The organism is Klebsiella michiganensis (assembly GCF_002925905.1).
Taxonomy (GTDB): Bacteria; Pseudomonadota; Gammaproteobacteria; order Enterobacterales; family Enterobacteriaceae; genus Klebsiella; species Klebsiella michiganensis.
Genome location: NZ_PRDB01000010.1, coordinates 57672 through 173014, shown reverse-complemented (window position 1 = coordinate 173014; position 115343 = coordinate 57672). Strand labels below are relative to the sequence as shown.

Annotated in this window: 109 protein-coding genes, 1 other RNA gene, 1 pseudogene and 1 other annotated feature (2 of these 112 cut by a window edge); of the genes and pseudogenes, 50 read left to right on the top strand and 61 right to left on the bottom strand. The window is 55.5% G+C overall.

What is annotated here, in order from left to right:
• The 5 genes in view from CDA56_RS20495 to CDA56_RS20475 are tightly spaced (at most 34 nt apart) and all read right to left on the bottom strand, a layout consistent with a single transcriptional unit that may run on beyond the window.
• Positions 1-269, bottom strand: the 5' end (the start) of a protein-coding gene (locus CDA56_RS20495; RefSeq protein ID WP_025107135.1) for a phospholipase D-like domain-containing protein. It extends 982 nt beyond the left edge of the window; only the first 269 of its 1251 coding nucleotides appear in the window; the start codon lies at positions 267-269; the stop codon falls past the left edge of the window.
• Positions 262-909: a MotA/TolQ/ExbB proton channel family protein gene (locus tag CDA56_RS20490; RefSeq protein ID WP_004137930.1), complete on the bottom strand. Its 648-nt coding sequence runs from the start codon at positions 907-909 to the stop codon at positions 262-264. Before CDA56_RS20490 ends, CDA56_RS20495 begins: the two co-directional genes overlap by 8 nt.
• A 19-nt stretch (positions 910-928) precedes the next feature.
• Positions 929-3169, bottom strand: a complete 2241-nt coding sequence (locus tag CDA56_RS20485) for a TonB-dependent receptor family protein (RefSeq protein ID WP_004848383.1) — start codon at positions 3167-3169, stop codon at positions 929-931.
• 34 nt (positions 3170-3203) lie between these two features.
• Complete coding sequence (locus tag CDA56_RS20480) at positions 3204-3935, bottom strand: TonB family protein (protein ID WP_102803076.1); 732 nt, start codon at positions 3933-3935, stop codon at positions 3204-3206.
• Between the two features lies 1 nt (position 3936).
• Positions 3937-4344, bottom strand: coding sequence for an ExbD/TolR family protein (locus tag CDA56_RS20475; RefSeq protein ID WP_004848379.1), 408 nt, complete (start codon positions 4342-4344; stop codon positions 3937-3939).
• A gap of 322 nt (positions 4345-4666) precedes the next feature.
• Between CDA56_RS20475 and CDA56_RS20470 the strand changes: the two genes are divergently transcribed.
• Complete coding sequence (locus CDA56_RS20470; RefSeq protein WP_014228217.1) at positions 4667-5461, top strand: TraB/GumN family protein; 795 nt, start codon at positions 4667-4669, stop codon at positions 5459-5461.
• 201 nt (positions 5462-5662) lie between these two features.
• Entirely contained in the window at positions 5663-6142 is a 480-nt protein-coding gene (ybaK, locus tag CDA56_RS20465; protein WP_025107139.1) for a Cys-tRNA(Pro)/Cys-tRNA(Cys) deacylase YbaK, read from the top strand.
• 128 nt (positions 6143-6270) lie between these two features.
• On the opposite strand, the gene ushA is transcribed toward ybaK, so the two are convergent.
• Positions 6271-7923 (bottom strand): bifunctional UDP-sugar hydrolase/5'-nucleotidase UshA, encoded by a 1653-nt coding sequence (gene ushA / locus CDA56_RS20460; RefSeq protein ID WP_032748309.1) that lies wholly within the window; start codon positions 7921-7923, stop codon positions 6271-6273.
• A 163-nt stretch (positions 7924-8086) separates the two neighbouring features.
• On the opposite strand from ushA, the gene CDA56_RS20455 reads away from it, so the two are divergent.
• Both CDA56_RS20455 and ybaL read left to right on the top strand, forming a co-directional pair.
• On the top strand, positions 8087-9307 hold the full coding sequence (locus tag CDA56_RS20455) for an MFS transporter (RefSeq protein WP_004848370.1): 1221 nt from the start codon (positions 8087-8089) through the stop codon (positions 9305-9307).
• Between the two features lie 357 nt (positions 9308-9664).
• Entirely contained in the window at positions 9665-11341 is a 1677-nt protein-coding gene (gene ybaL, locus CDA56_RS20450) for a YbaL family putative K(+) efflux transporter (protein ID WP_004848368.1), read from the top strand.
• A 43-nt stretch (positions 11342-11384) separates the two neighbouring features.
• Here ybaL and CDA56_RS20445 read toward each other — a convergent pair whose 3' ends face one another.
• The 9 genes from CDA56_RS20445 to CDA56_RS20405 form a co-directional block, all read right to left on the bottom strand.
• A complete protein-coding gene (locus CDA56_RS20445) occupies positions 11385-12689 on the bottom strand; it encodes an inosine/guanosine kinase (protein ID WP_004137947.1) in 1305 nt (434 codons plus the stop codon).
• A gap of 63 nt (positions 12690-12752) precedes the next feature.
• Entirely contained in the window at positions 12753-13715 is a 963-nt protein-coding gene (hemH, locus tag CDA56_RS20440) for a ferrochelatase (protein WP_014228213.1), read from the bottom strand.
• Between the two features lie 127 nt (positions 13716-13842).
• Positions 13843-14487: an adenylate kinase gene (adk, locus tag CDA56_RS20435; protein ID WP_004848363.1), complete on the bottom strand. Its 645-nt coding sequence runs from the start codon at positions 14485-14487 to the stop codon at positions 13843-13845.
• A gap of 188 nt (positions 14488-14675) precedes the next feature.
• Positions 14676-16550 (bottom strand): molecular chaperone HtpG, encoded by a 1875-nt coding sequence (gene htpG, locus CDA56_RS20430; protein WP_102803074.1) that lies wholly within the window; start codon positions 16548-16550, stop codon positions 14676-14678.
• Positions 16551-16661: 111 nt separating this feature from the next.
• Positions 16662-17267, bottom strand: coding sequence for a recombination mediator RecR (gene recR, locus CDA56_RS20425; protein ID WP_004129946.1), 606 nt, complete (start codon positions 17265-17267; stop codon positions 16662-16664).
• Complete coding sequence (locus CDA56_RS20420) at positions 17267-17599, bottom strand: YbaB/EbfC family nucleoid-associated protein (RefSeq protein ID WP_004099673.1); 333 nt, start codon at positions 17597-17599, stop codon at positions 17267-17269. The genes recR and CDA56_RS20420 overlap by 1 nt, the downstream gene beginning before the upstream one ends.
• Positions 17600-17656: 57 nt before the next feature.
• Positions 17657-19564 (bottom strand): DNA polymerase III subunit gamma/tau, encoded by a 1908-nt coding sequence (dnaX, locus tag CDA56_RS20415; RefSeq protein WP_046876976.1) that lies wholly within the window; start codon positions 19562-19564, stop codon positions 17657-17659.
• Positions 18260-18324, bottom strand: a sequence feature (DnaX frameshifting element). It overlaps the preceding gene by 65 nt.
• Positions 19565-19655: 91 nt before the next feature.
• A complete protein-coding gene (gene apt, locus CDA56_RS20410) occupies positions 19656-20207 on the bottom strand; it encodes an adenine phosphoribosyltransferase (RefSeq protein ID WP_004099669.1) in 552 nt (183 codons plus the stop codon).
• Between the two features lie 150 nt (positions 20208-20357).
• Positions 20358-20735 (bottom strand): DUF454 family protein, encoded by a 378-nt coding sequence (locus CDA56_RS20405; protein WP_004848353.1) that lies wholly within the window; start codon positions 20733-20735, stop codon positions 20358-20360.
• 69 nt (positions 20736-20804) lie between these two features.
• Here CDA56_RS20405 and priC point away from each other — a divergent pair, with 69 nt between their 5' ends.
• The 3 genes from priC to CDA56_RS20390 all read left to right on the top strand — a co-directional run bounded on the left by priC (position 20805) and on the right by CDA56_RS20390 (position 22522).
• Positions 20805-21332 (top strand): primosomal replication protein N'', encoded by a 528-nt coding sequence (gene priC / locus CDA56_RS20400; protein ID WP_025107143.1) that lies wholly within the window; start codon positions 20805-20807, stop codon positions 21330-21332.
• 14 nt (positions 21333-21346) lie between these two features.
• Entirely contained in the window at positions 21347-21520 is a 174-nt protein-coding gene (gene rsmS / locus CDA56_RS20395; protein ID WP_014228211.1) for a pleiotropic regulatory protein RsmS, read from the top strand.
• A 66-nt stretch (positions 21521-21586) separates the two neighbouring features.
• Complete coding sequence (locus CDA56_RS20390) at positions 21587-22522, top strand: Rpn family recombination-promoting nuclease/putative transposase (RefSeq protein WP_032748296.1); 936 nt, start codon at positions 21587-21589, stop codon at positions 22520-22522.
• A gap of 35 nt (positions 22523-22557) precedes the next feature.
• On the opposite strand, the gene mscK is transcribed toward CDA56_RS20390, so the two are convergent.
• Together mscK and acrR are read right to left on the bottom strand one after the other, a co-directional pair.
• On the bottom strand, positions 22558-25899 hold the full coding sequence (gene mscK, locus CDA56_RS20385; RefSeq protein ID WP_014228209.1) for a mechanosensitive channel MscK: 3342 nt from the start codon (positions 25897-25899) through the stop codon (positions 22558-22560).
• Between the two features lie 130 nt (positions 25900-26029).
• Positions 26030-26680, bottom strand: a complete 651-nt coding sequence (gene acrR / locus CDA56_RS20380; protein ID WP_014228208.1) for a multidrug efflux transporter transcriptional repressor AcrR — start codon at positions 26678-26680, stop codon at positions 26030-26032.
• A gap of 142 nt (positions 26681-26822) precedes the next feature.
• On the opposite strand from acrR, the gene acrA reads away from it, so the two are divergent.
• The 5 genes from acrA (at position 26823) to maa (ending at position 33015) form a co-directional block, all read left to right on the top strand.
• Complete coding sequence (gene acrA, locus CDA56_RS20375; RefSeq protein ID WP_103815107.1) at positions 26823-28016, top strand: multidrug efflux RND transporter periplasmic adaptor subunit AcrA; 1194 nt, start codon at positions 26823-26825, stop codon at positions 28014-28016.
• A 22-nt stretch (positions 28017-28038) separates the two neighbouring features.
• Positions 28039-31185 (top strand): multidrug efflux RND transporter permease subunit AcrB, encoded by a 3147-nt coding sequence (gene acrB, locus CDA56_RS20370; protein ID WP_014228207.1) that lies wholly within the window; start codon positions 28039-28041, stop codon positions 31183-31185.
• 481 nt (positions 31186-31666) lie between these two features.
• Positions 31667-32041, top strand: a complete 375-nt coding sequence (gene tomB / locus CDA56_RS20365; RefSeq protein WP_025107145.1) for an Hha toxicity modulator TomB — start codon at positions 31667-31669, stop codon at positions 32039-32041.
• Positions 32042-32067: 26 nt separating this feature from the next.
• Entirely contained in the window at positions 32068-32286 is a 219-nt protein-coding gene (locus CDA56_RS20360) for an HHA domain-containing protein (protein WP_004099646.1), read from the top strand.
• Between the two features lie 162 nt (positions 32287-32448).
• Complete coding sequence (maa, locus tag CDA56_RS20355) at positions 32449-33015, top strand: maltose O-acetyltransferase (protein ID WP_032748289.1); 567 nt, start codon at positions 32449-32451, stop codon at positions 33013-33015.
• Here maa and CDA56_RS31300 read toward each other — a convergent pair.
• A complete protein-coding gene (locus tag CDA56_RS31300) occupies positions 32987-33121 on the bottom strand; it encodes a hypothetical protein (protein ID WP_223226764.1) in 135 nt (44 codons plus the stop codon). The genes maa and CDA56_RS31300 overlap by 29 nt on opposite strands.
• A 20-nt stretch (positions 33122-33141) precedes the next feature.
• Here CDA56_RS31300 and CDA56_RS20350 point away from each other — a divergent pair, with 20 nt between their 5' ends.
• Positions 33142-33612 (top strand): YlaC family protein, encoded by a 471-nt coding sequence (locus tag CDA56_RS20350; protein ID WP_014228205.1) that lies wholly within the window; start codon positions 33142-33144, stop codon positions 33610-33612.
• On the opposite strand, the gene pdxR is transcribed toward CDA56_RS20350, so the two are convergent.
• Entirely contained in the window at positions 33587-35041 is a 1455-nt protein-coding gene (gene pdxR / locus CDA56_RS20345) for a MocR-like pyridoxine biosynthesis transcription factor PdxR (protein WP_103815109.1), read from the bottom strand. The two genes, CDA56_RS20350 and pdxR, sit on opposite strands and share 26 nt — an antisense overlap.
• Positions 35042-35142: 101 nt before the next feature.
• Here pdxR and CDA56_RS20340 point away from each other — a divergent pair, with 101 nt between their 5' ends.
• On the top strand, positions 35143-35841 hold the full coding sequence (locus CDA56_RS20340; protein WP_048261453.1) for a GNAT family N-acetyltransferase: 699 nt from the start codon (positions 35143-35145) through the stop codon (positions 35839-35841).
• On the opposite strand, the gene ykgO is transcribed toward CDA56_RS20340, so the two are convergent.
• The 3 genes from ykgO to CDA56_RS20325 form a co-directional block, all read right to left on the bottom strand.
• Positions 35838-35978: a type B 50S ribosomal protein L36 gene (gene ykgO / locus CDA56_RS20335; RefSeq protein ID WP_003859006.1), complete on the bottom strand. Its 141-nt coding sequence runs from the start codon at positions 35976-35978 to the stop codon at positions 35838-35840. The two genes, CDA56_RS20340 and ykgO, sit on opposite strands and share 4 nt — an antisense overlap.
• A complete protein-coding gene (locus CDA56_RS20330; protein ID WP_004848323.1) occupies positions 35978-36241 on the bottom strand; it encodes a type B 50S ribosomal protein L31 in 264 nt (87 codons plus the stop codon). The genes ykgO and CDA56_RS20330 overlap by 1 nt, the downstream gene beginning before the upstream one ends.
• A 119-nt stretch (positions 36242-36360) precedes the next feature.
• Complete coding sequence (locus CDA56_RS20325; RefSeq protein ID WP_048261451.1) at positions 36361-37434, bottom strand: LacI family DNA-binding transcriptional regulator; 1074 nt, start codon at positions 37432-37434, stop codon at positions 36361-36363.
• A gap of 269 nt (positions 37435-37703) precedes the next feature.
• Between CDA56_RS20325 and CDA56_RS20320 the strand changes: the two genes are divergently transcribed.
• Positions 37704-38975 (top strand): maltoporin, encoded by a 1272-nt coding sequence (locus tag CDA56_RS20320; RefSeq protein ID WP_014228201.1) that lies wholly within the window; start codon positions 37704-37706, stop codon positions 38973-38975.
• Between the two features lie 123 nt (positions 38976-39098).
• Here CDA56_RS20320 and CDA56_RS20315 read toward each other — a convergent pair whose 3' ends face one another.
• From CDA56_RS20315 to CDA56_RS20290, 6 genes are all read right to left on the bottom strand, one after another.
• Entirely contained in the window at positions 39099-39413 is a 315-nt protein-coding gene (locus CDA56_RS20315) for a PTS sugar transporter subunit IIB (RefSeq protein ID WP_025107149.1), read from the bottom strand.
• A gap of 65 nt (positions 39414-39478) precedes the next feature.
• A complete protein-coding gene (locus CDA56_RS20310) occupies positions 39479-41536 on the bottom strand; it encodes a beta-galactosidase (protein WP_102803072.1) in 2058 nt (685 codons plus the stop codon).
• Between the two features lie 31 nt (positions 41537-41567).
• Positions 41568-42770, bottom strand: coding sequence for a glycoside hydrolase family 53 protein (locus tag CDA56_RS20305; protein WP_032694156.1), 1203 nt, complete (start codon positions 42768-42770; stop codon positions 41568-41570).
• A gap of 4 nt (positions 42771-42774) precedes the next feature.
• Complete coding sequence (locus CDA56_RS20300; RefSeq protein WP_004848313.1) at positions 42775-43626, bottom strand: sugar ABC transporter permease; 852 nt, start codon at positions 43624-43626, stop codon at positions 42775-42777.
• 10 nt (positions 43627-43636) lie between these two features.
• The gene (locus CDA56_RS20295; protein ID WP_004848312.1) at positions 43637-44944 is read right to left on the bottom strand and encodes a carbohydrate ABC transporter permease; all 1308 of its coding nucleotides are present in this window, start codon (positions 44942-44944) and stop codon (positions 43637-43639) included.
• Between the two features lie 56 nt (positions 44945-45000).
• On the bottom strand, positions 45001-46233 hold the full coding sequence (locus CDA56_RS20290) for a maltodextrin ABC transporter substrate-binding protein (protein ID WP_049070858.1): 1233 nt from the start codon (positions 46231-46233) through the stop codon (positions 45001-45003).
• Between the two features lie 353 nt (positions 46234-46586).
• Here CDA56_RS20290 and CDA56_RS20285 point away from each other — a divergent pair, with 353 nt between their 5' ends.
• Complete coding sequence (locus CDA56_RS20285; RefSeq protein ID WP_004848307.1) at positions 46587-47696, top strand: ABC transporter ATP-binding protein; 1110 nt, start codon at positions 46587-46589, stop codon at positions 47694-47696.
• 243 nt (positions 47697-47939) lie between these two features.
• Entirely contained in the window at positions 47940-49526 is a 1587-nt protein-coding gene (locus tag CDA56_RS20280) for an EAL domain-containing protein (RefSeq protein ID WP_102803070.1), read from the top strand.
• Between the two features lie 2 nt (positions 49527-49528).
• On the opposite strand, the gene CDA56_RS20275 is transcribed toward CDA56_RS20280, so the two are convergent.
• Positions 49529-49801 carry a metal-sensing transcriptional repressor gene (locus tag CDA56_RS20275; RefSeq protein ID WP_004129869.1) on the bottom strand — a complete coding sequence of 91 codons (273 nt, stop codon included), beginning with the start codon at positions 49799-49801 and terminating at the stop codon, positions 49529-49531.
• Positions 49802-49967: 166 nt separating this feature from the next.
• Here CDA56_RS20275 and CDA56_RS20270 point away from each other — a divergent pair, with 166 nt between their 5' ends.
• Positions 49968-50864: a nickel/cobalt efflux protein RcnA gene (locus CDA56_RS20270; RefSeq protein WP_103815111.1), complete on the top strand. Its 897-nt coding sequence runs from the start codon at positions 49968-49970 to the stop codon at positions 50862-50864.
• A 46-nt stretch (positions 50865-50910) separates the two neighbouring features.
• On the opposite strand, the gene CDA56_RS20265 is transcribed toward CDA56_RS20270, so the two are convergent.
• Both CDA56_RS20265 and yczE read right to left on the bottom strand, forming a co-directional pair.
• Positions 50911-51264: a DUF1428 domain-containing protein gene (locus CDA56_RS20265; RefSeq protein ID WP_004848301.1), complete on the bottom strand. Its 354-nt coding sequence runs from the start codon at positions 51262-51264 to the stop codon at positions 50911-50913.
• A gap of 92 nt (positions 51265-51356) precedes the next feature.
• The gene (yczE, locus tag CDA56_RS20260; RefSeq protein WP_014228193.1) at positions 51357-51971 is read right to left on the bottom strand and encodes a membrane protein YczE; all 615 of its coding nucleotides are present in this window, start codon (positions 51969-51971) and stop codon (positions 51357-51359) included.
• 87 nt (positions 51972-52058) lie between these two features.
• On the opposite strand from yczE, the gene yczR reads away from it, so the two are divergent.
• Positions 52059-53486, top strand: coding sequence for a MocR-like transcription factor YczR (gene yczR / locus CDA56_RS20255; protein WP_032748270.1), 1428 nt, complete (start codon positions 52059-52061; stop codon positions 53484-53486).
• Between the two features lie 133 nt (positions 53487-53619).
• On the opposite strand, the gene CDA56_RS20250 is transcribed toward yczR, so the two are convergent.
• From CDA56_RS20250 to ffs, 3 genes are all read right to left on the bottom strand, one after another.
• Positions 53620-53835 (bottom strand): hypothetical protein, encoded by a 216-nt coding sequence (locus tag CDA56_RS20250; RefSeq protein ID WP_004129860.1) that lies wholly within the window; start codon positions 53833-53835, stop codon positions 53620-53622.
• Positions 53832-54089: a hypothetical protein gene (locus tag CDA56_RS20245; RefSeq protein WP_004848294.1), complete on the bottom strand. Its 258-nt coding sequence runs from the start codon at positions 54087-54089 to the stop codon at positions 53832-53834. Before CDA56_RS20245 ends, CDA56_RS20250 begins: the two co-directional genes overlap by 4 nt.
• Before the next feature lie 315 nt (positions 54090-54404).
• An RNA gene (ffs, locus tag CDA56_RS20240) (signal recognition particle sRNA small type) lies at positions 54405-54501 on the bottom strand.
• A 254-nt stretch (positions 54502-54755) separates the two neighbouring features.
• Here ffs and CDA56_RS20235 point away from each other — a divergent pair.
• Together CDA56_RS20235 and CDA56_RS20230 are read left to right on the top strand one after the other, a co-directional pair.
• Positions 54756-55163, top strand: coding sequence for a hypothetical protein (locus tag CDA56_RS20235; protein ID WP_025107156.1), 408 nt, complete (start codon positions 54756-54758; stop codon positions 55161-55163).
• Between the two features lie 65 nt (positions 55164-55228).
• On the top strand, positions 55229-55540 hold the full coding sequence (locus CDA56_RS20230) for an MGMT family protein (RefSeq protein WP_057173774.1): 312 nt from the start codon (positions 55229-55231) through the stop codon (positions 55538-55540).
• 39 nt (positions 55541-55579) lie between these two features.
• On the opposite strand, the gene CDA56_RS20225 is transcribed toward CDA56_RS20230, so the two are convergent.
• Entirely contained in the window at positions 55580-56089 is a 510-nt protein-coding gene (locus CDA56_RS20225; protein ID WP_004848288.1) for a YbaY family lipoprotein, read from the bottom strand.
• Positions 56090-56309: 220 nt separating this feature from the next.
• On the opposite strand from CDA56_RS20225, the gene tesB reads away from it, so the two are divergent.
• On the top strand, positions 56310-57173 hold the full coding sequence (gene tesB / locus CDA56_RS20220) for an acyl-CoA thioesterase II (protein WP_004848287.1): 864 nt from the start codon (positions 56310-56312) through the stop codon (positions 57171-57173).
• A 56-nt stretch (positions 57174-57229) separates the two neighbouring features.
• Here tesB and amtB read toward each other — a convergent pair whose 3' ends face one another.
• Genes amtB through CDA56_RS20190 form a run of 6 tightly spaced genes read right to left on the bottom strand, consistent with a single transcriptional unit; the run spans position 57230 to position 63177 of the window.
• A complete protein-coding gene (gene amtB, locus CDA56_RS20215) occupies positions 57230-58516 on the bottom strand; it encodes an ammonium transporter AmtB (RefSeq protein WP_004848284.1) in 1287 nt (428 codons plus the stop codon).
• A gap of 33 nt (positions 58517-58549) precedes the next feature.
• The gene (gene glnK / locus CDA56_RS20210; protein ID WP_004099573.1) at positions 58550-58888 is read right to left on the bottom strand and encodes a P-II family nitrogen regulator; all 339 of its coding nucleotides are present in this window, start codon (positions 58886-58888) and stop codon (positions 58550-58552) included.
• A 13-nt stretch (positions 58889-58901) separates the two neighbouring features.
• Entirely contained in the window at positions 58902-59132 is a 231-nt protein-coding gene (locus CDA56_RS20205) for a hypothetical protein (protein ID WP_004848281.1), read from the bottom strand.
• The gene (locus tag CDA56_RS20200; protein ID WP_025107159.1) at positions 59132-60910 is read right to left on the bottom strand and encodes a SmdB family multidrug efflux ABC transporter permease/ATP-binding protein; all 1779 of its coding nucleotides are present in this window, start codon (positions 60908-60910) and stop codon (positions 59132-59134) included. The genes CDA56_RS20205 and CDA56_RS20200 overlap by 1 nt, the downstream gene beginning before the upstream one ends.
• The gene (locus CDA56_RS20195; protein ID WP_102803068.1) at positions 60903-62675 is read right to left on the bottom strand and encodes a SmdA family multidrug ABC transporter permease/ATP-binding protein; all 1773 of its coding nucleotides are present in this window, start codon (positions 62673-62675) and stop codon (positions 60903-60905) included. Before CDA56_RS20195 ends, CDA56_RS20200 begins: the two co-directional genes overlap by 8 nt.
• Before the next feature lie 43 nt (positions 62676-62718).
• Complete coding sequence (locus CDA56_RS20190) at positions 62719-63177, bottom strand: Lrp/AsnC family transcriptional regulator (RefSeq protein ID WP_004135994.1); 459 nt, start codon at positions 63175-63177, stop codon at positions 62719-62721.
• A gap of 115 nt (positions 63178-63292) precedes the next feature.
• On the opposite strand from CDA56_RS20190, the gene CDA56_RS20185 reads away from it, so the two are divergent.
• Positions 63293-64345 carry a PLP-dependent cysteine synthase family protein gene (locus tag CDA56_RS20185; protein WP_048261427.1) on the top strand — a complete coding sequence of 351 codons (1053 nt, stop codon included), beginning with the start codon at positions 63293-63295 and terminating at the stop codon, positions 64343-64345.
• Positions 64346-64391: 46 nt separating this feature from the next.
• Here the strand turns inward: CDA56_RS20185 and cof are convergent, their stop codons facing one another.
• Positions 64392-65210: an HMP-PP phosphatase gene (gene cof / locus CDA56_RS20180; protein ID WP_014228185.1), complete on the bottom strand. Its 819-nt coding sequence runs from the start codon at positions 65208-65210 to the stop codon at positions 64392-64394.
• Between the two features lie 126 nt (positions 65211-65336).
• On the opposite strand from cof, the gene CDA56_RS20175 reads away from it, so the two are divergent.
• Positions 65337-67037, top strand: coding sequence for an SgrR family transcriptional regulator (locus CDA56_RS20175; RefSeq protein ID WP_025107163.1), 1701 nt, complete (start codon positions 65337-65339; stop codon positions 67035-67037).
• A 66-nt stretch (positions 67038-67103) separates the two neighbouring features.
• The gene (gene queC / locus CDA56_RS20170; protein ID WP_014228183.1) at positions 67104-67799 is read left to right on the top strand and encodes a 7-cyano-7-deazaguanine synthase QueC; all 696 of its coding nucleotides are present in this window, start codon (positions 67104-67106) and stop codon (positions 67797-67799) included.
• 288 nt (positions 67800-68087) lie between these two features.
• On the opposite strand, the gene CDA56_RS20165 is transcribed toward queC, so the two are convergent.
• The 10 genes from CDA56_RS20165 to bolA form a co-directional block, all read right to left on the bottom strand.
• Positions 68088-69068, bottom strand: coding sequence for an IS110 family RNA-guided transposase (locus CDA56_RS20165; RefSeq protein WP_032747738.1), 981 nt, complete (start codon positions 69066-69068; stop codon positions 68088-68090).
• A gap of 248 nt (positions 69069-69316) precedes the next feature.
• Complete coding sequence (locus CDA56_RS20160) at positions 69317-69718, bottom strand: YbgC/FadM family acyl-CoA thioesterase (protein WP_004848264.1); 402 nt, start codon at positions 69716-69718, stop codon at positions 69317-69319.
• A 110-nt stretch (positions 69719-69828) separates the two neighbouring features.
• Positions 69829-70194: a helix-hairpin-helix domain-containing protein gene (locus CDA56_RS20155; RefSeq protein WP_025107165.1), complete on the bottom strand. Its 366-nt coding sequence runs from the start codon at positions 70192-70194 to the stop codon at positions 69829-69831.
• A 148-nt stretch (positions 70195-70342) separates the two neighbouring features.
• Entirely contained in the window at positions 70343-72217 is a 1875-nt protein-coding gene (gene ppiD, locus CDA56_RS20145; protein WP_049081032.1) for a peptidylprolyl isomerase, read from the bottom strand.
• 213 nt (positions 72218-72430) lie between these two features.
• Positions 72431-72703 carry a nucleoid-associated protein HU-beta gene (gene hupB / locus CDA56_RS20140; protein ID WP_002444653.1) on the bottom strand — a complete coding sequence of 91 codons (273 nt, stop codon included), beginning with the start codon at positions 72701-72703 and terminating at the stop codon, positions 72431-72433.
• A 208-nt stretch (positions 72704-72911) separates the two neighbouring features.
• Complete coding sequence (lon, locus tag CDA56_RS20135; protein ID WP_004099539.1) at positions 72912-75266, bottom strand: endopeptidase La; 2355 nt, start codon at positions 75264-75266, stop codon at positions 72912-72914.
• 183 nt (positions 75267-75449) lie between these two features.
• Positions 75450-76724, bottom strand: coding sequence for an ATP-dependent protease ATP-binding subunit ClpX (gene clpX / locus CDA56_RS20130; RefSeq protein ID WP_004099538.1), 1275 nt, complete (start codon positions 76722-76724; stop codon positions 75450-75452).
• A 132-nt stretch (positions 76725-76856) separates the two neighbouring features.
• Positions 76857-77480 (bottom strand): ATP-dependent Clp endopeptidase proteolytic subunit ClpP, encoded by a 624-nt coding sequence (clpP, locus tag CDA56_RS20125; protein WP_003021624.1) that lies wholly within the window; start codon positions 77478-77480, stop codon positions 76857-76859.
• A gap of 315 nt (positions 77481-77795) precedes the next feature.
• The gene (gene tig, locus CDA56_RS20120) at positions 77796-79094 is read right to left on the bottom strand and encodes a trigger factor (protein ID WP_004848255.1); all 1299 of its coding nucleotides are present in this window, start codon (positions 79092-79094) and stop codon (positions 77796-77798) included.
• Positions 79095-79441: 347 nt separating this feature from the next.
• Positions 79442-79759, bottom strand: a complete 318-nt coding sequence (gene bolA / locus CDA56_RS20110) for a transcriptional regulator BolA (protein ID WP_004133447.1) — start codon at positions 79757-79759, stop codon at positions 79442-79444.
• A 305-nt stretch (positions 79760-80064) separates the two neighbouring features.
• Between bolA and CDA56_RS20105 the strand changes: the two genes are divergently transcribed.
• From CDA56_RS20105 to CDA56_RS20065, 8 genes are all read left to right on the top strand, one after another.
• Complete coding sequence (locus CDA56_RS20105; RefSeq protein ID WP_004848253.1) at positions 80065-80643, top strand: lipoprotein; 579 nt, start codon at positions 80065-80067, stop codon at positions 80641-80643.
• A gap of 45 nt (positions 80644-80688) precedes the next feature.
• Entirely contained in the window at positions 80689-82164 is a 1476-nt protein-coding gene (gene ampG, locus CDA56_RS20100) for a muropeptide MFS transporter AmpG (RefSeq protein WP_049081034.1), read from the top strand.
• Positions 82165-82644: 480 nt separating this feature from the next.
• Positions 82645-83592, top strand: coding sequence for a cytochrome o ubiquinol oxidase subunit II (gene cyoA, locus CDA56_RS20095; protein WP_004848249.1), 948 nt, complete (start codon positions 82645-82647; stop codon positions 83590-83592).
• 19 nt (positions 83593-83611) lie between these two features.
• Positions 83612-85603 carry a cytochrome o ubiquinol oxidase subunit I gene (gene cyoB, locus CDA56_RS20090; RefSeq protein WP_004848247.1) on the top strand — a complete coding sequence of 664 codons (1992 nt, stop codon included), beginning with the start codon at positions 83612-83614 and terminating at the stop codon, positions 85601-85603.
• Positions 85593-86204, top strand: a complete 612-nt coding sequence (locus CDA56_RS20085; RefSeq protein WP_004099525.1) for a cytochrome o ubiquinol oxidase subunit III — start codon at positions 85593-85595, stop codon at positions 86202-86204. Before cyoB ends, CDA56_RS20085 begins: the two co-directional genes overlap by 11 nt.
• On the top strand, positions 86204-86533 hold the full coding sequence (locus CDA56_RS20080; RefSeq protein WP_004099523.1) for a cytochrome o ubiquinol oxidase subunit IV: 330 nt from the start codon (positions 86204-86206) through the stop codon (positions 86531-86533). Before CDA56_RS20085 ends, CDA56_RS20080 begins: the two co-directional genes overlap by 1 nt.
• 11 nt (positions 86534-86544) lie before the next feature.
• On the top strand, positions 86545-87432 hold the full coding sequence (cyoE, locus tag CDA56_RS20075; protein WP_004129778.1) for a heme o synthase: 888 nt from the start codon (positions 86545-86547) through the stop codon (positions 87430-87432).
• A 1117-nt stretch (positions 87433-88549) separates the two neighbouring features.
• On the top strand, positions 88550-88852 hold the full coding sequence (locus tag CDA56_RS20065) for a hypothetical protein (protein WP_025107169.1): 303 nt from the start codon (positions 88550-88552) through the stop codon (positions 88850-88852).
• 102 nt (positions 88853-88954) lie between these two features.
• Here the strand turns inward: CDA56_RS20065 and CDA56_RS20060 are convergent, their stop codons facing one another.
• The gene (locus CDA56_RS20060; RefSeq protein WP_032748248.1) at positions 88955-89713 is read right to left on the bottom strand and encodes an IclR family transcriptional regulator domain-containing protein; all 759 of its coding nucleotides are present in this window, start codon (positions 89711-89713) and stop codon (positions 88955-88957) included.
• 153 nt (positions 89714-89866) lie between these two features.
• Here CDA56_RS20060 and CDA56_RS20055 point away from each other — a divergent pair, with 153 nt between their 5' ends.
• The 9 genes and pseudogenes from CDA56_RS20055 to CDA56_RS20005 all read left to right on the top strand — a co-directional run bounded on the left by CDA56_RS20055 (position 89867) and on the right by CDA56_RS20005 (position 101266).
• Positions 89867-90688 carry a shikimate dehydrogenase family protein gene (locus tag CDA56_RS20055; RefSeq protein ID WP_032748247.1) on the top strand — a complete coding sequence of 274 codons (822 nt, stop codon included), beginning with the start codon at positions 89867-89869 and terminating at the stop codon, positions 90686-90688.
• Entirely contained in the window at positions 90685-92361 is a 1677-nt protein-coding gene (locus CDA56_RS20050; protein ID WP_025107172.1) for an FAD-dependent oxidoreductase, read from the top strand. Before CDA56_RS20055 ends, CDA56_RS20050 begins: the two co-directional genes overlap by 4 nt.
• Before the next feature lie 13 nt (positions 92362-92374).
• Positions 92375-92695: an NIPSNAP family protein gene (locus CDA56_RS20045; protein ID WP_004133454.1), complete on the top strand. Its 321-nt coding sequence runs from the start codon at positions 92375-92377 to the stop codon at positions 92693-92695.
• 10 nt (positions 92696-92705) lie between these two features.
• The gene (locus CDA56_RS20040) at positions 92706-94409 is read left to right on the top strand and encodes an FAD-dependent oxidoreductase (RefSeq protein ID WP_103814802.1); all 1704 of its coding nucleotides are present in this window, start codon (positions 92706-92708) and stop codon (positions 94407-94409) included.
• A 65-nt stretch (positions 94410-94474) separates the two neighbouring features.
• Positions 94475-95293, top strand: coding sequence for a sugar phosphate isomerase/epimerase family protein (locus CDA56_RS20035; RefSeq protein WP_103814799.1), 819 nt, complete (start codon positions 94475-94477; stop codon positions 95291-95293).
• A gap of 10 nt (positions 95294-95303) precedes the next feature.
• Positions 95304-96667 (top strand): annotated as a pseudogene (locus tag CDA56_RS20030) (MFS transporter).
• Between the two features lie 407 nt (positions 96668-97074).
• A complete protein-coding gene (locus CDA56_RS20015) occupies positions 97075-98475 on the top strand; it encodes an MFS transporter (RefSeq protein WP_004129763.1) in 1401 nt (466 codons plus the stop codon).
• Between the two features lie 92 nt (positions 98476-98567).
• On the top strand, positions 98568-99746 hold the full coding sequence (locus CDA56_RS20010) for a Gfo/Idh/MocA family protein (protein WP_047724313.1): 1179 nt from the start codon (positions 98568-98570) through the stop codon (positions 99744-99746).
• A gap of 155 nt (positions 99747-99901) precedes the next feature.
• Positions 99902-101266 (top strand): MFS transporter, encoded by a 1365-nt coding sequence (locus CDA56_RS20005; protein ID WP_064357976.1) that lies wholly within the window; start codon positions 99902-99904, stop codon positions 101264-101266.
• Between the two features lie 103 nt (positions 101267-101369).
• Here CDA56_RS20005 and CDA56_RS20000 read toward each other — a convergent pair whose 3' ends face one another.
• A complete protein-coding gene (locus CDA56_RS20000; RefSeq protein ID WP_104011394.1) occupies positions 101370-101861 on the bottom strand; it encodes a YajQ family cyclic di-GMP-binding protein in 492 nt (163 codons plus the stop codon).
• Between the two features lie 142 nt (positions 101862-102003).
• On the opposite strand from CDA56_RS20000, the gene panE reads away from it, so the two are divergent.
• Both panE and yajL read left to right on the top strand, forming a co-directional pair.
• Entirely contained in the window at positions 102004-102915 is a 912-nt protein-coding gene (panE, locus tag CDA56_RS19995) for a 2-dehydropantoate 2-reductase (protein ID WP_004848223.1), read from the top strand.
• Entirely contained in the window at positions 102878-103468 is a 591-nt protein-coding gene (gene yajL, locus CDA56_RS19990) for a protein deglycase YajL (protein ID WP_004848222.1), read from the top strand. The genes panE and yajL overlap by 38 nt, the downstream gene beginning before the upstream one ends.
• A gap of 57 nt (positions 103469-103525) precedes the next feature.
• Here the strand turns inward: yajL and thiI are convergent, their stop codons facing one another.
• The gene (gene thiI, locus CDA56_RS19985) at positions 103526-104974 is read right to left on the bottom strand and encodes a tRNA uracil 4-sulfurtransferase ThiI (protein WP_014228166.1); all 1449 of its coding nucleotides are present in this window, start codon (positions 104972-104974) and stop codon (positions 103526-103528) included.
• 198 nt (positions 104975-105172) lie between these two features.
• On the opposite strand from thiI, the gene xseB reads away from it, so the two are divergent.
• Genes xseB through CDA56_RS19965 form a run of 4 tightly spaced genes read left to right on the top strand, consistent with a single transcriptional unit; the run spans position 105173 to position 109231 of the window.
• Complete coding sequence (gene xseB, locus CDA56_RS19980) at positions 105173-105415, top strand: exodeoxyribonuclease VII small subunit (RefSeq protein WP_004099468.1); 243 nt, start codon at positions 105173-105175, stop codon at positions 105413-105415.
• Positions 105416-106315 (top strand): (2E,6E)-farnesyl diphosphate synthase, encoded by a 900-nt coding sequence (gene ispA, locus CDA56_RS19975; protein WP_004848218.1) that lies wholly within the window; start codon positions 105416-105418, stop codon positions 106313-106315.
• Between the two features lie 18 nt (positions 106316-106333).
• A complete protein-coding gene (gene dxs / locus CDA56_RS19970; protein WP_025107179.1) occupies positions 106334-108196 on the top strand; it encodes a 1-deoxy-D-xylulose-5-phosphate synthase in 1863 nt (620 codons plus the stop codon).
• A gap of 60 nt (positions 108197-108256) precedes the next feature.
• On the top strand, positions 108257-109231 hold the full coding sequence (locus CDA56_RS19965; protein WP_014228165.1) for an aldo/keto reductase: 975 nt from the start codon (positions 108257-108259) through the stop codon (positions 109229-109231).
• A 151-nt stretch (positions 109232-109382) separates the two neighbouring features.
• On the opposite strand, the gene pgpA is transcribed toward CDA56_RS19965, so the two are convergent.
• The 6 genes from pgpA to nrdR form a co-directional block, all read right to left on the bottom strand.
• A complete protein-coding gene (gene pgpA / locus CDA56_RS19960; protein ID WP_004133926.1) occupies positions 109383-109889 on the bottom strand; it encodes a phosphatidylglycerophosphatase A in 507 nt (168 codons plus the stop codon).
• Positions 109879-110853 (bottom strand): thiamine-phosphate kinase, encoded by a 975-nt coding sequence (thiL, locus tag CDA56_RS19955; RefSeq protein WP_014228164.1) that lies wholly within the window; start codon positions 110851-110853, stop codon positions 109879-109881. The genes pgpA and thiL overlap by 11 nt, the downstream gene beginning before the upstream one ends.
• A gap of 75 nt (positions 110854-110928) precedes the next feature.
• Positions 110929-111348 (bottom strand): transcription antitermination factor NusB, encoded by a 420-nt coding sequence (nusB, locus tag CDA56_RS19950; RefSeq protein WP_004099457.1) that lies wholly within the window; start codon positions 111346-111348, stop codon positions 110929-110931.
• A 19-nt stretch (positions 111349-111367) separates the two neighbouring features.
• Positions 111368-111838: a 6,7-dimethyl-8-ribityllumazine synthase gene (ribH, locus tag CDA56_RS19945; protein WP_004129690.1), complete on the bottom strand. Its 471-nt coding sequence runs from the start codon at positions 111836-111838 to the stop codon at positions 111368-111370.
• 93 nt (positions 111839-111931) lie between these two features.
• Positions 111932-113035 carry a bifunctional diaminohydroxyphosphoribosylaminopyrimidine deaminase/5-amino-6-(5-phosphoribosylamino)uracil reductase RibD gene (gene ribD / locus CDA56_RS19940; RefSeq protein WP_103814797.1) on the bottom strand — a complete coding sequence of 368 codons (1104 nt, stop codon included), beginning with the start codon at positions 113033-113035 and terminating at the stop codon, positions 111932-111934.
• A 4-nt stretch (positions 113036-113039) separates the two neighbouring features.
• Positions 113040-113489: a transcriptional regulator NrdR gene (gene nrdR / locus CDA56_RS19935; RefSeq protein ID WP_014228162.1), complete on the bottom strand. Its 450-nt coding sequence runs from the start codon at positions 113487-113489 to the stop codon at positions 113040-113042.
• A gap of 147 nt (positions 113490-113636) precedes the next feature.
• On the opposite strand from nrdR, the gene CDA56_RS19930 reads away from it, so the two are divergent.
• Both CDA56_RS19930 and CDA56_RS19925 read left to right on the top strand, forming a co-directional pair.
• A complete protein-coding gene (locus CDA56_RS19930; RefSeq protein WP_103814795.1) occupies positions 113637-114176 on the top strand; it encodes a SadB/YajI family lipoprotein in 540 nt (179 codons plus the stop codon).
• A 296-nt stretch (positions 114177-114472) separates the two neighbouring features.
• Positions 114473-115343, top strand: partial view of a nucleoside-specific channel-forming protein Tsx gene (locus CDA56_RS19925; RefSeq protein ID WP_004848202.1) — the 5' portion only. 14 nt of this gene lie beyond the right edge of the window; only the first 871 of its 885 coding nucleotides appear in the window; its start codon is at positions 114473-114475; the stop codon falls past the right edge of the window.

Sequence of the window (115343 nt, the reverse complement as noted above, 5' to 3'; positions counted from 1 at the left end):
CCATCCAGCAGAGAGCCTTTTTCATTCGCCACGTAAAACTGCGCCAGATCGATATGGCTGCGCGCCGCATCGAACATCTGCTGCCAGACTTCGGCGGCATGACGTAAATCGTTATCCTGTAAGGTGGTTTCCTGCGGCGCGTTATACACCAGCTCGTAGCCGGGTATAGAGAACGCCGCCCATACCGGCTGGCTTAACAGCATCCAGCTCCCCGCCAGTGCGCTCATCAGGCGGCCTGCCGGCCACCCGCATTGACCATGTTCAGGCATAGCGCTGCGCCTCGTGGCCTTCCCAGCGTTTGCCGCCCTGCTCCGGACGGCTGACCGGGCTGCCGGCGCGGATCAGCAGCACCTTCAGCAGTTCGTTGATTCGCTCCATGCGGCTTTGCAAATAGTTATTGCCCACCAGGCACAGCAGCGCAATAGCAATGCCCAGGCCGGTGGCATACAGGGCGGTCCCCATACCCGCAGAAACCATGCTGGCATCGGAGACGCCTGAGGCGGAAAGGGCCTTAAAGGTATCCATAATACCGAGGATCGTCCCCAGCAGGCCCAGCAGCGGCGCGGCGGTGACAACGGTTTCAAGCATCCACAGCCCACGCGACATCTGCGGTTTGCTGAGCAGATACTGAGCGTCGATCAGATCGCTCATCGCCTCACGGTCTTCCGCCGTCTGCTTTTTCTCCAGCACCGGCAGAATGAGGGTCAGCGGGAGGCTACTGCGGCCGGTCAGCGATTCCGGCAGATCCGACGCGCGGCGAACGTCCGGCGTCAGCGCCTTTTCAAAGCGCAAAGCCTGACGCTGGGCCCACGAAAAATAGAGGCCGCGTTCAACCAGTATCACCACGGCGATCGCCAGCGCGGCGTACATAACGTAGAAAATAATATCGTGAATCAGATTGGCATCCATCAGAGTGCCCTCCGGTTAATTAAAAGGTTGCTTCCAGCGAGACGCTAAAGGTGCGCTCTTCGCCAACGTTGTAGTACGGGGTACTGGCCTTCACGCCGTCGTAAGCCGCCGCGTTAAAAGTCGTCGAGCGGACGGAGGTCAGGTACTGTTTATCGAACAGGTTATCGATGCCAAAGCGCAGGGTGGCGCTTTTGACAATCTTTTTATCCACCGGCAGATGCACGCCCGCGGCGACATCAAAGACCGTGCGCCCGCCGATTTTTTCGTCGTTGGTCAAATCGCCGTAGAACGAACTGACGTATTTGCCGCCGAAGCTGCCGTAGTAGAGACCATCATCATAGCCCAGCGACGCGTTAAGCATGTTTTTCGGTACGTTTGGCACCGTTTTGCCCGCCGTTGGCAGCGGATGTCCGCCGTTGCTCACAATGTCGTCTTTTTGTTCGGAATGGGTGTAGGTATAAGAGGTGTAGTAGTTGAAGTTGTACGGCAGCTTACCGCTCCACTCCAGCTCCAGACCTTTACTCTCCACGCTGCCGATGTTCATCATTTCGTAGTCACCATCCGCATTGGTGGTCGAAATCTGCCGGTCGGTATAGCGCATATAGAAGAGCGTCGCGCTCAGCAGCATATCTTCGCGCTGAAAACGCCAGCCCAGCTCGTGGTTCCAGCTCAGCTCAGGTTTGGTGCTGATCGAATCGCCGACGTTGTAGAGTACGTAGTTGGGTGGCGTACGCATGTTGCGCGTCAGGTTATAGAACAGCTGATTTTCGCTATCCGGCTTATAGCTGATGCTAAAGTTCGGCAGGAATTCATGGTAGGTCGCCTGGCGTTTTTCCGCAGCGCTATACAGGCTGCCTTTATTATCGCCTTTACGTTCAACATACTGATAAGCCAGCCCGCCCACCAGCGTCCAGTCCGGCGTCACGAACCAGCTGTCCTGAAGCCATACTTTGTGCGCAGGAGTCACCGTGTACTGGTTACGCCCCTGTACCGTATTGCCGTTCGCATCTTTAACCTGATCGGAACCGCCCGGTTTGCCGGAAACGTTCGCCGGGTTGCCATCGTCCTGAATGCTAATAAACGGCTGGGTCTGCGACTGACGCGCGCGCTCGTACCAGTAGCCAATATCCAGGCTGTGTTCGTCGTTAATATCCCACTTCAATTTCGTGGTAACGCCCGGCCGCCAGGTCTGGGTCCACGAAGGCCGGTAATAGGTATTAGAAGTCAGGTTGCTGAGATCGTACTGTCCGGCGGTATCAGACGTATTGGACAGCACCGAGGCCGTTTGTCCGGTAAAGCTGCCGCCGTTACCCCAGTAGTAATAGGGCTGAACGGTCAACGCGAGGTTATCGCGCAGCTGTAAGCGCTGGGCAAAAGAGAGGGTGAAGGTTTCAAACGGATTACGGTTCAGCTTGTAATATTTGCTCAGTTGACCTTTGCTGTTGTAGACCGGGGTGGTCGAGTAGTCCTGACGCGGGTCTTCTTCGAACTGCGCTTTACTCAGGGTGTTATAGTTGCTGTTATCCTGACGGTTATACTTCATGATCAGGTTGCTGCTGTTGCCGTTGCCATCCTCGTACAGCGAGTTCATTTCGAACTTATCGGAATAATTACGCCCCTCCCCGCGCCATTTTTTGGCTTCAGTATGCGAGTACGAGAGCCAGTTGCTAAAACCGTTGTACTCCCCGGTCTCCAGACGAGCGAAAGTTTTGCTGAGGTTATGGCTGCCGAGCGTTTGTTTGACGAAGCCGCCAAACTCCTTTGAGGGACGCTTTGTCACAAGGCCAATATTACCGCCGCTGGAACCAATATGCGGGCCGTCAGCCTCGGAAGAGCCCTGGGTGACAAAGATCTGCTCAAGGTTTTCCGCGTCGCCCAGCAGGTTGGGGTAGACCGCATAGTTGCCCGAGTCGTTAATCGGGATGCCGTCCATCGACAGGCCGATCTGATCCGAGTTCATCCCGCGCATGGTGTAGTCGATACCGCTCAGGCCGCTGGCGTCATTGCTGTTGACGTTCATTCCCGGCGTATATTTCAGCATGTCGATAGCATTGCTGGCGCCGGGGGCTTTTTCCATCGCCTCTTTGGTCAGGGTGGAACGCGCTTTGCCGCTGTCTTCCTGCACCATCAGACCGCCGCCGAGCGATTGCCCCTTAACGTTAATCTCCCCCACGTCGCTGCTTTCCGCCGCCAGTGAGGCCCCCGATAACAGGGCCGACACCACGGCTAACGCAATCCCAGAATAATTAAAGTTTTTCATTTCTTTTCCTGTAAAAACAAATGATTAATTAGGCTTATGGCGCCTGGTAATTAAACGTCGCGGTAAATTTTTTGCTGCTTTGTCCGGCAAAAGCCTCTTCAGGAAAGGGCTTCAGCTGGCTGATGCTTTGCAGGGAACTAAGCGCAGCGCGATTGAGCAGCATGTTCGGCGCCCTGCTGGCAATACCGGAAGCCAGCACTCTGCCGCTGCGGTCAACCTCCAGCCAGACCTCCACGTTGCCCTGCGGACGTTCCAGCGAAGCCTGACGGCCGCTCGGGTAGCGCTTGCGCTGCTCCAGCTCCCGGCGCAGCGCCTGCAGATAGCCGTTTTCCACCGCCTGCGCGTTCGCCTTCGGCGCCGGGGGAGAAGGCGGCGGGGCCGGTTTACTCACCGGACTACGAACGGCGGCGGGCTGCGGAGCCGCGATCGCCTGCGGTTTCGGCGCTTTTTCCTTCACAACCGGTTTGGGCCTGGGTTTGGCTTTCGGTTTAACAACCGGTTTGGCCTGGATAATGGGTTCTGGCGCAGAAACGACGGGTTCAGCGACCGCCTCCGGTTCCGGCTCAGGTTGAATTTGCGGCTGCGGTTCTGGGACAGGCTCCGGCTGCGGCGGTTCGGGTTCAGCCAGCGACAGTTCCATGACCGTATCGTCGTAATGCGGTTTGACCTGCAGCACTGCCTGCTGGCTGACAAACAGTAAACATCCGGCGATGACAAGGGCGGGTAGCCAGCTAACAACGTGACGTGAGCGATAAAGCAGATACATATCACTGCTTCCGTGTGGCAATGGAAATGGAGAAGAAACCACCCTGACGCAGGGTATCCATCACGGCGATCAGGCGTTCCACCGCAACCTCTTTATCGCTGTTCACGATAATGGTGGTGGTTTGGTTTTCCTGCTGCTGTTGCTTCAGGGTATTGACCAGCGCATTCAGGGGCAGCGGCTGGCCATCAAGCTGCAGCTGGTCGCCGGCGCCGAGGGTGATAATGGCTTTTTTTTGCGGTTTAAGCTGTTGGGCGCTGCCGGCCGACGGCAGCTGCGTTTTCAAGCCCAGAGCCGGGATCACATTCAGGCTAATCAGGACAAAGAAAACCAGTAGAAACATCATCACATCGATCATCGGGATCAGCTCGATATGGGCTTTATTCTTTTTAGGCTCACTCCAGTTACGCATGTCACTCCCCCCAAAAATTGAAGGGGCCAATATAGAAGCGTTTTGTTTATTTTTTGTTACAGATTTTTTATTTTATTATCACAACAGAGGAATATTTGAGAAAAAAACACCATAGTCATTCACGTTATAAATGGTCATTCCATTGTTTTTTAATTGATAATTAATTTCAAAACGCCATTACAGAAATGACGAAAAAGAGAACATCAAATTTTTTTGTTATTTTCGTGACATTGCAAAACGCCTCTTCCGTCGCGCACGTTGAGTCCCCTTGCGCCCCAGCCCCCCGCGCGCTAGCATGGCTTCCTCACACTACGGAGCACGTATGGGCCTGTTAAACCGAATAAAAATGCTGTGGCAAGCCGCCGTCGGCTCGTCTTATTCCTGGCCCGCGCTGGATATCACGCTTCCCGGCGAGCGCTATCTGCACCTGGTCGGCAGTATTCATATGGGCACCCGCGACATGTCGCCGCCGCCCGCCAGGTTATTAAAAAAGATCCGCCAGGCCGATGCGCTGATTGTGGAAGCGGATATTAGCGGCAGCGAAACGCCGTTCAGCAACCTCCCCTCCTGTCCGCCGCTGGCGGAACGCCTGAGCGCCTCCCTGCTTGCTGAACTGCAAGAGCGGGCAGGAGAAATGGGGCTGTCCATCGCGCTGTTCGACAGCCAGCCGCTGTGGCAGGTGGCGATGGTATTGCAGGCGACTCAGGCGCAAAAACTGGGGCTAAGGGCGGATTACGGCATTGATTATCAACTGCTGATGGCGGCGCGCGAGAGCAATATCCGCGTGATGGAGCTGGAGGGAGCCGACAGCCAGATAGCGCTGCTGCGGGATCTGCCCGACGGCGGCCTGGCGCTGCTGGAGGATACCCTCACCCACTGGCGCACGAATGCGCGTCTGCTGCAGGTGATGATCGGCTGGTGGCTGGAGCAGCCGCCGTCAACGGGCGCAACCTCGCTGCCGACAACGTTTAGCCAGTCGCTGTATGATGTGCTGATGCATCAGCGCAATCTCGCCTGGCGCGAAACGCTGCTGGCGCTGCCGCCGGGGCGCTACGTGGTTGCCGTAGGGGCGCTTCATTTGTACGGGGAAGGAAATCTGCCGGACATGCTGACGTAAAAAAATGGCCAATATTGCTATTGGCCCGTCAAAGAGGAATTTCATCATTATTATTATTCCGGGGTTCGCGCCCCGGATCGTCTGATTGTCGCTCAAAGTGACCATCACTGCCAATACTATTGCGCAAGATGATACTATTTTTTAGACAGCCGTCGGGCGTATGCTTATGTCACATTAAATCGGTTGGTAAGAAGGATAACGATGACTCCCGCCGTAAAATTACTCGAAAAAAACAAAATTAGTTTTCACATTCACAGCTACGATCACGATCCGAACGAAACCAATTTTGGCGATGAGGTGGTGCGTAAGCTGGGGCTCAACGCGGACCAGGTCTATAAAACGCTGCTGGTCGCCGTCAACGGCGACATGAAGCATCTGGCCGTCGCGGTGACGCCGGTAGCGGGTCAGCTGGATTTGAAAAAGGTGGCGAGGGCTTTAGGCGCTAAGAAAGTCGATATGGCAGACCCGATGGTCGCACAGCGGGTCACCGGCTATCTGGTGGGCGGGATCAGCCCGCTTGGACAGAAAAAACGCCTGCCGACGGTGATTGACGCGCCGGCCCAGTCGTTTGCCACCATCTATATTTCCGGCGGCAAACGCGGGCTGGATATTGAGCTGGCGGCCAGCGATCTGGCGAAGATCCTTGAGGCAAAATTCGCCGATATCGCGCGTCGCGATTAATTGACGGTTTTTCGTCAGGGAACACTCCCGGAGGCGGCGCTGACGCGCCTTGTCCGGGCTACAAAATCCAAAACCGCTCAGACCTGTCGCCCCGGTAAGCGCAGCGCCACCGGGGCGCTGCTCTGACGTTACTGCCAGCTTACCTCGCCTTTCGGTTCATAAGCTGCCGCGTCCAGCGGTGAGTTTTTCTGGATATACTCTTTCAGCACCTCCGCGTCGATAAAGCCGGTATTCACATAGCCGGGCTTGGTATCAATATGCGGGTAGCCATCGCCGCCGGTGGCGTTAAAGCTCAGGGTCGCCATACGGTAGGTCTTCGCCGGATCGACCGGTTCGCCTTTGATAGTCAAATTATTAAGCTTACCGTCTTTGGCCACAAAACCGACGTTGGCAAACTGCGGATAGGCGCCAGAATCGGGCTTCATCTGCGCCACGGCGGTCAGATACTCCGTCACTTCCTTACCGCTCATATCGACATACACCAGCACGTTGCCGAAAGGCTGTACCTTCATCACGTCTTTATAGGTGATATCGCCCGCTTCAATCGAATCACGCACGCCGCCGCCGCTCATCACCGCGAAATCGGCATTGCTGCGCGCCATCTGCGCCGCCAGCAGCAGACGTCCCATATTGGTTTGCACAAAACGCACTTTGCTGCGATCGCCCTCCAGGTGCGCGTTTACGCTACCGATTTTGACCTGCAGCTGCGCTTTGCCCTTATTCTGGAACGGCGTCAGCAGGGAGAGCATCTGCGGATTTTCGGCGATTTGCGGCGTATAGAGCACGCGCTCGCTCTCGCCGTTGTCGTAAGTGACCTTTTTCTTCAGGTTGACCGGGATCAGCTGATAGTGCACCAGCTTCATTTCGCCATTGCGGAATTCGAAGTCGGCGCGGCCCACATATTTGCCCCACTCATGGGCCTGGACGATCCAGATACCGTTCTGCTTATCCGGCGCGCACGGGCTGCCCGGAACGTAATCCACCTGTTTTTTATTCTCAGAGGCCATGCATACCGGGTCCTGCGAGTGGCCGCCGACGATCATCGCCAGCGAACCTGCCGGCAGGCTGCGCGCCATCTCGACGTCGCCCGGCGCATTCGAGCCGTGGGCGCCGTTGTCATAATGGCCCATGTGGGTGGTGGCCAGAATGACGTCCGGTTTTTCATTCTGCTGCAGCTCCTGGATAACGAGTTTGGCCTCTTCCGCCGGTTTGCGGAACTCGATATCCGTAAAGAACTCAGGGTTACCAATTTTGGCCGTATCGTCGGTCGTCAGGCCGATAACCGCAATATTCAGCCCGCCGCGTTTGAACAGCGCCCACGGCTTAAACAGACGCTCGCCGGTGCTTTTCTGGTAAATATTGGCGGAGAGGAACGGGAACTTCGCCCATTTTTCCTGCTGACGCAGTACGCTAAGGGGATTATCAAACTCGTGATTGCCTACCGCCATCGCATCATAGCCAATCAGGTTCATCCCGCGAAAATCGGGTTCCGCGTCCTGTAAGTCGGATTCCGGCACGCCGGTGTTGATATCGCCGCCGGATAACAGCAGCACGCTGCCGCCCTCTGCCGCCACCTCTTTGCGAATGCCGTCCACCAGCGTTTTTTGTGCCGACAGCCCGTATTCGCCATAGTCGCTGCGCCAGAAGTGGCCATGATGATCGTTAGTATGCAGAATGGTAATTTTATAGGTTTTATCCTGCTCATAAGCCTGCGCAGACAGGCTCCCCAGCGATAACGCCGTGAATAGCGCCAGCGCAACGCCTTGCTTCATAAAGTGCATATTTCTCTCCCTGACGAAATGACAAGTGCCGAAAGTATAGCGAGTTAGCCGATTAGACAAATATGTTTTCAGAATTGCGACTTCCTTCAAACCTTAGGGGCAGGTATGTTAGGCAGATAATAATTCCACCTGCATCCTCTATAAAAAATACTTAAGCGAACCTATGGCAATGAATCAGACCGCACAACCCTTATCCGGCCCTGCTGCTGCGCCGCAAAAAGCACGCACCTCGTTTCGCATTCTCGGCGCTATCAGCCTCTCACATTTGCTAAACGATATGATCCAATCGCTTATTCTGGCTATCTACCCGCTGCTGCAGGCCGAGTTTTCGCTGACCTTTGTGCAGATAGGGATGATTACCCTAACCTTCCAGCTGGCCTCATCGCTGCTGCAGCCGGTCGTCGGCTATCTGACCGACAAACACCCGATGCCGTGGTCGCTACCGATAGGCATGTGCTTTACCTTAAGCGGTCTGGTACTGCTGGCGATTTCCGGGAGCTTCGGGATGGTTCTGCTGGCTGCCGCGCTGGTCGGTACCGGCTCTTCGGTCTTTCACCCTGAGTCTTCACGCGTGGCGCGAATGGCCTCCGGCGGTCGCCATGGCCTGGCGCAGTCGATATTCCAGGTCGGCGGCAACTTTGGCAGTTCGTTAGGCCCGCTGCTTGCGGCCCTGATTATCGCGCCCTACGGCAAAGGTAACGTTGGCTGGTTTGTCCTGGCGGCGCTGCTGGCGATCGTCGTGCTGGCGCAGATCAGCCGCTGGTATGCCGCTCAGCACCGTATGAACAAAGGTAAACCCAAAGCGGTCATTGTCAATCCATTGCCGAAAAACAAAGTCATTCTGGCGGTTAGCATTCTTTTGCTGCTGATTTTCTCAAAATACTTCTATATGGCGAGCATCAGCAGCTATTACACCTTTTATCTGATGCAAAAGTTTGGATTATCGGTGCAAAACGCGCAGTTTCATCTGTTTGCTTTCCTTTTTGCCGTCGCGGCGGGAACGGTGATTGGCGGGCCTGTAGGCGATAAGATTGGGCGCAAATATGTTATTTGGGGCTCTATCCTTGGCGTAGCGCCGTTTACTCTTGTTTTACCCTACGCATCGCTGGAATGGACCGGCATTTTAACGGTGATAATTGGTTTTATCCTCGCGTCGGCTTTTTCCGCCATTCTGGTCTACGCTCAGGAGCTGTTGCCGGGGCGGATCGGCATGGTTTCTGGTTTGTTCTTCGGATTTGCTTTTGGCATGGGTGGCCTTGGCGCCGCGGTGCTGGGGCTATTAGCTGACCATACCAGTATCGAGCTGGTCTATAAAATCTGCGCTTTCTTGCCACTGATTGGCATCTTGACGATATTTCTGCCTAACAACCACCAAAAGTCCTGATTCTTCGGCAGCCAAAGTGTAACTTTGGCTGCCTCAATCCCTTACTCCACCAGCATTACCCCGCATAAGCTGCTGCCATTTTGCGGTCCGTGCTTTTTTGCATGCCAATTCCATCTTTCTGCAAAATTCAACGATTATTCATAAACAAAACCACTGAAATTGTCATAAACTATTATTCGGTTTTTTGGTTTTATACCCTAAATAATTCAAGTTGCAGGAAGGCGGCGACGCAGGGAATCCCCTGGAGCTTACTGAAGTAAGTGACTGGGGTGAGCGAGGAAAGCCAACGCCCATGCAAATTGAAGTATGACGGGTATATGCCGAAAATGGATCAGCTCACCACTGCAAGGAGACGGAATGCACCACGCAACACCGCTAATCACCACCATTGTCGGCGGCCTTGTGCTCGCCTTTATTCTCGGCATGATTGCCAATAAGCTACGTATTTCTCCTCTGGTGGGATATTTATTAGCGGGCGTGCTGGCCGGACCTTTTACCCCTGGTTTCGTTGCTGATACCAAGCTGGCGCCGGAGCTGGCAGAGCTTGGCGTGATCCTGCTGATGTTCGGCGTGGGTCTGCATTTCTCCTTAAAAGATTTGATGGCGGTCAAGGCCATCGCTATTCCGGGGGCTATCGCCCAGATCGCCGTGGCGACGCTGTTGGGTATGGCGCTCTCTGCCATGCTGGGCTGGTCGTTAATGACCGGGATCGTTTTTGGTCTGTGTCTTTCTACCGCCAGTACCGTGGTGCTGCTGCGCGCGCTGGAAGAACGACAGCTTATTGATAGCCAGCGGGGGCAAATCGCTATCGGCTGGCTGATTGTGGAAGATCTGGTGATGGTGCTGACGCTGGTGCTGCTGCCGGCGGTCGCCAGCATGACCGAGAAAGGTGACGTTGGCCTGGCTACCCTGGCCCTCGATATGGGCATTACCATCGGTAAAGTCGTTGCCTTTATCGCCATAATGATGCTGGTAGGCCGCCGCCTGGTGCCGTGGATTATGTCACGCAGCGCGGCAACCGGCTCGCGCGAGCTGTTTACGCTGTCGGTGCTGGCGTTAGCGCTCGGCATCGCCTTCGGCGCCGTTGAGCTGTTTGACGTCTCCTTCGCCCTCGGCGCCTTTTTCGCCGGTATGGTGCTCAATGAATCCGAGCTCAGCCATCGCGCGGCCCACGATACGCTGCCACTGCGCGACGCCTTCGCCGTACTGTTCTTTGTTTCCGTGGGAATGCTGTTTGACCCGATGATCCTGCTCGATCAGCCGCTGGCGGTGCTGGCGACGCTGGTCATCATTATTTTCGGTAAATCGGCTGCCGCTTTCTTCCTGGTACGAATGTTCGGCCACTCGCCGCGCACCGCGCTGACCATTGCCGCCAGCCTGGCGCAAATCGGTGAATTTGCCTTTATTCTCGCCGGGCTGGGAATGGCGCTGGATCTGCTGCCGCAGGCCGGGCAAAACCTGGTGCTTGCCGGCGCCATTATCTCCATCATGCTCAACCCGGTCCTGTTTACCCTGCTGGAAAAATATCTCGATAAAACGGAGACGCTGGACGAACAGACGCTGGAAGAAGTACTTGAAGATGAGAAACAGATCCCCGTCGATATCTGTAACCACGCGCTGCTGGTCGGTTTCGGTCGCGTCGGGAGCCTGCTCGGTGAAAAACTGATGGCGCAGGGCGTGCCGCTGGTGGTTATCGAAACCTCGCGTACCCGCGTTGACGAACTGCGCGCACGCGGTATTCGCGCGGTATTAGGCAACGCCGCCAATGAAGAGATTATGAATCTGGCGCATCTTGACTGCGCCCGCTGGCTGCTGCTGACCATCCCTAACGGCTATGAAGCCGGGGAAATCGTGGCTTCCGCGCGCGAGAAGTGCCCGAATATCGAGATCATCGCGCGCGCCCACTACGACGATGAAGTGGAGTATATCGTTGAACGCGGCGCCAACCAGGTGGTGATGGGCGAGCGGGAAATCGCCCGCGCCATGCTGCAGCTGCTCGAAACGCCGCCAGCAGGCGAGCTTATTACCGGTTAATGCTTCCGGCCCCGACTTCTCGGGGCCGGCTTTACTTACCGGCTTAGCGATCCCAGTAAGCCTCTTCCAGGCTATCTTCACGCTCCGGCAGGCCGCGGGTCAGACGCGGCGAGTGCTGGTTCAGCACCTGATAGCTCACGCGGTTAGCGTATTTACACACCTGCGCCAGCGAGGAATAGGTCAGCCACTTGCATTTGTGCTTGCTGGAGTTCGGCACGTTGTTGCGATGATAGTTATTGGCGGTGATATCGTGCAGCAGCGCCGCCAGCGCGCCGTCGCCCGCGCCGTTGGTATTCATGATCTTCTCCGGCCCGCCCATATAGGGTGCGATATGCGAATAAATACGCAGCGGATTTTCGCAATCCTGATGGCGCATCGCGCGGCTGAATTCATACTGGTTAAACTCGGCAATCGCGCCCGGCAGCAGCGGATGCTGCGTTTTGCGCTTAGCCTCATCCTCGGTAAAACTGGCCATATACAGCCCGGCAGGCCCGGCGGTGCACAGTACCAGGTCAACCCACTCCAGCGCCTTGTCGGAAGCCAGCAGCGGATCGGATAGTCCGGTCAGCGCTTCCGCCTCCTCTTCGTTCATCGCCAGAATAGAGACGTGCTCCTTGAGGAACGCCTGCCACCACGCCGGATTATCGGCGATAACGTATTTGGTCCCCAGAGTCAGGACCACCGGTACATCGTGCTTTTTCGCATATGCGATGGCCTGCATCGTCGCGTCCGGCATCGGCTCGCCCGGCTTGCAGCGCACGAGATAGGAGGTCAGCACCAGCGCGGAGGCGCCGGCGATGACGCTCTCCGGAATGCTTTCCGGACGGAGCTTGTTCATATGCCCGGGGCTGATCGCAAAGGTGCGCTCGCCGGAGTCGCTAATCAGCGTAAAGCAGCGCCCAATCGCCCCATCCACCCCCTGCAGGTAGTTCAGATCGGTACGGCTGGAGGTGTTGCACAGGTAGCGGTAGGCGTAGCCGCCGATTTCAATATTGCTGCACATGACGCCAAGCAGAACCGAACGGTCATCCGCCAGCACCGAGTAGTTGTGCATGGTGTTACCGATGGTGCCGCCGGCAAACTGGTGGGTAATCAGGTCATTGCGAACCAGTTCCTGATACAGCGCTTCGGCGACATCGTCTTCAATCACCAGCGAATGCCCGGCGCTCAGGCCGTAGCGTACGATAAACGCCTCATCCACTTTCGCTTCGATATCGACCAGGGTTTGATCGATGCCGACCACCCAGGCGACGTTAGACTCATTGTCCGGCTGAATTTGCTGCAGCAGCGGATCGCGAGCGTTGACGGGAAAATAGTGTTTGGATTTGCGTTTACCGGGAAATTTCATAGTGGCGATTTATTGACAGTGAACAAGCGGGGAATAGTAGCATACTCCCCGCCGCACGCGCGATCAGCGATATTTCGCCGTCAGGTTGACCATCATTTCAATATGCGCGGTGTCCGCATTAAGCGCCGGAATGTACTCATATTGCTGGCCGCCGGCTTCGAGGAAGATTTCCCGGTTCTGCACCGCGATCTCCTCCAGCGTCTCCAGGCAATCGGCGGAAAAGCCGGGGCAGATAACCTGAATATGCTTCACCCCTTTCTCACCGAGCATTTTCAGCGTTTCGTCGGTGTAGGGCGTCAGCCAGGGCTCACGACCAAAGCGCGACTGGAACGTCATCATCACCCGCTCAGGCGGCAGCCCCAGGGCTGAAACCAGCTCACGGGTGGTATCGCGACAGCGCTGAGGATAGGTATCCCCTTGCTGGGCGTACCGCTGCGGGATGCCATGATAGGAGAGCAGCAGTAAATCTGGCTCACCGTGCACCGCAAAGGATGCCCGCACGCTGGCGGCCAGCGCGTGAATATAGTCCACGTCATCGGCGTAGTCGCGAATAAAAGAGATGCCGGGGATGGCGCGCTTTTTGGCAAGGATACGCCCTAGTTCATCCCAGACCGCCGCCACGGTGGAGCAGGAGTACTGCGGATAGAGCGGTAGCACCACGATGTGATCCACGCCCTGCTCCAGCAGTTCATCAACCGCGCTCTCCAGCGACGGCGAACCGTAGCTCATCCCCAGCGCCACCGGCGTATCCGGAAGCCGCGCGGCCAGCGCCTGCCGCTGCTGCTGGCTATAGACCATCAGCGGCGAGCCGTCTTCCATCCAAATGGACTGATAGAGCTTGGCGACCCTGGGGGCGCGCAGGGGCAGTATCACGCCGCGCAGCAGCGGCCACCACAGTAGACGGGAGGTATCCACCACGCGCCGATCGCTAAGAAACTGTCGTAGATAGCGCTTTACCGCGTCGGGCGTGGGCGCATCGGGAGTGCCTAAATTGGCTAATAAGATACCTGTTTTCGTCTGATGCATTACCGCCTCTTAACCATTTGAATCGCTGACAATTGTAGCTGAAATGGCGCTAAACGGAACCAATCATAGAAAAAGGTAAAATGAGAGGAGTTCTCACCCCGCCGCGGCGGGGTGAGAACTAACGGAATTAACCGAGGATTTTTTCCAGTTCAACGCGAACGTCGGCCACCGCTTTGGTGCCATCGACTTTCGCGTACTGGGTATTGCCCGCTTCGGCTTCTTTCTGATAGTAGCCGATCAGCGGAGCCGTCATCTGATGATACTCAACCAGACGCTTACGCACGGTCTCTTCCTGGTCGTCTTTACGGGTTGTCAGCTCTTCGCCGGTCACGTCGTCTTTGCCTTCAACTTTCGGCGGATTAAATTTGATGTGGTAAACGCGGCCGGAAGCTGCGTGAACGCGACGCCCGATGATGCGGTCAACGATCAGTTCGTCAGGAACATCGAATTCCAGCACGTAATCCACGGTGATACCCGCTTCTTTCATGGCGTCAGCCTGCGGAATGGTGCGCGGGAAGCCGTCCAGCAGAAAACCGTTGCGGCAATCTTCCTGAGTAATACGCTCTTTGACCAGGGCGATAACCAGTTCGTCGGTGACCAGCTTACCGGCGTCCATAATATCTTTCGCCTGTTTGCCCAGCTCGGAGCCTGACTTCACCGCGGCACGCAGCATGTCGCCGGTGGAGATTTGCGGAATACCGTATTTCTCCATGATGAACTGAGCCTGAGTTCCTTTACCCGCGCCCGGAGCGCCAAGCAGAATAATACGCATTACGAAAATCCCCTCAAAAGTTGATTCAATTTTTCAAAAAACGCTAAACCATACCACCAGAACGCGGATGGCTCAAGGAAGGCGGGGCGGCTGAAACGGTTAATGGTGAGATATTTTACGTAGAGTGCGGTTTGATGCCCTCACCCCGGCCCTCTCCCAGCGGGAGAGGGGTAGAGTGAGGGTAAAGATTACGACGCCAGCAGCTGGTTCATGCGGCGGATAAACTGGTTCGGATCTTCCAGCGTACCGCGCTCGGCCAGCAGCGCCTGATCGAGCAGCAGCTCAACCCACTCGCCGAACTGCGCATCATCCTGGGTATCCGCCGCGCGTTTTACCAGCGGATGCAGCGGGTTCAGTTCAAAGATGTACTTCACTTCCGGCGCGGCCTGGCCCGCAGCGGCAAACAGTTTTGCCATCTGGGTGCTCATTTCATCCGCGTCGGTGGTGACGATGGCCGGCGTATCGGTCAGACGATGGGTCAGACGAACCTCTTTCACCCGGTCGCCAAGCAGCGTTTTGGCACGCTCAACGAACGGCTCCAGCGCCTTCTCGGCTTCTTTAGTGGTTTCATCCACTTCGTCCGTCAGCTTATCCAGCGACTCATCGGCTTTCGCCACCGACTGGAACGGCTTACCGTCGAACTCGGTCAGATAGCTCATCATCCACTCGTCGATGCGATCGGAAAGCAGCAGCACTTCAATGCCTTTCTTACGCAGCAGTTCCAGATGCGGGCTGCTTTTCGCGGCGGCGTAGCTGTCGGCGGTAATGTAGTAAATCTTCTCCTGCCCTTCTTTCATGCGGGAGACGTACTCTTCCAGCGACACGGTCTGCGCGGCGGAGTCGGTATGGGTGCTGGCGAAACGCAGCAGTTTGGCGATGGCCTGCTGGTTGGCCTGATCTTCCGCCGGCCCCTCTTTCAGCACGAGGCCAAACTGCTGCCAGAAGGTCTGATATTTTTCCGCGTCGTCTTTCGCCAGTTTTTCCAGCATCTGCAGGGCGCGTTTGCTCAGCGCGGTACGCAGATTGCGGGTGACGCTGCTGTCCTGAAGGATTTCACGCGACACGTTCAGCGGCAGATCGTTAGAGTCGACCAGGCCGCGGACGAAACGCAGGTAGTTCGGCATAAACTGCTCGGCGTCATCCATGATGAAGACGCGCTGCACGTACAGCTTCAGGCCGTGTTTATGATCGCGATTCCACATATCCCACGGCGCCTGCGACGGGATATACAGCAGGCTGGTGTACTCCTGCTTACCTTCAACGCGGTTGTGGCTCCAGGTCAGCGGAGCGCTGTAATCGTGGGCAATGTGCTTATAAAACTCGTTGTACTCGTCGTCTTTGATTTCCGACTTATTGCGCGTCCACAGCGCCTGGGCTTTGTTAATTTTCTCCCAGCTAATGACGGTTTCGCCGTCAACGTCTTCGCGTTTTTCAATTTCCACCGGCAGCGCGATGTGATCGGAGTATTTGCTGATGATCGAACGCACGCGCCAGTCGTTGAGGAAATCGTCCTCGCCTTCGCGCAGGTGCAGCGTGATCTCGGTACCGCGATCGGCTTTGTTAATGTCGGCAACGGTATATTCGCCTTCGCCAGCGGATTCCCAGAAGACGCCGTTTTCGGCGCTGTCGCCCGCCGCGCGGGTACGGACGGTAACTTTATCGGCAACAATAAACGCCGAATAGAAGCCCACGCCGAACTGGCCAATCAGCTGGCTGTCTTTCGCCTGGTCAGAGCCCATGGACTCAAGGAACGCTTTGGTGCCGGACTTGGCGATGGTGCCGAGATGGTCGATGACCTCATCGCGATTCATACCAATGCCGTTATCGGCGATGGTCAGGGTGCGGTTGTCTTTATCAAATGAAACACGCACGCGCAGCTCGCCGTCGCCTTCGTACAGATCCGGCTGGGACAGCGCGCGGAACCGCAGCTTGTCGGCCGCATCGGAGGCGTTGGAAATCAGCTCACGCAGGAAAATTTCTTTATTGGAATAAAGAGAATGGATCATCAGGTGCAGAAGCTGCTTGACCTCTGACTGAAAACCACGAGTTTCTTGTCCTTTCATCTAAATCAACCTCAACAATGCCATTGTTAATGGTAAAAAAACCGTTGAGGGTGAGATGGGGACAGAGGGAGAAGTTTTCAAGCGGAGGCCCCGAAAAGCGCCTCCGTTTGATTAAAAACGAATCTTATGCCGCCCGGCTAGCGAGTGGGATAGCGTCGTGCCGTCAACCATCTCCAGCTCGCCGCCGACCGGTACGCCATGGGCGATACGGCTCGCGTCTACGCCATACTGCGCGCAGAGCTCGGCGATATAATTGGCCGTCGCCTCCCCTTCTACCGTTGGGTTGGTCGCGAGGATCACTTCCTGCATCGATTCGTCACGCAGACGCTGTTCCAGACGATCGAGCCCAATGTCATCCGGCCCGATACCGTCAAGCGGCGACAGGTGGCCCATCAGCACAAAGTAGCGACCGGAAAACTGCCCGGTCTGCTCGATAGCGTAGATATCCGCTGGGCTCTCTACCACGCAGATCTGGCCGTTTTCCTTGCGCCGAGGGTTGCTGCAAATATTGCACACCTCCTGCTCGGTGAAGGTACGGCAATCGGCGCAGTGGCCGATTTCCGACATCGCGCGCGTTAGCGCCTGCGCCAGGCGCATTCCGCCGCTGCGGTCGCGCTGCAGCAGGGTAAACGCCATGCGCTGCGCCGACTTCGGGCCGACGCCCGGCAGGCAGCGCAGTGCTTCCATAAGCTGCGTTAACAGCGGACTGGTCTGCATCAGAACGGCATCTTAAAGCCTGGCGGCAGCTGCATACCGGCGGACACGGACGCCATTTTTTCTTTCTGCGTCTCTTCGATGCGGCGGGCGGCGTCGTTAAACGCGGCAGCCACCAGATCTTCCAGCATCTCTTTGTCGTCTTCCAGCAGGCTCGGGTCGATCTCAACGCGACGGCAGTTGTGCGCGCCGTTGATGGTGACTTTTACCAGGCCTGCGCCGGATTCACCGGTCACTTCCAGCCGGGCCACTTCTTCCTGCATCTGCTGCATTTTTTCTTGCATCTGCTGGGCCTGCTTCATCAGGTTACCCAGACCGCCTTTTCCACCAAACATAGGCTTCTCTCTCAGTAAGTCATCGTTAAGGATGCTGACCGCAAGTCAGACTTGCAATCAAATGGGGCGAATACTCTCTTCATCCAGGTCCGCATCGAAGAATCGACGCAGCGTCTGAATGTTATTATCCGCAATAATCGCTTCACGCGCCTGCGCGAGCTTTTCTTCATAAATTGCCTGCCGCCACTCAAGCGGCGTGCGCATCGCGGGATTATCATCTTCCACGATGGTCAATTCAACCGGCGTACCGTACAAAATACCGAGCGCTTCCGCCAGCTTTTGCTGCGCGCCCGCCGAATTCAGGTGACGCTGGCTCGGACGCAGATGCAGGCAGACGCGATTGCCCTCCTGCTCTTTCCAGGCGTTCAGGGCGACCTGTTCCACCAGTTTGGGTACCGCAAGCCGGCTGACTTCCGCCGCCCAGCTATCGCGCTCGACCGCTTCGACTGCCAGCTTTGCCGCCAGTTCCGGCGTTTTTTCATGCTCCAGCGCTTTTTTCAGCGCCTTCGGCGTCGCCACTTCTTCTTTTATGGCTTCAACAACCGTCGTCGATTTCCAGCGATAGGCTTCCTTTTTCGCCGGCGCTTTCTCCAGCGCAGCCGCCGCCGGACGCGCCTGTACGCGTTCGGTAATTGAACTCAGTCGTTCCAGCGCAGCGTTATTCACCGGCCGCGCGCGGGAAGCGGCTGCCGGTTCACTCTTTTTTGGGGTGGGCGCTCCCTGGCTACGCTGCAGCTGGCTGCGGGCCGCCAGCACCTGGCTGGTGGTCTGCGGCAAATTCGGCGGCGGTGACGGCGGCGCGGATGCCGGGACAGCCTGCTGGGCCGGTGCGGCCTGAATAGCCTGCACCGGCGGCGCCTCCGGTTCCGGCAGCGGCATACGCGGATGGAAAGCCAGCGCACGCAGAAGCGTCATCTCGACGCCCATTCGTCTGTCCGGGGCGTACGGGAGCTCTTTGCGGCCAATCAGTAGCGTTTGATAGTACAGCTGAACATCGGTTGGCGGCACCGTCCGCGCCAGCTCGCGCATGCGCAGCTCAATCGCGGCCATATCCGTTCCCAGCGCCGACGGCGAGAGCTGAACCATCGCAATACGGTGCAGCAGGCTTTGCATTTCCACCAGCAAGGCCTCCCACTCCACGCCGCGGGCGGCAGCCTCATTGACGCCGGCCATGACCCGCTCGCCGTCGGCAGCCACCAGCGCCTCAATCAGCGAAAGCGCCTGATCGTCGTCAAGGGTGCCGAGCATGGTGCTGACGGATTCAGCCGTCAGGCGACCGTCGCCGCTGGCAATGGCCTGATCGGTCAGGCTTAACGCATCGCGCAGGCTACCGTCCGCCGCGCGCGACAGCAGCTGCAGCGCGCGCGGTTCAAAAACGATCTGCTCGGCGCCGAGAATATGCTCCAGCTGATGGCGAATCTGTTCGACGTCCAGCGCCTTAAGATGGAACTGCAGGCAGCGGGAAAGAATAGTCACCGGCAGCTTCTGCGGATCGGTCGTCGCCAGCAGAAATTTAACGTGCGCCGGCGGCTCCTCCAGCGTTTTTAACAACGCGTTGAAGCTGTGGCGCGAAAGCATATGGACTTCATCGATCAGATAGACCTTGAAGCGACCGCGGGCCGGCGCGTACTGGACGTTATCCAGCAGATCGCGGGTATCTTCGACTTTGGTGCGCGAGGCGGCATCGATCTCAATCAGATCGACAAAGCGCCCCTGTTCTATTTCACGGCAGTTATCGCAGACGCCGCACGGCGTGGCGGTAATGCCGGTTTCGCAGTTTAATCCTTTTGCCAACAGGCGCGCGATAGAGGTTTTACCGACTCCGCGGGTACCGGAAAAAAGATATGCGTGGTGAATGCGCCCTAACGACAAGCCGTTCGCCAGTGCGGTCAGCACATGTTCCTGGCCGACGACGTCAGCAAAGGTTTGTGGGCGCCATTTACGGGCTAAGACCTGATAACTCATGGGCTGGCTCTGAAACGCTGGAAGGTGAAATCACGAGGGGTCATGCTATCACAGCCCCGCTCAATCAGCGAGGCTATGTGGCGGGATTTGCTTAGTGGCCCGGGAAAGGGACCAGGCTATAGCAGTTGATTCCCAGTTTTTCCAGGCGCTGCTCGCCGCCCAGATCGAACAGATTAATAATAAAGGCCGCATCGTGCACTTCACCGCCCAGGCGACGAATAAGCTTCACGGTGGCGTCAATGGTGCCGCCGGTTGCCAGCAGATCGTCAACCACCAGGACTTTATCGCCTTCTTTGATCGCATCGACATGGATTTCCAGCTGATCGGTGCCGTACTCAAGCTCGTAGCTTTCTGCGATAGTTTCACGCGGCAGCTTACGCGGCTTGCGTACCGGAACAAAGCCTACGCCCAGCGCCAGCGCAACCGGTGCGCCAAATAAGAAGCCACGCGCCTCGGTGCCCACCACTTTGGTAATCCCCGCGTCTTTATAACGCTCGGCCAGCAGCTCAATGCTGAGCGCGTAAGCCTTCGGGTCTTCCAGCAAGCTGGTGACATCACGGAAAAGGATGCCAGGTTTCGGATAGTCCTGGATGCTTTGGATGCTGTTCTTCAGATATTCAAGCTGCTGTGCTGTTGCGGTCATAAGTGTATGCCTGATTAAAACGGTGTTACTCACGGGCATGCCAAATGGGCCAAAGAAACTTTTGTTTAACCTTTGACCAGGCTTACCCGCGCTCGAAAACGCCAGAATTTACTGGCTGTCAGCGACAATTGCAACCATCATTATTGCGCATCAGTGCTTTTGTTGCTTTGCATCAACCACCGGAATGCGCCACATAAATATCAGCAGACAGGTCAGAATGATCAGCAGCAAGATGCGCACCCAGGTAAGATTAACCAGCCACAGCGAAATGGCAAAGGTCAGCAAAATCATCGCGACCGCCCGCGGCTTCGCGCCCGGCGGCATGGCGCGGTATTTCTGCCAGTGACGCAGGTAGCCGCCAAACCATGAGCGATACAAAAGCCAGTGGTGAAAGCGCGGCGACGAGCGCGCAAAGCACCAGGCGGCAAGCAGGATAAACGGCGTCGTCGGCAATAGCGGTAAAAACACGCCCAGCGTTCCCAGCGCTACCGCCAGCCAGCCAATGATGATCAAAATAATACGTGGCATAATGCGAATCGTTATCACGAAGATAACGCTAATGTAGCACAGTTGCTTATCAGGGGATGGAGGAGTTATTTGAAAACCGCCCGGCTTTTACATTCACTGGAAAACCAGCTTGCGGAGCTGGCCGCTCAGGTGGCGCCCATGGCCAATCACGCGACCCTCAGCCCGCGCTTCGATCGTCAGCTGTTCCGTACCCGCAGCACGCAGATGCAGGCTTATCTCAATGAGGCCAGAGACGGCTTAACGGCGTTAAAACAGGCGGCCGAACGCCAGCAGCTTGCGCAGGTCGCCTGGCTGGCAGAACGTCTCGTTGCTCAAATCGCCGCGATTAACCGGGAAACGGCGACCTGGTCATTACGCGCCTGGGATAGCGCGTCGCCAACGCTTAGCCGCTGGCAGCGCCGACGTCTACAGCATCAGGAGTATGAACGGCGCCTGCTGGCCATGCGCAACGACCGACAGAGACGACTGGCGCAAGCCATAAGCCTTGATGACCAGCAGCGGCTGGCAAAGGAAGTTGAAGCCTATACCGGGCGTCTGGCCCGCTGTCGCGACGCGCTGGAAAAAATTGAAAACAGACTGGCCCGCTTAACGCGCTAACGGGAGGAAGAAGTATGTCGCTGGAAAATGCCCCTGACGAGGTCAAGCTGGCCGTCGATTTAATTATGCTGCTTGAGGAGAATAAAGTTCCTGCGCAAACCGTGCTAGCTGCGCTGGAAATTATCCGTCGAGACTATGAAAACAAAGTAAAAAGTGCGGAAGAGGCCTCGCAAAACGCACAGGAGTAGCCTGTTGGCGGATCTTTAGGGGTGGCAGAGTTGTCGCCTGCCCCTTACCACAACGGATAGATGCTCATGGAAAGATTCTCACGTACGCCGCACGATGCTATTTTTCGTCAAATGCTGGCCCAGAAAGAGGTCGCTCGCGATTTTTTACAGCTTTATCTTCCCGCGCAGTTTTTAAGTATCTGCGATCTCAATACGCTGCAGCTGGCTTCCGGCAGCTTTATCGAAGAAGACCTGCGATCCAGCTACTCCGACATTCTCTACTCCCTGCAAACGCAGCACGGCGCGGGATATATCTACGCGCTGATTGAACATCAAAGCTCGCCGGATAAGCTGATGGCTTTTCGCCTGATGCGCTATACGCTGGCCGCCATGCAGCGCCACCTGGATGCCGGCCACAATACGCTGCCGCTGGTGGTCCCGATTCTGTTTTATCACGGCACCGTCAGCCCCTGGCCACATACGCTCAACTGGCTCCAGCTTTTTGACCTTCCTGAGCTTGCCGGCGCGCTGTACGGCGGAGATTTTCCGCTGGTGGACCTGACCGTTATGCCAGATAATCATATCCTCCGCCACCAGCGTATGGCGATGCTGGAACTGTTGCAAAAGCATATTCGCCAGCGCGATCTGGCCGAACTGCAACCGATGCTGATTACGCTGCTGGCGCAAGGATATCTGACGGAAAACCAGATCAATACCCTCATCAGCTATATGCTGCAGGCGGGAACCACGGAAAAACCCGGGCCCCTGATTCGCGAGCTGGCGAAGCAGTCGCCCAGGCACAAGGAGCTACTGATGACAATTGCCGAATGGCTGGAAGAGAAAGGCCGTAAAAAAGGTAGAAAAGAAGGCAGACAGGAAGGTTTGCAGGAAGGTTTGCAGGAGGGCCGTAGAGAAATCTCGCGCAGCATTGCCCTGAAAATGCTCGCCTGCGGGCTGGAGCCGAAAATGGTGATGGAACTGACCGGTCTGAGCCAGGAAGAACTCTCCTCGCTCAGCCATTAACATCTGCGGGGCGGATACCCACCGCCCCGTTATGTTTAGCTTATCGCCGGGGAGGCATCGTCGCCCTTATCCCGCTTCACCTCTGTCACTTCATCGCCCTTCTCATTGCGCAGATGCACCTCCAGCTGGTTAAAGGCGATGTCAATATTGTTCTCGCGGCACAAACGATCGATAGCGCGGTTAAGCTCATCCACCGCATAGCTGCGATCGCGAAGTTCACGCACGTACAGGCGCAGTTCATGATCGAGCGTGCTGGCGCCGAAGGTGGTAAAGAAGACCGAGGGCGCGGGCTCTTGCATCACTTTCGGATGCTCATGCGCGGCCTGGAGCAGCACTTCTTTAACCTTATCCAGGTCGGAACCATAGGCCACGCCAAGGCGGATGACCACGCGGGTGACGGTGTCGGAGAGCGACCAGTTGATCAAGCGTTCCGTCACGAAGGCCTTATTCGGGATAATGACCTCTTTACGGTCAAAATCGGTGATCGTCGTGGCGCGAATGCGGATTTTGCTGACGGTACCGGAGAAGGTACCAATGGTCACCGTATCGCCAATACGCACCGGGCGCTCAAAGAGAATAATCAGACCGGAAACAAAGTTACCGAAGATTTCCTGTAAGCCAAACCCTAAACCAACCGACAGGGCGGCCGCCAGCCACTGAAGTTTGTCCCACGAAACGCCCAATGAGCCAAATACCGTCATCGCGCCAATAACAATAATGGCGTAATTAAGGATGGTCGTAATTGCATACGACGCCCCCTGGCGCATATTGAGTCTCGATAGCACCAGCACTTCCAGCAGGCCCGGCAGGTTGCGGATTAACGCCCAGGCGACCATCGACGCGACAATCGCGAACAGCAGGCTGCCCATGGTGACGCTTTTCACGGCGCTGACGCCGGCTTCCGTACCGTTGTAATGCCACAGCGTAATACTGTCGAGATAGGCGAACACGGTGATCAGATCGGACCAAATCGCCCAGAACAGCACGGCAAACAGCGCAATCATCACCAGCATCGTAATACGCAGCGTTTGCTGGTTAACCTGCTCCAGGGCAATCGTCGGCTCTTCCTGGGGTTCGGCCCCTTCAGCGCCCTCTTTAACCAAATGCTGACGACGCGCCAGCGCACGGCGCCAGGCAATACGCCGGGCGGCCACGCTCAGGCCGCGCAGAACGGTCTGGTACAGCAGGTTCCACAGCATCACCAAGTAAACGGTTTCAATCCAGCGGCCGGCCAGACGCAGCGTCGTGTAGAAGTAGCCGGTTGCCGTCAGCACCATCAGGGCGATGGGCACAATCGATAGCACGGTGACGGTGATAAGGCGCAGGCTGTGGGACTCTTTATCACGCCAGCTCTCGCGGCACATCGGCAAAACAAGCACCGCAATCAGCAGCAGGTTGAGGAAAATAACAAACTGCCCGAGCACGTCATCCATCAGGTGCAGCGGCGACAGCTCCGACATCACCGACCAGAAATTGAGCGGCAGCAGCGCAAGGCTGACGCGGACAATCTGCCGCCGCCAGTGGCTGGTCAACTGCGACGGCATATTAAAGTGGCGCACCGCCACGCCGTCTTTTTCCAGCACCTTCCAGCACAGGCCAAACACCAGCCAGAACAGCGCCAGCTTCTTACTATAGGCCCACAGCAAATCGCTGATATTCAGCTGCATGGTCAGCAGAATCAGGCCAATGGCCAGAATCACCAGCACCACAGGCAGCGCGCGGATCAGATCGATAAGAATCGCTTTCGGCGTATGAAGCTGAGTGTCATTGCGCAGTTGCCCCACCTGTGAAGCCAGCTTCGCCTGATACGCTTTCAGCCAGTTAAGGCGCCAGCGAATCAGACCGGCAATCAGCAGCAACGGCAGGCCGGCAAGGAAAGCGATAAATACCGCAGGCCAGGCTTTTTCCCAGTTTACGGTGATTTTCATCGCCTTAAACTGCCCTTTCAGCGCTTCCGGGAAGGCTTTAACCCACTCCCAGTCCATCGGACGGTTACTGTTTACCCAAAAAATCTGCTGCGTCAGAATGGCTTTCAGGTTGGTCGACACGCTCATTAACTGCTGCTGATTGATCTGCAGGTTAATGGCCATCATCAGCTGGTTACCCAGCTGTTTGTTGAACTGATCGAGCAGCTCCCGGCGCATATCAACGATTTCGAGAAGCGCGCTATGCACTTCGGCATTGACATCGCTGCTGTGCCCTTCCTCCAGCTTCGCGACGTACGCATCGCTCTGGAACAACGCATCGCGCTGCTGGTTAACCTCAAACTGTTCGAGGCGCAGGTCGGCGATGCGGTTCGTCATATCGCTCAACTCCTCCGCAGAGGGCAGCGTTTGCTGCTGCTGATAAAGGATACGCGACAGCAGCAGGCTGCCTTTCAGCACGGAAATCTGCTCTTTTATGTCACGCTCGGATTGCAAAGCGCGATCGAGCCAGGTCTTCACTTTGATGTTGCGCTGAACCAGCTGATTACCATTTTCCGTCGCCGAAATCAGTCTTTCGCTAAGCTGGTGGTTAATCTCCAGCTCCTGCTTCACCAGCGGGTTTGCCTGAATACGCGCCGTTTCGTCCGGGGAAACCGCTTCCTGAGCCGTCTTTTCCGTCAGCGTCAGGCGCTTGCTATTCACCGCTTCCTGCAATAACTGAAGCTGGTGTTCAAGACGGTTGCTGTAGGCGGTGATATAATCACGCTGCTTTTGCAGGGTATCCTGCAGGACCGTGTTACCTTCCAGGCTTTTGCGCTGCTGGTCTATCTGCGCATTCAGCAGAGCCTGCTGCGCCAGCAGCAAACTCTGCTGGGTAGGACGCAGCGTCTCCTCGCCCGTCGAGGTGCCATTCAGGCGGTTACGGATCTGCTGCAGCTGCTGCGAAGCGGAGTACATCGCATTCTGCACACGTTCCGGCTGGGTTTGTAGGGAGACTAACTGGCTGTTATAGGTTGCCAGATCGTTCTGCGCGTTTTGCAAATCGTCCAGCGTCTGAGAGACGCGCGATTCCAGCTGACGTAGCGATAACGTGCTCAACGTTTTACGCGTCGCCTCATCATCGGGAACATCGCTTAGCGCGTTGAGGCTATCGATAGCCTGATTCATTTTCGCTGGCGCCTGAGCCACCTGCTGACGCAGCTGCGTCGTTTCCGACTTAATGCGTTCGATTTTATCGAGGGTTTCCAGGGTCTGGGTCAGGTCCTGCTGAACCAGCTTGTCCTGCGGAGTCAGCTCTTTTTGCTTATTCAGCGTCGTGAGCTGGCTTTGCACCTCGGAACGTTCGGGTAAGTCAGCCGCCAGCGCCGTGTTAACGCTAATACAGCCGATAAAAAACATCAGGGTAAGAACAAAAGCGGATATGGCGTTTCGCCAACGGATAGTATGCAGCATAGTGTTAACATGAGTGATTGCAAAAGCCGGAGAATACCGGGGATCGTCGCAGCGCGAAGAATAGCACTTCTGTTATCGCGCGAATAGCGGCGGACAGCAGGAAAAATACCCCTTTTGTCCGCGAGGATACTTAAGCTTCCGCGCCTTCAGAACTGCGCAGAGAGGGGCACAATTGATACATTTCAAGCAGCGTTTCGACATATGCCCGCGCTTCATGCTGCAGATCGAAAGCGTTGGGCGCCAGCAGCCAGTTCTCCATCAGGCCAGAAAGATAGCTGCGCATTAAAATCGCCGCCCGCCGGGTGAGTAAATTGGCGGGCAGCATCTTCGCCGCAATGCACTCGTTTAATGTCTGCTCGATACGATCGTAGCTCTCAAGGCATAAACTTCGCTGCGCTTCTTGCAGCGTGACCATCTCTCCGACGAACTCGCATTTATGGAAAATGATTTCCATCATCAAGCGCCTGCGTTTTTCTGTCACCGTTGCTTCAAGGATATACACTAAGATCTCTCTGACAACTGACAGTGGATCGTTGGGGAATTTTGCCCGATACTCAACTTCGAGATCGTTGATGTTGGCTTCTGAAAGCACCCATATTTCATTAAATAAATCTGATTTATTTTTGAAATGCCAATAGATAGCGCCCCTCGTCACACCGGCCTCTTTTGCAATTGCGGCCAGCGAGGTGGATGATACGCCTTGCTGCGAAAACAGACGCAGAGCAACATCCAGAATATGTTGCCGGGTCTCAAGCGCCTGTTGTTTGGTTTTTCGTGCCATAGGTCGATGAGTTTACAGAGGTTACGTTTACATACATTTGTGAATGTATGTACCATAGCATGACCATAATAGAAACACAGCAGTGGGTTTGTGGTCGATTGAGCCACTGAACAATTTGAAATTGGACACTCGAGGTTTACATATGAACAAAAACAGAGGGTTAACGCCTCTGGCGGTCGTTCTGATGCTCTCAGGCAGCTTAGCGCTAACAGGATGTGACGACAAACCGGCTCAGCAAGGAGCCCAACAAATGCCGGAAGTCGGTATTGTGACGCTCAAATCCGCTCCTCTACAAATTACTACCGAACTGCCAGGCCGTACCAGCGCCTATCGCGTTGCGGAAGTTCGTCCTCAGGTCAGTGGCATTATTCTTAAACGTAACTTCACCGAAGGGAGCGATATCCAGGCAGGGGTGTCTCTTTATCAAATCGATCCGGCGACCTATCAGGCCACTTATGAAAGCGCGAAAGGCGATTTAGCCAAAGCGCAGGCCGCGGCAAATATGGATCAGCTGACGGTTAAACGTTATCAGAAACTGTTAGGCACTAAGTACATCAGTCAACAGGATTACGATACTGCCGTCGCGACCGCGCAACAGAGCAACGCCGCCGTGGTTGCCGCCAAAGCAGCGGTTGAAACCGCGCGCATTAATCTGGCCTACACCAAAGTCACCTCGCCAATCTCAGGCCGCATTGGTAAATCCGCGGTCACGGAAGGTGCTCTGGTGCAAAACGGCCAAACCACCGCCCTGGCGACCGTGCAACAGCTGGATCCTATCTATGTTGACGTGACGCAATCGAGCAACGATTTCCTGCGTCTGAAACAAGAGCTGGCCAACGGCAAGCTGCAGCAGGAAAACGGTAAAGCGAAGGTTGAGCTGGTGACGAACGACGGTCTGAAATACCCGCAGAACGGTACGCTGGAGTTTTCTGACGTCACCGTTGATCAGACCACCGGTTCTATCACGCTGCGCGCCATTTTCCCGAACCCGGAGCACACTCTGCTGCCGGGGATGTTCGTCCGCGCGCGTCTGGAAGAAGGCGTAAACCCGGATGCACTGCTGGTTCCTCAGCAGGGCGTAACCCGCACCCCGCGCGGCGATGCCAGCGCGATGGTCGTCGGCGAAGGTGATAAAGTCGAAGTTCGCCAGATTACCGCCACTCAGGCTATTGGTGATAAATGGCTGGTCACCGAAGGGCTGAAAACGGGCGATCGCGTCATCATCACCGGTCTGCAAAAAGTCAGACCAGGCGTGCAGGTAAAAGCGCAGGAAGTCGTTTCTGACGATAAACAGCAAGCCGCAGGCAACGCTCAGTCAGAACAACCCAAGTCTTAACTTAAACAGGAGCCGTTAAGACATGCCTAATTTCTTTATCGATCGCCCCATATTTGCGTGGGTGATCGCCATTATCATCATGCTGGCTGGGGGGTTATCGATCCTCAAGTTGCCGATAGCGCAATATCCGACGATTGCGCCGCCGGCAATTTCCATTACAGCCATGTACCCCGGTGCCGATGCTGAAACCGTGCAGAACACCGTGACCCAGGTTATCGAACAGAACATGAACGGTATCGATCACCTGATGTACATGTCTTCTAATGGCGACTCCACCGGTACAGCAACCATCACCCTCACCTTTGAATCCGGTACCGATCCGGATATCGCCCAGGTACAGGTTCAGAACAAGCTGGCGCTGGCAACGCCGCTGCTGCCGCAAGAAGTTCAGCAGCAGGGTATTAGCGTTGAAAAGGCATCCAGCAGCTTCCTGATGGTTGTCGGCGTTATCAATACCAACGGCACCATGAATCAGGATGACATTTCTGACTATGTTGCCGCCAACATGAAGGATTCGATTAGCCGTACCAGCGGCGTCGGTGACGTACAGCTGTTCGGTTCCCAGTACGCGATGCGTATCTGGATGGATCCGAACAAGCTTAATAACTTCCAGCTGACGCCGGTTGACGTGATCAGCGCCCTGAAAGCGCAGAACGCCCAGGTCGCAGCCGGACAGTTAGGCGGTACTCCACCGGTGAAAGGTCAGCAGCTGAACGCCTCCATCGTGGCGCAGACCCGTCTGACCAATACTGAAGAGTTCGGCAACATTCTGCTGAAGGTTAACCAGGATGGTTCCCAGGTGCGTCTGCGCGATGTCGCGAAGATTGAGCTGGGTGGCGAAAGCTACGACGTCGTTGCGAAGTTTAACGGTCAGCCCGCGTCCGGTCTGGGTATTAAGCTCGCGACCGGCGCGAACGCGCTGGATACCGCCAACGCCATTCGTGCCGAACTGAAGAAAATGGAACCTTTCTTCCCGTCAGGCCTGAAGATTGTTTACCCGTATGACACCACCCCCTTCGTGCAGATCTCCATTCACGAAGTGGTGAAAACGCTGGTTGAAGCCATCATTCTGGTGTTCCTGGTGATGTACCTGTTCCTGCAGAACTTCCGCGCAACGCTGATTCCGACTATCGCCGTGCCGGTCGTACTGCTGGGGACGTTCGCTATCCTCGCGCTGTTCGGCTTCTCGATAAACACCCTCACCATGTTTGGTATGGTGCTCGCCATAGGCCTGCTCGTGGATGACGCCATCGTGGTGGTGGAAAACGTCGAGCGTGTAATGGCCGAAGAAGGGCTACCGCCGAAGGAGGCCACGCGTAAATCAATGGGCCAGATTCAGGGCGCGCTGGTGGGTATCGCGATGGTGCTTTCGGCGGTATTTATCCCGATGGCCTTCTTCGGCGGTTCTACCGGTGCGATTTACCGTCAGTTCTCGATCACTATCGTTTCCGCGATGGCGCTGTCGGTACTGGTGGCACTGATTCTGACCCCGGCGCTCTGCGCCACGATGCTGAAACCCATCCAGAAAGGCAGCCATGGCGCCACCACCGGCTTCTTCGGTTGGTTTAACCGCATGTTCGATAAGAGCACGCATCACTACACCGATAGCGTAGGCAATATCCTGCGCAGTACCGGTCGTTATCTGGTGCTGTACCTGATCATCGTTGTCGGCATGGCCTGGCTGTTCGTTCGTCTGCCAAGTTCGTTCCTGCCGGACGAAGACCAGGGCGTCTTCCTGAGCATGGCGCAGCTGCCTGCTGGCGCAACTCAGGAGCGTACCCAGAAAGTTCTGGATGAGATGACCGACTACTATCTCACCAAAGAGAAAAACAACGTTGAATCGGTATTCGCCGTAAACGGCTTTGGTTTCGCGGGTCGTGGGCAAAACACCGGTATCGCGTTCGTTTCTCTGAAGGACTGGAGCCAGCGTCCGGGCGAAGAGAACAAAGTTGAGGCGATTACCGGTCGCGCAATGGGGTATTTCTCGCAGATTAAAGACGCAATGGTCTTCGCCTTTAACCTGCCGGCAATTGTTGAACTGGGTACCGCAACGGGCTTTGACTTCCAGCTTATCGACCAGGCGGGACTGGGCCATGAAAAACTGACCCAGGCACGTAACCAGCTCTTTGGTATGGTCGCGCAGCATCCTGACGTCTTAACCGGCGTGCGTCCAAACGGACTGGAAGATACTCCGCAGTTTAAAGTGGATATCGATCAGGAAAAAGCGCAGGCTCTCGGCGTGTCTATCAGCGACATTAACACGACGCTTGGCGCAGCATGGGGTGGTAGCTACGTCAACGACTTCATTGACCGCGGTCGCGTGAAGAAAGTGTATATCATGTCTGAAGCGAAATACCGTATGCTGCCGGAAGATATCGGCAACTGGTACGTACGCGGCAGCGATGGACAGATGGTGCCCTTCTCCGCCTTCTCGACTTCACGCTGGGAATACGGCTCGCCGCGTCTGGAGCGTTACAACGGTCTGCCATCAATGGAAATCCTCGGCCAGGCGACACCGGGCAAGAGTACCGGTGAAGCGATGAACCTGATGGAAGAGCTGGCGGGTAAACTGCCTGCGGGTATTGGCTATGACTGGACCGGTATGTCTTATCAGGAACGGTTGTCAGGCAACCAGGCACCAGCGCTGTACGCTATCTCGCTGATTGTCGTCTTCCTGTGCCTGGCGGCGCTGTATGAAAGCTGGTCGATTCCGTTCTCGGTCATGCTGGTTGTTCCGCTGGGGGTTGTGGGTGCGCTGCTGGCGGCTACCTTCCGTGGATTAACCAACGACGTCTACTTCCAGGTTGGTCTGCTGACCACCATCGGCCTGTCGGCGAAGAACGCGATACTTATCGTTGAATTCGCCAAGGACCTGATGGATAAAGAGGGCAAAGGCCTGATTGAAGCCACGCTGGAAGCCGTTCGTATGCGTCTGCGTCCGATTCTGATGACCTCGCTGGCGTTCATCCTTGGGGTCATGCCGCTGGTTATCAGCTCCGGCGCAGGCTCCGGCGCGCAGAACGCCGTCGGTACTGGCGTAATGGGTGGGATGGTGACCGCGACGGTGCTGGCGATTTTCTTCGTGCCGGTGTTCTTCGTGGTGGTTCGCCGCCGCTTTAGTAAGAAAAATGAGGATATTGAGCACAGCCATCCGGTTGAGCATCATTAATCTCTCTCCTCTCAGGGCCGCATTTGCGGCCCTTTTCTTTTGTTCCTCGTTAAAACGCACGGATTGTTATTGTCTAATTTATAAGCTGAGATATAATATTTAATGATGAGTCGCGGTGCTTATCTCCATTTTTTTTCCACAATTTCTTTCCCGCGCCCCTAACTCAGAATATTCTTAATCACTGATTTTATGTATGGTTGTCTCTCTATAACGGCTAAACGCGTCGGCTAACCTGATGAAATATAAGGTCAGTATTCGTTTTTTCCGATCGGGGTAACGGCACGATATAATAAAGTCCGAGGCATTGAAGATAAAAGGACGCTGATAATTGTAATTTTTCGTAATAGCACGATGAAATCTTTTTAAGAGTGGATTATAGTTAAACAGCAAGATTACAATGTATGTGTCAGGTCTGTTAGTCGTGTTCATCCCACAACGGTGTCGATAATCGTCGTTTAAACCACTCAAAAGGGGATGCGTTATGGACGAATACTCGCCAAAAAGACATGATATTGCGCAGCTTAAATTTCTCTGCGAAACCCTGTATCATGACTGTCTTGCAAACCTGGAAGAGAGCAACCACGGCTGGGTTAATGACCCGACCTCGGCTGTCAATCTTCAACTTAATGAATTGATCGAGCACATTGCCGCGTTCGCACTTAATTATAAAATTAAGTACGCAGAGGATAATAAGCTGATTACCCAGATTGATGAATATCTGGATGACACTTTCGTCTTGTTCAGCAACTACGGCATTAACAGCGCAGATCTGCAGAAATGGCGTAAATCTGGCAATCGGTTATTCCGCTGCTTTGTCAACGCCTGTCGGGAAAACCCGGCCAGTCTTTCTTGTTAGTATTATTACAATCAAAAGGTGAATTTATGTCTGATAAAACATTAACCAAAATAGACTATTTGATGCGTTTACGACGCTGTCAGACAATTGATACGCTGGAGCGCGTAATTGAAAAAAATAAATATGAACTTTCCGATAATGAACTGGCGGTATTTTACTCAGCGGCCGACCATCGTCTTGCTGAGCTGACGATGAATAAACTGTATGACAAGATCCCCCCTTCAGTCTGGAAATTTATCCGCTAGTTTATTTCAAATGAAAGTCATACATCTCGTGCCGAAAACGCCCCTCTCTCGTGATGATAATAAGTGTGACAGTGCTCACAGATGTTGGTTCAATGCGAATATGAAACCGGTTTCTTTTTTATACTATGGCGGCCTAACGATAAGGAAATAAGGAAAGCCTCCATGAGCGAAGAGAAACAAAAAATGATTGCCGGCGAACTGTATCTGGCAGGTGACGCCACGTTGAAAGCCGATCGTCTGCGGGCCAGACAGCTGCTGCACCGCTACAATCATTCGGCGCCTGAAGAACGTGAATTAAGAAACGCATTACTTTCTGAACTGCTTGGGCACGCGAGTGACGCGTATATCGAACCCACATTTCGCTGTGACTATGGCTACAATATCTTCCTCGGCAAAAATTTCTACGCTAACTTTGATTGCGTCATGCTTGACGTCTGTCCGATTCATATTGGCGATAACTGCATGCTGGCGCCGGGCGTGCATATTTATACCGCTACGCATCCCCTTGACCCTGTCGACCGCAACAGTGGTCAAGAGTACGGAAAACCCGTCACCATTGGCCACAATGTGTGGATTGGCGGCCGGGCAGTGATTAATCCAGGCGTCACTATCGGCGATAATGCCGTGGTGGCGTCGGGGGCCGTCGTAGTAAAAAATGTGCCGGCCAACGCCGTCGTTGGCGGAAACCCGGCACGGATAATCAAAATGCTGGAGAGCGAAAAACGGTAACTGTTATGCTTTTCTGCAACCAATCTGTTACTTTCCCCATGGATTTACGCAACATAAAATAGCCTTCAGGCTGAGCCCGATTTGTCACGCCTGGATACGGGCTCATGGCAGAATTTGGGGAATAAGATGACAGAAATACAGCTGCTGCTGAAGAGCACCATTGATGAGCTAAATGTGAAAGAGAAGCGCGACAACCGTCCGCGCTTTAGCATTAGCTTTATTCGCAACCATCCATGGCTTTTTGTCGCCATGTACGCGGCTTTCCTGGCCACGCTTATTGTGATGCTACGTTCCGAAACGCTGGTAGATTCTGTCTGGCTGTTAATTGTGTTATTTGTTCTGCTAAACGGTTTCTTTTTCTTCGACGTCTACCCGCGCTATCGTTATGAAGATATTGACGTTCTTGATTTCCGCGTGTGCTACAACGGTGAGTGGTACAACACCCGATTTGTCCCTGAGCAACTGCTTGAACGCATCCTGCAATCGCCACGCGTCGGCGGCGAACAAAAGGCTCAGCTACAAAAAATGATCGCCACCAAAGGCGAACTCTCCTTTTACGATGTGTTTTCTCTTACCCGCGTCGGTCCAGCGCAATAAGACGGCTCAGCGTCCGTACCGCAGCCATAAAATGCGAGGCGGACGTATTACCGTAGCCCAGAACAAAGCCGCTTCGCGCCGTGTTTACATCCAGGTAAAAACGGCTTAACGCCCCGGGTGCCAGCTGAAACCGCCGGGCCTGCTGCACAATCGCCAGGTCATCCACGTTGTCGATAGCAACGGTCAGGTGCAGGCCCCCCTCGCCGCCAAACAGTTCATAAGGATGCCTGAGCTCTTGAGCCAGAATCTCCCGCAGCTGCTGCTGACGTTTACGGTATAAACGGCGCATGGCGGCTAAATGACGTGCGTAGTGCCCCTCTTCAATGAACAACGCCAGCGCCCTCTGTTCGGCCCGATGGCCGCCGCGTAATAGCGAACCAATGGCGCCACGTGCGGCCTCCGCCAGCGCGGGAGGCATCACCATAAAGCCAATGCGCAGCGACGGAAATAGCGTTTTGCTGAATGTCCCCAGATAAACCACCGGCGCCTGCCTGGCCATCCCCAGCATGGCCGGAATGGGCTCACCGCTGTAGCGAAACTCGCTGTCGTAATCATCTTCAATAATCCATGAATCATGCCGGCGGGCATACTCCAGTAGTGCCAGTCGCCTCCCGGCGCTCATCACTGCTCCGCAGGGATATTGATGGGAAGGTGAAGTAAAGATCAATCGCGGCGCTTCACTATCATTATGACTATCAAAACGCATCCCTTCATGATCAACCGGCACGCCCTGTATATGAAGTCCGGATTTGAGAAAGATGCTTTTTACTCCCGGATAGCCGGGTTCTTCTACCCATGCCGTATCGCCAGCGACGCTCAGCAAATGCGTGCATAAATCGACGCCTTCCAGCGCACCTTCCGTAATCACAATCTGGCTGGCTTCACAGCGGATCCCCCGCGAGAGCGCAAGGTGGCGGGCAATGGCTTTTCGCAGTACGAGCTCTCCCTGCGCATCGCCGTAGCCCAATAATGCGCTTCCCTCTTCACGCAGTACGCGATCCAGGAGCCGGCGCCAGATGGAAAGCGGAAAGTAGTTAACCGCAGGCATTCCCGGCGTAAAGAGCAGCGTGGGTGAATCACGATGGATTGCCGCTGGTAATCCCTGTAAGTATTCAGGGAGCACAATATGGCGCGCCTCAACCTCCCCCTCTCCCTGAGTTCCTAAAGGCGCGACGGACGTCCCCTGGCGGCTACGTAATAAATACCCCTCTATCGCCAGCTGCTCCAGCGCGCCGTTGACGGTGTTGCGCGACAGTCCCAGACGCTGGGCCATGGCGCGCGAGCCGGGTAAACGGCTATCACCTGCCAGCGCCCCCTGCAAAATCGCCTCGCGTAGTGTCTGATAGAGCGTACGCTGCAGGGTTCCACCTCCCCTGCCGCGCAGGGCCTGCTCCAGTAAAGCAAAAAAAGCATCATCCGGAATATTCATCATCGCTCCTCATGGCACCCTAAAAATATACTCCTGTGGTTCTTTTTATGGAACCAACAAGCGCCTAATCTCGCAGCATTCACCTGCCAAAGGAAAACCTCATGAGCCATCTTAATCAATTCGATCAACCCGTTGGCGCAGCCCTGCCCGACTGGCTGCCCCGTCCGCATCCTGAAAGGTTGAATCTGCAGGGCCGCCTTTGCCGCCTTGAGCCATTGCGCTCCACGCACGCCGGTGCGCTGTTTGACGCCCATCGGCTGGCCCCGGACACCCGAAGCTGGACGTGGCTGCTGCGTGAGCCGGATAACAGCGTAGAGGAATACCGCGCGTGGATAGAGCACGTTTCCGGGCAGGCCGATCCCATTCACTTTGCCGTGATAGATCAACGGACAGACCAGCCCGTCGGCTCACTGGCGCTGATGAGAATCGATGCTAAAAATGGCGTTGTTGAAGTCGGCCACGTTCACTTCTCGCCTTTACTAAGCCGGACGGCGATGGCCACCGAGGCTCAATGGCTGCTGATGCATTATATTTTTGCAACGCTCGGCTATCGTCGCTACGAGTGGAAATGCAACAGTTTGAACGAGCCTTCACGCCGGGCGGCGCTGCGGCTGGGATTTCAGTATGAGGGGCGTTTTCGTCAGGCGCTGGTGATAAAGGGCCACAACCGCGATACCGACTGGTTTTCGATTATCGATTCCGAGTGGCCGCAGATTGACAAGGCAATGCAGCAGTGGCTGGCCGCCGACAACTTTAGCGCCGACGGCCGGCAGTTACGAACGCTGGAGAGCTTCCGTTAACGTCTCTTCTTGCGCCCCTGGACGGCCTTAAAGCGAGGATTACTTTTGCAGATAACGTACAGCCGCCCTTTACGCTTGACGATCTGGCAATCCGGGTGGCGCTGTTTCGCGCTACGCAATGAGTTGAGCACCTGCATTATTTACTCCTTTTCGCATCAATAAAACCGCCGAAGCGCTGGCGGAAACGCGCGGTGCTGCCTTCATTGTTGAAGGCCTTCTGTTTGCCGGTGTAATACGGATGCGATTTGGAGGAGACATCGAGCGTTACGTAGGGATACGTCTCGCCTTCCAGCTCAATTTCGCGCTCGGTACGGATCGTTGATCCGACTTTGAAGTATTCATTGGCGCTGGTATCGTGAAAAACCACCGTACGATAATGCGGATGAATATTGGGTTTCATAGCGACCTCAATCATTACGTTATAACATAACATCATGGTACGCCCGGTGAATACAAAGATCAACCCTGAGAATGGAAGGGGCTAAAGGGCGGCGCAGGCCGCCCGTTGCGGATTAAGGATTAAGGATTAAGCTGATGCGCCAGCGCTCTGAGCTGTTCGGCAATAGACTGCAGGTTTTTACCCGGCTCCGTTTTTGGCCCGGTAGAGTGGCGCACGACCAGACGAGCCGGAAGGATAGAAGAAGTATGAGATGTCTCGTGATCGCCGCTATCGAGAAGGCGCCGGACGGCCTCTTTTCCTTGTAAATCAAGATCCAGCGAAACGGTGGTGAGCGCCGGGTAAAAGAACGAACTCTCATAGGTGTCATCATAACCAATAACCGATTTTTCCCCCGGAATTGGCACCTGATGTTGGTGAAACGCGCTCAGTACGCCCAGCGCCATCTGATCGTTACCCACCAGAACGGCGGTAAAGTTTGGCGTCTCCCGCAGCATTTGCAGCGCGCCGGCATAGCCGCTCTGCGCATCCCAGTTACCGCGAATCACCGTGACCGGCTGCAGGCCATATCCCTCAAGGGTCTCAATCCAGCTTTTCAGACGCAGTTTAGCCGATACCGAGCTTTCCGGGCCGGCTAGCAGCGCGATCTCCCGATGCCCCATTTCATAGAGATATTTGACGCTGGCCCGGGTGCCGTCAGCCGGGTTAAACGAAACGTTAAACACGGAGCTGTAGGGGTCAACATCTAAAAACAGACAGACGATATCATCGTTATCAGCGGCAATTTTTTGAGCCAGTTCAGTCTCCAGCGGCACGTTGATGATGACCTTATCCACCAGCTGAGACTTAAGTTCATTAATGGAATCTTGAATACTTTGGTTGACGCTCTCATCGATCATGGAGATGAGCACCTGATAGCCTTCCACATTCGCATAGCGTTTTACCGCAGCAGCCACCTGAGAAGGCGCGTGCAATGCGAGGGAGATGGTGACCAGGCCCACGGTGCGGCTTTGCTTTCCTACCAGCTGCTGCGCCAGGCGGTTTGGGACATAGCGCAGCTCCTCAATGGATTTCTCCACCTTGCTGCGTGTGGCTTTGGATACATTAGCAGATTTATTGAGTACCCTGGACACGGTCTGATAGGAGACGCCCGCATGGCGAGCAACGTCTTCTAAGGTCGCGCTTTTAGACTTCATAGTCCGGTTCCTTATGTTGTTATCCCTGGATTGTAACAGGGGCAATGTGAAAAAACGCTCATCGCCGCGTCCCCCGAATCACAATCATCACAAAAAGTATTACGCTCACAATACAACAAATTGTGAATGGACTCACTAGTCGTAACAAAACCCGCCAATTTATTTGCAGTTAATCACACTATAGCGATCATTTAATTGCCTGAATTCGGGTTTAGGCATTTTATGACATCGGTTATGTGAACGTAATACAAAAAAATAAGAGGATAGACATGAACACTACGCTGCGCACACTCTCCGCTGCGTTGGCCGCTGCGCTGATTTCACCATCCGTGTTTGCTGCTTCCGCCACGCTTCCGGGTATCGATTTTCATGGCTATATGCGCGCCGGGGTTGGGGTCTCCGGCGACGGTAGTCAGGCCGAATGGCAAAAAAACAAAATTGGCCGTCTGGGTAATGAGTCCGATACCTACGGCGAGCTGGAGCTGGGATCAGAGGTCTATAAGAAGAATGACGTTAGCTTCTATCTTGATAGCATGGTCAGCATGGTCTCTGACGGTTCTAACGATAACGAAACCACGCTCGATGATGATGCCCAATTCGGCCTGCGCCAGCTCAACCTGCAAATCAAAGGGCTGGTCCCCGGCGATCCGAACGCGGTCATTTGGGGCGGTAAACGCTACTACCAGCGCCACGATCTCCACATCATTGATACCAAATACTGGAACATTTCCGGATCCGGTGCCGGGATCGAAAACTATACGCTCGGCCCGGGGGCCGTTTCATTTGCCTGGATCCGCGGCGATGCCAATGACGTCGACTACCGCGTCGATGGCGATAGCAACGTCAACATTAACTACCTCGACCTGCGCTACGCAGGCTGGAAGCCGTGGGCCGGTTCGTGGACCGAATTTGGTATCGACTACGCGATGCCGAATACCACTAAAAAGCAGGACTCCTACGGTGGTCTATACGATGCTGAAAACGGCGTCATGCTAACCGGTGAAATCAGCCAGGATATGCTGGGTGGTTACAACAAAACGGTGCTGCAGTACGCCAACAAAGGGCTGGCGCAGAACATGGTTTCCCAGGGCGGCGGCTGGTACGACATGTGGAACTACGTCAATGACGCCACCGGATACCGCGTGATTAATACCGGTTTAATTCCGATTACCGAAAAGTTCTCCATTAACCACGTTCTCACCTGGGGCTCCGCGGACAACATCACCGATTACACGGATAAAACGCGCATGCTGTCGCTGGTGGCTCGTGGGCAGTATCAGTTCACCGAATACGTGCGCCTGATTGGCGAAGTGGGCGGCTTTTACCAAAAAGATAGCTACAAGAACAATACTGATTATAAGCAGGCCGGTGAGAAATATACCATCGCGCTGGGCCTGGCCGATGGCCCTGACTTTATGTCTCGCCCGGAACTGCGCATTTTCGCTTCGTATCTGAATGACTCTGAAAACGGTAAACCGTTCGAAGATCAAACTGCCAATAATACGTGGAACTTTGGTGTACAGGTCGAGGCCTGGTGGTAGTCGTCATTTAACTGTTTTATCTCCAGCTGTAAGGTCGTTAATTACCCTCCGGTAATCATTATTGCCATTGAATGCTTTGTTTTCTTTTCGGGATAACTCATTATTGCGTTATCCCGTTTTATTTTATTTACGGCTGGCAAAGTGTTCGTCAAGTAATTGACGCAAAGCATCCGACTGTTTACCGAAAATAGCATGCACCTGCTGCCCAAGGATAATAACGCCAAGCGCTCCCTGCTGCTGTAGCGCCTGAGAGTCAACAATCGACAGATTATTCACCGTGACGCGTAAGCGGGTGATACAGGCGTCAACGTTGACAATATTCGCCTCGCCGCCAAAAGCCTGAATTAAACGTTCAATCTGTTGTTGTTCCGCCGGGCTTAACGTTACCGCCGGACGAGACTGGGAGAAATAATTCAGAAAGGATTTTAAACTCACCATAATAGACTCCTGATAAGCAGATAAAAAAACGCCTGCTCTTGCGAGCAGGCGTGGATAGAGAAAAATTACGCGTGACGGCTGAGAATGCGGCAATCCCACGCTTTTAAGGTCAACGGCGCGTTCAGTGCCGCGCCGGTGAGGCTGTCCTGATAGCCCTGCGGTAAGGTCACCTGCTGCTGCTGCGCGCTGTAGTTTTGCAGGAATACGTAGGTGGTTTCACCGTCCGTCCGTGCGGTCGCCACCACGCCCGGCGGGAAATCGGCCGCCACCGCACGCGGCAGCGACAGTTCTTTACTTATGGCGGTGAAGAAGTCCCGCTGGAAAGCCAGATCGTTGCGCGAAGCGACGTGCCAGGCCTTACCTTTACCCACGTGATTGACGGTAACCGCCGGTCTTCCCGCGTAAAAATCATCGCGGTAGGTCGCCAGCGGCTGCGCCGTTTCGGCATGGATCAGTTCACACAGATGGCGTACCTGATACGGTCCCTGCAGGCCCCCTTCATTGCCCGCCAGCCCCTGTACCAGGTTGCGTTCGCCGTCGTTCAGGCAGTCAATCTCTTCCGCCCAAATGCCCAGCAGTTTACGCAGCGGGCCCGGGAAACCGCCGAGATGGCACAGGTCGGACTCGTTCACTATGCCTGTCCAGTATGTTGTAACTAAATGACCACCGTTAGCCACAAACGCTTCGGCGCGTTCGGCAAATCCCTCACGAACCATATACAGCATCGGCGCAATGACCAGTTGATATGCGCTCAGGTCAACGTCGGCATCGATGATATCTACCGCAATTCCCTGTTCCCAGAACGGACGATAATGTTCGTTGACGGTATTTTCATACTCCATGCCGAGATTTCGCGGCCCCTGAGCATCATCCAGCGCCCAGCGGTTTTGCTGGTCGAAGATAATCGCCACTTTCGCATCCGTCCGGCAGCCCACGACGCCCGGCAGCTGGCTTAACATCTCGCCGAGCGCCGTCACTTCACGACCCACGCGCGTATCCAGATGACCGACATGATCGATAATCGCGCCATGAAACTTCTCAACCGAACCGCGGCTCTTACGCCACTGGAAGTACTGCACCGAATCCGCGCCGTGCGCCACCGCCTGCAGAGAAGAGAGAATATGCATTCCCGGTTTCTTCAGCTTACTGGTCGGCTGCCAGTTGGTGGCGCTCGGGGTGGATTCCATTAACACAAACGGTTTGCCGCCCTTCAGGCTGCGCATCATGTCATGATACATGGCGGTGTAGCAGGCCAGCGTGGTTTCATCCTTATCACGGTGCCACATGGGGTAGCTGTCCCATGAGATAAAGTCCAGCACCTGCGCCAGCTGCCAGTAGTCGTAATCGTAGAAATACTCCATAAAGTTGGTTGTTACCGGCAGCGCAGCATTTGCCGCTTTCAGCGGCGCAATTTCGTGGCGGCAGAAGTCCGTCACCTGAGCGGTATTAAAGCGATGCCAGTCCAGGTTCAGACCATGAATGGAGACTTCCCCCTGCGGGGCCGGAGATTCGATCTGCGACCAGTCGCTGTAGGTGTGGCTCCAGAAGGTGCTCCACCAGGCGTGATTGAGGTTATCCAGCGTTTCATAGCGCGCTTTCAGCCAGTCGCGGAAACGCTCCTGGCACAGGCTACAGTGGCACTCTCCGCCGTATTCATTGGAGATATGCCAGCCCAGCACCGCCGGATGCTGCGAGTAGCGCTCCGCCAGCAGGGAATTTATTTTCAGGGTTTTATCACGGTAGACCGGCGACGACATACAGTGATTATGACGTCCACCGTGCAGCGCAGGCACCCGATCGCGACCGACGCGCAGGACCTGAGGATATTTCTGCGACATCCAGGCCGGGCGCGCGCCGCTTGGGGTCGCGAGAAAGACATGAATGCCGGCGGCATAGAGTTTATCCAGAATACTGTCCAACCAGCCAAACTCAAATACGCCTTCCTGAGGTTCAAGTTTCGCCCAGCTAAATATCCCTACCGACATAACATTACATTTTGCCTGCTGCATCATGGCAATATCTTTATCGATAATATCGGGATAGTTCTCCCACTGCTCCGGGTTATAGTCGGCGCCATGCAATAGCGCATTGACCTTCGGACTCAAAGGCGCAAATTTTTTCATAATAAACATCCTGAAGTGTAAAGCTGAATAATTAATTGAATACCTTCATCGACGGCAATGCTTTTCCCTGGCAATCAAACAGCGCCTGATTTTCCCGGGCATTCCCCTCTTTCCATTCATCATGGATATATTTCATTCCGGCAGGCGTCGCCCAGGTATTTCCCGGTACGGCAATCCACGTCGGCTCCCAATAAAAAATACCTTTACCGCGGTGATCCGGTACGTCCGCAACGGCCTGCATTAAGTCGTGAATATAATTATATTGCCCCTGTACGGTGGCAGGATAACCGCCATCCTTTTCCTCTTTCGCCTGGAAACTATTTTCGGCGTTGTCGCAGTTTTCCAGGGTATAGGCATAAGCGGCTTCCACCACTATCACGTCTTTGTTATAGCGCTTGCTGATATCGTCCATATTGGCTTTCAGCGCGCTAATCGGACCATTCCAGTAGGTGTACATCGACAGACCAATGATGTCGTAAGGCACGTTGCGCTTGCTGATTTCATCAAACCACCAGCGGAAGGTGTCGTTTTTCGTGCCTTCGGCCAGATGAAGCATAATTTTAATCTGCTCGCCGCCGGTGAGGTTTTCCTTCAGGCCGTCAATGGCGGCGTTTAGCAGCCCCGCCAGGCGATCGAACTCGCCGCCGCCCTGCCCCCAGCTTTTGCCCTCCGGCCACAGCATACCGCCGTTGATCTCGTTGCCGATCTGGACCATATCCGGCAGCACCCCCTCCTGCTTAAAGCGGGCAATCGTGTCGCGGGTGTAGTCGTGGATCGTGGTTTTCAGCTGCGGATAATCCATTTTCTCCCAGGCCTTCGGCTTGAACTGCTTGCCCGGATCGGTCCAGAAATCGCTGTAGTGAAAATCAAGCAGCAGCTTCATACCCTGTGCTTTTGCGCGCTTCGCCAGCGCCAGCGTCGCCGCCAGATCGTTATCGCCGCCGCCGTAACGCTGACCCTGGGCGTCTTTTGGATCCACCCACAGGCGCAGGCGAACATAGTTCACGCCGTCGGCCTTCAGAATCGCGATCGGATCCTGCGGCTGATTGTTGTGGTTAAAGAACTTCGCGCCGTGCTTTTCCGCATCCAGCAGCGTGGAGATATCCGCGCCTTTAATAAAATCAGCGGGCATATTGCTAAACGCCTTCGTTTGCAGCGCATCTGCCGCCAGCGTACCGGCGGAAAAACAGCATGCCAGAGAAACAGCAAGCCACGCGGGTGTTAATCTTTTCATGGGGTTATCCTTTTGTACTGCCTGAGGTGAGGCCGGAAACAAAGTATTTTTGTAGCGCCAGATAGAGAATTGCCACCGGGACGGCAATCAGCACCGCGCCCGCCGCGTAGGTGGTGTAGCTGGCGCCCATTTTCTGCGCCACCAGGTTATACAGGCCAATCGGCAGCGTGTATTTATCCGGGGTACGCAAAATGGTGCTGGAGAGGATGAAGTCCCCCAGCGGGCCGGTAAATGAAAACAGCGCCACCACCGCCAGAATCGGCTTCGACAGCGGCATAATGATTTCGATAAAGATGCGGAAGCTGCTGGCGCCATCCATCCGCGCGGATTCATCCAGATCTTTGGGGATCGCGTCCAGATACCCCTTCATGAGCCAGGTATTCATCGGGATCATGCCGCCAACGTAGATCAGCACCAGCGCCAGATGGCTATTGATCAACCCCAGCAGCTGAGAGAGAACAAAGATCGCAATCAGCGCCGAGAACTGCGGGATCATCTGCAGCAGCAGAAACAGCATCAGCCCGTTCTGCCGCCCTTTGAAACGAAACCGGGAGAACGCATAGGCCGTGAAGCTCACGCTGATTAAGGTCAACGCCATGGTCATGAAGCTGATTTTCATCGAGTTCCAGTACCAGGTGAGATAATTCACATTGCCGTTAAACAGATCCGCGTAATGCTGGAACGACAGGTTTTCAGGAATAATCGACGTACTCAGCAGACTGTTCCCGGCGTTCAGAGACGCCCCTACCGTCCAGACCAGCGGATATATAATGATCGTCGATACAAAGAGGACCACCAGCCAGGTGAGAGACAGGCGAATCCACTTTTCGCGTTTAATACTCGGTGATTTAGCCATATTGCTTCCCTTACGCCATGTCGTCGTTTTTGAAGGATTTCGTGGCGCGGAACTGCCACAACGCCAGGCCGACGACAAAAATCGACAGCAGAATCGTGATGGTGGCCGCGATGGCGTATTGCGAAGACGACATCGTTAATTTGTAGATCCACGACACCAGAATATCCGTACCGCCGGCATTCGACCCGGCTACCGCCGGTCCGCCGTTATTGAACAGGTAGATGATATTGAAGTTGTTAAAATTGAAGGTGTACTGAGTGATGATGATCGGCGCAATGGAGTAGAGCACCAGCGGCAGAGTAATGGTCCGCAGGCGGGTAAACGCGCTGGCGCCATCCATGGTGGCCGCTTCATACAGATCGTCCGGGATCGCCTGCAGGACGCCGGTGGTCATGGCGAAAACAAACGGAAAGCCCAGCCAGGTTTGCATCATGATCAGCGCCGTTTTAGTCCAGAACGGGTCGGTCAGCCAGGCCTTCGGCGTGATGCCAAAGAAGGACAAAATGGCGTTGTTAATCACCCCGAATGAATCATTGAACATGCCGGCAAAAACCAGAATCGTCACGAAGCCCGGCACCGCCCACGGCAGAATGAAAATTGTGCGGATCATCGGCTTAAAGCGCAGATCTTTCTGGTTGACCAGAATCGCCAGCAGCACGCCGACGGTACATTGCAGGGTCGTCGCCAGCAGCGTCCACACCACCGTCCACTGCAGTACGTCAAAGAAGGTCGAGCGCCAGATGGATAATGTGAAAATATTGATGAAGTTTTTGAATCCCACCCAATCCACCAGCTTCGCCGGCGGCGTGTGATAAAGGTTGTAGTTAGTAAAGGCGATAGCAAAACCAAACAGGATCGGGAAGATGACCACAAACACCAGCAGTATGAAGCCGGGCGTGATCATCAGATACGGGAAACCCTCGCTGAGCAGCATCTGATACTGCTTGCGTACGCTATTCAGCGCCATGCCTTCATCGCGCTTTTTGCCGTTAACCCAGGCATCGCGCAGCGAGAGGAAATAGACCAACAAACCGAATGCGATAATCAGTACGCTGATTATCCCTTCCGCCAGCAGGAAAATAGAGTTATCCCGCGGGACTTCCTCGCCTAAGGTATATAACCCCCACAGGCCTTCGCTGAGAAAGTCATAGAAAATGCTCATAAAACTGCTCAGCAGCACCAGGAAGACAATCCCCTTCAGCCACTGGCGGTGATAAAACTGCCCAAAACCCGGCACGATAGCCAGCAACAGGCCGCACCACGCATGGCGTCCTGCGCCGCGCGCTTCGGCAATATTTTCGCTGGGATTGATAATCACACACGACTCCTTCTGAAAACGGGAGGACGGCCCTCCCGTTCTGTTACATCACCGGATTATTGATTGCTGGCCTGCATGGCTTCGATCTGCATCTTGATCTGCTTTTCAGCGTTATCGAGCGCCGCCTTCGGCTCCTGTTTACCGGTCAGGCTAAGCTCGAGCGCGGCGTTCGCCGGGCCCCATACCTCTCCCATTTCTGGGATCCCGGGCATCGCCGTCGCCCGCGCTGACTGCACCGCCACCGCGCTGGCCTTTTCGTCATTCTTAATCAGCGGATCGTCAATCATGGCCTTCAGCGGCGGGATTTCCCCGGTGGCGACATAGCGCGCTTTCACGTACTGCGGCTGGTTGATGAACTCGATAAACTGCTGCGCCAGCGCTTTATCTTTACTCCACGTCGAGACGACATAGCCCTTCACGCCGAGGAAGGAGCTCATCGGTTTGCCATCCGGCAGCGTCGGCAAAGGCGCGACGCCATAATGAATGCCTGCCGCTTCATACGGCTGGAAGGCCCACGGGCCGTTAATCACCGCAGCCGCTTTCTTCTCGGTGAACAGCGAGTCGATGGCGTTCAGCCCGTTATCGCCGAGGATCCCCGCCGGGAATACCTTGTCGGTGTAGAATTTTTTCAGGAAAGTCACCGCTTCCACCGCGCCTGGCTTATTCAGGCCGACATCCTGCGGGTTGAAGCCGCCTTTGTCGTTTTTGCCAAAGATATAGCCGCCCATTGGGCCAATAGCGCCCCAGCTGTAATAGATCTGGTCAAACTTCGCCAGCAGGCCGTACTTACCCTCTTCGCGCTGCTTCTTCGAATAGTCGAACCAGTCCTGCAGGCTATCCAGCGGCTTATCGATCAGGTCTTTGTTGTAAATCAGCACCAAGGTTTCCACCGCTTTCGGTACGCCGTAAAGCACGTTATCCATATGGAACGCGTTGATTGATGCCGGCGTAAAGGCCTCCTGCTTCGCCTGGTCCAGCGTCAGGGGAGACAGCAGTCCCTGGACGACCGCACCGCCTAGCTGGTCATTAGGGATCACCAGCACGTCCGGGCCAATGCCCGCCGGGCCATCAAGGCGCAGCTTTTCAAGCTGCTGGGCGTACGGCATTTCCTGCACGTTCACCTTAACGTTGAACTGCTTTTCAAAATCGCTTACCGCGGCCTTAATGCCGTCGGATTTTTTGATGTCTTCCCAGACGTTGAGCTGTCCGGCCGCGTGCGCCTGCAGGCTAACCAGCTGCCCGGCAGCCAGAGTAGTAAGGATCAGTGCAGCAAGAGTGTTCTTTTTCATTATCAACCTCATGTGAAGGTATAACAATTTAATGGTTTTTATTGGGCGATGTGACTTCCGAGAATCTTTCAGTTAACTGATAAACGGTGATTCATAAACAAATATGCCGTTATTCCTGATTTGTTATACGGTACGCTTTGAATGCTGACAAAACTACTGAAAGCTGCCAGTTGTGTGATCGTGATTGCAGAAATGAAACATCGATATAGGGCGCTAAAACTCTGGAAGTTATAGTCACTGCATGATTTTAGTGTCGTTGAGCATCGCCAGGCTGAATTGTTACACGTTATACAAATAATGCGTCACAGCCCAAATCCCAACGGCAAAAACGGCTACTAACCCGGGGAGTGTTGATGTCCAATATACGACTGAGGAATGTCACCAAACGGTTCGGCAGTACAGTGACGCTGCATCAGGTAAATCTTGATATTGAAGATGGCGAGTTTGCGGTTTTCGTCGGTCCGTCAGGCTGCGGCAAATCGACGCTACTGCGAATGATTGCCGGTCTCGAAGAGGTGAGCGAAGGTGAAGTGCTTATTGGCGATGAGGTGATGAATGATGTCGTTCCTGCCCATCGCGGCGTCGCCATGGTATTCCAGTCCTATGCGCTCTACCCGCATATGACGGTAGCGGAAAATATGGGCTATGGCCTGAAGGTGAATAAAGTGCCAAAAGATGAAATTCGCCGCCAGGTTGAAATGGTGGCGAAAACGCTGCAGCTCTCTCATCTGCTGGATCGCAAACCTAAGCAGCTTTCCGGCGGCCAGCGCCAGCGCGTGGCGATCGGTCGCGCCATCGTGCGTAATCCACGGGTGTTTATGTTTGATGAACCCCTCTCCAACCTGGATGCCGAGCTGCGCGTTGAGATGCGCCTGCATATTGCTAAACTGCATCATGAACTCAAAACCACCATGGTTTATGTCACCCACGATCAGGTTGAAGCGATGACGCTGGCCGATAAAATCGTGGTAATGAACTACGGCAAAGTTGAGCAGATGGGTTCGCCGATGTCGCTGTATTACAACCCGGTCAATAAGTTCGTTGCGGGATTTATCGGTTCGCCGAAAATGAACTTCCTGCCCGCGACGGTCACCGCATGGCAGCCGGGCCAGCTTAGCGTGAAGATGGCGCAAGATCATAATCTGACGCTCAATATCACCACATCGCCGCTGCAGCCCGGCGCTGCCGTTACCCTCGGTATTCGCCCTGAACATCTCTCAACTGATGTGAATATCGGTACCGTAGTTGAGTTTCAATGTGAAGTCGTGGAGAGACTGGGTAACAACACCTATCTGTTCGGCCAGTGCTACGGCCACGATAACGTCAAAATTCTGCTGCCCGGCGACGTTCATTTCCGTCCATGGCAGAAGATAAGGGTCGCGTTTGACGATCGCTACTGCATGGTCTTCGACGAAAACGACCAGCGGATTAGCGCTGACATCGCTGCGCCGGACGCCCATTAAGCGCAACATATGACTGTCATGATTGCGCTTTAGAATATGAATCTGTGCTGACAACGCTTATTGCCAGCATACCAGCCCTCGTTTTTCTCCGCGACGCTCCAGGCCTTGGGCGTCGCGGTTCATCCACTGTTAGCCCGAATTCGTTGCTATCTTGCGGTTCGGGCCTTTTTCTACCCTGTGCTGAACCCTCTTTTATCTTTCGCGTATACTCATCGAACCCCTCAATAAAATAAGGAAATACTCATGACGACCCGGCATCAGGTGAGTCTGGTTACAGGGGTATTGATACTGGCCATTATCCTGCCGGTCGCGCTGAGCATCTGGCTGGCAATGCAGCAGGCCAAAGAGCAATTTTATAGCGAACTGGACAACTTTTCCGTCCGCGTACTGGCCCGCGTTCAGCAGGTTGCCGATCAGGCAAGAGAGGCGCTGAACGAAGCTGATGCGCATGCGGCTACCACCTGCAGTCCGCAGCATTTGCTCACGATGCGACGGATCGCCTATACCCATCGCTACGTTCAGGAAGTGCTGTGGTTACATGAGGGTATTCCGCAGTGCTCTTCCCTCGAAGATCATCAGGTTTCGGTTACCTTTCCTGCTCCCGACCACATCACGGCCGATGGCTATCGTACCTGGCTTACCTCAGTTAACGATCTGGGTCTGAAACATAAAATGACGGCCATGGGCAGCGAGCATCACGTGGTGATGATCGATCCCGTGTCGTTTATCGATGTCATTCCATTAGGCCATGAAGAGATTCACACGCTCTTGTTCGGCACGCAGCGCGATCAAATCATCATTAGCAGTAAACCGCTCAACGCTGCCGTCTGGGAGAAAATTAAGCATCAGTATGCCAGGACCCTAACCCTCGATAGCACCGTTTATCGTCTTCATCGTCTCCCGGAGTTGGGGCTGGCCATTGCCACCTGGTCCTCGACGGTGCCGCTGCAGAAAAAGCTACATCAGCAGCTGATGCTGTGGCTGCCGATTGGTCTGTTCACCAGCCTTCTGGCCTCATTTCTGCTGCTTCGCCTGCTGCGGAGGCTGCGCTCACCGCGTAATGGGATGCTGGACGCGCTGAATTCTCATGCCATCCAGGTTTATTACCAGCCCATTATTTCGCTGCAGAGTGGAAAGATCGTCGGCGCGGAGGCGCTTGCTCGCTGGAGGCAGCCCGATGGCAGTTTCTTATCGCCGGATATTTTTATTCCGCTTGCCGAACAAACCGGGCTGATTACCCGCTTAACCGAAGATATTGTACGGAAAATTTTTACCGAACTCGGTACCTGGCTGCGGCAGCGCCCGGAGATACACATCTCGATAAACCTGTCGGTTGATGATTTGCGTTCGCCAAGGCTGCCGATGCTGTTACAAGAGCAGCTTCAGCGCTGGGGCATCAGCGCTCAGCAGATCATTCTGGAAATCACCGAGCGCGGTTTTGTCGACCCGCAAACCACTCTGCCAGTCATCGCCGGCTATCGTCAGGCCGGACACCGTATCTCCATCGATGACTTCGGCACCGGCTATTCCAGCCTGAGCTATTTACAAAAGCTGGACGTTGATACCCTGAAAATCGATAAAGCATTTGTCGATACGCTGGAGTGTGAATCGCTGACGCCGCACATCATTGAAATGGCGAAAGCGCTCAATCTGGCGACCGTCGCAGAAGGCGTCGAAACCGAAAGCCAACGCGACTGGCTGCGCATGCATGGCGTGCTGTATGCCCAGGGCTGGCTTTATAGTAAGGCGCTGCCAAAAGAGAAATTTATTCTGTGGGCCGAGAATAACCTTAAGGCGTATTCATCGCCGTCCGGAACACATGATGACTGAGCCTATTTCAGATAGGATTTTATCACCTGCATCACCACATCAAGGTCAGCCTCACGCTGACCTTCTTCCGGCTCCTTCACGACATGATCCGTTAAATGTCCCTGGATAACCTGCATCATCATGCCGTTTACCGCACCGCGAATGGCAGCCAGCTGCTGTAGAACCTCTGCGCATTCATGCTCGCGGTTAAGCATTTTTTCCAGCGCGGCGCTTTGCCCCTGAATTTTCTTCAATCGGGTCAATAACATCTTCTTGTGACGAACGGTATGTGACATTTCGCGATCCACTATTTGATTAATCGATCGTTTCCACTAACGACCCTTGTATGCAATCAGAACAGCATAACATGCCCTACTCCCCCGGAGTATTTTTCTACTGGGGGTAGTATTTATGTACTGGGGGGGAGTAGCATACAAGCACTTTTTAGTTAGGGATCACGTTATGAACGATTTCGCTTCACTCTTGCAGCAGGGCAACGCCTGGCTATTTATTCCCAGCGCGATTCTGCTGGGCGCGCTGCACGGCCTTGAGCCCGGGCACTCAAAAACCATGATGGCGGCATTTATCGTGGCGGTGCGGGGAACATTAAAGCAGGCGGTGCTGCTGGGGTTGGCGGCGACGGTATCGCATACGGCGGTGGTCTGGCTGGTGGCCATGGCAGGCCTGTGGTTCGGCCGCGGCTGGAATGCACAAACGTCGGAACCCTGGTTTCAGCTGATCTCAGGGGGCCTTATCGTACTGATTGCCTGCTGGATGCTGGCGCGTACCTGGCGCGAATCGCGTTCACATACCCATACCCATGACCATACCCATGACCATACCCATGACCATACCCATGACCATGACCATGACCATGACCATGAACATGAACATGAACATGAACATGAACATCATCACGATCGCCACCTTGCGCATCAACATCATCCTCACGCTCACCAACCTTCGCGGGTTGCCGCCGATGACTGGCAGGACGCCCATCAGCGCGCGCATGCGCAAGCGATCAATCGCCGCTTTAACGGCCAGCGGGTCACCACCGGGCAGATCGTCTTGTTCGGACTGACGGGGGGACTCATTCCCTGCCCGGCATCCATTACCGTACTGCTCATTTGCCTGCAGTTGAAAAAGTTCTCGCTGGGGGCAACCCTGGTACTGGGGTTTAGCGTTGGGCTGGCGATCACCCTGGTGGCTTCCGGCGCAATTGCCGCCCTCAGCCTGAAGCACATGGCAAACCGCTGGCCCGGGCTGAACGATCTCTCGCGCAAAGCGCCGTGGATTTCCGGCACCCTGATTATGGTGGTGGGTTTTTATATGCTGCTGCATGGCTGGAGTCATCTGTAGCGCGTCTATCGCCATCCCCAAAAGCTATGGGGATGGCAAAGATGAATTACTCATCCAGAAGCGGGGCAAAGCCGCCGTATATCATTCGTTTTCCATCAAAGGGCATCGATTCGCCAAACTCTTTCATCCGCGGGTCGGCCATCATTTTGGCATTCGCGGCATCGCGAACCTCTTTAGAGGGATACTCAATCCAGCTGAACACCACCTCTTCACTCTCCTCCGCTTTCACCGCCAGGCGAAAATCGGTCAGCTTGCCATCCGGGACATCATCCGCCCAGCACTCGACCACGCGGAGTGCGCCAAACTCTTTAAATAATGGCGCGGCCTTTGCTGCCATCTCGCGGTATGCCTCCTTATTTTCCGCCGGTACGGCAACGACAAAACCATCAACGTACTTCATGAGTCTGCTCTCCGAAGTGAACAGTACGGCCGGAGAATCCGGCCGTATCTGAATTGATAAGTTTAGTCTCCAGGTCTGATGGCAGCGTAAAATCAGGAGATAGCCTCACCGGGTTTCGCCAGAGCCTTCCGCGCGGCTGGCTGATGAAACCACGGCAGACACAGCTGGATTAGCGGGCCGATAGTTAACGCATAGAGTACGGTTCCCACGCCAAACTTGCCGCCCATCATCCAGCCAATCAGCAGGACCGAAACTTCAATCGCGGTGCGGATACCGCGCAGCGACCACCCCGTACGAGCATGCAGACCGGTCATCAGCCCATCGCGCGGCCCGGGACCAAAGCCCGCGCCAATATACATCCCCGTCGCCAGCGCATTCAGTACGATAGCGCCCGCCAGCAGCAGGCTACGCGCCACCAGCGAATCCAACGGCGGCAGCACGGCTAAGGTCGCGTTTGCCGCCAGCCCCAGCACAATCACGTTGCTCACCGTACCCAGCCCCGGCATTTGCCGTAGCGGGATCCACAGCAGCAGCACTGCCGCTCCCGTCAGGATCATGACCGTACCAAAATCCAGATTAAACTGCTTACCGATCCCCAGATGAAAAACATCCCACGGATCGGCCCCCAGATTGGCATGCACAAATAACGCGGTCGACACGCCGTACAGGACCAGACCAATGTAAAGTTGCAGCAAGCGACGTACCATTTTTCACCTCAGGGCAATTGCGATTTCCCTTATCATCAGTAAAAATGGATTGATAATTAATGGCCAGTTTTTAAAAAGTGGATTGCTATGTTATCTCGTCGCTTTGGTGCACAATCGCTGGTACGGCTGCTCGGTCACTGGCAGGAGTCCACTTCTCGCACGCCTATCTGGCGTCAGCTTGCAGAAGCGCTGCGCCTGCTCATCCTCGATGGCCGCCTGGCGCTGGAAACGCGACTGCCCGGCGAACGTGAACTGGCGGCTGCCCTGAATATCAGCCGCACCACGGTTGCCAGCGCGCTGGGTCAGCTTCGGGAAGAAGGCTATCTCTACAGCCGTCAGGGAAGCGGTTCGCGGATCGCCTTGCCGGAGCGTCCGGTAGAGGCGGCGGCCAAACAAACGGACCCGCTATCGGTGAATCTGGCCGTTGCCGCCCTTAGCGCCGGCCCCGAGATCCATCAGGCCTACAGCCAGGCCTTAAAGATCATGCCTGAACATTTATCCAACACCGGTTACGATCAACAAGGGCTCCCGCTTCTGCGCGAAGCCATCGCCCGCCGCTATAGCGAACGCGGGCTGCCAACCCGCAGCGATGAAGTGATGATCGTCAACGGGGCGCTTAGCGGCTTTGCGCTGGTACTGCGTTTATTCACCGGGCCCGGCGATCGGGTGGTGGTGGATGCGCCAACTTACCCCATGGCGCTTAGCGCGATACAGGGCGCATCATGTCGTCCGGTTAGCGTGGCGTTACCGCAGCAGGGATGGGATTGCGATGGTCTGGCGGCAACGATTGCCCAAACGGCTCCGCGTCTGGCCTGGCTGATGCCGGATTTTCATAATCCCACCGGCCGCTGTATGGATAGCGCAACGCGCCAGCGGGTAGCGGACATCGCCGCACAAACCCGCACCACGCTGGTGGCAGACGAAACGATGGTGGATTTATGGTATGACGCCCCGCCGCCGCCGCCTTTAGCGGCATTTAATCCTGATGCCCCGGTGATAACCATCGGTTCAGCGGGAAAAAGCTTCTGGGGCGGCCTGCGAATAGGTTGGATCCGCGCTTCTTCGCGAACCATTGCTTCGCTGGTTCAGGCCCGCGACTCTCTCGATCTCGGCTCCCCGCTGCTGGAACAGCTGGCCTGCTGCTGGTTGCTTGAGAATGAGAACAGGCTGCTACCGTCACGGCGCGCCATGCTGGCGACTCGCCGGGATATGTGCGGCGCGCTGATGGCGGAATATTTTCCCCACTGGCACTTCACGCCGCCGGAAGGAGGACTCTCTTTTTGGGTGGAATTACCGGGAATGCTGGCGACGCTCTTTTCCGTTCGCGCTGAAAGCCGGGGAATTCACATCGGGACGGGAACTCGCTTTGGCCTGGCCGGCGCGTTTGATCGCTATTTGCGTTTGCCCTTTACCCTTTCGGATGACGAACTGCGCAGCGCGTTTACGACATTGCAGCCGTTGTGGCATAGTCTGACTGAGCAGAAAGAGAGTTTCCGCCTGAGGAAAATCATTTAAGAAAATATCGACGGGCTGGAGCCAGCCCGTCAAAAACCATCATCCATGACGCATATGAGATGTTTTTATAAAATTGCGCTTCAATTTTGTCTTTCTGACGTGTCAGCCCGATGACAAAATTGCAATAGTTTCATTAATGCTGACGCGGGATCGGAAACCCTTTCAGAGAAATAATAAAGCCGTCTTCATCTTTTTTTATTTTTGCCCCTGTGTCACACCAGTCGGAGGCAATGCGAAAGAACTCATCGCTACCGATATTCCAGTTCAGGCGTACGTGCTTAACGTATCCGGAACGCAGCATATCGCAGGCTTCGCTATAGTTGCTGGCTGTAGAGAGTTGTTGTTTCATTTTTTCTTCTTCAGAATTTTACGTAATGCTTTGATTTCTTTAGGGGTTAATGGAGACGCTTCCTCTTCGGTATGCTGGCTATCGATATCTTCTTCCGAAACCCCCGCCTCGTCTGCTGATTCCGCTACCTGAAAGGCCAGCAGCAGCAGTTTCTCCGTAGCTGTTCCTAAATTTTCGTTATTTTCTTCCGCATACTGACGCAGCTTTTCTTTTAACTCGCCATCAATTTTTACGTTCAGAACCACAGTGGTCATAGTCACGCTTCCCGTGAAATAAAATCATCATATAATTAATACACGAAGTTAACATGCTGATCCAGAGATATATTTTTAGCTTATATCAAACAACATTTTCCCATGAATAATCTGCACGTTATATATGACATAAAGATGACAATAATATTTCAGTTAAATTTCAAATTTATGACGTAGTGAATTTTTTGGCATAAAAAATAGAGGGTTTAGAAACCAAAAATACTCACAATATATCTGTGGATATTAAATATGAAGGCTGAGGGAAACCATGGAATGAATGCGAATAGCGAGAGGGTACCCTGAAATGGGTGGGGGCCCTGCCAGCTACATCCCGGCACACACGTCGTCTGCTCTGGCTGCTTCCTTCCGGACCTGACCTGGTAAACAGAGTAGCGTTGCGGGAGAACCAACAGAGCCCCCATTGAGAGCGTTAGTTACCTAACGCGCTGGCGCATTATCCCTGCTGAACCCCTGAATTGCAAGCCGCCGGCGATTGGGTGCTGGTTTATTGCGCAAAGTCGCGTCTACAGCGGCTTCTCAGCGTAAAATGGCCCCGATCCCCTTATGAGATTGCGAGCACACTCTCAGCGGAAATCCTCGCCAGCGGCCATAATGAGGCTTATCTACCGTCTTTTTTAATCAACGCACTGTCTCAATGGTATATGAATGAGTGAATCACCGCGTTTAATCACTACCCTGGCGATGCCGGCCATCGCCGAAGTGACCGTTTCCTTCCGCGGTTTAAACTTTCTGCGTCCGGAGGTCATCCTCGATTTTGTGACGATTAGCAATAATCAGCTGCTCGCCGTCACCCCGGTCGCGCTGCTCTACTCTACCGTCGGCGTCCTTCAGCACATTGAATTACGTAAACTCCCCATCGACGTCAGCGGTCGCGTGGTGTATCCGATATCAACGCTTAAGCTTCCGGCAATGCGCGCAAAGCTGGTGATTAACGCCCAGTCAAAACGCCTGAAGTTTCTTGAAACACTGCTGAGCAATACGGCGAATGAAAATGTTCATGGCATGCAGGTGCTGGGTCTGGCGCTGGAATTTACCATCGTTAAATCGGCCTGACCCGCTATCTGTACAGCCCGTCATACAACGCTTATCCTGAGCCTTTTCCGGCAACAGGACGTACTATGGATTCTCACGATACTTTTCCGCAGCGGGTCTGGCAGATAGTCGCCTCGATTCCAGAGGGATACGTTGCCACCTACGGCGACATTGCTCAGCTGGCGGGTTCACCGCGAGCGGCTCGCCAGGTGGGCGGAGTATTAAAGCGCCTGCCGGAAGGATCGACTCTCCCCTGGCATCGGGTCGTCAACCGCCACGGCGATATCTCCCTTACCGGACCAGATCTGCAGCGCCAACGCCAGGCGCTACTGGCGGAGGGCGTCCAGGTTTCAGGCAACGGACATATTGATCTGCAGCACTACCGCTGGATTTATTGAAGGCAAAAAAATGCCCCTGTAAAGGGGCATGGTGGGGAGTTACTGGGCAGCAGGAGCGCTGTTGTTCGCCACCGGCACCGCCGTTTGCTGAACCGGCACCAGCACCAGATCGGCCCGGTTACCGCCCTGGTTAATCACCGTCTGCACGGTATCGGTAATAAACATCAGCTGACCGTTAACGGTAATCGCCGCGCTGAGAAGAATGCGGGCATTAGGCTGAATTTGCGCCTGGTTATAGGGCAGGACAAAGTTAAACGGCGCCTGCTTCCCTTCGGTCCTTACCGCTTTTTGCGACAGCACGTGCGCTGGCGCATCGGCCAGAGACGCATCCGACAGGGTTACGGTCAATACCGCGTCCGGCGGTAACGCCACGCGCTGTCGAATATTGATGGTCCCGGATACGTTAGGCTGCTGCTGCGAGGAGCTTAGTGAGGCAATGCCATAAGGATCGGGCGCCGCCTGGTTCGCTGCATTGCTGTTGTGGTTGTTCGCACAGGCAGACAGCGTAGCCGCTACGGCTAAAGCACTTAACATATAGGCAAATTTCATTCTTTTCTCCTTTTCATCCCTTCTTTAACAGGAGTACATCCAGCCACAATCGGGGACAGGACATTAGTATCGTGAATAAGTGTGGCACAGATCTCAGATCTCTTCCTGGAAAAGAGCCCATATTCAGATTATTGAACCCATCGGACCACTTGCGATTCCAGGTTATACTTTGCCTCAATAACGCGCTGCGCCAGGCAGTCATCATTGATTGAGGATAACTATGAGTCAGGCACTAACCCATTTGCTGGCATTGTTAAATCTGGAAAAAATTGAAGAGGGATTGTTCCGCGGACAGAGCGAAGATCTGGGATTGCGACAGGTCTTTGGCGGCCAGGTAGTGGGTCAGGCGCTGTATGCGGCAAAAGAGACGGTGCCCTCAGAACGCCTGATTCACTCGTTTCACAGCTACTTCCTGCGTCCCGGCGATAGCCTGAAACCTATCATCTATGATGTTGAAGTCCTGCGCGATGGCAATAGCTTCAGCGCCCGCCGGGTGGCGGCGATTCAAAACGGGAAGCCCATTTTCTATATGACCGCCTCTTTCCAGGCGCCAGAACCCGGCTATGAACATCAGAAAACTATGCCAGCGGCACCCGCTCCGGACGCGCTTCCCTCCGAAACGGATATTGCCCGCAAGCTGGCCCACCTGCTGCCGCCGCAGGTCAAAGAGAAATTTCTCTGCGATAAACCGCTGGAGATTCGCCCGGTCGAATTCCATAACCCTCTGAAAGGACACGTTGCAGAACCAACGCGTCAGGTCTGGATCCGCGCCAACGGCGCAGTGCCGGAAGATCTCCGCACCCATCAGTCTCTGCTGGGCTACGCTTCGGATTTTAACTTCCTGCCCGTTGCCCTGCAGCCTCACGGCGTCGGTTTTCTGGAGCCGGGTATGCAGGTTGCCACCATCGATCACTCAATGTGGTTCCACCGCCCGTTCAACATCAACGACTGGCTGCTGTACAGCGTTGAGAGCACCTCCGCCTCCAGCGCGCGCGGTTTTGTCCGCGGCGAGTTCTACACTCAGGACGGTACGCTGGTGGCTTCCACGGTGCAGGAAGGCGTCATGCGTAATCGCAACGCATAAAAAAGCAGAGCCTCCCCGAGGGGAGGCTCTGCAGCTTCAGGAGATAACTCGTTTTATCAGGCGTTGTAGGCGTTTTCGCCGTGGCTGTTTACGTCCAGCCCTTCACGCTCTTGATCTTCCGGTACGCGCAGGCCAACGGTCATATCGGCAACCTTGTAACCGATAAAGGCGACGACGCCGGACCAGACGATGGTGATACCGATGCTTTCCAGCTGTACCAGAACCTGATGGCCCATGGTGACGCCTTCAGCGTAGCCCACACCGCCCAGAGAAGTCGCGGCGAAGATACCGGTCAGGATGCAACCTACGATACCGCAGACGCCGTGGACGCCAAACACATCGCACGGGTCATCAACGCGCAGCCAGCGTTTCAGAACGGTGACGCCCCACAGACCCGCAAGGCCCGCAGCGATACCCACAATCAGCGAGCCGCCGACGCCAATGTAGCCACAGGCCGGAGTGATGCCGACCAGACCGGCAATCGCCCCTGAACAGGCGCCCAGCAGTGACGGCTTGCCGCGGGTGGCCCACTCGCCGAAGGTCCATGCCAGGATAGCCGCCGCCGTTGCAACCACGGTGTTAACGAACGCCAGACCGGCAATTTCGTTCGCCGCGCTTGCTGAACCGGCGTTAAAGCCGAACCAGCCAACGTAGAGGATGGCGGTGCCGGTGAAAACCATCGGCAGGTTATGCGGTTTGAACGCTTCTTTACCAAAGCCGACGCGTTTGCCCATCATGTAGGCGCCCACCAGCCCCGCGACCGCGGCGTTGATGTGAACAACCGTACCGCCGGCGAAATCAAGCGCGCCGTGCGTAGCCAACAGACCGCCGCCCCATACCATGTGCGCAATCGGCACATAAGAGAGCGTCATCCATACCACAACGAATATCAGTACCGCCGAGAAGCGAATACGTTCCGCCAGCGCACCGACGATCAGGCCAACGGTAATACAGGCAAAGGAGCCCTGGAAAGCAACGTGGATGTACTGATAGAAGCTCCCCATCAGCGCTTTCAGTTCAATATTTTTCAGCAGTACCCAGTCGAAGTTGCCGAAGAAGCTGCCGCCAGCGCCGAAGGCCAGCGTGTAGCCATAAACCACCCACAGTACGCAGACCAGCGCAAACGTCACGATGACCTGCGTCAGCATGGAGAGAACGTTTTTACCGCGGATCAGCCCGCCGTAGAACAGCGCGATGCCCGGAATCGTCATAAACAGCACCAGCGCGGTGCAAATCATCATAAAAGCGTTGTCGGCTTTGTCCGCGACCGCCGGTGCGGCCATCGCCAGCCCCGGAAGAAGAGCCAACGCTCCCAGACCTGTTTTCATTGTTGCTATCTTCATTGTTTCGTTCCCCATCACTGTGTGGTCTGAAAGTTACAGTGCCGCTTCGTCTGATTCGCCGGTACGGATGCGAATCACGCGCTGCAGCTCGGCGACAAAGATTTTGCCGTCGCCAATCTTTCCGGTGTAAGCCGCTTTACTGATGACATCGACGACTTCGTCCAGCTGATCGTCGGCAATCGCGACGTCAATCTTCACTTTCGGCAGAAAATTGACGCTATATTCCGCGCCGCGATAGAGCTCCGCGTGGCCTTTCTGACGGCCGAACCCTTTAACTTCAGTGACCGTCAGGCCCTGAATACCCATTGAAGATAATGCTTCACGCACGTCTTCCAGTTTGAATGGTTTGATTACCACGGTAACCAGCTTCATAAGTCCCCTCCAGTCAGAATTCGGTAATGGCCGCAGCTAACACGTCTCTAATAAAGCAAGGGCTATGCCAGAAATGAAAAAGGACCGCCAGGCGGCCCTTTTTGAGGAGGAAGGAGAATAATTCGGCGGAAACGAAGCGGCAAAATGCCTCTTTTGCCTGAAACTGCACCATTTCAGTGCGCAGCTTGTGACGATTTTGCACCACCTCAGGCCGCGGCGGCGCCGCTGCCTGTTTATGGTGCATCAGGCGATAAGCGACTCTTCCTGCGCGCTGGCCGCCAGCTCTTCGCCAGCCAGCTGCAGCTGATACATCTGCCAGTAGCGGCCTCTGGCCGCCAGCAGCTGCTGGTGACTTCCGCGCTCAACGGCCTGACCGCGGTGCAGTACCAGGATCGTATCGGCCTCGACGATGGTCGATAAGCGGTGCGCAATCACCACCAGCGTGGTGTGCTCGCGCACCCGAGCCAGAGCCTGCTGAATCGCCTGCTCGGTACCGGAATCGATATTGGCCGTCGCCTCATCAAGTATCAGCACCTGCGGCGTATCGACCAGCACCCGCGCCAGCGCCAGCAGCTGTTTCTGGCCAACGGAGAGATTATTCCCCTGCTCGCCCAGCAGCGTATAAATACCGTTTTCCATTTCACGGGCCAGCGCCGCCAGCTGTACCGCTTCCAGCGCTTCCCACACCTGCTCTTCGCTGATGTCGCGACCGAGGGTGACGTTGGCATAGAAGGTGTCAGCCAGCACCACCGGATCCTGCTGCACCATCGCAATCCCCTGACGCAGCGCGCTGTGGCTTAAGGAAGAAAGCGGACGACCGTCGATGCGAATCTCTCCCTGGGTTAACGGGTAGTAGCCCATCATCAGGCTGGCCAGGGTGCTTTTACCGCTCCCGGTATGACCAACCAGCGCCACAAAGCTGCGGGACGGGATATCGAGATTAATATCCTGCAACACCAGGCTATCGTCGCGGTAGGCAAAAGAGACATGATCGATACTCATCGCCCCGCTGCGCAGCGGCTCGCTATCTTCACCCCACGCCTGACGCGGTTTGTCCATGAGCTCGAAGACGCGCTCGCCCGCCACGACCGCCTGCTGCAGCATTGACTGCTGGGTGGTCAGCTCGATCAGCGGCTCGTTCAGTCGCCCAAGATAGCTAATAAAGGCGTATAGCACCCCGACTTCGATCGTTCCGCTGCTGCTGAAACCAAACAGCATCAGCAGGCCGCAGAGAATTAATGAAGAGAACAGGCTCAGCAGTGGGCGCAGCAGGAAGCCATCAAGACGCAGGGTTTGCATACGCGCCAGATAGTGGGCGTAGCTGGCCTCGCGCATCCGCTCGCCGAACCGCGCCTGCTGGCGGAACTGCTGGATGACGCCCATGCCGTTAATCACTTCATTAAAACCGTCGTTGATGTCCGCCAGCCAGGCGCGAACCCGCCTGACGATGGGCGTGCTGTAGCGCTGATAAATCATCATCACGATCAGCACCGCCGGGAAAATAGCGATAGCCACCAGCGCCATCCGCCAGTCAAGGCTGAACATCGCCACCAGCATCGCGCCAATCAAAGCGGCGCTTCGTAGCACGGTCGCCACCACGGTCACGTAGAGATCGCGAATCACTTCGGTATCGTTGGTAACCCGCGAGATGAGCTGCCCGACCGGCTGCGTATCAAACTCGCTGAGCGGCTGACGCAGCGCGGCGTCCATCACATCGCTGCGCAGCTGCTGCACCACGCCGACCGCCGCGCGATTAAACAGCAGCGCCTGGCAATAATGCAGGCCAGCGGCAAGAAGTTGCAGGCCGATATAGGCCACGGCGAGACCGCAGACCAGCTTCAACGGCAGCGAGTGCTTCGCCACCATATTGTCGATAAAGTAGCTGATCAGCAGCGGGCCGCTGACTTCCGCCACCGCCGCAACCCACATCATGGCAACCGCTATCATCAGCGGTTTACGCCACGGGGAGCCGTAGGCCAGCAGGCGCTTTAACGTCGGCCAGAGTTCAGTGAAACTACGCACCGGCGACCTCCTTATCTTCCTGCGGGACATCATCCAGCGCCGCTTCCAACTGCTGATAACGGTACATGTCCCGATACCACCCCGGCTGCGCCGTCAGCGCCTCATGGCGACCGCGCTGGGAAATATGCCCGTGCTGCATCACCAGAATTTCGCTGGCCTCGGTCAACGCCGACAGGCGATGGGCGCTAATGATCACCGTCCGCCCCTCTCCCCACTGCCGCAGGTTATGCAAAATCTGGTGCTCCGTTCTGCCGTCCACCGCCGACAGCGCATCATCAAGGATCAGGATCTCCGCCTCCAGCAGCAGCGCGCGGGCGATGGAAATACGCTGCTTTTGCCCGCCGGAAAGCATCACGCCGCGCTCGCCGACTTCGGTGTTATACCCCTGCGGCAGGCGCAGGATATCCTCATGCACGCTGGCAAGCCGCGCTACGTGCTCGATTTGCTCCTGCGTGGCGTCCGGTTTACCGAGTGCGATGTTGCTGGCGACGGTATCGGAGAACAGGAACGGTGTCTGATTAACCACCGCCAGCCGGGCGCGCCAGCTATCCAGCTGTAGCCGGGTCAGGGGAACGTCGTGGAAGCGGATATCGCCCTCGGTGACGTCAAAATGACGCTGAATCAGCGCCAGAATGGTGCTCTTGCCGGAGCCGGTCGGCCCGCAAATCCCCAGCATCTGCCCGGGCTGGAGCGTAAAGTTGACCTTTTCCAGCGAGGCCTTGTTCGCCTGCGGGTAGATAAACTCGCGCACGGCGACGCTAAGCGCACCGCGCCCTTCCGGCGTCGGCTCGCTGCCGTCGTTCACCACCGGCGCCTCCTCCAGCATAGTGCGAATGCGCGCATAGGCCGCGCTACCGCGCTCAACGATGTTAAACATCCACGCCAGCGCCAGCATTGGCCAGATCATCAGGCCGAGGTACATCACAAAGCTGGTGAGCTGACCCAGGGTCAGGCTGCCCTGAATCACCATCCAGCTGCCGCCGCCGATGGCCAGCAGGTTAGCGGTCCCGATAGCGATATAAATCGTCGGGTCAAAGCGGGCGTCGATACGCGCCACGCGCATGTTTTTCGCCCCGGTATCCGCGGCGTCGGCGGCAAACAGCGCCGACTGTCGGTCTTCGAGGCCAAAGGCTTTGATCATGCGGATGCTGGTCAGGCTCTCCTGGGTGCGGTCGTTGAGGCTGGAGAAGGCCGCCTGCGCGACGCGAAAGCGTTCGTGTAATGCATCGCCGTTACGCTTAATCGCCAGCGCCATCAGCGGCATGGGCAGTAGCGCCAGCAGAGTTAACTGCCAGCTGATTTGCGTCGACATGACAATCAGCACCGCGCAGCCCATGACCAGCGAGTCAACCAGGGTTAATACCCCCTCGCCGGCGGCGAACACCACCCGATCCACATCGTTGGTGGCGCGAGCGATCAGATCGCCGGTACGATGGCGCAGGTAAAAGGCCGGATGCTGGCGGCTGAGCTGGCGATAGAAATCCTCGCGCAGTTCGACGGCCAGCTGATAAGAGGCGCCGAAAAGCAATACGCGCCAGACGTAGCGCAGCAGATAGACCATCACCGCAATAACGACCAGCAGGCCGATCCACATCCACACCTTTTCCGCGGTGTAATGTTGTTTTGTTACGCCGTCAACCACGATACCCACCACCTTTGGCGGCACCAGTTGCAGAATGGCAATGACGATCAGCAGAGCAATAGCGCCGAGGTAACGACGCCACTCCCGGCGGAAATACCAGCTAAGTTGGGCAAATAATCGCAAGCAGTTAAATCCTGAGTGTGTAATTCGGTAGCGGCTGATGCCGTTAATCAATCGGCAAGGCAGTGGTGTATTTTATCTGTTCCATGGCAAAACTCGAAGTGACATCCGAGAGCCCCGGCACGCTGTTAACCAGGCGTTTATAAAAATCATCGTAGTTCTTCATATCCGCCACCTGGACCCGCAGCAGGTAGTCATACTCCCCCGCCATACGCCAGAAACCGAGAACCTCCGCCATCTGCGTGACTTCGCTGACGAAGCGGCAATACCAGTCGCTACTGTGATGCTGAGTCTTAATCAGCACAAACGCCGTCAGCCCAAGCCCGACCTTTTCCGCATCCAGCAGCGCGACGCGCCCACGCAGAATACCTTCATCTTCCAGCCGCTTCAGGCGCTTCCAGCAGGGCGTGGTGGTCAGATTAACGGCATCGGCCAGCGCCTGCAAAGAGAGGGTGCAGTCGGTTTGCAGTAAAGAAAGCAGCTTACGGTCAATTTTATCTAACATAGGGCACCTTGGGAGAAAAATTTACTCCATTCATTGTAATTGAAAGGCTAAATGGCAACAATTTTTCCTTCGATTTCCGCTAAGCTGGGCACAAAATGACAAACAGGAATTTGAGATGAACAGCGCCTGGGTTAAACACGCGATTAGTGAAATTAATGCCGATTATCAGCGTTCCGCCGACACGCACCTTATTCGTCTGGCGCTTCCGGGGTTCCCGGGGATCCAGCTCTACCTGAAGGATGAAAGCACCCATCCAACCGGTAGCCTGAAGCACCGCCTGGCCCGCTCGCTGTTTCTCTATGGTCTGTGCAACGGCTGGATTAAAGAAGGGACAACGATTATCGAATCCTCTTCCGGTTCGACCGCCGTCTCTGAAGCCTACTTCGCCCGTCTCTTAGGCCTGCCGTTTATCGCCGTGATGCCTTCCTGTACGGCAAAACGTAAAATTGAACAAATTGAGTTCTACGGCGGCCGCTGCCACTTCGTCGATAGCGCCTGCGAAATCTATGCCGCCTCCGAAACCCTGGCCCGCGAGCTGAACGGCCATTATATGGATCAGTTTACCTATGCCGAACGGGCGACCGACTGGCGGGGAAACAATAATATCGCCGACAGTATCTTCCGTCAGATGAACCACGAGCCGCATCCGCAGCCGTCGTATATCGTGATGAGCGCGGGCACCGGGGGCACCTCTGCCACTATCGGACGCTACATTCGCTGTCAGGGCTACGATACACAGCTGCTGGTGGTTGACCCACAAAACTCGGTGTTTATGGACTACTGGCAGAGCCGCGACGCCAGCCTGCGCAGCCCGGTCGGCAGTAAAATTGAGGGCATCGGCCGCCCGCGCGTCGAACCGTCGTTTATTCCCGACGTGGTCGATGAGATGCTGCGGGTACCGGATGCCGCCAGCGTCGCCACCGCGCTATGGCTGGAAACGCTGCTCGGACGTAAGGTCGGCGCCTCCACCGGCACCAACATGTGGGGCGTACTGCAGCTGGCCGTGCGGATGCGCGAAGAGGGGCGCACCGGCTCTCTCGTCACGCTGCTGTGCGACAGCGGTGAACGTTATCTGGAAACCTACTACAACCCGCAGTGGGTAGCGGCCAATATTGGCGATATCTCCTCATGGCAGGCACAAATCGCCGACATGCTGCAGGCAAAATAAAAGAAGCCAGATATCACAGGATATCTGGCTTGCTGGCAGGGTCTCTTTATTCGGGGGAATAAGGAAGATCGGGATTATCCAGCCAATGAGTCAAAAAGTGGGAGACGGCCTGATGACGGCAGTCGCCAATAACCGGTAGATGTGGGAGTTCCGCTTTCAGCTGATTCATCGCATTGCCCATAATCACGCCGCGCCCGACGCTGCCGAGCATTTCCAGGTCGTTCATGGCGTCACCGAACGCCATACAATCCTGCATCGTCAGCCCCAGATGCTGGCTTAATACCGCCAGCGCCGCGCCTTTGTTACAGCCGCCAGGCAACACTTCAAGGCAATCCATCGCCGAAAAACAGAGATCCGCTCGGCCGCCCAGCGCTTCACTCAGTTGAAGCCTTAGCCGCCGCAAATCGTCATGATCGCCGCAGAAGCAGATTTTAGTGACCTGATGCGCCGGCATTCGCTTTGGATCGTACAGCTGATAACGAAAACCGCTAAAGACGTGCGCTTTCAGTAATTCCGGGATCGCCTGCCCGGTGTACCAGCCGCCGTCGTTAAAGAAATGCATACTGGCCGTGGTTTCCCAGGCGCTGTGCAGCACCTCTTCCGCCACATCGGGAGCCAGATCGCGGCGATACAGCTCCTCACCTTCCAGAGAGTGAATGCGCGTCCCGTTGCCGGTGATTAAAAACGCATCCAGAGAGAACTCGCCGATAACGTGGCGCATTTCCAGAGCATGACGACCGGTGGCGAAAGTCAGGGTGATATCGCGATCGCGCAGACGTTTGAGCGTCGAAAGCGTTTTTTCTCCCAGACGATGGTCCGGCATCAGTAGCGTACCGTCCATATCGAATGCAGCCAGTCTTGCCATCTTCTGCTCCCCAAATCGTGGTGGATTTTGCTTGTGTTGCAGTATTGCCTGAGATATACGGAAGTAATAGTGAATAGATAAATTTTATTGTTCCGGGTTTACCAATCTACGCAGGATTACACAGCGATGAGGCTATTAAACCGTCTGCATCAGTACCAGCGACTCTGGCAGCCCTCCGCCGGAGAGCCGCAGCAGGTAACCGTCGGCGAGCTGGCCGAACGCTGCTTTTGCAGCGAACGCCACATTCGAACCCTGCTACGTCAGGCGCAAGAGTCCGGCTGGCTAAGCTGGCAGGCCAGCTCCGGTCGCGGAAAGCGCGGGCTACTCCAGTTTTATAAAGCGCCGGAAGCGCTGCGCAATGAGATGATGGAGCAGGCGCTGAATAAAGGGCAGCAGCAAAATGCCCTCGAACTGGCCCAGCTGGCGCCGGTGGAGCTTAAAGCGCTGCTTTCCCCCTTTCTCGGCGGCCAATGGCAGAACAATACGCCGACCCTGCGTATTCCTTACTACCGTCCGCTGGAGCCGCTGCGCCCGGGTTTTATGCCGGGACGCGCGGAGCAGCACCTGGCCGGGGAGATATTTTCCGGTCTGACCCGATTTGATGCGCAGAGTACCTGTCCGATAGGCGATTTAGCCCATCACTGGGAGGTGTCGCCTGACGGCCTGCGCTGGCACTTTTATATTCGTTCTACCCTGTTCTGGCACAACGGCGATCCGATTAAAACCTCACAGCTGCAGCAGCGGCTCCTGATGCTGCTGCAGCTGCCCGCGCTGCGCACGCTGTTCGCCAGTATCAGCGAAATTAGCGTAACCCACTCCCAGTGTCTGACTATCACCCTGCATCGCGCCGATTACTGGCTGCCGTTCCGCCTTGCCAGCTACTGCAGCGTGCTGGCGCATCCTGACGATCCGGCGATCGGCAGCGGACCGTTTCGCCTGAAGCGATTTACTGCGGACCTGGTGCGGCTGGAAAACCATCAGCGCTATCATCTCACTCACCCGCTGCTGCAGGCCGTGGAGTACTGGATCACGCCGCAGTTGTTCGAGCAGGATCTGGGCACCAGCTGTCGTCATCCGGTACAGATAACCATTGGCGATCCTGACGAACTGACCAGACTACGTCAGGTCAGCAACAGTATTAGCCTCGGCTTTTGCTATCTGACGCTGCGCCAGAGCCCTCGTCTTAACAAAGCGCAGGCGCAAAGGCTGGTCTCGCTGATTCATCGCTCCACCCTGTTAGAAACCCTGCCGCTGGATGAGGATCTGATCGCGCCCAGCAACGAAGTATTGCCGGGCTGGTCTATTCCGCAGTGGCCTGAAAATCATAGTACCCCTCTGCCCGAACGGCTTACGCTGCTCTATCACCTCCCCGTAGAGCTACACGCTATGGCGGATCGGCTTCGTCAACGGCTGGCGGAACTGGACTGTGAGCTGACGATTATTTTCCATGATGCGAAAAACTGGGATGGCTGCCAGCAGTTTGCACAGGCGGACCTGATGATGGGCGACCGCCTGATTGGCGAAGCGCCGGTCTATGCGCTGGAGCAGTGGCTACGCTGCGACGTGCTGTGGCCTAATTTGCTGACCGGGGCGCAATATGCGCATCTCCAGGCGACGCTGGATGCCGTTCAGGCCTTACCGGACGAACGCAGCCGTAGCGAAGCGTTGCGCAACGTCTTTAACAGCCTGATGGACGATGCCATCATGACGCCGCTGTTCAATTATAATTATCGCATCAGCGCGCCGCCGGGGGTCAACGGACTACGGCTAAACGCGCGCGGCTGGTTTGATTTCGCCAGCGCCTGGCTACCGGCCTCTACGCCGTGACGGGGCTGGTGGTCACGTTCATCAGGCGCTACCATATGCGCCTCACTTCGATTGTCAGGAATTACCATGAAACGCGCCGTAGTTGTCTTCAGCGGAGGACAAGATTCGACGACCTGCCTGGTGCAGGCTCTGCAACAGTATGATGAAGTGCATTGCGTCACTTTTGATTATGGCCAACGTCATCGCGCGGAGATTGACGTTGCTCGCGAACTGGCGCTAAAGCTGGGGGCCGTGGCCCATAAAGTCCTTGATGTCACCCTGCTTAACGAACTGGCGGTCAGCAGCCTGACCCGCGATAGCATTCCGGTTCCGGATTATGAACCGGACGCCAGCGGCATTCCGAATACCTTCGTACCCGGGCGCAACATTCTGTTTTTAACCCTGACGGCCATTTACGCGTATCAGGTGAAGGCGGAAGCTATTATCACCGGCGTTTGCGAGACCGACTTTTCGGGCTACCCGGACTGCCGCGACGAGTTCGTGAAAGCGCTGCACCATGCCGTCAGCCTCGGTATGGCGAAAGATATTCGCTTTGAGACGCCGCTAATGTGGCTTAACAAAGCCGAAACGTGGGCCCTGGCCGATTACTGGGGCCAGCTCGACCTGGTGCGCCATGAAACCCTCACCTGCTATAACGGCATTAAAGGCGACGGCTGCGGGCAGTGCGCCGCCTGTAACCTCCGCGCCAACGGGCTGAGCCAGTATCTGGGCGATAAGGTTGGGGTGATGACGGTGATGAAGCAGAAAACCGGGCTCCAGTAACCGGTTACTTCCCGGCGGCGCGGCGGGATCGCAGGCGGCTCACGATGCATAGCCCGGTCAGATACGCAGAAGCGCTTTCGGGGAAGTTCTGCCACTTTCTGTGCGCTTGCTCACGGGGGCGGCGCGATGCGCCTGCCCGCGCTACCGGATCGCAGACAGCTAAGGAAACGTAGATACTGTGAACGCCTGCAACCATTTTTAGTTGCCGATACTTTCTCCGGCTCCCGGATGACAGGCACACCAACGACAGCACTCTCTGGTGCTGTCGTTTTTTCTCAGGGAACGTTGTTACGCTATCAACAGCTCATGCTGTGACGCATCGAACGCCTTTCCTGACTTCAGTACTCCATAAGCCACCTGCGCCAGCTTTCGCATCATCGCCCCTATGATGACTTTTGCCCGCTTTCCGCTCTCTTCCAGCCTTTTCCTGAACGCTTTTCCCCACGCCGTATGGTACAGCGCCGATAACGCTGGCATGTATAACGCCTTGCGCAGTTGAACCGGCCCCGCTTTGCTCATCCGGCTCGCCCGCATCACGCTGCTGCCCGACTCATGCTGCACCGGCGTCAGTCCTGCATACGCCGCGAACTGCCGCGCTGTACCGAACTTCAGCCTCAGGCCCGTATACGCCAGCAGAACAGCCGCTGTTTTCTCCCCGATGCCCGGGATACTGTTCAGCAGCTTCCGCCGTCGTTTCATATCCGGGTCGTTATCCGTCAGGTCTTTTATCTGTTTTTCGATACGTGCCAGCTCCGCGCTCAGACATCCCAGCAGGATGTCAATGCTGGCCAGCTGAACCTCCGGCGCGGTTTCTCGCCGGTTTTTCTCCTGCGTCTGCATCTCTGTCAGCGCCTGATGCCTTAACACCAGGGCTTTCAGTGCCCGCTCTGTCGGATGAGGGGCCTCCCAGGCTGACGGGCGTTTTTCCCGGCAGAAGTGAGCCAGCATACGGGCGTCCACTTTGTCAGTTTTACTGCGCAACCCCTCACTCTGTGCGAAAGCTTTACTGAGGGCGGGGTTGATGATGGACACGGTATACCCGGCATCACTCAGATGCGCGGCCGCGTCTTCCATGTAGGTGCTGGTGGACTCCATGCAGACATGGGCACGGTTCACGTCATGGCCGCGAAGCCAGCGGACCAGCGCTTCGTGTCCGGAGAGGGTATTGTCAAATTTTTTACAGCGATGCCGGCCATCAGGGCGAAGAATATCGACATCCAGTTTAGCTTTGGCGACATCAATACCGATGAAGTGGAGTTCATTTTCCATAGTGAAACCAACCTTGCAAATACGGGTTACCGGTGAAAGCCGGTCCATGATACTGTCCGGTTTATCACATGAGAAAGAACGGCGGTCCGGTGCAAAGGATCTACGGAACAGGCGCGAAAGCCTAAGCCCGGACACGGCATCCGGACCGCCATCAGAGAGAACTGGCCGGTTCTTTCTGACGGAGTAATCATACAAGCCCGGACAGATGCGCAGCACCGCCTCCGGGACATCCCCCTCCGGCTGGCCTGTTAGCGAGGCTCAAGCTGCTCCAGCTTCTCCCGCAATTCGCCCTCAAGCGGCAGCGCTTTCTGCGTTTTTAGATCGATACAGACAAAAGTGATAAGCGCATCGGCGACCACTTCGCCATTAGGGTTGAGGGTGACCACCTGGCTTAACGTCCCGCTTTTTCCGTTCAGCTGTTCGAGCTTGCTGGTGACGGTTAATACATCGCCTAGTACCGCCGGTCGGCGGTAGTTGATATTGATATTGACCACCACAAAGGCGATGTTGCGAGCGGTCATCCAGTGGAAGGCCGGGCTGCTTTCCAGGCCATCCCAACGCGCTTCTTCGAGAAACTCCAGATAACGCGCATTGTTAACGTGCTGATAGACATCCAGATGATAGCCGCGAACTTTGATTTGTGTCTGCATAGCGCAAATGCCTTATCTTTAATTGTTGTTTTGAGGTCAGAGGTCACACCACTGGCATGACCTCTTCAGTCTGGCAAATAATGACGACTGTGCAAACTTTCGCTGAAAATTTACAGCTTCAGATGTGACAGATTTCTCTCTACCAGCGAGTTGCCCATTCCGGGCACCTGCTTAAGATCGTCAACGGTTTTAAATGGCCCGTACTCTTCGCGATAGCTCACTATAGCCTGCGCTTTCTTCAGGCCGACGCCATTCAGCGCCTTAGCCAGCTCTTCCGCGCTGGCGTTATTGATACTCACCCTGGTGCCTTCACTATCCGCCGCATTTAACGCATCCGGCGCTTTTGCCTGCGGCGACTGCACGCTTTCCTTTACCGGCGCCGACGCTTTGCCGGCAGAAGGCGCCGCCTGCGCTATCTGACTCCCCGCCGCGCAAACCAGTACGGCGGCAATAAGCGTTTTCATTCCTCGTTTCATGCTGTTATCTCCTTGTTTGTAGACAGCAAGGTCACGATAGCGACGAAGGAAAAAGAGTACAAAAGGCAAAATGCAGAAATGGAAAAGGCCGCGAAAGCGGCCTTTGAGAATGACATCACGTTACTTGCTTTTGCGAAGCAGCACGTAATTATTGTTGCTGATCGATAATGTCGCCGAGCTTAATTTTCGCCGCTTTACGCAGGTTGCTCATCAGCGCTTCGAAAGCGATCTGGGCGTTATTCTGGGTGATCCCCTGAATCATCGCTTTTTTCTGCTCTTCCGGCATCGTACCCGCTTTCACTTCGTCCAGCGCCAGCAGCACCACGTTGCCCTGCAGATCGGAGCCCACGCCGTAGCTTGGCTTACCCGCCTGCGGCAGCGGAAGTGCAAAGACAGACTGGCTCAGCGCTTCCTGACCGGTGCGTGACAGCGTCTGCGGCGCACCAAAGCTCAGGCCTGCGGCTTTCATCGCTTCATCGCCTTTGCCCTCTTTCAGGGCCGTCAGCAGCTTGTCGGCATCCAGCTTCGCCTGCTGTTCCGCTTTCGTGTGCTTAACAATATCGCTCACCTGCGCTTTAACATCCGCCAGCGGTTTCACCGCTTCCGGTTTATGCTCGCTGATGCGCAGAACAAACGCGCGATCGCCGTCGACGGTGATGATATCGGAGTTGCTTCCCGGCGTGCCGTTTTCGCCCACCAGGCCGCCGTTGAAGATAGCTTCAGAGACCGGCTTGAAATTCAGCTCTTGCGGCAGGCTGTCGCGGCCAAACCAGCCGGTTTCAACCACTTTGAGGCCGGCAACCTGGGCTGCGCCCGCCAGCGACTCGTTATCGTTGCTCGCCGCGTCGCTCACTTTCTGCTGCAGGGCATAGTACGCATCCAGGGCTTTTTCCTGCTTCACTTTCGCCGCAATATCGTCGCGAACCTCAGCCAGTGGTTTAACCTGTGCTGCCTGAACATCGTCCAGGCGGGCAACCAGGAACCCAACGGAGGATTTAATTACGCCAGAAAGCTGGCCTTTTTCTTTCAGACCGGCCTCTTTCAGCTCTGGCACAGTCGCCGCATCTTCCAGCCACCCCATATCACCGCCGTTGCGGGCAGAGATAATGTCGGTTGATTTTTCTTTGGCCAGCGTGGCGAAGTCAGCACCTTTCTTCAGCTCATCAAGCACCGCCTGCGCATCCGCTTCGGTTTTGGTCTGGATGATGCTGTAGCGGTTACGCTGCGGCTGAGTGAACTGATCCTGATGCTGGTCGTACCATGACTGAATTTCTTCGTCAGAGACGTTTTCCTGCATGCTGGCAGCGTCCAGCTTGATGTAGCTGACGCGGAACTGCTCAGGCGCCATAAAACGCGCCTGGTTCTGCTGGTAGAACGCGTTGATTTCATCGTCGGTTGCGGTTTGCTTCGCCGCCAGCGCGTTCACGTCGAGAGTGGCTTCACGGACGACGCGCTGTTGAGAAACCAGCGCCGCCAGCTGGTCGGATTCGCCCGGCAGCATAAAGTCGGTACCGGCTACGGCGTTGATCAGTTGCTGAGTCGTCAGCTGATTACGAAGCGCCTGCGCGTACTGATCCGTCGTCATCCCCATCTGATTAACAATACGGCTGAAGCGCTCGTTATCAAATTTGCCATCCGCCTGGAAAGCCTGGGTCTGGAAGATAGCCTGCTTCACCTGGTCGTCGCTGATGTTGAGACCCAGCTCGCGGGCATACTGATCGAGTAGCGCCTCGTCAATCAGACGGTTCAGCACCTGCTGACGCATGGTCTTCATGTAATTTTCATTGGCCGCCAGTTCTGAGAACTGGTCGCCAAGCTGCTGCTGCATGCGATTACGCTCGCTGGCAACGGCATTTTCAAACTGTGCGCGACCAATCTCCTGGTCATTAACTTTTGCGGCATAGTTGTTACCACCGCCAATCAGGTAACCACTCACCCCGGTCAAAATGAACGAGACGATAATGATACCGAAAATAATCTTGAGCACGACGCTGTTGGCGGCCGTGCGTAGGTTGTCCATCATGGTGTAACAACGCTCCGCTGTAGATGACTTTAGCTCGCGCAGCATAGCATGTGATGGCCGCCGCGCGTGAGGACGTATTTTGACAAGAAAACGGGGTGATTGTCAGCCCACAAGTGCGTATAAAGTCACATTAAGTCTCATTCTGGCAAATAAAAAAGGCACATCTTACGATGCGCCCTTGTACTTCGTCACAGACCCCAGTGGGGAAGTCGATCAGTTTACCGCGTCTTTCAGCGCTTTACCTGCACGGAAACCCGGTACTTTAGCAGCAGCAATGGTGATTTCTTTGCCTGTTTGCGGATTGCGACCGGTACGGGCAGCGCGCTCTTTAACAGCAAAAGTACCAAACCCTACCAGCGCAACGTCATCCCCAGCCTGCAGAGATTCAGTAACAGAAGCGATTAAAGCATCTAACGCACGTCCAGCTGCGGCTTTAGAAATGTCCGCACCGGCAGCAATTTTGTCAATCAGTTGAGATTTATTCACTGTTCTCTTCCTCTCTTTATAATTTATATCGCACCAGAATCCTTCGTGGCGCGACCGCGCAGCAGTTATATCAGGACTGTCATGCCCTTACAACAGAGTTGTAATTGACCCCCCTGCCAGCGATCTAAGTTAGCTACACAAAAAAAGGCTGGCAAGTACGAATTTACTTACCAGCCCTATTTTTCTTAGCGCAATTTGCGCGAAATCACTATTTTGCCGTGACGACTTCCATACCAAACGGCTCGTTCTGCAGTGCAAGTGCCAGAACTTCCTCGATTCGTTTCACCGGATGGATATCTAAATCGGCGATAACGTTATCTGGAATTTCTTCAAGGTCACGTTTGTTTTCATCAGGAATCAGAACAGTCTTAATGCCGCCGCGGTGCGCGGCCAGCAGTTTTTCCTTCAGACCACCGATTGGCAACACCTGGCCACGGAGGGTAATTTCCCCGGTCATCGCCACATCGGCGCGCACCGGATTGCCCGTCAGACAGGAAACCAGCGCGGTACACATCGCGATACCTGCGCTTGGGCCATCTTTCGGCGTAGCGCCTTCCGGTACGTGCACGTGAATATCGCGTTTTTCGTAAAAGTCTGAGTTGATACCCAGCTTATCCGCACGCGAACGCACCACGGTCAGCGCAGCCTGGATGGACTCCTGCATCACCTCACCCAGTGAACCGGTATAGGTCAGCTTGCCTTTGCCCGGAACGCAGGCGGTTTCAATGGTCAGCAGATCGCCGCCCACTTCCGTCCATGCCAGACCCGTCACCTGACCCACGCGGTTTTCGCTATCCGCCCGGCCATAGTCATAGCGCTGCACGCCAAGGAAGTCATGCAGGTTGTCGCCGTTAATCTCGATGTGCTTCAGCGATTTATCCAGCAGCAGCTGTTTTACCGCCTTACGGCACAGTTTCGAGATTTCGCGCTCCAGACCACGCACGCCCGCTTCACGCGTGTAGTAGCGGATAATGCCGATAATCGCGCTGTCATCCACCGTCAGCTCGCCTTTTTTGAGCGCGTTACGCTCAATCTGTTTTGACAGCAGGTGGCGTTTGGCGATGTTCAGCTTCTCATCTTCGGTGTAGCCGGAAAGACGGATCACTTCCATACGATCCAGCAGCGGCGCCGGAATGTTCATGGAGTTGGAGGTCGCGACAAACATCACGTCGCTGAGATCGTAATCCACTTCCAGATAGTGATCGTTAAAGGCCACGTTCTGTTCCGGATCCAACACCTCCAGCAGCGCCGAGGCCGGATCGCCTCGCATGTCCGAAGACATCTTGTCGATCTCATCCAGTAAGAACAGCGGGTTTTTAACGCCCACTTTGGCCATTTTCTGGATCAGTTTGCCCGGCATTGAGCCAATATAGGTACGACGGTGACCGCGGATTTCCGCTTCATCGCGCACGCCGCCCAGCGCCATACGCACGTACTTACGTCCGGTGGCTTTGGCGATGGACTGGCCGAGAGAGGTTTTACCGACCCCCGGAGGCCCAACCAGGCACAGGATCGGCCCTTTGAGCTTGTTAACACGGCTCTGCACCGCGAGGTACTCAAGAATACGATCCTTCACGCGCTCGAGGCCGTAGTGGTCGGTGTCGAGGATCTCCTGAGCCTGACGCAGGTCTTTTTTGACCTTGCTGCGGGCGTTCCACGGTACCTGCACCATCCAGTCGATGTAGCCGCGAACGACGGTCGCTTCCGCCGACATCGGGGACATCATTTTCAGCTTCTGCAGTTCCGCTTCGGTTTTCTCTTTTGCCTCTTTCGGCATTTTCGCCGCGTCGATCTTACGCTTCAGCGCTTCGTTCTCGTCCGGGGCGTCGTCCATCTCGCCGAGCTCTTTTTGAATGGCTTTCATTTGCTCATTCAGATAGTACTCGCGCTGAGATTTCTCCATCTGTTTTTTCACGCGGTTGCGAATGCGCTTCTCAACCTGCAGCAGATCGATTTCCGACTCCATCATCGCCATCAGATATTCCAGACGTTCGTTAACGTCGGACATCTCCAGCACGGACTGTTTGTCCGCCAGCTTCAGCGGCATATGCGCAGCGATGGTATCCGCCAGGCGCGCCGGATCGTCAATGCTATTCAGCGACGTCAGCACTTCCGGTGGGATTTTCTTGTTCAGCTTGATGTAGCCTTCAAACTGGCTGATGGCCGTACGAACCAGCACTTCCTGCTCGCGTTCGTCAATGGCCGGCGATTCAAGATATTCAGCCTTCGCCGAAAAATGCTCACCGTTATCAGACAGCGCAGAGATGCGCGCGCGCTGCAAACCTTCGACCAGCACTTTGACAGTACCGTCCGGTAGCTTCAGCATTTGCAAAATAGACGCCACGGTCCCGACGGTGAAAAGATCGTTTACACCCGGCTCATCCGTCGAGGCTTCTTTCTGCGCAACCAGCATGATTTTTTTATCATGATCCATGGCTGCTTCGAGGCAACGGATAGATTTTTCCCGCCCTACAAACAGGGGTATGACCATGTGCGGATAAACCACCACATCGCGCAACGGCAATACGGGGATTTCAATGCGTTCAGAACGCTCAGGATTCATAGAGCTCTCTCTTAGTTTAAAGTCCGCCAGGTAGCCGACGACGCAACTCAACGACGCGTCGCCGTTAATATGTAAACCAGTATATGGGGATGTATTCCATACATTCAACGGCGGGAATGCAGGAAAAATAAAAGGGGAGATAAAATCCCCCCTTTTTGTTAACTGCTTGAGCAAAATGGTTAATTATTCACCAGATGCCTGCTGCGCTTCCGGTTTGCCGTAAATCAGCAGCGGCTTGCTCTGGCCATCGATAACCGAAGCGTCAATGACCACTTTTTCTACGTCTTCCATTGACGGAAGATCGTACATGGTATCAAGCAGCGCGGCTTCAACGATAGAACGCAGACCGCGAGCCCCGGTTTTACGCGCCATCGCTTTCTTAGCGATAGCGTCCAGCGCTTCGTCGCGGAATTCCAGCTCAGCGCCTTCCAGGCTGAACAGCGCCTGATACTGCTTGGTCAGGGCGTTTTTCGGCTCTTTGAGGATCTGAATCAGCGCTTCTTCGCTCAGCTCGCTCAGGGTCGCCACAACCGGCAGACGACCGATGAACTCAGGAATCAGGCCAAACTTGATCAGATCTTCCGGCTCAACCTGAGACAGCAACTCGCCTTCGCTGGCTTTGTCAGACTTCGCCTTGACCGTCGCGCCGAAACCAATACCTGAACCGGTTTCAACACGGTGGGAAATGACCTTATCCAGACCGGCAAAGGCGCCGCCGCAGATGAACAGGATCTTAGAGGTATCAACCTGCAGGAACTCCTGCTGCGGATGCTTACGCCCGCCCTGCGGCGGAACCGCGGCAACGGTACCTTCAATAAGCTTCAGCAGCGCCTGCTGCACGCCTTCGCCGGAAACATCGCGAGTGATCGACGGGTTATCCGATTTACGGGAAATTTTGTCGATTTCATCAATGTAGACGATACCGCGCTGGGCTTTCTGTACGTCGTAGTCGCACTTCTGCAGCAGCTTCTGGATGATGTTCTCAACGTCTTCACCCACGTAGCCGGCTTCGGTCAGGGTGGTGGCATCCGCCATGGTGAAAGGCACATCCAGCAGGCGCGCGAGCGTTTCCGCCAGCAGCGTTTTACCGGAACCGGTCGGCCCGATTAGCAGAATGTTACTTTTGCCCAGTTCAACGCCGTTGCTGGTGTCGCCATTGCGCAGACGTTTGTAGTGATTGTATACCGCCACCGCCAGCACTTTTTTCGCCGGCTCCTGGCCGATAACGTAATCGTCCAGATGGTGGCGAATTTCGTGCGGCGTCGGCAGCGCGCTGCGCTCGCGATGCGGCGCGACTTCTTTAATTTCTTCGCGAATGATGTCGTTACATAAATCAACGCATTCGTCGCAGATATACACGGATGGCCCGGCGATTAGCTTACGCACTTCATGCTGGCTTTTGCCGCAAAAAGAGCAGTACAACAGTTTGCCCGAACCATCTTTGCGTTTATCTGTCATGAGTCCAAACCTCTTATTAAGTTCTTTGTGCCGCACACGACGACGCAAATGCCATTCTCAGGCGCAAACCGCTGTGAAGCGTTGTGCCGCCCTCTTTCAAACAAGTATAGCGGCACCCTTGCGCCTGGGGCATCAATTACGATGAGTCAAAATAGAGTCAACGAGGCCGTATTCCACTGCTTCTGAGGCAGACAGGAAGCGATCGCGCTCGGTATCGCGCTCGATCTGCTCAAGGGATTGACCCGTATGATGTGCCATCAGTTCATTCATGCGACCTTTCACTTTCAGGATTTCGCGGGCGTGGATTTCGATATCCGTCGCCTGGCCCTGGTAGCCGCCCAGCGGCTGGTGAATCATCACGCGGGAGTTCGGCAGGCAGAAACGCTTGCCTTTCGCCCCGGCGGTCAGCAGGAACGCGCCCATTGAGGCCGCCTGGCCCATACAAATGGTGCTCACATCAGGCTTGATGAACTGCATGGTGTCATAGATAGACATCCCGGCGGTAATCACCCCGCCCGGAGAGTTAATGTACAGATAGATATCTTTTTCCGGGTTTTCCGCTTCCAGAAACAGCATCTGCGCCACGATCAGATTAGCCATGTGGTCTTCTACCTGGCCGGTCAGAAAAATGACGCGCTCCTTGAGCAGACGGGAGTAAATATCAAATGAACGTTCGCCGCGTGAGGTCTGTTCAATGACCATCGGCACCAGGGCCATATGGGGTGCAAAGTTGTCTCGTTCGCCACTGTATGACATTTCCGTCTCCTGGATTAATTTGAAAAAAACCGCTGCACTGATTGTAACCTTACGGACGGATTATCAGCCAGAATTTCTGCCGTCGGGCAGAAGTGCATAGATGCACGCTTCATTACGGCGCATGATTATGCCAATGCAGTTACGTCTCCCGGTTATGGGGATGACGTCGCCATAATTCAAGCATAACAATCTTTTGTCGTAACGCTATCACTGAAATCGCCTTTTCGCACTCATCCTAAGGCTATCATTGCAATAAAAAAACCCGCAGCCTTTCGGCAACGGGTTTTTGCTCAAACCTTAAACCTTGGGGCGAAATTACGCCTGTTGGTTCATCAGTTCGCTGAAGGAAGTGGCTTTTTCAGACACTTTAGCTTTCGCCAGCACGGCTTCAACGGCCTGCTCTTCCAGCGCGACGTTGCGCATGTTGTCCATCAGCTCTTTGTTTTTGCTGTAGAACTCAACCACTTCTTTCGGATCTTCGTAAGCGGAAGCCATCTCTTCGATCAGGCCTTTAACGCGATCTTCGTCAGCTTTCAGCTCGTTGGTACGAATCACTTCGCCCAGCAGCAGGCCAACAACAACGCGGCGTTTAGCCTGCTCTTCGAACAGCTCACGCGGCAGCTCCAGAGCCTGTTTCTCGTTACCGCCGAAACGCTGAGCAGCCTGACGACGCAGAACGTCGATTTCGCTGTCGATCAGCGCAGCCGGAACGTCGATATCGTTAGCTTTAACCAGACCTTCGATAGCCTGAGATTTAACGCGGTTACGCACGGCGCCTTTCAGCTCGCGCTCCATGTTTTTACGCACTTCAGCGCGCAGACCGGCTACGGAACCATCTTCAACGCCGAAACGTTTGATGAACTCTTCAGTCAGCTCTGGCAGTTCACGTTCTTCAACTTTCTTCAGGTTGATAACGAACTTGGCCGCTTTACCTTTCAGGTTTTCAGCGTGGTACTCTTCCGGGAAGGTCACGTCGATGGTGAACTCTTCGCCAGCCTTGTGACCTTTGATACCGTCTTCAAAGCCCGGGATCATACGGCCCTGGCCCATCGCCAGTACGAAGTCAGAGGCTTTGCCGCCTTCGAACTCTTCGCCGTCAACGGAACCGGTGAAATCAACGGTAACGCGATCTTCTGCATCAACAGCGCCGTCTTTGTCTTTCCAGTTCGCCTGCTGCTTGCGCAGAGTATCCAGCATGGTGTCAACGTCAGCATCGGTCACTTCAACAACCGGTTTTTCAACTTCGATCGCTTCCAGACCCTGCAGTTCAACTTCCGGATAAACTTCGAACTCTACCGCGTAGGTGAAGTCTTCACCCAGCTTGTATTCGCCCGGAACGTAGTTCGGCGCGCCGGCCGGATTAATTTTTTCTTTGATGATCGCGTCAACGAAGTTACGGCTCATCAGGTCACCCAGCACGTCCTGGCGAACAGATGCGCCATAACGCTGAGCAACAACATTCATCGGCACTTTGCCTTTACGGAAGCCGTCAATGCGAACTTTTTTCGCTACGTTGACCAGCTCGCTTTTGACAGCATTCTCGATGCTGTCAGCGGCGATAGTAATCGTTACACGGCGCCCAAGGCCCTGAGTGGTTTCAACTGAAACTTGCATCTTGTTACCTCAAAAAAATCACAGTGCTCGGTCAACTCTGGAAGCGCGAACAGGTTGCTTCGCAGAACCGGGATGCCCTCTTCAAATCAGAAACACATTCCCTGTCGTCAGAATCATCCCGAAGACATTCATAATAAAAGACGCGGCATTATAGCGGCATCACTTTTGTGAGTCGAGAACGGTTGTCGCCCACTGCTGCGGCTTTTTTCACATTTCCCGAGCAAATTTGCCTGTAAATATGCGTGAATTGCACATTTTTCAGGCAAAACAAAACGGCCCGCAGGCCGTTTTCTCATAAATCTTCACGCAACATACTGGAAAAGCTCCAGCGGTTGCAAATGCGATTTCTACGCGATACTTCCAGCCCCGCGACAAGGAGGAGAAGCAAAGACGGTATCCTGTAGCCCTTCCCACTCTTTGATTGTATAGGTATGCAACGCCAGAGCGTGCACGGTGCTTGATAGTTCCTCAGTCAACGTTCCGTAAATCATACGGTGACGATTAAGAAAACGCTCGCCAAGGAAGCGATCGCTCACCAACACCACTTTAAAATGACTTTCAGAGCCCGCAGGAACGTTGTGGCGATAGCTTTCATCCACGACTTCAAGATACACCGGGTCGAACGCTGCCCTAAGTTTTGCTTCGATCTGTTCACGTATCATCATGAATTTTCTCCTCCGACAACGCTGTATTGCCGCCATTCCCTTTAAATGTTAGCCGCTTTTACCGCTTCCATTGGGCGAAAACAACAAAAAATTAGCATTCCTCTGATATTTTCATGCAAAAGTATCGGCTTTAGTGGTTCGGTGTCCTGAAAGCCCTGCCTGCGTTGCGATAAGAGATGCAGTCAGGACAGAAAACGCACAAGGCGATGAATTTACATGCGTTGCCACTTCCCCTTGCCGTTGGCGATGTTATGATGGCGGGAATTTTCCTCATTACCACTCCACCATGCGTTGAGACCCTGAACATGTTTAAGAAAATTCTTTTTCCTTTGGTCGCGCTGTTTATGCTGGCCGGATGCGCCACTCCGCCGACCACCATTGATGTTTCACCGAAAATCACCCTGCCACAGCAGGATCCCAGCCTGATGGGCGTGACCGTCAGCATTAACGGCGCCGATCAGCGTCCGGATCAGGCGCTGGCGAAAGTCACCCGCGATAACCAACAGGTTACGCTCACCGCCTCCCGCGACCTGCGCTTCCTGTTGCAGGAAGTGCTCGAGAAACAGATGACCTCGCGTGGCTATATGATTGGCCCGAACGGCGCCGTGGATCTGCAAATCATTGTGAATAAACTGTACGCCGACGTTTCTCAGGGCAACGTGCGTTACAACATTGCGACCAAAGCCGATATTGCGATCGTTGCCACTGCCGCCAACGGCAATAAGATGACGAAAAACTATCGTGCCAGCTACTCTGTTGAAGGCGCCTTCCAGGCCTCGAATAAAAATATCGCCGATGCGGTTAATAGCGTCATGACCGATACCATTAGCGATATGGCGCAGGACACCAGCATTCACGATTTCATCAAGCAAAACGCGCGTTAATTTAAGTCGCAGACCCGGCTTCGCGCCGGGTCTGCACGACATGCCATGTCTAATCATTACTTACGCATTTTCACGCAGCCAAAATCAGCTATCCTGCTGATCCTCGGTTTTGCCTCGGGATTACCGCTCGCCCTCACCTCCGGCACGCTGCAGGCGTGGATGACCGTTGAAAACATCGATCTGAAAACTATCGGTTTTTTCTCGCTCGTCGGCCAGGCCTACGTCTTTAAGTTCCTCTGGTCGCCGGTGATGGACCGCTATACGCCGCCGTTTCTCGGCCGTCGTCGCGGCTGGCTGCTGGCGACCCAGTTACTGCTCCTTATCGCCATTGCGGCGATGGGTTTCCTTGAACCGTCCACGCAGCTGCGCTGGATGGCGGCGCTGGCGGTGGTCATCGCCTTTTGTTCCGCCTCTCAGGATATCGTATTTGACGCGTGGAAAACTGACGTGCTGGCCGCGGAAGAGCGAGGCACCGGAGCGGCAATCAGCGTGCTGGGCTATCGTCTGGGGATGCTGGTCTCCGGCGGGCTGGCGCTCTGGCTGGCCGATCGCTGGCTGGGTTGGCAGGGGATGTACTGGCTGATGGCCGCGCTGCTGATCCCCTGCATTATCGCCACGCTGCTGGCGCCGGAACCCAGCGACGTTATTCCGGTGCCGAAGACGCTGGAGCAGGCCGTCGCCGCACCGCTGCGCGACTTCTTCGGCCGCAATAATGCCTGGCTTATTCTGCTGCTGATCGTCCTTTATAAGCTTGGCGACGCGTTTGCCATGAGCCTGACCACCACGTTCCTGATTCGCGGCGTCGGTTTCGATGCGGGTGAAGTGGGAATGGTGAATAAAACGCTCGGCCTGTTCGCCACGATTATCGGCGCGCTTTACGGCGGCGTGCTCATGCAGCGCCTGACGTTGTTCCGCGCGCTGCTGATTTTCGGCCTGCTGCAGGGGGTATCCAACGCCGGATATTGGCTGCTCTCAATTACCGATAAACACCTTTTCTCCATGGCGACGGCGGTGTTTTTCGAAAATCTGTGCGGCGGGATGGGCACCGCGGCGTTCGTCGCGCTGCTGATGACGCTGTGCAATAAATCGTTTTCAGCCACCCAGTTTGCCCTGCTCTCAGCGCTCTCTGCCGTTGGGCGCGTGTACGTTGGGCCTATCGCCGGCTGGTTTGTTGAAGCCCACGGCTGGCCTACCTTCTATCTCTTTTCCGTCGTCGCCGCGGTGCCGGGGATTTTGCTGCTGTTAATTTGCCGGCGTACGCTGGAACACACTCAGCGCTCAGAAAGCTTTATGCCGCGCACGCGCTTTCCGCAGACCTACGGGCTGGCATTAATTATTCTGGCTGCTGGCTGCCTGATGCTGGCGATTTGGCTGCTGCTGCTGGCGCTCAACGCGCTGGATTACACCAACTTCTCCTTCCTTGCCGGCCTGCTTGAGATCGCCGTACTCACCGCCGTCGCGGGTATTTTACTCGGCGCCTTCCTTGACTATCTGGCATTACGTAAAACCGAGCTGATTTAAATCAGCGCAGAAACGTACGTGGACGTTGTAATTACTAAACGTAATTATAACGTCTTATTAACGATTTTATATTCATCGTAGCCGATTTGTTGTTTTGTGCGTTTTAGATTTCTGGAAATTATTGACAATTTTCATGCGAATCTTTAAATAATTTAACCGATTCAGCTCTGCAGGTTTTATTTTCCGCTTTTACGATGTCTTTTATTTGATAATTAATTGTTAATTATTTGTGTTGTTTTGCGGGTAGTTATGCTCATTCTCTTATAAAGCCTTTCGTTCTTATCCCTTTCGTTATCAATCCCGCCTAAATCAAGGTTTGCAAGCGATAATGTCACACTCCGTAACATATGTGACAGGGCAAGCAGAAGCCGCTAACATAGAGCAGACACAGCTCCAACTATGTTTACAGTAATGCAACCTTCCCGTAAAATGCCCGTACACTTTAAGCGCCACCAGATTCCGTGGAATTGAGGTCGTTCAATGAGACTTAGGAAATACAATAAAAGTTTGGGATGGATGTCATTAATCGCAGGCACTGTATTACTCAGTGGTTGTGATTCTGCACTCCTCGACCCAAAAGGACAGATTGGACTGGAGCAACGCTCTCTGATTCTGACGGCCTTCGGCCTGATGATGATCGTCGTTATTCCAGCCGTCTTGATGGCAGTAGGATTTGCCTGGAAGTATCGTGCGAGCAATAAAGATGCGAAGTATAGCCCGAACTGGTCACACTCCAACAAAGTGGAAGCTGTGGTCTGGACGGTTCCTATCCTGATCATCCTGTTCCTGGCCGTTCTGACCTGGAAAACCACTCACGCATTAGAGCCGAGCAAACCGCTTGCTCACGATGAAAAACCTATCACTATCGAAGTCGTTTCGATGGACTGGAAATGGTTCTTCATCTATCCGGAACAAGGCATTGCTACCGTCAACGAAATCGCCTTCCCGGCGAACGTACCGGTACACTTCAAAGTGACCTCCAACTCCGTGATGAACTCGTTCTTTATCCCACGTTTAGGTAGCCAGATTTACGCAATGGCCGGGATGCAGACTCAGCTGCACCTCATCGCGAACGAAGCTGGTACTTACGACGGTATCTCCGCCAGCTATAGCGGCCCGGGCTTCTCAGGAATGAAGTTCAAAGCTATCGCCACGCCGGATCGTGCAACCTTCGATCAGTGGGTAGCGAAAGCCAAACAGTCTGCGAACGCCATGGACTCCATGGAAACGTTCGACAAACTGGCTGCGCCTAGCGAATACAACAAAGTGGAATACTTCTCTAACGTGAAACCAGATTTGTTTAAAGATGTTGTTAACAAATTTATGTCTCACGGTAAGAGCATGGATATGACCCAACCTGAGGGCGAGCACGCAGCGCACGAAGGAATGGAAGGCATGGACATGAGCCACGCGGAAACCGCTCACTAAGGGGCCGAGGAAGAAAACGATGTTCGGAAAACTTACACTGGATGCAGTGCCCTACCATGAACCCATTATTGTGGTTACGGTGGCTGCAATTATCATTGGGGGACTGGCGCTTCTGGCGGCCATCACTTACTTCGGTAAGTGGTCCTACCTTTGGAATGAGTGGCTGACTTCGGTTGACCACAAACGTCTCGGTATCATGTACGTTATCGTAGCAATCGTCATGTTGCTGCGTGGCTTCGCTGACGCCGTTATGATGCGTAGCCAGCAGGTGCTGGCCTCGGCCGGGGAAGCAGGCTTCCTGCCGCCTCACCACTACGATCAGATCTTTACCGCCCACGGCGTTATCATGATCTTCTTCGTAGCGATGCCGTTTGTTATCGGTCTGATGAACCTGGTGGTTCCGCTGCAGATCGGCGCGCGCGACGTTGCCTTCCCATTCCTTAACAACCTGAGCTTCTGGTTCACCGTTGTGGGCGTGATTCTGGTTAACCTCTCTCTGGGCGTCGGTGAATTCGCGCAGACCGGTTGGCTGGCCTATCCGCCGCTCTCGGGAATTGAGTACAGTCCGGGCGTCGGGGTCGATTACTGGATCTGGGCTCTCCAGCTATCCGGTATTGGTACAACGCTCACCGGTATTAACTTCTTCGTAACGATTATCAAGATGCGTGCCCCTGGCATGACCATGTTCAAGATGCCGGTGTTTAGCTGGGCATCTCTGTGCGCCAACATCCTGATTATCGCCTCCTTCCCAATTCTGACCGTCACCGTCGCGCTGCTGACCCTGGACCGCTACCTGGGCACCCATTTCTTTACCAACGATATGGGTGGCAACATGATGATGTACATCAACCTGATTTGGGCCTGGGGTCACCCGGAAGTGTACATTCTGGTTCTGCCGGTATTCGGTGTCTTCTCCGAAATCGCCGCAACCTTCTCACGTAAGCGTCTGTTTGGCTACACCTCGCTGGTATGGGCAACAGTGTGTATTACCGTTCTGTCGTTCATCGTTTGGCTGCACCACTTCTTTACTATGGGTGCGGGCGCGAACGTAAACGCCTTCTTCGGTATTACGACCATGATCATCGCTATCCCGACCGGGGTTAAGATCTTCAACTGGCTGTTTACCATGTACCAGGGCCGTATCGTCTTCAACTCAGCAATGCTGTGGACGATTGGCTTTATCGTAACCTTCTCCGTAGGGGGTATGACCGGCGTACTGCTGGCGGTACCGGGCGCAGACTTCGTGCTGCACAACAGCCTGTTCCTGATCGCGCACTTCCATAACGTCATCATCGGCGGCGTGGTGTTCGGTTGCTTCGCAGGTCTGACCTACTGGTGGCCGAAAGCCTTTGGCTTCACCCTGAACGAAACCTGGGGCAAACGCGCTTTCTGGTTCTGGATCATCGGCTTCTTCGTCGCGTTTATGCCGCTGTACGTACTGGGCTTCATGGGCATGACCCGTCGCCTGAGCCAGCAGATTGACCCGCAGTTCCACCCGATGCTGGTTGTTGCAGCCTGCGGTGCGGCGCTGATCGCTTGCGGTATTCTCTGCCAGCTGATTCAGTTCTACGTGTCTATCCGCGATCGCGAGCAGAACCGTGACCTGACCGGCGACCCGTGGGGCGGCCGTACGCTGGAGTGGGCAACCTCTTCTCCTCCGCCGTTCTACAACTTTGCTATCGTTCCTGTCGTTCACGAGCGTGACGCGTTCTGGGAAATGAAAGAAAAAGGCGACGCGTATAAGAAACCGGCTGGCTATGAAGAGATTCATATGCCGAAAAACAGCGGCGCGGGCATCGTGATTGCTGCTTTCGCAACGGTGTTTGGTTTCGCAATGATCTGGCATATCTGGTGGATGGCGATTGCAAGCTTCGTCGGTATCCTGGTGACCTGGATTATTAAGAGCTTTGACGAGGACGTGGATTACTACGTGCCGGTTGCAGTAGTCGAAAAACTGGAAAATCAGCATTTCGATGAGATTAACAAAGCAGGGCTGAAAAATGGCAACTGATACTCTTGCGCATAACGCCCACGCGCACGAACACGGGCACCATGATACAGGACCGATGAAGGTATTCGGTTTCTGGATCTACCTGATGAGCGACTGCATTATCTTCGCCACTCTGTTCGCTACCTATGCCGTTCTGGTGAACGGCACGGCGGGCGGTCCGACCGGTAAAGATATTTTTGAACTGCCGTTCGTTCTGGTTGAAACCGCGCTGCTGCTGTTCAGCTCCATCACCTACGGCATGGCGGCTATCGCCATGTACAAAAACAACAAGAGCCAGGTGGTTTCCTGGCTGGCGCTGACCTTCCTCTTCGGGGCTGGGTTCATCGCGATGGAACTCTATGAATTCCATCACCTGATTGTTGAAGGTATGGGCCCGGATCGCAGCGGCTTCCTGTCAGCGTTCTTCGCGCTGGTCGGCACCCACGGTCTGCACGTGACCTCTGGTCTGATCTGGATGGCGGTGCTGATGGTTCAGGTTTCTCGTCGCGGCCTGACCAGCACGAACCGCACCCGTATCATGTGCCTGAGCCTGTTCTGGCACTTCCTGGACGTCGTGTGGATCTGCGTGTTCTCTGTTGTTTATCTGATGGGGGCGATGTAATGAGTCATTCTACCGATCATAGCGGCGCTTCTCACGGCAGCGTGAAGAGCTACATGACAGGTTTCATCCTGTCGATCATTCTGACGGTTATCCCGTTTGCAATGGTGATGAGTGGATCTGCATCGCATGCGGCTATTCTGGGAACCATCCTGGTCACTGCGGTTGTGCAGATTGTGGTACACCTCGTGTACTTCCTGCACATGAACAGTAAATCGGACGAAGGTTGGAACCTGACCGCATTTATCTTCACCGTAATCATCATTGCTATCGTAGTTGTCGGCTCCATCTGGATTATGTGGAACCTGAACTACAACATGATGATGCACTAAGAGCGGCGAGTATGTTTAAGCAATACCTGCAAGTAACGAAACCAGGCATTATTTTTGGCAACCTGATCTCCGTGATTGGCGGTTTCCTGCTGGCCTCCAAGGGCCACATCGACTATCCGCTTTTTATCTGGACGCTCCTCGGAGTATCCCTGGTGGTCGCCTCGGGTTGTGTTTTCAACAACTATATCGACCGTGATATCGATCGTAAGATGGAACGGACGAAAAACCGGGTGCTGGTCAAAGGGCTGATCTCGCCAGAAGCTTCGCTGGTATACGCCACCCTGCTGGGTATTGCTGGCTTCATGCTCCTGTGGTTTGGCGCGAATCCCCTGGCCTGCTGGCTGGGGGTGATGGGGTTCGTGGTTTATGTCGGCGTTTACAGCCTGTACATGAAGCGCCACTCCGTCTACGGCACGCTGATTGGTTCTCTCTCCGGCGCTGCGCCGCCGGTGATTGGCTACTGCGCGGTTACCGGTGATTTTGACAGCGGTGCCGCGATTCTGCTGGCGATTTTCAGCCTGTGGCAGATGCCTCACTCTTACGCTATCGCGATTTTCCGCTTCAAGGATTATCAGGCAGCGAACATTCCGGTACTGCCGGTAGTGAAAGGCATTTCGGTAGCGAAAAACCATATCACCGTTTACATCATCGCTTTCGCCGTTGCCACGCTGATGCTCTCCCTGGGCGGCTACGCTGGATATAAATATCTGGTTGTCGCTGCGGCGGTGAGCGTCTGGTGGCTCGGAATGGCGCTGCGCGGTTATAAAGTGGCGGATGATAAAGTCTGGGCGCGTAAGCTGTTCGTCTTTTCCATCGTAGCCATTACCGCGCTGTCGGTGATGATGTCCGTCGACTTTATGGTGCCGGATTCACACAACCTGCTGACCATGGTCAGATAGTGTCTCTCAATGGCGTATCGCACGATACGCCATTACTTATTTCCCCCTGTTAATCTCGCATCGCCGATGGTTGTAAATCATTCTCCCCACCCTATTATTCTGAGATTGTGCCCTCAACCCTCTCAACGCTTTCTCTGCCCCTGGCTAAATTCCGCTTCAGCGTCCTCGATCAAAGACGCCCCCCGTACATGCCTTTCTCCGCTTACTGCCGGAACGCGTTTAGCCATACTGATGCGATAATAGTCACGCAGTACTGCCAATTCGTTTCGACAAATAGCCGCATCAGATTCATCAGCAGCAATTCATTATCCTGCAGCCATCGTTTATTTAGATGAATTAAAATTGGTTTTAACGCTGGTACTGTCAATAAAATGAGCACTATATACCGGCTAATGATTCCGTTGTTTAACGAATCATCGCTAAGCACGGTTTTCCCACTGCGGTCGGCAATGGTATCTTTGAGATATGAATCCCGCCGCCGCGCTACCCCGTACGGCGCCGAGTGGTTTAGCTGCATATATACGGTAAATAAATTTATTGTGCGCAAAATAGTATAAGAGATATATCGCGAAATTTTTGTTTCGTCGAACGCTGACGTCATTCGGGTTAGCAAACCATAGACAGGCTCTCGTTCATTCAGCGGGCTGCGCTTCCTTCATTCCCGGTGGGCGAATGTGAAATCGAAAATTAACATATTAACGTGAGGTATGGTGCCAGGGTGATGTTCTCTTGCCCTCCCCTCCTCCGCACGAACAGGCGGTCTTTTGCCATGAATATTTTTCTCTCCGGTTCATATAGCATCTCTATTGAACAATAGTAAAGTTTTCAATGAAAAAAAAGCTGTCCGTCTTATTTCCGCCTGCAACCACTTTCAGCGCGTTTTTCTTTATAAGGCCCTCATGCAATTTCACATTAAAGCCAGATGTGCCGAATAAAAAATTCATACTCATGGCTTACGCCGTTATCTCTGAAGAAAACTTCATTTTATTAAATTTGTATGAAATTGAATATTTCACATATTAATACTCTGGATTAACATAATTTAAGAGTGTTAGTATTTCTTCCGTGGGTAAGAGACCCACTAATAAAAATTAATCAAACTTAACAAGGAATACCAATGAAAGAATTAACTATTGGCGAAATGGAATCTATTTCTGGTGGTTTTAATGTGTTCGGCAGCATTGCTAACAGCATTTCCAGCATTATTAATAATACAGCAAGCCATCTGAGCGATTTTATTACCTCCGCAGGTGCTACCATCGCCAATGCCATCGTTAACGATACCATTGCGTTCGGTGATTACCTGAGCGGCACATCTACGTGGCAGGATTTCGTTGCCTCAAGCAACGAAAACTGGAGCAATTCTGTGCACGACCTGTCGGGCGAGTGGAACACTTTCACTAACAGCGTCACCGCCTAATATCGGTTCGTCATTCTCAGGGCAGGATTCTTCCTGCCCTTTTTTTTGCCTACCGTAAGCTCTCTCGGCACGAGGATGAGTGAATCGTCTGCGCCTTTGGTTTTAACCCACCAGCATCGCCTGAGCGCTATAGAGCAAATCCAGATGATCGCGGCATAGTGCCTCAATCGAGGTTCTTGACTGATGGCTGGTTAAACTCAGCGCTCCCCAGTAGAGCCCTTCCCGATCTGACAGCGGCACGGCCAGGACCAGCATGCCAATTTCAAACTCCTGCTCAATCGCGGCGTATCCCTGGCGACGAACCTGAGCGATCTTTTCCATTAACGCCGCCACGTCCGTCACCGTATAGGGCGTACGCTGCTCGCGGCGGATCCGCTGCAAAACGGTTTCACACTCGGTTTCCGCTAAGGAAGCCAGCCATAGTCGCCCTCCGGCGGTACAGTAAATCGGCACTCTCTCCCCCAGACGCACTGAAGTCGAGTTAAACGGCGTGTGTTTACTGCGGGCGATATACACCAGCTCGTCATCATCTATCACGCCGACCGAAGCGTGCTCTTCCGTCCGACTGGCGATGTACTCCACGATCGGTCGTACCATGCGTGGGAACTGCGCCGAATCGACATACGCCTGCCCCAGCCTTAACGCTTTAGGCGTTAGCCAGTAATGACGTCCGTCGGTTTGCAGATAGCGCTCGTGCAGCAGGGTAAGGAAAAAGCGCCGCGCGGCGCTTTGCGTCAGGCCGCTCATTTTCGCCGCCTGCGGCACGGTGAGCCGGGGGAACTCTTTTGAAAATAGCTGGATCAGCGCCAGCCCTTTTTGCAGGCCGACGATCAGATCGCGGGTATGAATCTGGTTTTGCATACTTGTTCACACTTTCGCAACAATACAATCAGTTTAGCGCGATTATCGCAGTGGTAGTGCGATTAACAACCAGTATGGCCGAATTCTGCGTTGTCGCTCTCAGCTTCCGCTGAAATACTTTCACAACATTCATTTAACAAAATGAGGTTTGAAATGGTCAGTGGATTCACTCAGGTCGTCGCCGTCATCGGCCACCCGATTACCCAGGTTAAGTCGCCGGAGAATTTCAACCGCTTCTTTGCTGACCAGCAGTTGGACAGCGTGATGATCCCGGTTGATATCGCCCCCGAAGCCGTTGCTGACTTTCTGCAGGCCCTGCGCGGCTGGCACAACATGAGCGGCGTCCTGGTCACCGTTCCGCACAAACAGCGGGCCGCCGCCCTGGTCGACGAGTTAACCCCGCGAGCTCAGCACCTCAATGCCATTAACGTCATCCGTAAGCTGGCCGATGGCCGTTTACAGGGCGATATGCTCGACGGCGTCGGTTTTCAGCTTGCCGCAGAGGCGCACGGCTTTAGCGCCGCCGGTAAAAAGGGGCTGCTCTCCGGCTGCGGCGGTGTGGGCAGCGCTATCGCGTGGGGGCTTTGCGAAGCGGGTATCCGCCAGCTGGCCCTTTATGATCAGAATCCCGCCACCCTTCAGCTGCTGCATAACCGGCTGGCCACCCATTTTCCGCACGTTCATCTCGTCGACCTGCCCGCTACGCTTGCCGGCCTGGATTTGCTGGTGAATGGTTCCCCGGCGGGAATGGCCGGTTTCGAGCCGTTGCCGCTGCCGCAGACGCTGCTGGAAACCCTTCCGCTATCCACGCATGTCGCCGACGTGGTGACCGCCCCGATCATCACCCCGCTCCTCGCCTTCGCCCGGGATCGCGGCTGCGCGATCCAGACCGGGCCGGAGATGGCGCTGGCGCAGATGAAACTGATGGGGCAATTCATCGGCGCCATCGCGCAGGAACAAGGAGCGGCGGCATGAAAAGCTGGGATGTCATCGTTATCGGCAGCGGCGCCGCAGGTTTTGCCGCGGCGGTGACCGCCAGCTGTAAGGGACTGTCGGTGCTGATGCTGGAAAAAGCCCCGCAGTTTGGCGGCACCTCCGCCATTTCCGGCGGCGCGGTGTGGATCCACGATAGCGATCAGGCGCGGAAAATGGCCGTGGGCGGCAGCCCGCAGGCCATCGAAACCTATCTGCGGACGATTATCGGTGAGCCTCATTATCGTCAGGATCTGGTGGATGCCTTTATCGCTTCAGGGCGCGAGGCGCTGGCATTTCTTGAAAAAGAGGGCGCGGTGAAATATAGCCTGCGCCCGCTCTCTCCGGATTATTACCCGGATGAGCCCGGCGCCGTCGATGTCGGGCGGGCGCTCGAGGTGGTGGAGTTTGACGGACGGGAACTGGGTGCGCATTTTCGCGACCTCCGTTCTCCCCCACCGGGAATGCTGCTGTTTGGCGGGATGATGGTTAACCGGGTTGATATCCAGCACTTTCTCGATATGCGCCGCTCCCCGCGCTCGTTCGCGCACTGCAGCAGACTGCTGCTGCGCTTCGGTCGCGATCGCCTGCGGTACCCTCGCGGTACCCGCCTGGCGATGGGCAACGCGCTGATCGCCCGCATGGCGACGCTCGCCTTTCGCAAAGGTATGCAGCTCAGGCTCAACGTCAACGTGCTTTCGCTGAGCGAACGCAATGGCGAGGTGACCGGCGTAGAAATTGAGCACGAGGGACAAAAGCAGGCCCTTGAAGCCCGCTGCGGGGTGGTACTGGCGGCGGGTGGTTTTGCCGCAGGCAGGCTGGCTGAACGCTATCGCCCCCAGACCCGCGAGCACTACACCATGTCCCCCGCTGCCAACGACGGCGCCGCGCTGCGCCTTGCCGCCGCGGTCAATGCCCGGGAAGGGGCTGACCTGCCGTCTAACTTTTTCTGGGCGCCGGTCTCGGTTTTACAGCATCCCGACGGCACGCAAGAGCGCTTCCCTCATCTGGTCACCGATCGCGCCAAACCTGGAGTGATTGCCGTCAACCAGCGCGCGGTGCGCTTCGTGAACGAATCTAACTCTTATCACCACTTCGCCAGCGCCATGCAAAGCCGGGCAGAAAATGCGCCCTGCTTTCTGATTTGCGACGCCCTGGCCATGAAGCGCTACGGCCTCGGCCTGGCGCGCCCTGCCCCGGTCAATAATGACGCGCTGGTGAAAGCGGGCTATCTGCATAAGGCCGATACGCTGCCTGAACTGGCGCAGCGGCTCGGCCTGGATCCGCAGACGCTCGCTGACACGGTGGCTCGCTACAACCGCGACGCCGCTCAGGGCCTCGACCCGGCGTTCACCAAAGGCGGCAACAGCTATAACCGCGCGATGGGCGACCCCGGCCACCGGCCAAACGCCTGTAACGCTCCGCTGACCCGCGCGCCGTTTTATGCCGTCACCCTCTATACCGGCGATCTCGGTACCTCGCGCGGCCTGGTCACTACCGCCGATGCTCAGGTCATTAACCAGCACGGTGAACCGATTAAAGGCCTCTATGCCGTGGGTAATGATATGGATTCGATGATGGCCGGAACCTACCCCGGCCCAGGTATTACGCTCGGCCCGGCGCTCACCTTCGGCTATCTCTCAGCCAGCCATATGGCGCAACAACACGCACTATAAACAGGAGAAAATCATGATCTATGAAAAACGCACCTACACCATCAATCCGCTGAAAATGGCCGACTGGCTGGCGCTGTACAAAAGCGATGCTTACGCCGTGCAAACCGAGCACCTCGGTAAGCTCATCGGCTTCTTCTTTACCGAAATTGGCGTGGTCAATCAGGTGGTGCATATCTGGGCCTATGAAAGTCTGGACGATCGCCTGGCGCGTCGGGCGCGCATGGCGCAGGACGAACGCTGGCTGACGTTCTCGCGCAAAAACCGCGAGCTGGCCGCCGTCGAGCGTCTGGAGTCGGTGCTTCTGCGCCCCACTGATTTTTCACCACTGCAATAAGGAGAGGGTCATGAGCGGGCAGATGAACGTGGATGTTCTGGTCGTCGGCTCCGGCGCGGCGGGGCTCTCTGCCGCCGTCACCGCCGCGCTCGGCGGCGCCAGCGTACTGGTTGCGGAGAAAGAGTCGGTCATTGGCGGCACCAGCGCCTGGTCCGGCGGCTGGCTGTGGATCCCGCGTAACCCGCTGGCTCGTGAAGAAGGGATTGAAGAAGAGCCGGGCGCGCCGCTCGCTTATTTACGCCATGAAATGGACGGTGAGCCTGCCGATGCGCGTCTGCTTGCCTTCTTACAGTACGGACCGGAGATGATCGACTTTTTCCGCCGCCGTACCGCCGTGCAGTTTCTTTCCGGCAGCAAAATGCCCGATTTTCACGCTTCACCGGGCGCTGCGCTGGGCGGCCGCTCGGTCACGGCGCAGCCTTTTGACGGACGGCTGCTGGGCGACTGGCTGCATCGCCTGCGGCCTCCGCTGGAGACCATCAGCCTTGCGGGTATGGGCATTGCCGGCGGCACGGACATGGCGCACTTTTTCAACGCGACCCGCTCACCGGGCTCGGCGCTGTATGCGACCCGCCGCCTGCTGCGTCACGGCTGGCAGCGGCTACGCGCCGGTCGCGGACAGCATCTGGTTAACGGCAACGCGCTGGTCGCCCGCCTGCTGCGTTCGGCGCTGGATGCGGGGGTTAATTTTCAGCTTAACGCGCCGGTAGAACGTCTGCTTGCCGACAACAACGGCGTTGCAGGCGCGATATTACGCAGCGACGGCGGCGCGCTGGAGGTTCGCGCCGGCGCGGTGATCCTCGCCTGCGGAGGCTTTCCTCACGACAGGCAGCGTCTGGCCGAAAATGTGCCGCACGCCGCCAGCGGCTACGGCCACTTCTCCGCCGCGCCCCCGGGCAATCAGGGGGATGGCATTCGGCTCGGCGAAACGGTCGGCGGCCAGTTTGATACCTCACTCAGGCACGCCATGGCCTGGGCGCCGGTGTCGCGCGTTACCCTCGCCAGCGGACTGCAGCTGCCGTTCCCGCATCTGGTTGAGCGCGCCAAGCCCGGCTTTATTGCCGTGTTGCCCAACGGTAAACGCTTCACCAATGAAGCCGACTCTTATCATGATTTTATTGCCGCGCTGCTGGACGCGACGCCGCCGGACGAAACGCCGCAGGCGTGGCTAATTGCCGACGGCCGTGCGCTGCGGCGCTACGGATTGGGCCATGCTCGCCCCTTCCCGTTTACCCCCGAGGCCTGGCGACGGACCGGCTATCTGTACGTCGGTGAGACGCCGGAAGCGCTGGCGAAAACATGCGCCATCAATCCGCAGCAGCTAACGGAAACGATCGCCCGGTTTAACGGCTTTGTAGACCAGGGAGAGGATAAGGATTTTCAGCGCGGCGCCTCGGCCTATAACCGCGCGCAGGGTGACGCCAGCCGCTCGCCCCACCCCACGCTCGGGAAACTCAGCCATGGGCCTTTTTATGCGGTACGTATATTGCCCGGCTCGCTGGGTTCCTTCAGTGGACTAATCACCGATGAAAATGCCCGTGTTCTCAACGCGCAGCGGCAGCCGATCCAGGGGCTTTTCGCCATCGGCAACGATATGTCGAGCGTGATGCGGGGATTCTATCCCAGCGGCGGTATCACGCTGGGTCCGGCCATGACTTTTGGCTATCTGGTCGGAAAAAACCTGGCAGAAAATCTCAATAAAACAACGCAGTAAAAGCATTCCACCAGGGACGGCAATACGCATAACAACAATCACCTGCAACTGTACTGGAGTCCTTTATGAACATGCGAACCCTCTCACTCGCCGCGCTTACCCTCCTCGACGTTCCGCCGCCGGAACAGGTACGCATTGCGGCCCAGGCCGGATTCACCCACGTTGGTCTGCGCCTGCTTCCCGCAACCCCGTCAGATCCGGATTACGACATGCTCGGCGACACCGCCGCCGTACGCGATACCCTGGCGGCGCTGATGGAAACCGGCGTTCGCGTTTCGGACGTTGAGATCGTCCGCCTGACGCCCGATTTTTCAGTGGACGCTCGTTTGCAGCTTTTTTTTACTACCGCCGCGCGCCTTGGCGCAAAGCAGGTTTTAGTGGCAGGAAACGATGATAACCGCGCGCGCAGCGCGGGAAATCTCGCCCGGCTTGCCGAAGCCGGTCAGGAGCATGGATTAACCATGAACCTGGAGCCCATGCCCTGGACCCACCTGCGCACCATTGCCGAAGCCCGTGCGCTCATCACCGCCAGCGGCCGCAGCGATATCGGTATTTTGATTGACGCTATTCACTTCTGGCGGGCCGGCGAATCCCTGTCCACGATCGCGGCGCTACCGCAAAATTGCCTCAACTATATGCAGCTTTGCGATGCCTTACCGCAACCACCCGCTGACGAGCAGGAGCTGATTTACCAGGCCCGCGCCGCGCGCCAGGTCCCCGGCGAAGGCGGACTCGACCTGCACGGTCTGATGGCGGCGCTTCCGGCCACGCTGCCGGTATCCATCGAGGTCCCGCTAAGCGGCGATCGGGGTGCGCTGCCGGCGCTCGCTCGCGCTCAGCTACTGTTTAATGCCGCGCAGTCCTACCTGCGCCCTTGCGCTTAAGGAGAGTCCCATGACACAGACTCAACGCCTGGACGTCAGGGAGTTAATCAACGCCAATCCGCTAAGCCGCTTTCAGAAGCTGGTGGTGTTTTTAGGCTTCTGCGTTATCGCGCTGGACGGCTTTGATATCGCCATCATGGGATTTATCGCCCCGACGCTGAAGCAGGAATGGGGAGTAAGCAATCACCAACTCGGTTTTGTCATCAGCGCCGCGCTGATAGGCCTGGCGCTGGGGGCCATTTTCTCCGGGCCGCTCGCCGACTGGCTGGGACGGAAAAAAATTATCATTAATAGCGTCTTCTTCTTCGGCTTCTGGACCATCGCCACCGCCCTTTCACAAAATATTGAGCAGATGATGGTTTTCCGCTTCCTGACCGGGCTGGGATTAGGCGCCGCCATGCCGAATATCGGCACCCTGGTGTCAGAGTATGCGCCGGAGCGCCAGCGCTCGTTCCTGATTACGATTATTTTTTGCGGCTTCACCTTTGGCGCGGCGGCGGGCGGTTTCTCCGCATCCTGGCTAATCCCGCAGTTTGGCTGGCACTCGCTGATGCTGCTTGGCGGGATCCTCCCGCTGCTGTTCGCTCCGGTCCTGATCTGGCTGTTACCGGAATCGGTGCGTTTTCTGGTCGTTAAGCGCGCGCCTGCCGAACGTATTCGGCGGATTATGCAACGCCTCTATCCGGGACAAATCCCCGATGAGGCCGAGTTCAGCCTCCCGGCCCAGCCCGTCCAGGCAAATGCCATGCGCATCGTTCTCTCCCGCCAGTATCGCTTCGGTTCGATGATGCTCTGGCTGGTTTACTTTATGGGGCTTTTTTTGGTTTACCTCCTCGGCAGCTGGCTACCGACGCTGGTAAAAGAGGTGGGCTTAACGGTCGGCCAGGCGGCGGTAATGACCGCAATGTACCAGGCTGGGGAACCCTTGGCTCGCTGTTTGCGGGCTGGCTAATGGACCGGATCAACCCACATCGGGCGCTCGGGCTGATTTACGCGGTTGGCGGCCTGTTTACGATGGCGATGGGCTATGCCGCGGCAAGCTTTGCGCTCATCTGCCTGCTGGCGTTTATCAGCGGAGCCTGCTTAAACGGCGCCAATACCGGCATGAACGCGCTCTCCGCCCGCTACTATCCTACCGAAGCACGGGCTACCGGCTCCAGCTGGATGCACGGCGTTGGCCGCATGGGCGCGATCCTGAGCGCCTTTGCCGGGGCGGAGATGCTGGCGCTGAATATCAGCTTCGAAAGCGTTTTCCTGATCCTTGGCATTCCCGCCGCGATAACCGTCGCCGGGCTGGCGGCCAAAGGTATTTTCGCGGCTGGCCCGTCGGCAAGGGCCACCGCGTCAATCGCGCCCGTCAGAAGTACATTTTAAACGTTGACGCTAAGGCAGGCGTGTTTCAAAAACACGCCTGCCCAAAAAAGAAAAATTAATTTCATTTAAATGAATAATGAAAAAGAAAAATGCCATGCAGTATCGATTCACTTCACAAAACCACAGCGCAAAATCATTAAATACATACATGAAAAAAATAAAACATCGTTCAGAAAAACACTTAATAACCTTATCAATCAGAATGGCTTGATAGCTGTAGCCAGAAAAATTACGGCTCAATTTTTACGGTTTTTCGATCCGCCTCGCATATACAGAAATTAAATTCCAAACAAACATTGAAATGAAATAAATATTTCCTTATGTTCTGGCTGATATTCAGGATAAGGTCGTGCCGGTGGAACTGGCGCAGAGGTCCTGACTTGTCCTTCCAGACAAAGGAATTGACCATGAGTGAACAGCAGATTCTTCTCTCTCCCGCGGCAGCACGCGGCGATAAGCTAAGCTGGGCTACCCGAATCGCTTACGGCGGCGGCGATACCGCCTGTAACGTCGTGTTCGGCATGATCGGCACGGTTTTAACCCTGTTTTATACCGACTATGTCGGCATCAGCATCGCCACCGTTGGCCTGGTGATGCTGATCTCACGTCTGTTTGACGGCGTTTCCGATGTCATCATGGGCCTGATGGTGGAACGCACGAACTCTCGCTGGGGTAAATCACGCCCCTGGCTGCTGTGGATGAGCGTGCCCTACGCCGTATCGGCAATTTTACTGTTCACCGTCCCGCAGACCACCGGCACGCTGCAGTTTCTCTATCTGCTGGTCGCCTATAATTTCTGCACCACCGTGTGCTATACCGCCATCAACCTCCCCTACGGCAGCCTCTCTGCGATGATGACCCGCGCCTCCTGGGAAAGGGATATGCTCAGCATCACCCGAATGTCGATGTCGCCTTTTGGTCGTATTCTCGCCGTTGCCTGCACTTTGCCGCTGGTGAAGTACTTTGGCGACGATCAGGCGGCGTGGATCAAAACCATGTCTATTTGGGCTTTTCTGGCGCTGCTGTTGCTGCTGTTTTGCTTTTATAAATGCGAAGAGAAGGTGGTCATCAAAGCGCGAGAGAAACAGGGAAACGTACCGGTAAAAACCCAGCTTTCCGCGCTTTTTCGTAACCAGTACTTCTGGGCCAGCGCCATCCTGTGGACCGCGCAAAGCGTGTACTACACCGTGGTAGGGATCGCGCTGCCTTACTACTGCCGCTACGTGCTCGGTGACGATACCTTCTATAGCTCCATTTTCGTTGCCGAAACCGCCTGCATTATTATTTTCACCTTCCTGAGCTCCGTGCCCATCCGCAAATACGGTAAACGCAACGTTGCCCTCTGCGGCATCGTGCTGGCGACCATCGGCCAGGTGCTGTTTATGTTTAACTCTGATGATTACCACTGGGCGCTGGCAAACGCGATTATTCGCGGTATTGGCTTCGCCCCGCTGAACGCCGTGCTGTTCGGATTCTGCGGCGATGCCGTCGAATTCGGCCAGTGGAAAACGCGCGTCAGACAGGAAGGGATGATCTTCTCCGCCGGTTCCGTTGGGACGAAACTCGGCGCAGGTATTGCCGCCGCGGTTATCTCCGGCCTGCTGAGCATGGCGGGTTACGTCAGCTCCAGCAGCGGCTCCGGCGTTCAGCCGCAAAGCGCTATCGACATGATTAACCACGTTTATCTCTACGGCTCTTTCTTCCTGTGGATCGTGGTCATTATCACCCTGCTGTTTTATCGCCTGGATAAGCAATACCCGCAGATCATGCATGACCTGAAAGAACGCGAAGCCCGTGGCGAGATGTAAAACCTTAGAACCAGGCCCGCGCTCGGCGAGCGCGGGTACACAGAAGAACATCTGAAATCCGTAGGATCTCTATCATTGAGGAGTGCACCATCATGTTAAACGGCATGAAACCCTTATCCCGCTCCCTGCGCTGGGGCATGGTCGGCGGCGGCGGCACCAGCCAGATTGGCTACAGCCACCGCTGTGCGGCGCTTCGCGACAACGTCTTTACTCTGCTCGCCGGCGCGCTTGATATCGATGCCGAGCGCGGTCGTCAATTCGGCGAGCAGCTCGGCATCGCTCCTGAACGCTGCTACGCCGATTACCAAACGCTGTTCGCGGAGGAGGCCAAACGTCCTGACGGCATTGAAGCCGTATCGGTAACGACGCCGAACAATACTCACTTCGCTATCACTAAAGCGGCGCTTGAAGCCGGGCTGCACGTTATTTGCGAAAAACCGCTGTGCTTTACCGCCGACGAAGCGCGCGAGCTGCTGGCGCTAAGCAAAAAGCAGAATAAAATTATCGGCGTCACGTACGGCTATGCCGGGCACCAGATGATCCAGCAGGCGCGGCAGATGATAGCGGAAGGGATGCTCGGCGAGATCCGCATTATTAATATGCAGTTCGCCCACGGTTTTCATAATGAAGCCGTTGAGCTACAGGCTGAATCCACCCGCTGGCGGGTAACGCCCAAATATGCCGGCCCTAGCTATGTGCTGGGGGATCTGGCGACCCATCCGCTATTTATTGCCGAGACGATGGTGCCTAACCTGAACATCACCCGCCTGATGTGCGCGCGTCAAAGCTTCGTCAAATCTCGCGCGCCGCTGGAAGATAACGCCTTTGTGCTGATGGAATATAACAACGGCGCCGTTGGCTCACTGTGGACCAGCGCGGTCAACAGCGGCGCGATGCACTCGCAAAAAGTCCGCGTCATTGGCGAAAAAGCCAGCATCGAATGGTGGGATGAGCGTCCAAATCAGCTCAGCTATGAGGTACAGGGCGAACCGGCTCGCGTCCTCGAGCGCGGGATGCCCTATCTCAGCCAGCAGGCGCTGGCGGACGACCGCATTGGCGGCGGTCACCCTGAAGGGCTGTTCGAGGCGTGGGCCAACCTCTATCGCCGCTACGCTATCGCCATTGACGCGATGGATCGCGGGGACCAGGCGTTCCTGGAGACCTTCTGGTATCCGGACGTCGAAGCCGGTCTTCACGGCGTTTACTGGGTTGAGCAGTGCGTCAAATCCGCCGACGCAGGCGGCCAGTGGGTTGACTTTAACTGCCAATAACCGCTGAACACCAGTGGAGGCCCCTCCACTGGTTTTTTCTTTCTACCGTACTCACCTCATCATGCAACACAGTCGTAATATCTGTTAAACAAACATTTATTTACGCTTCTGTTTCCCCCCACTACACTATGCGCAGTTTTTATATTGAGGTGGTAATGAACGATAATAAAATGACGCCAGGCGAACTGCGTGCGACCTGGGGTTTGGGGACCGTATTCTCTTTGCGCATGCTCGGCATGTTTATGGTCCTGCCGGTTCTGACCACTTACGGCATGGCGTTACAGGGCGCAAGCGAAGCCCTTATCGGACTGGCAATTGGTATTTACGGGCTGGCCCAGGCGCTATTCCAGATACCTTTCGGGCTGCTTTCTGACCGCATTGGCCGTAAGCCGCTGATCGTCGGCGGCCTGTTAATCTTCGTTGTCGGCAGCGTTATCGCCGCGCTTTCTGACTCTATCTGGGGCATTATTCTTGGCCGCGCGCTGCAGGGCTCCGGGGCGATTGCCGCCGCGGTCATGGCGCTGCTTTCCGATTTAACCCGCGAGCAAAACCGCACTAAAGCCATGGCGTTTATCGGCGTCAGCTTTGGCGTCACCTTTGCTATCGCCATGGTTCTCGGGCCTGTCGTTACCCACCAGCTCGGCCTGCACGCCCTGTTCTGGATGATTGCTGTTCTGGCGACGCTCGGCATCCTGCTGACGCTATGGGTGGTGCCGAACAGCCAGAATCACGTGCTGAACCGCGAGTCCGGTATGGTGAAAGGCTGCTTCAGCAAAGTTCTTGCTGAGCCAAAACTCCTGAAGCTCAATTTCGGCATTATGTGCCTGCATATCATGCTGATGTCCACGTTTGTCGCTCTGCCGGGCCAGCTTGAGGCCGCCGGTTTCCCCGCCGCCGAGCACTGGAAAATCTATCTGGCCACCATGCTGGTCTCATTTGTCGCGGTGGTGCCGTTTATTATCTACGCCGAAGTGAAGCGCAAAATGAAGCGCGTCTTTCTGCTGTGCGTCGCCATCCTGCTGATTGCTGAAATCGTACTCTGGGGTGCCGGAGGCTATTTCTGGGAGCTGGTCGCCGGCGTTCAGCTATTTTTCCTCGCGTTTAACCTGCTGGAAGCGCTGCTGCCGTCGTTAATCAGTAAAGAATCACCGGCCGGATATAAAGGCACCGCGATGGGCATTTACTCCACCAGCCAGTTCCTTGGCGTGGCCATCGGCGGAGCGCTCGGCGGCTGGGTGGATGGCTTTTTTGATTCGCAAACCGTCTTCCTGCTCGGCGCCCTGCTGGCGATGCTGTGGCTGCTGGTGGCCAGCACCATGAGCGAGCCGCCGTACGTTAGCAGCCTGCGGGTCGAGATCCCGGAGGATATCGCCGCGGACAAAATGCTCGAGGCGCGCTTACGGGCTAAAGAGGGCGTCAAAGAGGTGCTGGTGATTAGCGAAGAGCGTTCGGTGTATATCAAAATCGACAGCAAGATCACTAACCGCTTTGAAATTGAGCAGGCAATCAAAGGGATATAAAAGCGAGCACCTTTGTACAGGCAGGCAAAAACGGTTCTGAGCGGTGCTTTGTGTCCTGCCGGGCGGCGGCTAACGCCGTGCCCGGCCGACAGACGGGACTCTTTTAATCGCGGAAGTTTTCGAACTGGAACGGCTGGCCTAAATCACCGCCGCGCACCAGCGCCATAACCGCCTGCAGGTCGTCGCGAGATTTACCGGTAACGCGAATCTCTTCGCCCTGGATCTGCGCCTGTACTTTCAGCTTGCTGTCTTTAATCAGCTTGACGATTTTTTTCTGCGTCGCGCTCTCAATGCCCTGCTTCAGCTTCGCATCGACAAACCAGGTTTTACCGCTGTGCACGAACTCGTCCGGCACTTCGATAGAACTGCCCTCAATTCCGCGTTTCAGCAGCTTGGCGCGCAGAATATCCAACAGCTGGTTAATCTGGAAATCAGACTCGCTGAGTACCTTGATGGTCTCGTTTTTTTCGTTCAGCTCAAAGCTCGCTTCGACGTTACGGAAATCAAAACGCGATTCAACTTCGCGGGTCGCGTTCTCTACGGCGTTTCGAACTTCCTGAAGATCGACTTCAGAGACAATATCGAAAGATGGCATCTTTTCCTCTCCTTCAGTTTCTTTTGCGTTGCATAATACCCGCAACGCGACATAACTCAACTTGTTATCCCGAAAGGATAACTGATAACGCTATACTTTAGCCATGAGCACCTGATGCAGCACTCACAGGTGAGGAGGAATAATGAAAGTAACCGTACTCGGATGCGGTGCACTGGGACAGTTATGGCTAACTGCGCTGTACAAACACGGACATGAAGTCCAGGGCTGGTTACGCGTCCCACAGCCATTCTGTAGCGTCAATGTGATTGAAACCGACGGCAGCGTGTTTAATGAATCGTTTACCGCTAACGATCCTGATTTTCTCGCCAGCAGCGACCTGCTGCTGGTCACCCTCAAAGCCTGGCAGGTCTCTAACGCGGTAAAAAACCTGAGCGCCATCCTGCCGTCGTCAGTACCTGTTCTGCTCATGCACAACGGTATGGGTACCGTTGACGAGCTTAAGAGCCTCAAACAGCCGCTGCTTCTGGCTTCGACAACGCAGGCGGCCCGCCGCGACGGCAACGTAATCGTCCACGTCGCCAACGGCACCAGCCATATTGGCCCAGCGAAAGCCTACCCTGAGGATTATAGCTATCTCGCCGATGTACTGCAGAGCGTGCTGCCCGACGTCGCCTGGCATAACAATATCTACCCCGCGACCTGGAGCAAGCTGGCGGTAAACTGTGTGATTAACCCGCTGACGGCGTTAAAAAACTGTCAGAACGGCGATTTACGCGAATACCCGCAGGAGGTCGCCGCAATTTGTTATGAAGTTGCGGCGGTGATGGATCGCGAGGGGATGCATACCTCGCCGGAAAACCTGTTATTCTATGTACATCAGGTTATTGAAAGTACGGCAGAAAATACCTCCTCCATGCTGCAGGATATTCTCGCCCAGCGCCATACGGAAATCGACTATATCACCGGTTATCTGTTAAAACGCGCCCGAGCCCACGGTATCGCCGTACCTGAGAATACCCGCCTGTTTGAACTGGTAAAGCGTAAGGAGAATGAATATGAGCGCGTCGGCACTGATTTGCCTCGCCCCTGGTAGCGAAGAGACCGAAGCGGTCACCACCATTGATTTACTCGTTCGCGGAGGAGTAAAGGTCACGACCGCCAGCGTTGCCAGCGATGGCAGCCTGACCATTGTCTGCTCGCGCGGCGTTAAGCTACTGGCCGATGCGCCGCTGGTCGAAGTGGCCGATGGCGATTTCGATATCCTTGTTCTGCCCGGCGGCATTAAGGGTGCGGAGTGCTTTCGCGACAGCCCGCTGCTGGTTGAAACAGTACGTCAATTCCATCTTTCCGGGCGCATCGTTGCGGCGATTTGCGCCGCGGCGCCGACCGTGCTGGTGCCGCACAACCTTTTCCCCATCGGCAATATGACCGGCTTTCCGGCGCTGAAAGAACGCATTCCCGCCGAGCAGTGGCAGGATAAGCGCGTCGTCTGGGACGCTCGCGTTAAGCTGCTCACCAGCCAGGGGCCGGGAACCTCAATTGATTTCGCCTTGAAGATGATCGACCTGCTGGTTGGACGCGAAAAAGCGCACGAAGTCGCTTCACAGCTGGTGATGGCGGCAGGAATTTATAACTACTACGAATAAATGCAAAACGGCAACCCAGGGTTGCCGTTTTCATGATTACGCCTTGCTCCTGAAGAACTAGGGGCGATATACCTTCACGTTTTCAAAGCCCTGCTCGCGCAGATACAGCGCCTGCAGGCGGCTCATCACCCCACGCTCGCACCACAGCAGCCAGGTTTTACTCTGGTCGAGATCGCCAAATTTGGTGCTCAGCTTATAGAACGGCAGAGAAACCACGTCCACGCCTTCCACCTTCAGCGGCTTATCGTCCTGCTCGTCGATAGAGCGGATATCGAGGATCGCGTCGTCAGGGCCAAAACCGCTGACGGTTTCCACTTCCACTACGTCCTGCTCGGTCTGCTGAGCGATATCGCGGATATCAATGTTGCTCGCTTCCGCCACCACTTTCTCAAGGATGCTGAAATCGAAGTGCTCTTCTTCCGCCTCGATCTTCGCCTTCACCGCTTTCACGGTGGGGCTCTTCGAGATAACGCCGCAGTATTCCGGCATGGTGCGGGCAAAATCTTCAGTGCCGATTTCACGCGCGAGGTCAATAATGTGCTCTTTATCGTGCGAAATCAGCGGACGCAGAATCAGCGTATCCGAGACGTTGTCGATCAGGCGCAGGTTGGTCAGCGTCTGGCTGGAAACCTGGCCTAACGCCTCGCCGGTGACCAGCGCCTGGACGCCGTAGCGCTCGGCGACTTTTGACGCCGCGCGCACCATCATGCGCTTGAGCACCACGCCCATCTGACCGTCGTCGACTTTCTCCAGGATCTCACCCACCACCGGCTCGAAGTTAATCGCCACGAAGCGCACGCGGTGTGAGCTGCCGAAGCGGTTCCACAGATAGTGCGCGACCTGACGCACGCCGATTTCATGGGCCGCGCCGCCGAGGTTAAAGAAGCAGTAATGCACGCGGCAGCCGCGGCGCATCAGCATATAGCTGGAAACGCCGGAGTCGAAACCGCCGGAAATGAGCGACAGCACGTCTTCCTGGGTGCCGATCGGGAAACCGCCGATACCTTCGTAGCGCCCTTTAACCAGCAGCAGGCGATCGTTTTCGATCTCGAGGTTAACCGTCACATCGGGATCGGTCAGCTTCACTCGCGCCGTTTCAATATGCTGGTTCAAACCGCCGCCGACGTAGCGCTCCACTTCGATTGAGGTAAACTCATGCTTACCGCGACGCTTAACGCGCACGCAGAACGTTTTACCTTCCAGCGCGTCACGCCACAGCGGCAGCGTCTGCTCGAAAATATCGTGCAGGGAGGTATAAGGAACGTCTTCGACTTCCAGAATATGGTGGATACCGGGGATACGGGTCAGGGCATCGCGAATCGCCGGACGCTGGTTTTCATCCTTCGCCCGGACCTCGATATGATCCCAGTGACGAACGACGGCAAGCGTCTCATCATAGTTTTTGAGAACGTTACGAATGTTCCCGGTTAAAATTTTAATGAAGCGCAATCGCACAGATTGGCTTTTGATGGTGATTTCCGGGAACAATTTAATGATAAACTTCATGGCGACACTATTCGTTGGCAAGCCCGACGGGGCTTTAAGCATAAAAAGTTGTACAGGCGCGACTGGCGTCTGCATCCAGGGCGCGGAGTATACCACTATTGGACGCTTTTCACCTGGCATTGCGCGTTATTTGATTAACCGCGCGACTTCGTTACCATATTGATAGCCATCGAGACATTACAAGAGTCTATATTCACTATGCCAAAGAAAAATGAGGCCCCGGCCAGCTTTGAAACCGCCCTGGGCGAGCTGGAGCAAATTGTTAATCGTCTGGAAAGCGGCTCGCTGCCGTTAGAAGAAGCGCTCGGCGAATTCGAGCGCGGGATCCAGCTGGCGCGCCAGGGGCAGGCAAAGCTGCAGCAGGCCGAACAGCGCGTACAAATTCTGCTGGCGGATAGCGAAGACGCGCCGCTTACCCCTTTTACGCCGGACGCTGAATAAATGGACTTCCCGCAACAGCTACAGGCGTGCGTCGAGCAGGCTAACGAAGCGCTGCGCCGTTTTATCGCTCCGCAGCCCTTTCAGAACACTCCGCTGGTCGAAGCCATGCAGTATGGCGCACTATTAGGCGGCAAACGCCTGCGCCCGTTCCTGGTTTACGCGACCGGCGATATGTTTGGCGTTAGCCGCGCTACGCTGGATGCCCCTGCCGCCGCCGTCGAATGCATCCATGCCTATTCGCTGATGCACGATGACCTCCCGGCGATGGACGATGACGATTTACGCCGCGGCCAGCCGACCTGCCATATAAAATTCGGCGAAGCGAACGCAATTCTTGCCGGAGACGCCCTACAAACGCTGGCGTTTTCTATACTGAGTGATGCGCCGATGCCGGAAGTGCCGGATCGCGATCGCCTGGCGATGATTTCTGAGCTGGCCCAGGCCAGCGGCATCGCGGGTATGTGCGGCGGTCAGGCGCTGGATCTGGAAGCGGAAGGCCATCAGGTTGATCTGACGTCGCTGGAGCGAATTCACCGCCATAAGACCGGCGCGTTGATTCGCGCCGCGGTACGAATGGGCGCGCTGAGCGCAGGTGAAGCCGGACGCAGGGCGCTACCCGCTCTCGATCGATACGCCGAGAACATCGGTCTCGCCTTCCAGGTCCAGGATGACATTCTCGACGTGGTAGGGGATACTGCCACACTTGGCAAACGTCAGGGAGCCGACCAGCAGCTGGGCAAAAGTACCTACCCCGCCCTTTTGGGACTCGAGCAAGCCCGGAAAAAGGCCTTTGACCTGATTACCGACGCCCGCCGGTCGTTAACTGAGCTGGCCGCGCAATCTCTGGATACCACGGCACTGGAAGCGCTCGCGAATTACATAATTCAGCGTGATAAATAAACAATAAATGAGTCTCTGATGAGTTTTGATATTGCCAAATACCCGACCCTGGCGCTGGTGGATTCCACCCAGGAGTTGCGTTTGTTGCCGAAAGATAGCCTGCCGAAACTGTGCGACGAACTGCGGCGTTATCTGCTGGACAGCGTCAGCCGCTCCAGCGGACACTTTGCCTCCGGGCTCGGTACGGTAGAACTAACCGTGGCGCTGCACTACGTCTACAACACGCCTTTCGATCGCCTGATCTGGGACGTCGGCCACCAGGCTTACCCGCATAAAATTCTGACCGGACGCCGCGATCGGATTGGCACCATCCGCCAGAAAGGCGGGCTGCACCCCTTCCCGTGGCGCGGAGAAAGCGAGTATGACGTCCTGAGCGTCGGCCACTCGTCGACCTCCATCTCTGCCGGAATCGGCATAGCTATCGCCGCAGCCAAAGAGGATAAGCAGCGCCGCGCGGTTTGCGTAATCGGCGACGGGGCGATAACCGCCGGGATGGCGTTTGAAGCGATGAACCACGCTGGCGATATCAAACCCGATCTGCTGGTGGTGCTCAACGACAACGAAATGTCGATCTCCGAGAACGTCGGTGCGCTAAACAATCATCTGGCGCAGCTGCTCTCCGGCAAACTCTACTCCACGCTGCGCGAAGGCGGCAAAAAGGTCTTCTCTGGCGTGCCGCCGATTAAAGAGCTGCTCAAACGCACCGAGGAACATATCAAAGGGATGGTGGTTCCGGGGACCCTGTTTGAAGAGCTGGGCTTTAACTACATTGGGCCGGTGGACGGTCATGATGTTATCGGTCTGGTAAATACGCTGAAGAATATGCGCGACCTGAAAGGGCCGCAGTTCCTGCATATTATGACCAAAAAAGGCCGCGGCTATGAGCCCGCCGAAAAAGACCCGATCACCTTCCACGCGGTGCCAAAATTCGATCACACCAGCGGCGTGCTGCCGAAAAGCAGCGGCGGCCTGCCCTCTTACTCGAAAATCTTTGGCGACTGGCTGTGCGAAACCGCCGCGAAAGATGACAAGCTGATGGCCGTCACGCCAGCGATGCGCGAAGGTTCCGGGATGGTCGAGTTCTCGAAAAAATACCCCGACCAGTATTTCGACGTGGCCATTGCCGAGCAGCACGCGGTGACCTTTGCCGCCGGCCTGGCGATCGGCGGCTATAAGCCGGTGGTGGCGATCTACTCCACCTTCCTGCAGCGCGCCTACGATCAGGTGATTCACGATGTCGCCATCCAGAAGCTGCCGGTGCTGTTCGCTATCGACCGTGCGGGTATCGTCGGCGCCGATGGGCAAACCCATCAGGGCGCGTTTGATATCTCCTTCCTGCGCTGCATTCCTGACATGGTCATCATGACCCCCAGCGATGAGAACGAGTGCCGCCAGATGCTGTATACCGGTTATCACTACAACGACGGCCCGAGCGCGGTGCGCTATCCGCGCGGCTCCGGTACCGGCGCGGCCTTTGAACCGCTGGCCTCGCTGCCTATCGGTAAAGGCGTAGTGAAACGCGAAGGTGAAAAAATCGCGATTCTGAACTTCGGCACGCTGCTGCCGCAGGCGGCAAAAGTCGCGGAAAAGCTTAACGCCACCCTGGTGGATATGCGCTTTGCCAAACCGCTGGATGAAGCGCTGGTGCTACAGCTGGCCGCAGAACACGAAGTGCTGGTCACCCTGGAAGAGAATGCCATTATGGGCGGTGCGGGCAGCGGCGTGAATGAGCTGCTGATGTCCCGCCGCCGCGCGATTCCTGTGCTCAATCTCGGCCTGCCTGATTTCTTTATCCCGCAGGGAACCCAGGAAGAAGCGCACGCCGACCTCGGCCTGGACGCCGCCGGAATAGAAGCCAAAATCCACGCCTGGCTGGCATAATTGCCGCCACCGCTCCTGCTATGCTTAAAGGATACCCTTTACCCGTAGCAGGAGCGCACTATGCACTATATCCCTCTTGGCGATACCGATCTCCGCGTTTCCCGACTCTGCCTCGGCTGTATGACCTTTGGCGAACCGGACCGCGGTAACCATGCATGGACCTTACCGGAAGAGAGCAGCCGCCCGCTGATAAAATACGCCCTCGAGGGCGGCATTAACTTCTTCGACACCTCGAATAACTACTCTGACGGCAGCAGCGAAGAGATCCTCGGACGCGCGCTGCGTGAGTATGCCCGTCGCGATTCCGTGATCGTCGCCACCAAGGTTTACCATCAGGTGGGCGATCTGCCGCAGGGACTGTCGCGCGCGCAGATCCTGCGCTCCATTGACGACAGCCTGCGCCGCCTCGGCATGGAGTATGTCGATCTGCTGCAAATTCATCGCTGGGATTACACCACGCCCATTGAAGAAACTCTCGAAGCGCTAAACGACGTCGTCAAGGCGGGTAAAGCCCGCTATATCGGCGCATCGTCAATGCATGCCCGCCAGTTTGCCCAGGCGTTAGCGCTACAGCGGCAGAATAACTGGGCCCGCTTCGTCACCATGCAGGATCACTACAATCTGATTTATCGTGAAGAAGAAAACGAAATGCTGCCGCTGTGCAGCCGTGAAGGCGTCGCGGTGATGCCGTGGAGTCCGCTGGCGCGCGGTCGCCTGACCCGTCCGTGGGGGGAAACCACCGCCCGTCTGGTATCCGATGAAGTCGGTAAGGCGCTCTACAATGCCACTGATGAGAATGATGAACTGATCGCGACAAACCTGGCCGAAGTCGCGGAAGAGCTTGACGCCAACCGCGCGCAGGTGGCGCTGGCCTGGCTATTGAGCAAGCCGGGCGTGGCCGCGCCGATTATCGGCGCCTCAAGGCAGGAGCAGCTGGATGAGCTGCTGCATGCGGTCGATTTAACGCTGACGCCGGATCAGATTGAAAAGCTGGAGACGCCGTATAAACCGCACCCGATTGTGGGGTTCAAGTAACGCGCGGTTCCCTGCCGATTCCCGGCTCGCGCTGCGCTTAGCCGGGCTACAGGTTCACCAGCATCTGCTGACGACGAGTTCACCACCGCCTCCGGGAAAAGCCTGCCTGCTCGATTTCCCAGAGGCGCCAGGCCAGCCGGGCCAGACTGGTTTAAAAAAGACCAATCGGCCAGTGGTGGCCAATCACGTACAGCACCCCGGCGGAAATCACCCCGGCGACAATATCGTCCACCATGATCCCCATCCCGCCGTGGATATTGCGGTCGAACCAGCGGATGGGCCACGGCTTCCACATATCAAAGAGGCGGAAAATCACAAATCCAGCGGCGACCCACTGCCAGTCCATCGTCGGTAGAGCCATCAGGGTGATCCACATCCCAACAAACTCATCCCAGACAATGCTGCCATGATCGTGGGTACCCATATCTTTCGCCGTACGGTGGCAAATATAGACGCCAATGCAGATGCTCATCATCACCGCCAGCGAATAGAGCTGCCAGGGGAGTAAGGTCAGCAAATACCAGAAGGGGATCGACGCCAGCGATCCCATAGTGCCGGGAACCACGGGGCTAAGGCCGCTGCCAAATCCCGTTGCCAGCAGATGCCAGGGATTGCTCATCTTCAGACGGCTTTTCGCCACATCTCTACTACGCGCCAAAATGATCGTATCCCTTAAAATCGAACGTGACGGGCTTACCTTCGCGTGTGAACTGCAGACCTTCCGATTCCGGCAGGATCTGCCCAATGCAGGTAAAACGCGCGCCGAGGTTGGCAAGGGCCACGTCCAGCGCCCCGCGATTGAGTTCAGGTACGGTAAAGCACAGCTCGTAATCTTCACCGCCGGAGAGCGCCCAGCGCAGCGCCTGCTCAGGCTCAACCTGGCGCAGCATCGCATCCGAGAACGGCATCGCATCAAGATCGACGCGCGCGCCGCAGCCGCTGGCCTTGAGAATATGCCCCAGGTCAGAAATCAGGCCGTCGGAGAGATCGATGGCGGCGTTCGCCAAATCGCGCAGCGCCTGCCCCTGCAGAACCCGCGGCAGCGGACGCAGATGGCGCGCCAGGAGATAATCCGCGTCGGCGTCATCTTCAACCTGCAGCCGATCCTGCAAAATCGCCAGACCCGCGGCGCTGTCTCCCGGCGTGCCGGTGACGTAAATCCAGTCGCCATGCTTTGCCCCGGAGCGCTTCAAAGCGCGTCCCGTCGGCACATAGCCGTGAATACCCAGCGTCATCGACAGCGGTCCGCGCGTGGTATCGCCGCCAATGAGCTGCATATCGTAATAATTAAGCTGCACGAACAGGCTGTCGCTAAAGGCCTCAAGCCAGGCTTCGTCCGCTTCCGGCAGGGTCAGGGCCAGGGTTAGCCACGCCGGTTCAGCGCCCATTGCCGCCAGGTCGCTCAGGTTGACCGCCAGCGCTTTATAGGCGAGGTCGGCAGGGTCAATATCGGGTAAAAAATGGTTTCCCGCCACCAGGGTGTCGGTGCTGATTGCCAGCGTTTTTTTCTCGGGGATGTTCAGGAGCGCGCAGTCGTCGCCAATGCCGGTTTCAACATCAAGACGTGCGCTTTTTACGCGATCAAAATAACGGGCAATCAGGGAAAATTCGCCGCATGCCATACGTTATGCCTCAGAAAAAGAAAAGAATAAGGCCGGTTTGCAGAAGTGAGACTCTGCAAAAACCGGCCCTGGAATTTACTTTTTGTTGGGACGAATTACCGGGGCAGCTTTGTCCAGCACGCCGTTGACAAACTTATGGCTATCTTCAGCGCCAAAGGTTTTCGCCAGTTCGATGGCTTCGTTAATCGCAACTTTGTACGGTACATCGCTACGCTTTGACAGCTCAAACAGTGCGATACGCAGCACCGCTTTTTCCACCTGACCCAGCTCGTCCAGCAGACGAGAAAGATACGGCTTCATCAGGCCGTCGAGATACGCGCTGTTAGTCGCCACTCCGGACAGCAGTTCGCGGAAATACAGAACGTCTACATCTTTCACATCCTGTTCCGCCAGGAACTGGTATTCGACATCAGCGATGTCGTTTTTGGACAACTGCCAGGAGTAAAGCGCCTGGACAGCACACTCACGGGCGCGGCGACGAGCAGCAGGTTTCACGGAATTCCCCTTACAAAAATCAGGCCTTGATGGCTTTCAATACGTTAATCATTTCCAGCGCGGTCAACGCGGCTTCAGCGCCTTTGTTACCGGCTTTGGTGCCAGCGCGTTCGATGGCTTGTTCAATACTTTCTGTGGTCAGAACACCGAAGGCTACCGGGATTCCGCTGTCCTGAGCGACGTGCGCCAGGCCATTGCTTGCACCGCCAGCCACATATTCAAAGTGCGCGGTGCCGCCACGGATAACGGTACCCAGCGCGATCACTGCGTCATACTTACCGGTTTTCGCCAGTGCGTCAGCCGCCAGCGGCAGCTCATACGCGCCTGGAACCCAAACCACGGTAATGTTTTCATCTTTGACCTGGCCAATACGCTTCAGGGCGTCAATCGCGCCATCCAGCAGGCTGTCGTTGATAAAGTTGTTGAAACGCGCGATGGTGATGGCGACGCGAGCGTCCGGGGTAGCAACGTTAGCTTCAATAATGTTCATACTCTTCCTTCGGGTTCAGTTCATTTGGCCCCGCAAGGGGGGCGGATTCTATCATAATAATCGGCGCACTGCTTTCCCTTTTGTCCGGGGAAATCAAGCGTTCACTAAATGCAGGCAAATATCCGGGCCTACATGACGTATCTCATTGAATTTGAAATGGGGTGCTTGCTCAAGTTTCTCAAGCCCCGGCAGTACACATAATCCGCGCGCATCGCTGCCTAACAGTTTAGGCGCAATATAGATGATAAGCTCGTCCACCAGCCCGGCCTCCAGCAGCGCGCCGGCAAGGGTGGGGCCTGCTTCCACCCAGATCGAGTTAATTTGCTGTTTGCCCAGCAGCATCATCAGGACCACCAGGTCCAGGCGACCGTTATGCTCCGGCACCAGCAGCGTGCGTACGTTCTCCGGCCACTGGCGTTCATCTGCACGGGTACGGGCAAACAGCGTTTCACCCGCCTGCTCCACGATACGATGCTGCGGCGTGACGCGATTCTGACTATCGATAACGATACGCAAAGGCTGGCGCAGCTTTTCCTGCGGGTACAGCGCCTGAGTGTCGGCGTTGAGCTCGTCCCAGCGTACGGTTAGCGCCGGGTCATCCGCCAGCACCGTCGCGCTGCTGGTCAGGATGGCGTGGTTTTGCGCGCGCAGGCGCTGCACATCGCGCCGCGCCTGCGGTGAGGTGATCCACTGGCTCTCTCCGCTGGCCATCGCCGTGCGCCCATCCAGCGATGCGCCCATTTTTAACTGAATCCAGGGAAAACCGGTGCGCATCCGCTTAAGAAAACCTTTATTCAGCGCCTCGGCTTCGTTCATCATCAGCCCGTGACTGACGTCGACCCCTTCCTGCTGCAAACGGTACAAACCGCGACCCGCGACCTGCGGGTTCGGATCCTGCATCGCCGCAACCACGCGGGTCACCCCTGCGGCAATCAGCGCCTCGCAGCACGGCGGCGTTCGCCCGTGATGGCTACAGGGCTCCAGCGTGACGTACGCCGTCGCGCCTTTCGCTTTTTCGCCCGCCATGCGCAGCGCGTGCACTTCCGCGTGCGGTTCACCGGCGCGATAGTGAAAACCTTCGCCGACGATCTGGCCATCTTTAACGATCACGCAGCCGACATTCGGGTTTGGGTGCGTGGTGAAGCGTCCGCGCGCGGCCAGCTTCAGCGCTCGCGCCATGTATATTTCATCCTGCATGGGCTCAGTCCTGTAAGCGGGCGATCTCTTCGCCAAACTCTTTGATATCTTCGAAGCTGCGATAGACGGAAGCAAAGCGGATGTAGGCGACTTTATCGAGCTTTTTCAGCTGTTCCATCACCAGGTTGCCGATCATTTTGCTCGGCACTTCCCGCTCGCCGGTCCCGCGCAGGTGGGTTTTTATATGGTTAACCGCCATTTCGACATCGTCTGAGCTGACCGGGCGCTTCTCCAGCGCTTTCAGCATACCGCTGCGCAGTTTGTCCTCATTAAAAGGCTCGCGCACGTCGTTGCTTTTTACGACTCGCGGCATCACCAGTTCCGCCACTTCAAACGTCGTAAAACGTTCATTACAGACCAGACACTGACGACGACGACGCACGGAAGAGCCCTCGCCCACCAGACGAGAGTCGATAACTTTGGTATCTACGGCGAAACAGAAAGGGCAATGCATGGCGCGTCCTGACATGTAGTTAAACTAACGGGTAGTTTACCGCGAAGTGACCCGACAACAAAGAAAGAGCTTTTGAGACAAAGGATCTATAGTGCGATTATCCGATCGGTCTACCATTAAGCATCCTCTGTTAACGGAATCCCAACTATGACAAGACGTTATTTAAAGCTGGCCATTGTGGGTAGCATTTTCACCCTCAGCGCCTGCGCGCAGCAAAGCGAAATCCGCCAGATGAACCAGAGCGTGAGCACCCTGAGCAAAGAGATGACCCAGCTCAATCAGCAAACGGTAAAAATTACTCAGCAAAACGTTCTGAACGCGAAATCAAACAGCGGCGTATACCTGCTGCCGGAGGCGAAAACGCCAGCTCGCCTGAAAAGCCAGATTGGTACGCTGCGCATGTCGCTGCTCAATATCGCGCCGGATGGCGACGGTACCCGCCTGACCCTGCGTATCCAGGGTGAATCAAACGATCCGCTGCCGGCCTTTAGCGCGACGGTCGCCTCCGGGCAGATCAGCGGCACCACCGATAGCTATCAGGAAGTTAACGTACAAAATCAGCTGATTAGCGCGCCGGCAAGCGTTCTGGCGCCGAGCGACGTCGATATTCCGCTACGCCTGAATGGCACGCCCGAGCAGGTTGGCTTTGTCCGCATCCACGATATCCAGCCCGCAAACACGCCGTAACGCCCTCAGCCGGATGCCCTGAACATCCGGCTCCCCTCCCCTCATGCTAATCCACTTACAGATTTTCCATTCAGTTCACTAAAAATTGCCAGAATTTATGAATTTCGGTGGCATTCCCGCAAGAAATGCATAAAATCGTGAACGCAATCGATTACGCATGTGTTCGTTATGTGAAACAACACATATTTTTGTGAGCAATGATTCCTATAATAGACGCCACAGAAATACGAAATATTTAGAAACGCTTCGGCGCTTCTTTTAACGCCTTCAGGCTTAATTTAAACAGTGGCATCATTATGAAAAAAACATTACTGGCAGCCGGCGCAGCTCTGGCGCTCTCCGCATCTTTCTCTGCCAGCGCGGCAGAAAACGACAAACCGCAATACCTGTCTGATTGGTGGCACCAGAGTGTAAACGTGGTGGGCAGCTACCACACTCGTTTTGGGCCGCAGATCCGTAACGATACTTATCTGGAATATGAAGCGTTCGCCAAGAAAGACTGGTTTGATTTCTATGGCTATATGGATGCTCCGGTATTCTTCGGTGGTAACACCAACGCGAAAGGTATCTGGAACCACGGTTCCCCGCTGTTTATGGAAATTGAGCCGCGCTTCTCCATCGACAAACTGACCGGTACCGACCTCAGCTTCGGCCCGTTCAAAGAGTGGTATTTCGCTAACAACTATATCTACGACATGGGCCGCAACAAGTCCGGTCGTCAGAGCACCTGGTATATGGGTCTGGGTACCGATATCGATACCGGCCTGCCGATGAGCCTCTCGCTCAACGTCTATGCGAAATATCAGTGGCAAAACTATGGCGCATCAAACGAGAACGAGTGGGACGGCTACCGCTTCAAAGTGAAATACTTCGTGCCGCTGACCGACCTGTGGGGCGGTTCACTGAGCTATATCGGCTTCACCAACTTTGACTGGGGCTCCGATCTGGGCGATGACAACGCTTATGATTTGAACGGTAAGCATTCACGCACCAGCAACTCCATCGCGTCCAGCCATATCCTGGCGCTGAACTACGATCACTGGCACTACTCCGTCGTGGCGCGTTACTTCCACAACGGCGGCCAGTGGGCGGATGACGCGAAGCTGAACTTCGGCGACGGCGACTTTAACGTCCGTTCTACCGGCTGGGGTGGTTACTTCGTGGTCG

Coding starts and splice junctions, on each gene's coding strand:
- panE (WP_004848223.1), top strand. CDS start 102,004: ATGAAAGTAACCGTACTCGGATGCGGTGCACTGGGACAGTTATGGCTA.
- hemH (WP_014228213.1), bottom strand. CDS start 13,715: ATGCATCAGACGAAAACAGGTATCTTATTAGCCAATTTAGGCACTCCC.
- CDA56_RS20310 (WP_102803072.1), bottom strand. CDS start 41,536: ATGAAAAAATTTGCGCCTTTGAGTCCGAAGGTCAATGCGCTATTGCAT.
- acrB (WP_014228207.1), top strand. CDS start 28,039: ATGCCTAATTTCTTTATCGATCGCCCCATATTTGCGTGGGTGATCGCC.
- ykgO (WP_003859006.1), bottom strand. CDS start 35,978: ATGCAGGTGCTCAACTCATTGCGTAGCGCGAAACAGCGCCACCCGGAT.
- CDA56_RS20050 (WP_025107172.1), top strand. CDS start 90,685: ATGAAAAGCTGGGATGTCATCGTTATCGGCAGCGGCGCCGCAGGTTTT.
- CDA56_RS20480 (WP_102803076.1), bottom strand. CDS start 3,935: ATGTATCTGCTTTATCGCTCACGTCACGTTGTTAGCTGGCTACCCGCC.
- bolA (WP_004133447.1), bottom strand. CDS start 79,759: ATGATGATACGTGAACAGATCGAAGCAAAACTTAGGGCAGCGTTCGAC.
- nrdR (WP_014228162.1), bottom strand. CDS start 113,489: ATGCATTGCCCTTTCTGTTTCGCCGTAGATACCAAAGTTATCGACTCT.
- thiL (WP_014228164.1), bottom strand. CDS start 110,853: ATGGCATGCGGCGAATTTTCCCTGATTGCCCGTTATTTTGATCGCGTA.
- CDA56_RS20080 (WP_004099523.1), top strand. CDS start 86,204: ATGAGTCATTCTACCGATCATAGCGGCGCTTCTCACGGCAGCGTGAAG.
- CDA56_RS20350 (WP_014228205.1), top strand. CDS start 33,142: ATGACAGAAATACAGCTGCTGCTGAAGAGCACCATTGATGAGCTAAAT.
- CDA56_RS20390 (WP_032748296.1), top strand. CDS start 21,587: ATGGAAAGATTCTCACGTACGCCGCACGATGCTATTTTTCGTCAAATG.
- clpX (WP_004099538.1), bottom strand. CDS start 76,724: ATGACAGATAAACGCAAAGATGGTTCGGGCAAACTGTTGTACTGCTCT.
- CDA56_RS20190 (WP_004135994.1), bottom strand. CDS start 63,177: ATGTTAGATAAAATTGACCGTAAGCTGCTTTCTTTACTGCAAACCGAC.
- glnK (WP_004099573.1), bottom strand. CDS start 58,888: ATGAAGCTGGTTACCGTGGTAATCAAACCATTCAAACTGGAAGACGTG.
- xseB (WP_004099468.1), top strand. CDS start 105,173: ATGCCAAAGAAAAATGAGGCCCCGGCCAGCTTTGAAACCGCCCTGGGC.
- CDA56_RS20485 (WP_004848383.1), bottom strand. CDS start 3,169: ATGAAAAACTTTAATTATTCTGGGATTGCGTTAGCCGTGGTGTCGGCC.
- pdxR (WP_103815109.1), bottom strand. CDS start 35,041: ATGAATATTCCGGATGATGCTTTTTTTGCTTTACTGGAGCAGGCCCTG.
- CDA56_RS20455 (WP_004848370.1), top strand. CDS start 8,087: ATGGCAATGAATCAGACCGCACAACCCTTATCCGGCCCTGCTGCTGCG.
- clpP (WP_003021624.1), bottom strand. CDS start 77,480: ATGTCATACAGTGGCGAACGAGACAACTTTGCACCCCATATGGCCCTG.
- tig (WP_004848255.1), bottom strand. CDS start 79,094: ATGCAAGTTTCAGTTGAAACCACTCAGGGCCTTGGGCGCCGTGTAACG.
- CDA56_RS20275 (WP_004129869.1), bottom strand. CDS start 49,801: ATGTCACATACCGTTCGTCACAAGAAGATGTTATTGACCCGATTGAAG.
- CDA56_RS20315 (WP_025107149.1), bottom strand. CDS start 39,413: ATGGTGAGTTTAAAATCCTTTCTGAATTATTTCTCCCAGTCTCGTCCG.
- CDA56_RS20055 (WP_032748247.1), top strand. CDS start 89,867: ATGGTCAGTGGATTCACTCAGGTCGTCGCCGTCATCGGCCACCCGATT.
- cof (WP_014228185.1), bottom strand. CDS start 65,210: ATGGCAAGACTGGCTGCATTCGATATGGACGGTACGCTACTGATGCCG.
- ampG (WP_049081034.1), top strand. CDS start 80,689: ATGTCTAATCATTACTTACGCATTTTCACGCAGCCAAAATCAGCTATC.
- tomB (WP_025107145.1), top strand. CDS start 31,667: ATGGACGAATACTCGCCAAAAAGACATGATATTGCGCAGCTTAAATTT.
- CDA56_RS19930 (WP_103814795.1), top strand. CDS start 113,637: ATGACAAGACGTTATTTAAAGCTGGCCATTGTGGGTAGCATTTTCACC.
- recR (WP_004129946.1), bottom strand. CDS start 17,267: ATGCAGACCAGTCCGCTGTTAACGCAGCTTATGGAAGCACTGCGCTGC.
- CDA56_RS20360 (WP_004099646.1), top strand. CDS start 32,068: ATGTCTGATAAAACATTAACCAAAATAGACTATTTGATGCGTTTACGA.
- CDA56_RS20305 (WP_032694156.1), bottom strand. CDS start 42,770: ATGAAAAGATTAACACCCGCGTGGCTTGCTGTTTCTCTGGCATGCTGT.
- CDA56_RS20060 (WP_032748248.1), bottom strand. CDS start 89,713: ATGCAAAACCAGATTCATACCCGCGATCTGATCGTCGGCCTGCAAAAA.
- mscK (WP_014228209.1), bottom strand. CDS start 25,899: ATGCTGCATACTATCCGTTGGCGAAACGCCATATCCGCTTTTGTTCTT.
- lon (WP_004099539.1), bottom strand. CDS start 75,266: ATGAATCCTGAGCGTTCTGAACGCATTGAAATCCCCGTATTGCCGTTG.
- CDA56_RS20040 (WP_103814802.1), top strand. CDS start 92,706: ATGAGCGGGCAGATGAACGTGGATGTTCTGGTCGTCGGCTCCGGCGCG.
- yajL (WP_004848222.1), top strand. CDS start 102,878: ATGAGCGCGTCGGCACTGATTTGCCTCGCCCCTGGTAGCGAAGAGACC.
- ribH (WP_004129690.1), bottom strand. CDS start 111,838: ATGAACATTATTGAAGCTAACGTTGCTACCCCGGACGCTCGCGTCGCC.
- CDA56_RS20225 (WP_004848288.1), bottom strand. CDS start 56,089: ATGAAATTTGCCTATATGTTAAGTGCTTTAGCCGTAGCGGCTACGCTG.
- dxs (WP_025107179.1), top strand. CDS start 106,334: ATGAGTTTTGATATTGCCAAATACCCGACCCTGGCGCTGGTGGATTCC.
- CDA56_RS20005 (WP_064357976.1), top strand. CDS start 99,902: ATGAACGATAATAAAATGACGCCAGGCGAACTGCGTGCGACCTGGGGT.
- CDA56_RS20320 (WP_014228201.1), top strand. CDS start 37,704: ATGAACACTACGCTGCGCACACTCTCCGCTGCGTTGGCCGCTGCGCTG.
- CDA56_RS20245 (WP_004848294.1), bottom strand. CDS start 54,089: ATGACCACTGTGGTTCTGAACGTAAAAATTGATGGCGAGTTAAAAGAA.
- CDA56_RS20445 (WP_004137947.1), bottom strand. CDS start 12,689: ATGAAATTTCCCGGTAAACGCAAATCCAAACACTATTTTCCCGTCAAC.
- CDA56_RS20330 (WP_004848323.1), bottom strand. CDS start 36,241: ATGAAACCCAATATTCATCCGCATTATCGTACGGTGGTTTTTCACGAT.
- CDA56_RS20010 (WP_047724313.1), top strand. CDS start 98,568: ATGTTAAACGGCATGAAACCCTTATCCCGCTCCCTGCGCTGGGGCATG.
- CDA56_RS20405 (WP_004848353.1), bottom strand. CDS start 20,735: ATGCCACGTATTATTTTGATCATCATTGGCTGGCTGGCGGTAGCGCTG.
- CDA56_RS20035 (WP_103814799.1), top strand. CDS start 94,475: ATGAACATGCGAACCCTCTCACTCGCCGCGCTTACCCTCCTCGACGTT.
- CDA56_RS20155 (WP_025107165.1), bottom strand. CDS start 70,194: ATGAAACGAGGAATGAAAACGCTTATTGCCGCCGTACTGGTTTGCGCG.
- ybaL (WP_004848368.1), top strand. CDS start 9,665: ATGCACCACGCAACACCGCTAATCACCACCATTGTCGGCGGCCTTGTG.
- yczE (WP_014228193.1), bottom strand. CDS start 51,971: ATGGTACGTCGCTTGCTGCAACTTTACATTGGTCTGGTCCTGTACGGC.
- CDA56_RS20185 (WP_048261427.1), top strand. CDS start 63,293: ATGAACAGCGCCTGGGTTAAACACGCGATTAGTGAAATTAATGCCGAT.
- CDA56_RS20475 (WP_004848379.1), bottom strand. CDS start 4,344: ATGCGTAACTGGAGTGAGCCTAAAAAGAATAAAGCCCATATCGAGCTG.
- CDA56_RS19965 (WP_014228165.1), top strand. CDS start 108,257: ATGCACTATATCCCTCTTGGCGATACCGATCTCCGCGTTTCCCGACTC.
- CDA56_RS20340 (WP_048261453.1), top strand. CDS start 35,143: ATGAGCCATCTTAATCAATTCGATCAACCCGTTGGCGCAGCCCTGCCC.
- CDA56_RS20420 (WP_004099673.1), bottom strand. CDS start 17,599: ATGTTTGGTGGAAAAGGCGGTCTGGGTAACCTGATGAAGCAGGCCCAG.
- acrA (WP_103815107.1), top strand. CDS start 26,823: ATGAACAAAAACAGAGGGTTAACGCCTCTGGCGGTCGTTCTGATGCTC.
- rsmS (WP_014228211.1), top strand. CDS start 21,347: ATGTCGCTGGAAAATGCCCCTGACGAGGTCAAGCTGGCCGTCGATTTA.
- CDA56_RS20045 (WP_004133454.1), top strand. CDS start 92,375: ATGATCTATGAAAAACGCACCTACACCATCAATCCGCTGAAAATGGCC.
- ispA (WP_004848218.1), top strand. CDS start 105,416: ATGGACTTCCCGCAACAGCTACAGGCGTGCGTCGAGCAGGCTAACGAA.
- apt (WP_004099669.1), bottom strand. CDS start 20,207: ATGACCGCAACAGCACAGCAGCTTGAATATCTGAAGAACAGCATCCAA.
- htpG (WP_102803074.1), bottom strand. CDS start 16,550: ATGAAAGGACAAGAAACTCGTGGTTTTCAGTCAGAGGTCAAGCAGCTT.
- CDA56_RS20265 (WP_004848301.1), bottom strand. CDS start 51,264: ATGAAGTACGTTGATGGTTTTGTCGTTGCCGTACCGGCGGAAAATAAG.
- CDA56_RS20235 (WP_025107156.1), top strand. CDS start 54,756: ATGAGTGAATCACCGCGTTTAATCACTACCCTGGCGATGCCGGCCATC.
- tesB (WP_004848287.1), top strand. CDS start 56,310: ATGAGTCAGGCACTAACCCATTTGCTGGCATTGTTAAATCTGGAAAAA.
- queC (WP_014228183.1), top strand. CDS start 67,104: ATGAAACGCGCCGTAGTTGTCTTCAGCGGAGGACAAGATTCGACGACC.
- CDA56_RS20280 (WP_102803070.1), top strand. CDS start 47,940: ATGACGACCCGGCATCAGGTGAGTCTGGTTACAGGGGTATTGATACTG.
- CDA56_RS20015 (WP_004129763.1), top strand. CDS start 97,075: ATGAGTGAACAGCAGATTCTTCTCTCTCCCGCGGCAGCACGCGGCGAT.
- CDA56_RS20470 (WP_014228217.1), top strand. CDS start 4,667: ATGGGCCTGTTAAACCGAATAAAAATGCTGTGGCAAGCCGCCGTCGGC.
- CDA56_RS20160 (WP_004848264.1), bottom strand. CDS start 69,718: ATGCAGACACAAATCAAAGTTCGCGGCTATCATCTGGATGTCTATCAG.
- ybaK (WP_025107139.1), top strand. CDS start 5,663: ATGACTCCCGCCGTAAAATTACTCGAAAAAAACAAAATTAGTTTTCAC.
- ppiD (WP_049081032.1), bottom strand. CDS start 72,217: ATGATGGACAACCTACGCACGGCCGCCAACAGCGTCGTGCTCAAGATT.
- CDA56_RS20285 (WP_004848307.1), top strand. CDS start 46,587: ATGTCCAATATACGACTGAGGAATGTCACCAAACGGTTCGGCAGTACA.
- CDA56_RS20325 (WP_048261451.1), bottom strand. CDS start 37,434: ATGAAGTCTAAAAGCGCGACCTTAGAAGACGTTGCTCGCCATGCGGGC.
- ushA (WP_032748309.1), bottom strand. CDS start 7,923: ATGCACTTTATGAAGCAAGGCGTTGCGCTGGCGCTATTCACGGCGTTA.
- cyoA (WP_004848249.1), top strand. CDS start 82,645: ATGAGACTTAGGAAATACAATAAAAGTTTGGGATGGATGTCATTAATC.
- CDA56_RS20490 (WP_004137930.1), bottom strand. CDS start 909: ATGGATGCCAATCTGATTCACGATATTATTTTCTACGTTATGTACGCC.
- adk (WP_004848363.1), bottom strand. CDS start 14,487: ATGCGTATTATTCTGCTTGGCGCTCCGGGCGCGGGTAAAGGAACTCAG.
- CDA56_RS20000 (WP_104011394.1), bottom strand. CDS start 101,861: ATGCCATCTTTCGATATTGTCTCTGAAGTCGATCTTCAGGAAGTTCGA.
- maa (WP_032748289.1), top strand. CDS start 32,449: ATGAGCGAAGAGAAACAAAAAATGATTGCCGGCGAACTGTATCTGGCA.
- CDA56_RS20065 (WP_025107169.1), top strand. CDS start 88,550: ATGAAAGAATTAACTATTGGCGAAATGGAATCTATTTCTGGTGGTTTT.
- thiI (WP_014228166.1), bottom strand. CDS start 104,974: ATGAAGTTTATCATTAAATTGTTCCCGGAAATCACCATCAAAAGCCAA.
- CDA56_RS31300 (WP_223226764.1), bottom strand. CDS start 33,121: ATGAGCCCGTATCCAGGCGTGACAAATCGGGCTCAGCCTGAAGGCTAT.
- CDA56_RS20250 (WP_004129860.1), bottom strand. CDS start 53,835: ATGAAACAACAACTCTCTACAGCCAGCAACTATAGCGAAGCCTGCGAT.
- CDA56_RS20205 (WP_004848281.1), bottom strand. CDS start 59,132: ATGCACCATAAACAGGCAGCGGCGCCGCCGCGGCCTGAGGTGGTGCAA.
- CDA56_RS20105 (WP_004848253.1), top strand. CDS start 80,065: ATGTTTAAGAAAATTCTTTTTCCTTTGGTCGCGCTGTTTATGCTGGCC.
- CDA56_RS20175 (WP_025107163.1), top strand. CDS start 65,337: ATGAGGCTATTAAACCGTCTGCATCAGTACCAGCGACTCTGGCAGCCC.
- CDA56_RS20290 (WP_049070858.1), bottom strand. CDS start 46,233: ATGAAAAAGAACACTCTTGCTGCACTGATCCTTACTACTCTGGCTGCC.
- CDA56_RS20270 (WP_103815111.1), top strand. CDS start 49,968: ATGAACGATTTCGCTTCACTCTTGCAGCAGGGCAACGCCTGGCTATTT.
- CDA56_RS20300 (WP_004848313.1), bottom strand. CDS start 43,626: ATGGCTAAATCACCGAGTATTAAACGCGAAAAGTGGATTCGCCTGTCT.
- CDA56_RS20230 (WP_057173774.1), top strand. CDS start 55,229: ATGGATTCTCACGATACTTTTCCGCAGCGGGTCTGGCAGATAGTCGCC.
- dnaX (WP_046876976.1), bottom strand. CDS start 19,564: ATGAGTTATCAGGTCTTAGCCCGTAAATGGCGCCCACAAACCTTTGCT.
- cyoE (WP_004129778.1), top strand. CDS start 86,545: ATGTTTAAGCAATACCTGCAAGTAACGAAACCAGGCATTATTTTTGGC.
- yczR (WP_032748270.1), top strand. CDS start 52,059: ATGTTATCTCGTCGCTTTGGTGCACAATCGCTGGTACGGCTGCTCGGT.
- CDA56_RS20165 (WP_032747738.1), bottom strand. CDS start 69,068: ATGGAAAATGAACTCCACTTCATCGGTATTGATGTCGCCAAAGCTAAA.
- ribD (WP_103814797.1), bottom strand. CDS start 113,035: ATGCAGGATGAAATATACATGGCGCGAGCGCTGAAGCTGGCCGCGCGC.
- acrR (WP_014228208.1), bottom strand. CDS start 26,680: ATGGCACGAAAAACCAAACAACAGGCGCTTGAGACCCGGCAACATATT.
- cyoB (WP_004848247.1), top strand. CDS start 83,612: ATGTTCGGAAAACTTACACTGGATGCAGTGCCCTACCATGAACCCATT.
- amtB (WP_004848284.1), bottom strand. CDS start 58,516: ATGAAGATAGCAACAATGAAAACAGGTCTGGGAGCGTTGGCTCTTCTT.
- CDA56_RS20085 (WP_004099525.1), top strand. CDS start 85,593: ATGGCAACTGATACTCTTGCGCATAACGCCCACGCGCACGAACACGGG.